The sequence below is a fragment of the Paenibacillus sp. OSY-SE genome, from assembly GCF_000283315.1.
Taxonomy (GTDB): Bacteria; Bacillota; Bacilli; order Paenibacillales; family Paenibacillaceae; genus Paenibacillus_B; species Paenibacillus_B profundus.
Window position 1 is genome coordinate 1 of sequence record NZ_ALKF01000191.1, and the last position, 115,343, is coordinate 115,343.

Genomic DNA, 115,343 nt, shown 5'->3' on the forward strand with positions numbered 1-115,343 from the left:
ACCAACTGAGCTATCAGGGAAAGACAATTATTAATATATCATGAATACTTAATGGTGTCAAGTGTCGGGAATGAAATTCCCTATTTCCCTCATTCATTCCCGTACTGTATTCCGGTTCAGCTATGCTGCTGCTCAAACCATTGGGATAGCGTAACGATAAGCGCTCCCATCCGTTCTTCCTCTGGAACAAGAATTCGCTCCACACCTTCGTCTGCGATGGCGGCAGCCGTTACTTTGCCGACGGCAGCCATTAAGGTCCGCTCCTTAAAGACTTCAAGCAGTTGCCCGGTCAGCCCCTGCTCTCTCGCATACGCGAACAAGAACCGTGCCTGTGGAGCGCTGGTCATCGCCACGGCGTCGATCTTCCCTGCGAGCAGTTCCTCGGTGAGCTGCCGGAGCACGCTATCCTCTGGCGGGGTGTGCCGGTATGGCATCAATTCCACCGATTCAGCACCAGCCTCCTGTAGGAATTGTACCAGCGCCGGGGCGGGGTCTCCGTGCAGCTGCAAGGCAGCGCGAGTCCCTGCAAAGCGTTCAGCGCCGCCCGATCGCAATGCGCGTATTAATCCAAGCGTCGAGCCGTCATCATCGCGCACGTCCACCGCGAGCCCTAAGCGACGCAGTGCATTAACCGTCTTATAGCCCCGTGCTGCATGGCGGAGCTGAGCAAGCTTGGCAAGCAGCGCATCCCCCTTCCCTGCTGCTCGTGCGGCTTCGACGAGCTTGTCCACTCCCATTCCGGTCGTCCAGATCGCCCAATCGATCGGCTCATAAATCAGCTTGTTCACCTCGGCCTCCAAATGCTCGAACTGCTCGAACATCGTGCCCTGTGTCGGCCGAATAAGTGACGTCCCACCTTGCTTGGAGACGATCGTCGCCATTTCTTCCGCTTTACGCGGCCCCGTTAACGCAATGACCTTGCCTTCACATTTCGACATGTACGTATTCCTCCTCTTCTCCGTTCCATAATGCCCCGCACGCAGGCCGCAAAGCCTTACGTTCTAGCCCCAGTGTCCCTTGCTCCCTTTCTCCTCGCTGTTTGCCCCTCTAGGGCAAGCAGCCGCAGCGGTCCGCGGCAGCGCCCGCATACGTATCGCTTCACATCTACCTTTCGTTTGCGCAAATAGGCCTGCTGGCAATGTACGCATTCCAAGCGATAGCGGTACGGCTCGGTCCGCTTCGGCGCAGTACCCGGCAAAGCCTTGCAATAGCGCGATCCGCCTACCGTTTGCAGCAGCTCCTTGAACTCTTTATCCCGATGACGATACCCTCTTCCCTCAATATGCAGATGATAGTGGCACAGTTCATGCTTGATGATCCGCTCCACTTCCTCCGCTCCGTTCTCTGCGAGCTGCTTCGGATTGATTTCAATATCGTGGGACTTGAGCAAGTAGCGTCCTCCCGTTGACTTGAGTCTGGCGTTGTACCGGGCCCGGTGACGAAACGGTTTACCGAAGTCCCGGATCGACACCTGTTCGATCCAGACCTGCAATCGCTCGTTCGACTCCTGCATTGTGAATCACCCTACTTCCTACTTGAATTTGTACTGGAAGTTCAGTACACTGTCAAGAGTAGAATTGCGGAAGAAGAGAGGGAATACGGATGCCGAAGATGCGCTATGTTCTATTTCAACGTGAAGGGACATTGGAATTTGTCGAAATGCCTTCCGATTATGCCTACCAATTGAGCGCACTCAATCTGCGATTGTATAAGGAGATTGGCAAGCTCACCGCCTCAGGTGTTCCGAAGCTGCCTGCTGCGATCGCAGAATGCGATCATCTGGAATTGCTGCGGGAAGAAGATACAATAATTAGCGGATTGGATTATGTGAATCGATTGGAGCGCGCCTTCGCCTCCATTCAAGAGGATCAGTATCCGCTTATCGCTCTCTTGACGGAGATCCGGGCGCTGCAAGCGCAGATGGAGCAATGGTACGAAGAAGAATACGAAGGTTAGGCCACGTACGGACAAGCTGCCATTATAACAATGTAACAATACTTTTTCTCAGCAGACGAACAGAGCTGCCGCATGAAGCGGCGGCTTTTTTTCTATGCTCGGAATACATAGGCTGCATCGCTATACGAGTGCATTTAGCCGGAACACTGCCATTTGGGCGGGTCGCCCGGCTTTTTGCAAGCGGACCTGCACCAAAATCGGCATTTGCCCATAAGATAGCGTTACAACGACGAATCTCTCGTCCCCGGTTGAAGGAGGGATGCTCATGCCGCAATGGTTGTGCAATCAATTGATGCGCGCCTTTCATAAAAAAGACCGCCGTCAAATCAAACTGTTGAATGAGTGTTGGTTTTTTTATCGTTCGAAGCCTCGTGTTCATTCGTAAATGCATTCGTAAATGCATTCGTTACGCGCGAAGAGCCCGGAAATCGGAAGTAAAGCTGCCTGACCGTCACAAATGAAAAGTCAAACCCCCGACCGTGAGCGCTACGACTCGCATAAGAGCCGCACTTCCGGACGGGGGCTATGATTGTTCGCTATTCTATGTTCGGACGCTTCATCGTCAGACCGACGCGTCCTTTCTTCACGTCCACTTGAAGTACCCATACCGTGACATTATCGCCGACGGAGACGACATCAAGCGGGTGCTTCACATAACGGTCGCTCAACTGTGAAATATGCACTAAACCGTCATTCTTAATTCCGATATCGACGAACGCGCCGAAATCGATTACGTTCCGCACCGTTCCCTTAAGCTCCATGCCCGGCCGCAAATCTTCAATCTGCAGCACGTCTGTACGGAAAATTGGCGGCGGCAGCTCCTCGCGCGGATCGCGTCCTGGGCGCAGCAAGCTGTCGATAATGTCCTTCAACGTCGGAACGCCTACATCCAGCTTCTGCGCCAAGGCAGAGACGTCCGCGCGCTGCAGCGATTCCGCCAGCTCTGGTGTTCCAATGGAGTCGAGCCGCAGTCCGAGCTCGGTGAACAGCCGATCGACGACACGGTACGATTCGGGGTGAATCGGCGTTTTGTCGAGCGGGTGATCGCCTTCGATAATACGCATAAAGCCGACACACTGCTCAAACGCCTTCGGCCCTAAGCGCGGCACCTTCTGCAGTTGACGGCGCTCGGTAAACTTCCCGTTCTCCTCCCGGTATTTGACGATATTTTTCGCCAACGTCGCGTTAACGCCGGATACATACGATAATAATGATGGCGAGGCGGTATTCACGTCAACACCGACATGGTTGACTGCTGATTCCACGACGGCGCCCAGACTCTCTTCCAGCCGCTTCGGCGCAACGTCATGCTGATATTGACCGACGCCAATTGCTTTCGGGTCAATCTTCACGAGTTCTGCCAGCGGGTCCTGCATGCGGCGGGCAATCGAGACAGCACTTCGCTCCGCAACGTCAAGCGCCGGGAATTCCTCCTGCGCCAACTTGGAAGCTGAATAAACGCTGGCGCCCGCCTCGTTCACAATGGCATACTGCAGTGTCTGATCCTTGCGGGAGCTCATCCAGTTCGCCACGAACTGCTCGGTCTCGCGCGACGCTGTCCCGTTCCCGATGACGACGAGCTGGGCACCATATGTATCGGCGAGGCGGCTGAACATCTTCTCTGCTTCCGCTGTCTTGTGGTGAGGGGCGGTCGGATACGTGACAGCCACTTCGAGCATCTTGCCCGTTTCATCGACGACAGCGAGCTTGCAGCCTGTCCGGAACGCCGGGTCCACTCCAAGTACCGTCTTGCCCTTAACCGGCGGCTGCAGCAGCAGGCTGCGCAAGTTTTGGGCGAACACTTGAATCGCCTGCTCTTCGGCCTTATCCGTCAACTCGTTGCGGACGTCCCGTTCAATGGACGGAGCGATAAGCCGCTTATAAGCATCTTCAATCGTCGCCTTCAACAAGTCCGTGACTACAGATGCGCTCTTGATGACCTTCTTCTCCATATGAGCAATAATCTGCTCTATAGGCACGTCGAGCGCTACCTTCAAAATCTCTTCGCGCTCCCCGCGGTTAATGGCCAAAATACGGTGTGAGGGCAGCTTGCGGACCGGCTCGACATATTCATAATACATCTCGTATACAGATTCTTGCTCCTTATCCTTCGCCTCGGTGCGGAGCACGCCGTGCTCCATCGTGAAGCGCCGCACCCAAGCGCGAATGTTCGGCTCGTCGCCAATACTCTCAGCGATAATATCCAGGGCGCCCTGGACGGCATTCTCCGGCGTAGACACGCCCTTCTCTTCATTCACATAGGCCGCCGCTTCCATTAGCGCATCACCTTGCTTCGGGAAGCTCATCATCCAGCTTGCGAGCGGTTCCAGCCCGCGTTCTTTCGCTACGCTAGCTCGTGTCTTCCGCTTCTGGCGGTACGGGCGGTACAGATCCTCCACCTCTTGCAGCTTTACGGCTGCGACAACGGAGCGCTGCAGTTCTTCTGTAAGCTTGCTCTGCTCGGCGATAAGACGCAGCACTTCACGCTTGCGCTCCTCCAGACCGCGTACATACCCGAGACGCTCTTCCAACGAACGAAGCTGATTCTCGTCCATCTCTCCGGTCATTTCTTTGCGGTAACGCGCAATGAATGGAATCGTATTCCCCTCGTCCAAGAGGCCGACCGTCGTCTCCACCTGCTTCAAGCTGAGTGATAATTCTTGAGCGAGCTGCTTCAATAAGCGCTTTGGCTCGTCCTGCTTCATTTGTTCCAATAACGGCTCCAGCGCCGTCAATTCCATTACGGTGTCTTGTACTGCCATCGTTTCCTTCCTTTCCGTAATCCGAATCAGTGTCGTATTCGTCTACCGAATGTACAGGTTCTATCGATGTCCATAGCTATGTGATGCAGCTATCCGATACCATACTTCCTCTGCCTAAGACCCTATATTCTATTGTCGCAAAAGAGAGCCCGTTTTTCCAGAGCAAAGGTCACACGCCAGTGATACTGAACCTGCTTGTCCGTTTACAAATTAGAAAACCTTTATCGAGGCCTTTGTAAAATAAGCGATATCTGTCAAACAGCAAGGCATTGTCTTTTCATCATGAACCATGCGTTATAATCGTGCAGTGACGCAATCAGACTGACGGTGAATCGCTTCATCCGCCCCTTTGCTTCATTCTCCCCATCCTTCAGGAGGCGGCCGCCCATTGACGATTCTGCTTCACTGCCATCCTGAGCGGCCGCTTCATGGCATGGTATCTATACAAAACGGCATATGCCTTATCCCCATCAATCCCCTTTCTGACTGTATGGGAGAGTGGAGCTAAGGGCCATTGTACAGAAGCCAACCTATTCTCGTTTCAAAGGAGAGGGAAGGCCGCCATTCTGAATGAAAGGGTGTAGAGTAAAGGGCTTTCCGCGCTGCTTCTTCAAGTGCTTCACGCGTTCCTTGGCCTTCGCCCGATTCGAGGAGGCTCGGCTCTCTCTTGTCCCTTCTGGGCTAGGAGCTCCACCAGTTGCCTGTCAGCTACGAGGCGACTGGGCTCTTCCCTCGACTGGACTCTCACCGGCTAGTTGTGCCTAGCTTGGTTAGGCGCGCAAAAATAAAAAAACGAGGCTGCCCTCGTTCTCCTAAAAAAACTCGTAAAACTGTTAATGATCTGTGTCCAAAAGTGAACTTTTTAAGTACCGTGAAGATTGCAAAAACCCAAAGAAGGAGGAGCGGATTGCAGGTTGAACCTACATGAGCACCGGGCTTCGAGGGTGAGTGCAAAATACGATGTTAAATCTGCTTCAAGGCACGCTTCGTGATCAAAAGACACGTGTTGGACATCCTCTAAAAGTCGATTAAACCGACACTAATTTGTAGCCCTTCATCGACCTTGCGCATCGTCTCTTCATCCAAATGCGTAATCTTGTCAGTCAGCCGTTGCTTATCGATCGTGCGAATCTGCTCCAGCAAGATGACCGAATCGCGGTCAAAGCCGTGCGTTTCCGCATCAATCTCCACATGGGTTGGCAATTTCGCCTTTTGAATCTGAGCCGTAATCGCAGCAACGATGACCGTCGGACTAAATCGATTGCCGATATCGTTCTGTATCACGAGGACGGGACGAACCCCGCCTTGCTCCGATCCTACGACGGGCGATAAATCCGCAAAAAATACGTCGCCGCGCTTTACAATCAATGTCTACACCCCGCTAACCAAACGGCCGAGAGTGCCATCCGCATCTTCTTCCGCATAAAAAGCCTCAGACGCCATCGTCAAATTGATTTTGGCCATCTCCATATAGCCGCGCTGCATGGATTCACGGATGTGTCGTTTTTTTCGCTCGTTTAAATATAATTTCATTGCTTGTCGAATGAATTCGCTTCGATTGGATTTCTCCATAGCGACAATGCCGTCCACTTCTTGTAGTAATTGGTCGGGCAAGCTGATCATGATTCGTTTGGTGTTCTGAATATTCGCCACCTGTCCTCGCACCCCCAAAACCTTTCCTGCCTATTTACCATTATGTCGATTCCGTAGAAAATTTATACAAAAGCATATATATGCCTGATGCAGATGGAGTATGTTGCACACGCAAGCAAAAAAACAGCTGCATACCAGTTACTTATTCGCGCTTTAGACATAAAAATCCTTCATCTTTTAAAAAATGACATACGGTAAATGGTTCCATTCCCTTAAATCCCATTATTTTACTGAAAAATCTTTTGCAAGCGGCTCTGCACACAACGGATTCAACACCTGCACCGGCTTCCCCTGCGCCATGTACAGGCGCGGCACACGGTGCGCTAGCATGCACACAACTTCATAGTTAATTGTGCCTAAATGTTCGGCAATCTCCTCTACCGTAATCCGCTCCTGCCCTTGGGAGCCGATCAGCACGGCTTCTTCTCCAGCCTCGACCTTGATGGCGGCTTCGCCCAGCGGCTGTAAAGAGACCATGCATTGATCCATGCAGATCCGGCCGATGACAGGCACGCGCTGGCCGCGGATGAGCATGCTCGCCTTGCCGCTTAATAAGCGGGAATACCCGTCCGCGTAACCGATCGGCATCGTTGCAATCCGCTCGTCGTTCGACGTGTAGTAGTGAACGCCATAGCTGATGCCTTCACCTGGCGGTACCGTCTTCGTATGAACGACCTTCGTCTTCAATGTAAGCACCGGCTCCAACTCGATCCAGGAACGGTTCACTTCTATGGAAGGATATAATCCGTATATGCTGACTCCTACGCGAACCATGTCGTAAGACCAACCCGGCATGTCGATCGCTGCGGCACTGTTGCTTGCATGAATAATCGGAATCGAAATATGTCGTGCCGCAAGCGCCTCGAGCACAGCTTGAAATCTCGTCGTCTGCAGCTCGGAATAGCGTTTGTCCGCTTCATCAGCACAGGCGAAGTGAGTAAATACCCCCTCAACCTCCACGCCAGGTATGGCGTTCAACCGCTCTATGCAGCTTATCGCTTCCCCCGGGGTGCGAATGCCGAGGCGTCCCATACCGGAATCAATCTTCACATGAATTTTCAATATTCGTCCGCCGTGCTGCGCACTGAGCGATGAAGCCTCTGCCTCAAGCGCCCGGATACATTCCTCGGAAAAAATATTGAGTGTAATATTATATTGGTAAGCCGCTGAAACCCCTTCAGGCGGCGTATAGCCTAATATCAATATCGGAGTGCGCACACCTGCACGTCGCAGTTGTATCGCTTCTTCCAGGAAAGCTACGTTTAAATAATCCACACCGAATCGTTCTGCGGCACGCGCCACTTCGACCGCGCCGTGACCGTACGCATTCGCCTTGACACAGACGCTCAATCGGGTCGCAGCAGGCAGCGCGTCGCGAAAAGCCTGCATGTTGCGATGTAAAGCGTCGAGTGAAATCTCAGCACGCGTTGGGCGAAAGTACGTTTCCAAGTCAGTCACCTTCTCCGTTCCCTATCTCTCCCGTTCAATCGTCAATAACCTATGTTAAAGGCCGGATAGGAGACTGTCAACTAAGCAAAAACGGCTTTTCCACTCCTTACTAAGGGAATAACCGCATATATAGAGAATATGTTCCGATTTCTTACCAATTGAATCCAGCTCTGTCACAAAAAAATACAAAAGCCCATACTCTGAAATGGTCTACAGAATACGGGCTGGCTATTTCCTATTCATTATTTCCCTGGCTGATCCACCATTGATTGCGCCACTTTCACCATCTCTGCTTCCGGCAGATCCGCACTCGTCATCCGGTACTTCACCCCGTCGCTCATCCAAGTGAACGTCTTCTGCTCATCCCCGGTCAAATGACCAACGGTAAATCCTAAATCAAGCGTTTTTCCATATATCAGGCCCGTTTCCATATCCTTCGGACGCGATTCCAAAATCGTAAAGTTGTATGTGCCGGTGTAGCGCAGCATAACCGAGTGGTCTTTGCTGTCCGTAATCTCCATATCGTCCTTCTTCGCCACGCCTTCCGGGAGATAAGATGGCTCGATGAAGCCGAATGGCCCAAGCTCCTCGGACGACTCTTTCTGCGGATCAACTGCCGGATCCGTTCCGGTCTCCTTCGTTCCCGACTCGCCTACTGGCGCTGTCGTTTCCTTGGCTGCCTCTCCAGCACCGTCCTTCGAATCGATGGCTCCGGTCGGGATCGACGCATGATTCATGCTGGTCATGTTGCGCTGCATATCAAATGAATCTTTGTCGAATTTTTTGCCGAATTCAAATTGATTGAACTTCATTTCCACGACAACCTGCGCGTCAGAGTCGGTAACCTGCACTTGCTTCGGCGCATAGTCATTTTTGTTCAACCATATCTTCTGCCGTACGAGCGAGTCAGTCTGGTAATTGGCGGCAACTTCAAACACATAGCTGTCTCCATCAGTAGCGAATTGGCGGCCATTGTCTGACAAAATGCTGCGCACCAGCGTCTGATACAGATACACTTGACCTTGGTTCTCCGGCCAATCGCTTTGGAAGCGGAAGATTTTGTTCAAGCTTGGCGTCAACACGAAGACACCTTCTTCGTTGCGCAGCACAACCTGCTTGATGTCCTTCTTTTCATTGGTCAGCACGATCCGATAGTAGGAAGGATCTTGATACCGGACTTCCACCAAGTACTCGAGCGGCTGCTGCCCGGAATGCAGCGTCATCGTGCCGATCCCTTCATAACTTTCCAGCTTGCTCATCACATGATCCAATTCCTGAACCACGGCGGTTGCATCCTTTTTCCCGCATCCGACTACCAGAATCGCAACACTTATCACGATGGCCAATATCCACGTGATCCGACGCATGAGATCATCCCCTCTGACATTGAATATTCTTCGATTCGGTGTACTCCTCATCACTGATAACATGTCTATGTGGGTTCTTGGCCAAATATGCAGACTAGCATGACAAGCGTGACAAGTTCACGCCGTACATCGCATGTTGCAAGGCCATGTCTAACGCGGCTTATTCGCATGCAGCCAGACGCAAAAAGAGGGATCCTGAAGGCTCCCCCATGTCATGTGTTATTTATAATTGCGATGCAGCGCCACTTTAACATGAACGTGCCCTATGTCTACAGCTTTGCCATTGCCATAACCGGCACATTTCCGTTCCTGAAGCTCATCCGCGCGCACGCATTGATATCCCTTCAAGCGCAGCTCCTTGAGAATGTCCTGCAGTCCTTCCAGCATTTGCTGCGGAGCAGCTTCGTCTGCGCCGATCGTATCGCCGCTATCGTGCAACAGCACAATGGATCCGGGTTTGATGTTTTTCATTAATCTTCGTGCCAATTGATCCGCATCCACAGCTCGCTTCCAGTCCCATCCCATAACGGACCAGAGCACGATCCGATATGACTTTCGCAAATAGAGAAGGTCCCCTGCGTTCAATATGCCCCACGGAGGCCGATAAAAGGCAGGCCGTTCCCCGATAATGCGCTCCACAATATCAGCCGAACGTTCGACGTGCTGCTGTCTGACATGCCACGGTGTCATCAACCAATTGGGCAGGTGCGTATAGTTATGAATACCGATTTGATGGCCTTCGTGATATATTCGCCTCGTCAGCTCCGGATATTTCTCGGCTTTGCTGCCAAGTACGAAAAAGGTTGCCTTAACTCCATGCTCTTGTAATAAATCAAGCAGCTTAGGAGTATACAGGGGGTCAGGACCGTCATCAAATGTAAAAGCAATCTGTGCTGCATGTTTTCCTTTTCTGAACACGCCCATGCCACATATTCTCGTAATAATAAAAGGAATCACCATATAAATGAAAATAAATAAAAGGAATAGGATGGTTAAAGTAATCGTTAATTTCTGCATGGAATCACTTCTTTACGATAACGTTCCATTAAAGCCTGCTTCGTCATCATCAGCATCATCGGGTTAAGCTTCTCTGTGCTTTGCTTGACTCTTCGCTTGCCATCCGGGTGCAAAACCATTAGCAATAAACGAAGATAGTATGTCGAAAACCATTGGAACCATTTGGATTTCATCGGGTGCAGCTCAAAGCCCAGTCCATATATTATTCCGCGATGGAGCAAGGTGATGCCCGTTAATGCTTTGACTTTCGCTAGTTCGGGCGTGCTGCCCATTGCCAAGCTTATCTGCTTAAGTGAATTACGCAACATACGAGCCGTCATCAAGGCTGCCCGATCCGGCCCGACGGAATGAGACAGCTGCAGCACTTGTCTATTATCAAGATGGAGCTCTCCCACCCAATCTCCGGGATGCACCCAATGGCCGTCATTACATTCCACGCTTTTCCCACGATGCCGCCTTACAACCAGCTTGCATATTCCATATTGGGATACGGATACACTACGTAATCTGGTGAACAAATCAAACACGCTTTCCCACATCATCCATAAAGATTGCAAACACACTTTCGAAGTCGATGCAAACACATTCAATACAATCACCTATTTCCCTATTAAAATAATTTCAGCTCCTTCACTTCTATTATTAATAATAGAGAACGAAATTCTCTTTTCTCTTACTCCGTTCTTACAAATTTCTTAAGCCGCATCACGACAAAAAAACCTATAGAGATATTCTATAGGCTCGAAAGTTATTTTCTGCAGCAAAAATTATTCTATGCCCCTCGTCGAAATTAAGGCTCGGGTGCTCGAAGAAATCAACTCACTTATTTCTCGTCATGAACGTACCCAGACCTCCTAGGACGCCAAGCCCGATTGCACAGTAAATACCGATTAGAATCTCTGTATCTCCTATATTTGCATAGAGAAAGCCATTCATGATGATTGATGCAATACTTAAAATTAAAATCCATTTCATAATTTGATGTGTTGTCATCCTAATCTCCTCTAATAAATACTTATACATCTTATTTCTTTTCTCTAAATTAACTAACGTCAACCTGTTCAACCCTGCGAATCGTTACCGCTGCCAGCACAAGGCCAACTACCGCCAAAGACAACGGAATATATATAATGGAAGCTAATGAAAATACTGGATTGTGCGCACTAACTGTCGCTGTAATCAGGATGGACGATAGGATCGTTTCTGGAACCGATAGTTTACGCATCCCGAAATATAAAGGAATCAAGCTTGTTCCCGCAGCGGCAAATGAAAATGCGAACATGCTCACGACCTGTTGAACGACCATTTCCAATGTCAATGATCCGGGAATAAACTGCCAATACGCATTCACGCTAAAAAAGACAATCGCCACAAACACGTTGGAAATAACGAGCGTAATAAAGGTTAGCCCGCTTACTATCCATAATTTAGAAGCAATTATTTTCTTGCGGCTGATTGGGTATGAAAACATGATCGTAATCGTTTTATTCTTATACTCCTCTATGACCAGCTTTGCAATGAGCACAGCCGCAAACACTATAAATGTGGCCCTGACGATTGCGCCGATTACGACAAAAGCTTCCGGAAAACCATTAAATGCAGCATGGCCTTCGTTACTTTTCACATACCCAATCAGACAGAGCAAAGCCGCCATGATTACATTTGCGATGATAGCTCCATTCACATACCAACCCAATTTCGATTTCTTAAGTTCCAATTTCACTAACTTCAGCACCTGTATGTCACCTTCCTATCTTTAACTATTTCCTATTGTAAAGTTGATTCATTTCTTTTGTATTTCTTATTTCTTACGAAAATCTTACGTTCCATAATGGCTGGATACGGAGAACATTCCCTTGTCCCATACAAAGAAAAGTAGTGTGAGTAACTACTCACACTACTTTAACGATTGTCTAACGTTTTTGGCGAAATACTCATTTCAGCTAAATCAATAACAAAGCTGCCTTTTAACAATATATCCAAACCAACTATTCCATTAATTCCGAAACGTTCGTCTAGTTCTCCAAAATCCAGAATGTAGAATGGAGGAGTCCGTTAATATACTCCATTTTCATGGCATTCTGTTTCCCCGATAAGAAGGTTTCTGTACCATATTCATAATAATTTGAGATTTTGACGTATGGTAGACAAACATATTCCCACTGCATTAGATCTCCTCCCTTATCCTAATTGTAATTAAAAACGCTTACTTGTCAGGCGCCGTTTTCGTAAATTCAATCTCCTTCGTCCCCGGCTCCATGTTCAGCGGCAACGAGAGGCGACAGATATTGCCGTTCAGATCGGCATGAAATGTGCCTTTCACCTTCGCCGCAAATAGTTCATAAGAGATTTCGAACACATCCTCGCTGAAATGTGTCATAGGCAAGGTCAACGAATTATACATAAATCGCAGACAGCCATCTTCAAGCTCAACGATCACTTTCCCATAGCCCGGATGTTCATAAGTTCCTGTATATTCTATAAGCGGATGAAAAGGGACCGATTCTGCTTGACTATTAGATGGCGTATTATCATGATACTCCTTTTTCTGCTGTTCCTTAAGCTGCTCCTTCCATTTTTCTGTATCATCTTGAAATCGTCTGCTCCAATCAATTTCCTCAAGACCTAGCAAACGATCAACTATATTGTAGGTTGCTATTCTCGGTAAACTAGTCCCGAACATATTGGTCAGAATGACTACACCGATATTATCATGCGGCAAAAAGGATACCAACGAAGTGAAGCCATCAATCCCACCGCTATGATGAATCATATGGTGCCCGCGATAGGGTTCAATGCCCCAGCCGAGACCATAGCAACTTATTGGCAACTCCTTCTTTCCCCATACGCTCGGGTCACATGGCATATGCGGAGTATGCATGGCAGCCAAGCTTCCTTCCGTCACGATCTGCCGGCCGTCAAACTTCCCTTTATTCAGGTGGAGCCCGACCCAGTTCGCCATATCGATAATATTGCTGTTAATCGAGCCTGCCGGACCGATGGCATCAATATTACGAAAGGGTGTCAGCAGCACCTTGCCGTCCTTTTCTATATACGGTAATGCGTAATCCGGCCGAAGCTGCATGTCCTCTACGGACAAACAACTGGAGGTCATGTGCAAAGGCGTGAAAATTCGTTCTTGAACCACCTGTTCCCATGAAGATCCTGCTAGTTGCCCTACGAGGTATCCGGCGACCATATACATAATATTTTGATATTGCCACTTCGCGCGGAAATCTTGATTAGGCTCCAAAAACGCAAGCCGCTCAATGATATCCTCCCGCGTGAACGTCGAGTTGTACCACATGAGCTCATGCCTCGGCAGCCCTGAACGATGACAGAGCATATCCCGCACCGTAATCCGCTCCGTCGCAACAGCATCGTGCATTTTGAATTGAGGCAGATATGTTTTCACCGACGCATCCAAATCTAGCTTGCCTTCATCCGCTAACTGCCCCGCCGCCAAAGCCGTAAAAGCTTTTGTACACGATCCAATCGCGAACATCGTTTCCGGCGTGACCTTGAGCCCTGCTTCCACATTTCGGAAGCCAAAGCCTTCCGCCATGACAATTTCTTGATCTTTAATGACCGCAACCGCCAATCCAGGCACCTTCCATTTATCCATTTGCTGCTCAATATACGTACTGAAGCCTTCCAACGCTTGAAGTGCTTGCACCATTTCTAACATGCCTCCCTTGTTGTTGTGAAGCAATATCATCTGCTAACACATTTCTTCATTTAGCGGAAACCTCCTGCTTGATGCACAAACTCAATATCTCTGCTTCTCCTTCTTAGAGCAGTAGGGTACAATGGAAGAATAGCTAAAATGAGAATCATTATCACAAATGGAGGTTCCGATCAATTTGAACAACGAGCAGAATCAACAATACGATATCACCAAATTAGGAACACTGCTGCACGAAGACCATATCGCGTGGAATTTCAGAAATATGAACAAAATTTTGCCTAAGAACGACATTCAAGCCCCGGCACACAAATTTTTATTTCAAAAAAACGAACAAAATTTAACCGAGATTGGCTATGAAATAAATGGACAGCACAACAAAGTCGCCGATTATTTGCAAAAGGTATTTGCCACCGGGTTTCTAGTCATTAAAGACGATACCATCATGACGGAGCAATATTATAACGGTTATAGCGAGCAATCGACCGCGATGTCCATGTCCGTGGCTAAATCGTTGGTGTCCGCCTTAATGGGCATTGCGTTTGATGAAGGGGCTATGAAAGATGTTCATGATCCCGTTACATTGTACTTGCCGGAGCTCATCGGAAGCGGCTTTGATGGAGCGAGTATAAAGGATATTTTGCAAATGTCTTCCGGCGTTCGATTTAATGAAGATTACGCTGATGAGAATGCGGAGATTTACACCTTCTTGAATGATGTGTTTGGCGAGACGGCAATGCCTATTCCGAAATTTGTGCAGAAGCTAACCCGATTGCAGGCGCCAGGCCAATTCCAATATAAAAGCGTTGATACCCAAGTCCTATGCATGTTGATTGAAAAAACAACCGGGAAGAAAGCCTCAGCCTATTTAGAGGAAAAAATATGGCAGCCGCTGGGCATGGAGCATGATGCTTATTGGAATACCGATCTGCATGGCAATGAGATTGCCTTCACATTCGTTAACGCTACGTTGAGGGATTACGCGAAGTTCGGCAGACTATATTTACATAATGGAAATTGGAATGGCCGCCAAGTGATATCTGAAAAATGGATTAAGCAATCTATAACTCCCGATCGGGCGGATTTACAACCAGGGGCAGCCGACGATTTCTTCGGTTATCAATATCAATGGTGGATTCCGCAAGACAGCAACGGTTCTGAATTTATCGCACGCGGCATTTACGGACAACACATTTATGTGAATCAACAAGAACATGTAGTTATCGTAAAATCGGGGGTTGATCCGACCATTTTTAATATACATGATTACGAAGCCGTTACTGCTTACCGCACCATCATCGAACATTTGAAATGAGTCAACCAAAAAAAGCTGCCGCCTCATAGGGCCGCAGCTTTTCCTTCTTTTTATCTAACAGTTAAGTATCCGTTCTTACGTGATCCCAGTCTGCATCCATATAACAGATAAGCCAGTTGAAGGCCCGATGTCTTTCTACGACAACCTCGTCGTTTAACCCGCCGGGAATGGGGCGATTGTTAATTCTCTCATTCACGCAGGCCCAATCGTACCGATAGATGCGATCGGTCTGCTCTAGAATCTCTGCCTTCGTTCTTACAACCGCATTGTTATAAAAGGTGTCGTAATCCCCTGCGTTCCGCAGCACATCGATTGCACTCTGCACATCGCATATATCGCCAGGAAAATCGAGCTGTTCCACATACCCTAACGCCCACAACAGCACCCAGCAGCATTCGTACATCCATGCAAACTGAATCATGTCCGTGCGATCTGGATTATCGTCGGTAAGGAAGACCCGTTCATTTTCCGTAAAAAAGGACTCCGCCCCGTATTGCTCCATAATCATGTGAATGAACTCTCTTTCCCTCGCCAGATCGCTTTCTTCCGCCAATCCGCCGGCATACATGGCGATCATGCATAACGCGATAGCCCTCTGCACGATTTCTTCCTTGGGACGAATGAGCGCATCGTCATCCCCGACTATGACTGGGAGATGATCGATAACCGGGATTCCCTGCTCTGTGAGCAGTTCCATTGTTCTTCGCTTTCTTGCCTCTCCTTCTGGTGTTGCTTTGATATGAGCGTCAATCAAGTCTACCGTAACGGTTGGCCTAAAATCGTCTAATTCCGATTCACCTTCAACATTCAGTACGAGCCTTCCCTGATTGTCGAGCATATCTCCTGTCGGCAAAAATACGACCGCATGGATTTTGGCGGCTACCTCCAAAATTTTAGCAAATGATTTATTATCTATCTCTTTGTCCGCAACAATCCCGATAGCGGCAGTCAAGGCCGATATTTGCAGCAGCAGCTTCTCTTTTACGGTCTGGTGAGGCGTATCAATCTCATCATAATAGCCGTACATCCCACGGATCATATTAGCGAAGGATTCGCCTCCGGTTTCATTGGTCATAATCGAGAAAGTCGTCGTCCGCTTGCTGAACAGCTTCTTGTCGATCACCATCACCTGATGTCCGTCTTCGGAAGTTTGAACTTGTTTATCTCCAAACGTGTCCAAGATGGCTTCTATAATTTTACTATCATCTTTCATCGATACGTATAACGTACAATGCTGCATATGTTCTCTCCTCACGATTTCGGATTATGCGTTATGACTGCTCCTTTAACTTAATTCGGTTTTAAGCAGCGTAAATATAAGGCGGCTAATGAAATGAAGCCGAAAAACAGACACTTTTTCGAAGTATGCAGCCTTCGGGTCACCCTTCAAGATTGGCAAAGGTTTGATATAATAGTCGGTAATCCACACAATTTAAATTTTTCATCATAGTCCCATCACTAATGAAATGATTAGCGAGGAGGCGAATTCCATCCATAAAAATGAACTGAACGATCAAAAAGTCCCCTCCGAGACATCCGATGATACGGCTCAGCCCTTCTACGAAGGAGAAGAAGATGAATGGGACCAGGAGGACGACAGTGAAGAAGAGCAGCATACTCCATCCCGAAGAAAATGGCTTAAAAAAGCAATAGCAATCTTACTGGCTATCCTGTTGTTTGGCAACCTGATCGCTTTTTTGCCACAGATCTACAACCTGCCAGCGATCCGGTTTTTGAACAAGGACTCAGAATTATCGCAGAATGAACAGATTCAGCAATATAAACAAGCGGTCGTCGTTGTAAATGCCAACGATCGGAAGGGCACCGGATTCAACATCGCCACAAGCGGCCTCATTATTACGAATCAGCATGTAATGAAAGATGACAAGCTCGGCTCTGTCCGCTTTCTTCATGGGAAGACGTATGTGGCAGATGTCATCGTTAGCGACACGGCACTCGACGTCGCCATACTCAAGATCAGAGACAATGAGAATAACTTGCCTACACTAGAATTGGAAACAGAAACACCGTGGCAAGCAGGCAGCCCAATCCATGTCATAGGCAACCCGCTATCTTTCAACCAAATCGCCAATGAAGGTACTGTCCTGGGAATGACTTCTCTTGACAATCGGGAGCTTCCCGCACTCATGATACAGGCTCCTATCCATAAAGGGAACAGCGGCAGCCCTGTTATCAACCAGAATGGAAAAGTTATCGCTGTTGTATTCGCCACTTCAAGTATGAAACAGGGAGACCACTCCATCGACATAGGGCTCGCGATACCTGTCGATCATCTCCAGAGATATTTAGAGTCAAACTAATAAATTATCGTGTATTGGGGAGAGATAATGCAGCTTAAAATTGTACCCTTGAATGAATCTCTTATTCCTAAAGTAAGAGGCTTGGTTAGTGGTTACTTAAATTCTTCATCCAATGGAGGTGCAGGTGCCTTTTCTCCAGAACAGATGGAAGAGTGTGAGCAAATTCTTAATCGGTTCTTATGCTTTAATTTGGCTCATTGTTATTTAGCTAAGCATGGCGAGGATTATGTAGGGCTTATTGTCCTTTCATGGAGTTTTTCACTATCCAAAGGTTGTGCTGTTTTACGTATAGAAGCTTTATATTCGTCGCCGAAATATAGGAACAAGGGTGTAGGTAGGAGATTGTTGCAACATGCCATTGACTTAGCCAATGAGAGAAAAGCTACTCGCTTACAACTTGAAACAGACGATGATAATGCTCCTGCTCGTGCCTTATACACCAATCTCGGTTTTGAGTTACTAACAGGAAAGGGAGTTTACATGTTATTTTTATAAGCTGGGCAGCCCAATAGCCCTTTTATCCACTATCCCAACTATTCAGAATATAAGCACAGTATCAAATAACCATTCGGCAACTCTATTCCTTATCATCATTGACGTTATACTAGTCCCTCTCCAAATGGTTTAAGCGGTAGGATTGGTCGTGAACCTGTACCGTCTACAGCCTTATTTTCATAGACAACTGAGTCCATAATTGCAAGTCTGAGCCTGTGGGAGAGTGGACAAAAGGACAAACCGATACATAGGTGGGAACCGCGGGATGGTTCAGTATAAATGAACGTGAGAGGCAGCTTAGAGAGGTTCCCGCAAAAGCCGGGGGTATCTCTCTAAAAATGGCCCCGCAGGGATGATTCCTGCGGAGCCGCCGTACATTGGCAACACTTATGTGGCAACATCTGCTTTTCCACTCTGTTTAACAGTAATCATTTGAACTGCGGCATAGACAACAAGGAACAAAATCATAAACGCCGCCGAATACCGGTACATCACTGCATAGCCTGTCATGGAAGAAATAGCCCCCAGCATCAATGCGCCTGTCGCGACTCCGAAGTCCGTGGAATTGTAGAACATGCTGTTAGCCATGCCGTACTGTTCCTGCGGAACCGATCGGATCATCCAAGCTTGAATGGTCGGCTGAATAGCGCCGAACCCAAGTCCGTACAACAGGGCGGACAGAATGAGCATTGGCATCGATGTTGCATAGGAAAGCACCGTCAAGCTCGCAACGACACAAATAGCCGCAGGAATAAGAACGGCCGCATGTCCCCTGCTGTCGAACACTCTACCGGAGATCGGGCGGATAATAATGATTGTGACAGCATTAAACAAGAAAAATAGGCCGACCTGCTCCAGACGCACCGCTTCTCCATACAGAGCAATAAAGCTGAGCAAGCCGCTGTATGTTACCGACAAGATGACGTTTAACAGCGCGGGTAACAACAGTTTCGTATTAAAAGGTTGTTTGGTTTGAGGGCTCGCCTGTGCGCCACCCCGTTTTTTCGGCTCCGGTGGAATCGAACGCGTCAGCACAATAATCGGGAAACTAAGGAGCACAGTCACAGTACCCAGCATGGCCAACGTATTGAAGCCGGACTGCTTCATCACGTTCAAGCCGATCATCGGCCCTATGGACATGGCAAGGCTTGTGGACAGTCCGAAATAGCCGATGCCCTCCCCCATCCTTTTAACAGGAATAATTTGCGATACCAATGTAGGGATGATCGTGCTCGCCATCCCGAACCCAACTCCATAACCGATCCGCATGACAAGCAGCGAGCCGATAGATTCGGCTAGAACATAACTACCGGTAATAATGGCAGCTACCGCTAAGCCAACAAACAAAATGACATTGCGCTGCACTTTCCGCATCAGCGCAGCGGTCAAAAAACGGGTAGCAATCGCGGAAGCCGCGAACACGCTCGTTACAAGGCTGACCGTCAAATCCCCTGCATGGAATTCGTTCTTCACATACGCCGGGAAAGATGATAGCAGCATTTGCAAATTCAAAAATAACAGGAACGCGCAAATCGTTAAAGATATAAACGATTTCGTCCATAGTTTCGTTGATTGTTCATCGTACTGCATGATACTCTCTCCTACTCTCTGTCTGTTAGTTCATTCACGTGGTTGCTAATCCGGAGAAGCAGCTCCATGAGCACATCATATTCTTCTTGGGAAACACATTGCTTAATGTCCTCAGCGACCTGCTGCTCGATCGGGGTCGTCTCTTGGATTAGCAACCTTCCTTTGTCCGTAATATTGACCAAGAACGAGCGCCGGTCGTTCTCTCCGGTTTTCTTGTAGATGAGCCCCTTCCTCTCCAAATGATCGAGAATTCGAGTCGTCGTCGGCTTATCCTTGCCTGAACGTTCGGCAATTTCCTTCTGAATCAAGCCATTTTCCCTGCCTATCTGGTACAGAACCGACCACTGCTCTGGTGTAATGTCATATTCCTTCAGCCGTTGCTGCAGCAGGTTCGATAATTTGCGGTAGGTCACGCCCATAGCGAAACCGATTGAATGCTCTAAGCCGTTGCCATTAGTCGTCATTCCCATCTTCCTTGTCTCATTCATTTTTAATAGTTGTTTAAACAACTATATGTCAAACAACCATAATTGTAAACCATTAATTATAGCCGTTGTATTCAATATAAATTTAAACGAGGGAGCCATAATGGCTCCCCCGTTAGCTACGACCTTGTATCCTCCAACAAATTCAACGTCTTGGCTGCCAGCACCTCCCCTTCAACAAAAAAAGAACGCCCTGGCTCCATCGGATGATGGATAGGGACGTTCTTCGTCATTTCAATTCGATTATTAGCCCAAGCCAACTGGAATCATCAGACATAGCCTTGTTTTGCATGAAACCAAAAGATGAGCTACTGTTTTGATATCAGCACGATTCTGTCAATCGTTTCATCGCTTAGCTTCGTGCTTGTCTTCCCATCGTCGTTCATATGATACAGACGCCCGTTATCTCCCGCATTGACATAGAAAAATCCGGATACATCGTCTTTGTACAAGCACAAATCCCACTCGACGCCGACCATTTTCTGAAGTGACAAGTCAGACTTCAGCATATAAGCTCCGCTGCTGGCGAACAGCATTGTTGCTCTCACTTTACCATCCGTCAGAAGATTGCGCACATAACCTACGTTGTTTACGGATAGCGCCTTCGTGCTAACGATTTTGTTGTTTTTGAACGTGCTTACATAAGCTTTGCCGGCTCCATCTACAAACGCCAGCTTGTCCGTACCTACATTGGCAATTTCCAAAACTCCCGTTTTATGCAATGGGAGCGTTTTGCCGTCCATCGTCATGACTTGGCCTTTGGCTTTCGCATAGTTATAATCGCCGTCCGTACCAAGCACGATTCCTTTATTGAACAGATAGTATTTGTTCGCCCATCCGCCAGAATAGACGGAGTTCGTATCAAGCGGCGACTTTGGGTTAATTGCCTTAGGTGCCCCGCCTTTTCTAGGCACCGAATAGAGCACCATACAATCGGTGGAATAGTTGGTCTCCTCTGGCTTCGTGTTGACCATAATATAAGCGGATGCGCTGTCTGTACGCACAAACCATGGGTCCTCGAACGCTCCCGCTCCAATCCACTGCACCTGACCGTTTCCGTCAGCTGCCTTGGACGCTACCCAGGTTGTACGTCCGTTTTTGAGCGCATTATAATAGATGCGTCCGTCAACGATAGTAAAGCGCGGGTGTTTGACATCTGCCATGTCCGCGACGAGCTTCGCTTCCGCAGCGTCAGCAGCATTGGCCGGGGCACGGTAGATCGCGCCTTTATCAGTCATATAGTAAATGAAATCCTTGTTCGTTTCGAAGTAAACGGCACTATCATAAAAACGCTTTGGAATATTTTCCGATCCGTCAACTGCAACACGCAGCAGGGTGGTCGATGTTGCGTCATACATGAAATACAGGTAATCTCCAGCTGGCTTCAGTTCAGTTCCCCGGAAGTTGAAGCTTTTCAGCAGACGTTCCGCCCCGGTGCCATCGCTTTTGACCCGGTACAAATCACCATCTGACACATAGTAAACATAAGCGTCGCCAGTTGGCGCCGCAGCTGCCTCGCCTGGCGCAGCCACACCTAGCCCGGTCACGATGAGCGAGCATAGAATGAACGCGCATACCGCCCTTTTGAAAAATAGTGAAATGTTCTTCATTCGATAATCATCCTTTCAAGATTTATTAGTCAGTTTCATTCCCCTAGCTTGTAATCTCTAAATGCTTTTCAAGCCCGATATGATTTATCGGCAAATACTAGTAATATTGTTATACCTATAATTGAATTCAAATAATTGAATTCAAAATCATTTTCCGCTCGTTCCAAGCTACTATTTATAGCACAGAAAAGGGACCCGTCATGCACCCCAAAAACAAAACAGGCGACTCTCTATAGAAAGTCGCCCGTGTCAGTTTAATTCAACTCAATTCGATCATAACCGAATAATTATCGCTCATCTTCCACAAACAGTGGCACTTCGACGAACCCTTGCTCCGTCGTCTTGATAAGCCCTATATCAGACAGCCTCAGCTCGGGAACGACGATTAGCGCAAGCAATGACAGCGTCATGAACGCATAGTTCATCGTGCAGCCAGCTTCATACAAAGCCTCGCTGATAGCGCGAGACTGCTCGGCAACCTCTTCGAACGGCGCGTTCGACATCAGCCCCGCTACCGGAAGCGGCAGCTTGACGATCTTGTCCGCTGTCACGACGGCGATACCGCCTTGCATATCGGCTACGGCATTGGCCGCTTGTGCCATCAACGAATCCGAGTTCCCGATTACCATCAAATTGTGGCAATCGTGAGCGACTGTCGTCGCAATCGCCGCCGGCACGTTGAAGCCGACGTCGGACACGAGGCCAAGCGCTTGATTGCCTGTGCCTTTATGGCGCTCGATGACTGCGATTTTGCACAAGCCATCTTCCACACTCAGCGCAACGCTGCCGTCCTCAATGCGTACGGATACGAGCTGCTCCTTCGTATCAACGTGGTTCTCCCGCACTTGAATCGCTCTTGCCGTCCGCTCTCCCGATTGCACTGGCGCTTGGATGACGAAATCTTCCGGAGACACTTCCCGAGTAAGGTGAACCGAACGGATCGCTTCTTCCGGATACTCAAATTCCGGCAGCTCAACGACCATGCGGCCTTTCTCCGCCACGACTTGTCCGGCAGCAATCGTCATGACGACATTGACATCCGCCAGATTACCATCCAGCATAATGATGTCGGCGCACGAAGCAGGGGTAATCGTTCCGACATCACGGGCAACACCGAAGCGCTCTGCCGTGTTGATCGTTGCCATTTGGAACGCCGTTACTGGACGGACGCCTTGCGCGATCGCGTGACGCACGACAAAGTCCATGTGGCCTTCATCCACCAGCGATTCAGGGCTGCGGTCATCCGTCACCAGGATCATGCGGCGTGTATCGATACCGTGATCGGTATGAGCCTTAATCGATTCGGCCACATCATGCCATGCCGAGCCGCGTCTCATCTTAGCATAGATGCCCCGGCGCACGCGCTCGATGACATCCTCCGCCTTGACGCTCTCATGACAGCCGGAAATGCCGCTAGCCGCATAGGCGGATATTCTCCAATCGTCAACCGGCCATGTATAATGTCCGTCGGCGACTCTCCCCGCACGCAAGGTCGCTTGGATTTCCCCGATCATTTTCTCATCGCTGAACACGACGCCCGGGAAATTCATCACTTCGCCCAGTGCAATCATATCAGGTCCCCATGTGAAAGCTTCCGCCACTTCCTCTGGACCTATCGACGCTCCGCTCGTCTCCAGCTCCGGTCCCGTCGACGGCACGCAGGAAGCAACTTGCATATACGCCGCCAGCGGTGTTTCTCTCGCTTCGTCGAGCATAAGCCGCAGGCCGGGCAACCCGAGCACGTTCGTAATTTCATGGGCATCAAAGAACCCGCCAGTCGTCCCCTTGACGAGCACCGCTCTCGCGAATTGCGTCGGAGTGATCTGACTGCTCTCGATATGACAATGACCGTCCAGCAATCCAGGTGCGACATAACGTCCGCCCGCATCGATTACCTTCGTGTCGTCTCCAATCATATGGCTCGCATCCTTACCTACGAAAGCAATGCGTGTTCCTTGCACACCGATGGACATATCGTCCTGAATTTCCCCGGAACAAACATTGACCAATTTTGCATGTTGAATAACGAGTGTAGCCTTCTTATCTCCGCGCGCGGTTGCGACCAGGTCAGGCACACAATCAGCAAGATGCGGTCTGGCAAAACGTTGTGGTGATTCCATGGTAGTGTAGTCCTCCTCGTTGTTGAGTAAAGTGAATCATGTATATATTGCTTGGGTAGGGAGTCTGTGCACAACAATACAATAGCTATTGTTCCACAAACATGTCGAACAGCTTCTGTAACATTACAAATGTCTGCTCGTATGTAAGCAATCCGTCAGGATCAAACTTCTGCTCACCCACTCCAGTCAATAGCGATAAGCTAACCGCCCGCCTTATACACGTTGTCCTTCGCCCATGGCGCAATATTTGCATCGTCAGCAAATGTTATCTTTGCCGTGTTGATGTCGGGCGAGCCGCTTCCGGTTCGTTCCGTTAATGCCGTATGCAAATTAAGGACCAGTGTCGCGGCCTGCTGGCGTGTAATGTTGTCCCATGGCGAGAACGTATCCGTGGTTGTTCCGCTGATTAGCTCATTGGCGTATGCCTTTGATATTTCTATACTGCTTATATCTTTAAAGGGCGATTGCCCCTCGGCAAGCGATTTTCCTAAAATATTTTCGCATAGTCGCACAGCCAACTCAGTAAAGCCAATCCTCGTGATGGGCGTCTGATACGATTGGTCATATTGATACGGAACGATGCCATTGCTCTTCGCTTTCTGATAGTCGGTCACGGCCCACGAACTGACGTTGTCATCGCTGCTCGGCTGCTCGACATCAATCAATATCGTGTCGTAGTTTTGGAAATAATTTTCGACACCTAACAGCGTTTGGCCAGACTTTTTCCCCGTAATATACCCTTCCGCATCCACTGCGGCGACCTCTGGATCAGCGATTTTGAATTGGACATTCGCAGCCTGCAGATGAGTGGACGTCGTTCGATAATTGAGCTTTATTGTTTCCCCCGTCGCAAGACGAAGCGATGACGCCCTTAATGTTACTTCAGGAATCATATCGAAAAAGACTGTATCATATTCGATGTCAACGGCTTTGCCTGCTTTGTCGTATACTCCGCTCACTTTTACATGAAAAGCATCATCTTTATGAAACCGTTCTATGCCATCCGGTCTAAAGATGATGCTGAACGGTACCCCGTAGTGACCTGTTTCTACATTAAAATATTTCCCGTTCTTATTCTTATCCTCACTATCGAAAACCCATTGCTTCCCGTCCCTCGTTCTTGTCAAAGCAACCTGGATGTGCTCCGTTCGGGTTCGATCATATCTATCGACGTTAAAGGAGACAGACCAAGGATCGTCAGGCGCAAATATCTCTTCCGGAAAGTAGCCTTGGGCAGGCCAGCTTATGTAATCGTATTTCACTTCTTCCGCGCGCTCCTTATTGATCGCATACATCGAAGAATAAGGGACTCCTTCTATTGAATATGCGATTCCAAACATCGTCTTTTTCATAGCCGGGTTCAAAATCCAGCGTCGATGTCCTACCCGGTCAATATTACCCGGGCTGCTGTCGGACATATAACCATGGATGATGCTGCTATAGAAGGTCGGTCTGCCCATCGATAAATTGCTCGTCCGCGTCCCTTCATTGCCGAGCTTGAATAATACATCCTCCATGCCGTCTGGGTGTGTCGGATAATGAGTCAGGCGGTCGTTGACAGCATTGACCAGCGCAGCTGCCTGCTGTTGAGTGTGCAATCCCCAGTCCGGCTCAACATCATCTGGCAGCCCAGCCAAGTAACGTACGAAATTCGTCGCGTTCACTCCGTCCAATACATATTCCGCCTTCAACCTGCCCGGTGCAAATGGTGTGCTTGTCTGCGGCTCCACCTCGTAAATATCCGCTGTCTTCATATACTGAAAGCTCGTGCCCATCGGCTTGTACTGCAGCCATTTATTTATAATTTCCTGCTTGGTTCGATTGACCGTCTTCTCTTGTACACGGTGCGGGGCAGCATGGGCCTCGCTACCGCCGCTCCATAACAGTGACATACAAACGGTAATGACCAGCAGTGTCTTCACATGCAACTTCATACGGGTAACCCCCAATATATATGTCCAGCAATTACGAAATCTAATCTGAAATCATCACATGACCATACCGCCCAGCCAAATAATTATTTCTTTACAGATACATCAATTCGCCTCCACCCTGCATTTTCCTCTATTCTTCGACAAAAACATCACGCATGCTCTCCAATTCGTACTGTAAAAGTGCAAGCTTAATTAAAAAAAGCCGCAGCTTTAGCCACGGCTTCCCTTACTATACTATTTATTTTGCGACTTGCTGACCGGCAATGCGACCGAATGTAATAACATCGGCAATCGCATTTCCGCCAAGTCGGTTCTTGCCGTGAATGACGCCAGTCACTTCACCGGCGGCGTATAAGCCCGGAATTGGCTGGCCTTTCTCATTCAATACCTCTGTCGTCTTATTAATCACGAGTCCACCCATTGTATGGTGAACAGAAGGCACTGCTTTTTGAATGTAATAAGGTCCTTGACTCATATCCTTCAAGCCTGCGCGATGGTTAAAGTCATCGTCTTTCCCTGCCTTGGCGAACTGATTGACGCGATCAACTGTCGCCTGCAGCGCTTTCGGGTCGATGCTGAAAAATTTGGCCGCTTCTTCCAACGTGTCTGCTTTATGCAACAGACCGTCTTTGACAAGCATATCGTACTCATCCTGATGAACTTCGATCGTCTTGCCAATATCTGCAATGGATTGGTTCCATAACTGATAAGCGTAACCGCCTTCTTGCGCGAGAATCCCTTTCGAGATTACGTCACGACGCTCCAGCTCTTCGACGAAGCGTTTACCACTCTGGTTTACCAGAATTGCCCCGTCAAAGCGGCTGTCCGCAACAAGCGAGATAACGCCCGTCTTCGGATTGCATACCGGATAAGTCTGGATGCTTTCCATATTTGTAACCGCAGCACCTGCAGTCTGCGCCATGACAATACCGTCGCCAGTCGTTCCCGGTGCGTCGGTCGTCATATATTTTTCATCGTATTCTGGATTGTATTGCTTTCTCATTTCGACGTTGGATCCGAAGCCGCCCGCAGCGATGATGACGCCTTTGTTGGCATGGAACGTGATGGTGTTGCCCTTGGCTCCTGTTGCCTCGACTCCTACGACTTTTCCACTTTCATCAGTAATCAATTTGTCCGCCTTCGTGTTCGTCTTCAGAATGACACCGGCTTCATCCATATGCTTTTTCAGCTTCGTAATGAGCTCAGCGCCCGTATGTCCTTCCGGAATAAGCGCACGCTTTACGGAATGTCCACCGAATTGGAACAAGTGATCCTCCAGGAAATTGACCTTTATTTCATCCTTCAGCCATTCGGCAGCAGCAGTTGCATTCTCAGCAAGCACGCGGACCATTTCCGGATCGCCTATATCGTCTCCGCCTTTGAGCGTGTCTTTCACGAACAAGTCTACACTGTCTTCAATGCCGAGATTTTTCTGTACCCACGTATTGGCCGCGTTCATCTCGCCACCGGAGATGAGCGTATTGCCGCCTACGCTTGGCATTTTTTCAAGCAGAACGACCGAAGCCCCCGCTTGCTTCGCTTCCAATGCTGCGCTGAATCCGGCACCGCCTGCGCCGATAACGACGACATCATACGTCTGTTCTGCAGGCTCCTCCGATTGGCTGTTTCCTTCCGCCTTCTTCGCGACGAGCGTCAACCCAGCCTTCGCCACCGCATCCTTTACCGCATCAATGAAACCTTGGCTTGTCATGGTCGAACCGCTGATCGCATCTGCATCCGCGCTATTCGATGCGATCATCGTATCCTTCAGTTCTTTATAAACAGGCTCGGCCAATACTTCGTTTTCCTTCTGTTCGAGCACTTTAATATCCTTAATCTCATTGTTCTCAAATGATACTTCTACCTTAATTGCACCGTGTTTTCCATCGCCTTCTCCGATAGAAGTGACTGTCGTCCCCTGTTCCGTTCCTTTGTCAGCGCCTTGAACATCCTTGTTTCCATCACCACATGCAGCCAACATCACGACTAAACATAGGATGAGCAGAATGCTACCCGCTTTCTGAATACTCTTCATGTTGTTTAACCCCTTGTCTAATATGCTCTAGTCTCGCAGCGAAACAATACTGTGCACAATACAATAATTATAGTAGCACAGTTTTTTTTATTTAAAAGTGAAAGTTATCACTTTCACTAACTTTAAAATGTTATCCATAAAAAAAGAGGGTCGACCCTGACCCTCCCTCTAGATGCTATGAGATCATAGCAAAGACTTGCTCATGACACCTGACTCGCTTTATACCCTTTGCCAATGAACTCATGAACGTTATGGACGGTTACATAAGCATGATCATCCAGTTCGCAAATGATTTTTTTCAGTTGAACGAGCTCCTGCTTATTAATGACGATATACAGCAGTTCTTTGTTGGAACCTGTATATCCTCCTCGTCCTTCTAACACCGTCAATCCGCGCGACATTGCTGTCGTCACCTTTTGTAAAATTTCATTCGGCTTTTCTGAGATGATGAGAACCGCTACCCGCTCATCCAGACCTTCAATCATGAAGTCGATAACTTTCGCGCCGACATACACGGCAATTAATGTGTACATCGCTTTCTCTTGACCGATGATGAATATCGAGCCTGCAATGACGACGATGTCGATAATGAGCATCCCTTTGCCGACACTCCAGCCCAAATACTCATTCGCCAATCGGGCCAATATTGCGGAACCGCCCGAAGTGCCTCCAGCACGGAATATGAGGCCGAGACCGATGCCTACCAGCAATCCCGCAAACAGAGCTGCCAATAGCGTGTCATCGTTAATCTGCACCCCGATTTGTTCGGTGACATGCAAAAACAACGAGGTTAACACGATGCTGATGACGGTATATATGACCGTTTGCTTGTCAAAAAAACGATAGCCGATTGCAAGTAAAATACTGTTTAAAATAAAGTTAACGATTCCAGGCGACCATTCGAACAAATAGTGCGTCACCACAGTTATGCCGATGATTCCGCCCTCCGACAGCCGGTTTGGAATGGCAAAATAATTAATGCCGAGTGCAAAAATAAGTGAACCTAGCGCTACTAACGCAATGTCCCTAAGAAGTTTTTTCATCTTGATAAGCCTCCCACATGCCATTGTACACGATATGAACCACTATAGGGAAGATTCGGTATTATTCGGCGTGAGAGGTTCGACGCTTTACTCGCTATATTCCGATTGCAGCAATCCCATATGAATAATATGGTGCCATGCGCCATTGCGGAACAAAGCTTCTCTGGACATCCCTTCCTGCTGGAAGCCCAGCTTCTCATACAGCTTAAGCGCCCTCGTATTGAAATCAAACACCCTTAGCGAGATGCGGTGCAAGTTCAATTCCATGAAGGCATAACGAAGCAAAAGACCAAGCGCTTCTTGTCCGTATCCCTTCCCCCAATAATCCGGTTCACCAATGTCGATAATCAGTTCGGCGTTCCTATTTTTAAAATCAATGGAAATGAGCGAAGTAATTCCGATAGGCTGATCGGAAGCAGAGTCCATTATGAAATACGTTTTTGAATGGGTGGAGCCAAGAATGACATGTTGAACGAAGCTCCCGGTTTCCTCCATTGAATAGATGTCTAGGGCAGGGCTTGTCGACTCCATCACGCCGATCGTATTTCTCCACTTGTGGTAAACAGCAATGTCTTGTTCAGTCATTTTCCTTAGCTTGATTCGGTTCGTTGCAAACATTATGCTACCTCCTATCGTTATTTGCCTGAAGTGGACATTCTCATTATCCGCTTTGTCAAAAGAGGAAAAAAGGGTATAATCCATGTTTAAGTGTCCCCTTTTAGGAGGTGAGCCAATGATACTGGAATACTTGGAGTTCCGCGCCTATTTATATGATCGGGAAGTCGAGCGCAAAGCAGCATTCCTGCTGCACGAGCTGGCAACCATCTGGCGCTGCAGCGTCAAAAACGCAAAACGTAAATTAAAAAAACTGACGGAACAGCGTTACTGTTCCTACACTCCTGGCCGTGGCAGGGGTAATCGTTCGGAGGTTCAGTTTTTCACCGATTTTCGCAAGGAACTGCATACCGTAATCCGGCAATATCTAAATGAAAAAGATTTGAAGCGGCTAATGCATGTATTACAGCTCCCCTTTCCTCAGCAATGGATAGACGATTTGCGCAAGCCCATACAGGAGCAATTAGGGCTGCAGACGTCTGACCCTGCCACTGATGTATTGCACGCCATCATAACGCAGCCCGTGACGGCCATCGATCCAGCGCGTTCATCGATTACGTTCGATCAGATGCTCGTTTCTTTGATTGGCGACACCCTGCTGCAATATGATGCGGACAAGGACGAACTTCTTCCTCATCTGGCCATCGCATGGGAAGCGGATGATCGCTATGAAATATGGACGATCTTTTTGAGAAAACGAATCCTATTCCATCATCACCGTACATTGACGAGTGCCGATGTAAAATACAGCTTAGAGCGGCTGCAGCAAGCATCTTGCGCGAATCGATGGCTTGCGGAGGATATCGCTTGGATTCACTGCTTGTCCCCGCTCATGGTCCGAATCAATCTTCGTCAATCCAATCCTTTGTTCGGGCGTTACTTGGCGTCAGCGCCGATGACGATTGTACCAGCGGATGCTCCGATACAAGACAAACATTTCATAGGAACGGGCGCCTACAAAATAACGGAATGCACAGAAAGCAAAGTGGTCTTGGAAGCGTTCGACGATTACTTTAAAGAACGGCCTTTTATCGATGCCGTCCAATTTTGGAAGGTACCTCCGGAAAAAGCGCAACTGATTGCGTATCGCATCACCATGGATGACGGACAGCCTGGACCGGCGTTGCAGGAAAATCGCGTAGAGCATGGCTTTCGTTTCGTCATGTTTAATACGAAGCATGTCCCCTTGATGAGAGATCGAGAGCTCCGGCTGGCTATCAACGAGCTGTTTGCGATGGATGAGATGTGGCGGGATTTGGACAGAAGTGGACTGGTGCATGCATCTCACTTCTTCCCTTGGAAGAGCAAGCCTATAAAACGAAGCTTAGGGACTGCAAAGCAATGGCTCCAGAATAGCTGCTACAACGGAGAGACACTGCACGTGTACACATTGGATTTGCCAGAAGCATGGGCGGAGGCAGTCTGGTTTCAGCAGCAGGCCGCACGAATCGGCTTGAACATGATGCTCCATCCCTACTCTTTCAATGAGCTGTATGACCGCTCCATGGATGAGGACATTCATATAATATTTTCCGGAGAGGTGTCCTCGCTTGATCCGCACCTTTCGTTTTTGGGCGCTTTTTACAATGATGCGCTCGCTTTCAGAAGATTTATCGCAGACAATCATATGACCAGCATAGATAAAAAGCTAAAAAAAATGAAGCTCGCTCCTGCCGCTGAACGAGAGCAGCTCATTGATGAAGTCGTCCAGTACATGCACAAGGAGATGCTCATCGTATTTATGCATCACCCGCTTCATCAACGCACGTTCGATCCGATGCTTCAGCATATCCAATACGATACATTCACATTCGTTGACTTAAAAAAGCTGTGGATACGCCCGTCATATGATGCAGATACGCCGGGATAATGCCATGCCGCATCAAGCACAATATTAAACAAATAACATGCGGCTGTCATGGACTGTCATAACAACTGATGAACAGCTTCATCATATATAGATGCATTTCCATAGTAAAAAGACTGAAATAGAGACCGAAGATGCTGCTTTCGGTCTTCTCCGACTTATAGAGTACATTTTGACCAATGTAATCTTTAGCCTCATTACGTTTTACGCCGCTTCACCAGAAGATTATATGTAGCTCAATCCTATGCGCCACTCTCCCTTTCCATCAGAAAATATGATTCGCCTGAACCTTAGCGTCACTTAATCCTTCCATGAGGAAGGTCTGCTCATTCGAACCTTAGCGTCACTTAACCCTTCCATGAGGAGGGTCTGCTCATTCGAACCTTAGCGTCACTTAACCCTTCCATAAGGAAGGTCTGCTCAATCGAACCTTTGTATCACTCTCCCCTCCCTTCAGAACAGCATAACGTTGCTCTGCAAATAAATAAATTTCATGTAATTAGAAAACCAACTTGAATTACGAACATATGTTTCTTATAATGGATATAAGAACATTCGTTCTATGATTAGATTTAGAAATACAGCTACGAGGAGGATATTTTAGGTGGAAGCCTTGCAATCTATCGCTACGTTGGAAGACTTGCAGCGTCAGTTTCATACCGAATCTTCTTGCGTCTCTTTTCTATATAAGTTGAAATGGCCACATGGTTTTGTCTGCCCACGCTGTCAACATGCCCATGCCTACATTATCCGGACACGCAGGCTTCCTCTGTATGAGTGCCGTGCCTGCCGCCATCAGACATCGCTTATCGCCGGCACGATCATGGAAGGCAGCCGCACATCTTTGCAGAAGTGGCTCACTGCATTCTGGCTTGTCTCCCGTTCCGATATCGGCATCAACGCCGTCCGGCTTAGCTTGATTATCGAGGTTACATACAAGACCGCTTGGTTGATGCTTCACAAGATCCGAGCCGCGATTAGTCTCGCCGACACCAATCGGCCGCTGACAGGGGAGGTTCATGGCTTCGTAACCTTCTATGCCCGCCATCCTTCAAGACAACTCAACCCGGGGGAATCCCCTCTGATCGTTGCCGAATCTGTCACGCTAGACGGAGAAGTGGGCGAACTCAAGATGAAGCTTGTGGAGCCAACTCGCCTCTCCGATGGCTTGCTTCTTCATTCCGATTGCGAACAATTCGCCAACCTGCATGTTGCCAAGACTGCTACCGAGACATCCATCATCCGACACAATTTTCGGATTCGCCGCAACAGCCCCTTATATCAATCCTTCAAATGCGCATGGCGCTGGATGAACGATACCTTTCACGGGATAGGGGCCAAATATCTTCAGACATATCTGGATGAATTTTGCTTTCGCTTCAATACCTCTCTCCATCATACGTCCGCTTGGGAGCAACTATTGTGCTTATGCGTGGCGGTGTTTTCACCTGCCTCGACTTGCACCCTATATGATAAGACCTCTATTTCAGGCGCACCGACAGCAGCATGACCAAAGTTGTTTGCACCGCACCTTGCTCGAAACGTAAGTCCGATACATGCTCACACATCATTTTTTCATTCTATTTTCATCTATATTTGCCCCTTCATGCTGTGAATTAATTTTCATCGTTCTGGCTGTTGCTTTACGCTCTGTTCCAGCAGTGACTGTTTGAGCGTTCTGACTGTGCTTTTTGCTTTGAGCTTATCTGTAGCTTGGGGGCGTTCTGGCTATACTTTTTGCTTCGTTCTTAGCTGTGGCTGTGGGGGCGTTCTGGCTGTACTTTTTTTCTTCGTTCTTAGCTGTGGCTGTGGGGGCGTTCTGGCTGTACTTTTTGCTTGTCCCTGCTGCAACTGCTTATCTAACTTCGTGTCGAAAAACTTTTTCTGAATATTCATTATCTCCTGACGCATAACGCATCTGGTCTTGCTCATTGAAGATGAAAAAGTATTCCCAAAATCACGCACTCGTATCGTCCTGTTTCAAACTTATGTAGTTTCTGAACTAAGGGGATATTGAAGCTAAGGTCTATAACAAGAATCCTGCTATGAACGCAATATTAACTCGTAATTAAAATTATGCTTTTGTACTATGCACGACCTTAATTCAATATCTTCATATTGTAATAGGGTAGCGGCTTTTGCTTTTATTTTCATCTGAACCGAAGGGATAGTGGAACTAAGCAATTGAATCTTAAAGCTACTCGCTCGCTTCACCCTGTTATGGTTGCTAAAAAAGTGCACAGCCCAAGACCGTGCACTTCCAAGTTCACTCTATTGTCGTTTCATAATTACTTCTAATTCAGCTTATATCAGTGCATATCGCCTCATATTAATGGGATTTAACCCATTTCGCTACGTCATTGACGACATCAAGCGGCACATTCCCCGGAACAACATATTCTTCTCCGGTGGAAGGCTTATCCGACGGGACAAAAATGTGGTTCAGCTTCGGATAAAGCTTGAATTCCACATCCTTACGGTTCTTCAGCGCTTCCTTCCAACCATCAAGATGCTCTTTACCGACTTGAACATCATTGTCGCCTTGAATAATGAAGAGCGGAATCTTCTGATCCTTAGCGATTTCCCCGCCATAGTTATTGCGGAAATCGAACCACCAGGATGCCATCGCCAGCTGCAAATCTTGCGGGTAATTATCTGCCGTGTATTTCTCGTTCTTAATGACTTGCAGTTGTTGTTTCCACATATTCACTTGCGCCTCAATCTGGGCGGTGACCTGCTCTGGCTGACCCGCTTCCTTCGCGCGTTTCAACTGCCCTTCCATTTGGGTCAGTATCAAGTCCTCGAGAGGACCGGACGGACCTGCAGCGATAATGCCGCCGCGAATCGATTTTGCGCTGTCTTGCGCAAGCATCCGAGGCACGAGCATGCCGCCTTGACTGTGGCCCAACACATATACACGCTCTTTATTCAAACGCTCATCTTGTCCCGCCCATTTGACTGCTTCGAGCGCATCGTCAAGCGTCTCTTCCTTGACTGTAAACTTCGGCATAGCCGTCGCTTGGAACGGATATTCGCGCGTACGCTTTTCATAGCGGATCGTCGCAATGCCCTGCTCAGCCAAACCGACAGCCATATCTCGGAACATCTTGCCCGCGCCGATCGATTCATCACGGTCATTCTGCCCAGAGCCATGCACCAATACAACTACCGGAAATGCACTTTCGCCATTTGCAGGCACCGTCAATGTTCCTGGCAGCTTGAACTGGCCTTCGCCGATGACGATGTTTTCTTCTTTATAAGCACTCGCATTATCATATGCTGGAGCTTGATAGCCGCCGGATCCGACCGCACTGAAGAAAAGCTCATCGACGAGTCCTTGATCGTTATAACGGAGTTCCAGTGGCAACAACTGCCCTTTATCCGTCTTGAACAAGATACTTACGTTTTGATGCACCCCGTTGTCTTGCATGGCCGCATTCTCAAATTGGGTCGGTAAACCGAACATACCGGTAAGCAGCTTCGTATTTAAAGACAGCGACATCTGCTTCGTTGCTTCACGCAGCTCCGGCGTAATTAATTTTTGCAATTGCGCTTCCGCCTGCGGCTGTGCGGCCAATTTTCCCCACTGTACGACGAACTGGGAGGCGCGTGTTTTCCAATCCGAAGCATCTGGAACGACTGAATCGTTAACCCACTTCGCATTTAACTGCAGTCCCTTTTTAACCGAATCCCATGGCACTACTAAAGCGCCCTGCGCTTCCGTACCGAATTCAGCTTTAGCCGCAAGCTTTAATTCCTGGCCATTCACATCTGATCGATCTTCATTCAAGCGAACCGTCCACACAAGTTCACCATAAGTGACTTTGGCGGTCTTATCTTCCGAATTCCATTTCACATAAGCCCCGATAGATTCAACTGCTTGTCTTAACGGCACCATCGTGGCACTTTCTTGTTCCCCAAGTTTTTCAATGGCTGGAGTTTCTTCCACCGCCAACGCTGCTGGTGCCATGCTTCCGAACAACAAGCAAGCGCTCATCATCCATCTCCATACTGATTTGTTCATGCCTCTTCCCCTTATCTCTCTTATGTTTTTTCATGTAGGGTTTTTAGATTCGGCTAATAACTAGCCTCCTATATTACGTTATTACGTTTTCAGCCTAATATTCGTTCAATCTCTGCTAATTCTTCTTCCGCAAAGGCGAGATTATCCAATGCTTTAACATTCTCCTCAATTTGGCTGATGCGGCTGGCACCGATTAATGCAGATGTGACACGTCCGCCGTGAAGCACCCAGGCAAGCGCCATCTGAGCCAACGATTGTCCTCTGCTGCTTGCGATCTCGTGCAGCATACGCACCTTTATAATGACATCCTCTGAAACTTCTCGTTCTTGTAAGAATCCGCTTGACTTCTTCGCGCGTGAATCTTCCGGAATGCCGTTCAAGTAACGATTCGTCAGCAAGCCTTGCTGCAGCGGACAGAACGCGATGCTGCCGACGCCATGCTCGTCTAGAACGTCCTGCAAACCATCTTCAATCCATCGATTGAGCATCGAATAAGAAGGTTGATGAATCAGGAGCGGCGTGCCTAGTTCTTTCAGAATACGGATTGCTTCATTTGACTGCTCAGCATCATACGATGAAATTCCCACATATAAGGCTTTACCTTGACGCACGACTAAATCCAAAGCCGCCATCGTCTCTTCCAGCGGCGTGTTAGGATCTGGACGATGAGAGTAAAAAACATCTACATAATCCAGTCCCATACGCTTCAAGCTCTGATCCAAACTGGCTACGAGATATTTTTTAGAACCCCACTCTCCGTATGGTCCTTCCCACATGTAATAGCCCGCTTTCGTGGAGATGACCATCTGATCGCGATAAGGGAGAAAATCTTGCTTCATCATCTTGCCGAACATTTCTTCAGCCGATCCCGGAGGAGGGCCGTAATTGTTCGCTAAATCAAAATGCGTAATCCCCAGATCAAATGCTCGTCTTAGCATCGCTCGGCCGTTCTCTGTTGAATCAACGCCCCCAAAGTTATGCCATAATCCAAGCGAAATCGCCGGAAGCTTTAGGCCCGATCGGCCGCAGCGATTGTATATCATGGAGTCATAACGCTTAGAATCTGCCGAGAATTCCATTCAAGCTCACTCTCCTTCCCACATAAACGCGCGAGTATCGAAAAATTAAGATATGTATTCTTATTTATTATAATCTATTGGGTCTTTACTTGTTAATGTCTGTTCGAGATTCGTTGAAAGGGGTTATTCTCCACTCCAGTGACCTTTCACACCTGACTTTGGCGGGGATAGGTGTGCTTCGTACAGACCATATTAATGACACGGTCCGCTGAAGCTTGACGGTACGTTGGGATCAGTCGGGATCAGGAGTATATCTGGAAAGTTGTCGTCTGCATCGCTGCAGAATTCAGCGGAACGAGAACAATACTTTTATGCTATGAAGGAGGCAATAATCAATCATGTCCATTCCTAAACACCGCCGAGAAAATGCTAATAAAATTCGAAAGCAGACCCCTCATCCACCGCATGGCAAAATCAAGTCCTTTAAAGAACTTGTAGAAGAGTAAAGAGTAAGTAAATTCGAGGCGCTTGAGCATCGGTTAATGATGCGCTCAAACGCCTCTATTACGTTACGGATATAAACGGAAAGTAAAGAGGGGCTTCCATTTCCGTCGTTGCGCTTATGGTTCCCGACTGGCTTCTTTATATAACACATAACGCCGCTGTAAATCATGCCAAATGTATGTAATGTCACGTGCTGGGTCGGTTTCCCATATTTTATACAAGAAAGGGCCGCTATATCCAGCCTGAGCCAATCGATCCATGATGAGCGGCCACTGATTGATTCCTGCGCCTGGCATTCCAATGCTTCTCGTCTTGACTGTCATAATTAGAGATGTGTACGGAAATAATATGAGAAGCGAGTCGATCAATGAATATTTCTGGCATTTCGCACAATTGCATATCTCTATCGCAATTGAAAGCGAACCGTATGGCTTTTACCACGAGAGCCCTCTGTGCGAACGACGATTTTCCACCCTTTATCTATTCGAGTGGCTTCAATGGAAGGATCGGATGATGCAAGTTTAAGCTCATCATCCGCTTTATCCCAATAAAAAGTTAGCTGTTGCCGTGTCTGGGTCGGATCGGATAGAGCTATGGTGACACCGGTATCTGTCTTCTTCATCATCAATGCAAGCGGATTTTCCGCGCGCAGCCCTTCCACCTCCGCAGGGGCAAAGAAATGAACGCCGGTTAGTCCGCTCTTGCCATCGGACACCGCATGCACTCGACTATCTTGGCGAAGGATATGAATGTCCGGATTTCTGCTATACGCTGCAGTCTCTTCTGGATCAGCGTTCGGCAGCAGCACATAACGGTATGAACCCGCTTTCGGTTCAACGCCATGTGGAACGGCCAGGCTGCCGTAATGTCTCGTCAGGAGATCGTCACGCACATTTGGATTTCGGTTTATTTCCCGCCATGAATGCATCCGCGTTTCCCTTATAATGCGGATCGGCTGAGGATCTATAAATACGACGCCCAAGTCAGAGTTCGACGTATTCCCTTCCATGTGTGCCCACGAAGCACGCTCAAGTATCTCTTCGCCATTCCGCTGTGACAGCATGTCGTTCCCGTCTACAATAATCTGGTTAGTGCCTTGCCCGTTCAGCCTGTGGTTCTCCACAATCGTTTCCACCGCTCTGTTGCCTATGCTTCGAATATCAGTGCCAATTGCCACAATTTCGTTATCAAACATGAACCATGACTTCTTGCCCTCCAAACCTGTTTTCGTGCTGGCGCTCATTGCAAATTCCATGCCGGCTGTGCCGAACATGCCGTCCAGCGTGGCTCCGCCCACCCATGGCTTCGGATTAGAGTAGGATGCCCAATCCTTCGGTTCAGGCAGCACATGGTCTGTTGTTGTGCCGGGCAGGCGTCCCATATCAACGGTTGCCCAATATCCGTCGCTGAATTGGGACAGATCGCCGTTATATAGCGACGTCATCCCGATACCCGTATACCAGCCCTTCACATTCTCACCGTTCCCGAATTCAAAGGCGGAAATGCGCGGGGAAAACATACTGATGCCGAAGGCAAACCGTTCACGCAAATGTACGGATCTATCCATTGCGGCAAACAACTGATGTTTAACCAACTCGCCTCTTGGAACAACGTGTTCATCCGACAACATTTTTTTTACCAGGCTCATTTCGTATATATTCAGACCGGTAAAATAAGGCTGCAGCGTCGTATCGGACAAGGCCCATTCTTTGATCATGGAACGGATGCGCTGGCGTTTCTCCACCGGCGCTCCTTCCGCCAAGCGAAGCAGCGACATTGCAACAGCACGGCCGGACACATGGTCTTCCGATGCCGCCCTCGAGATAGCGCGTCCGCGCACCATGTCCATCATCGCGCCTTTATAGATGAGCGGCTCAAAGGAGTCAAACACCCAATCGTACACGATGTCCGCATTCGCATGCTCAATCGGCCAAGCCGATCCATTGAACAGGTAGAATGCGTCAGCCATGCCCGATATCAGAACCGCGCCGTAGCTTCCGGTATAGGCAATATTGGCATGCTGGATAATCGAGCCGTCATCATAGACACCATCCCCAGATGCGGCATATTGATATTCCGTATCGAGCGCATTCCGCGCCTGAAGCAGCTTCGCACTATTGTCAACAGCCATGGCGCGCAGCGTGACGACCATCACCTTGTCAAGTAAGTTCGCGCCATTCTCCACGATATCAGGGTTTACGGTAAACCTAATTTTCGGATCCGGCACGAACCTATCAATGGCGGCAGCATATTGGCGAAGCTGATCCGGCGTCAGATCATCATGCATAAGCACCATTAAATCTCCCAGCATGCGTGCGGAGCCTATTTCCCAGTCCCACCAATTTCCAAACGTCTTGGTCCGTTCGTTATATTGATGCGAATAGACAAAATCCATACCGGAGACAATCGCTCGCCTTAGCTCATCGCTTTGGTAGAACAGTGAAGCTGGCGTACGATACGCCACCGCCATCGTTCTCAGCTTATCCATGTTGCTGGAAGGCGCCGAAGACACATGAGCCGGAGGTTCCTCTCCCCACAAATTTAACCGATCCGGTGCCATGTTCATTGTATCTAACAGTCCGGATCGGCTCTCGTTCCGAATTTTCGCATCCAGCTCCGCTATTTTGCTGTCCAAATCGAGATCTCCGGGATGATACAATGCGTTGCCTGTCAAACGGTTAACCCACTTGTCCCGCATGTTCCGGAAGTCCTGCTTCCGATCAACCGTTTCCACATGGACCCGAGATACGGCTTCCACCTTGCCATTCGGTGTTTCCACTCGAATCACTGCAGTTCCCTCCTTTATTCCAGTGATAACGCCTTCTTGCGTCACTTCGGCCACCTCCGGGTCAAGCGAAGTCCACTTGTATGGAATTTCTTCCGTTCCCGACGGGAATCGGATTGGGGTCAAGCGAATCGATTCCCCCGATCGCACACTAGCCGGATTCGGCTGGAGCAGCAGGCTGTTGATGACCGGTTCATCAGTCCGTCTTAGCTGCACTTCATCGAAAAAAGCGCTTCCTGTAGCCGATTCGAGAAACAACTCAATCCGCAATCGTGTCGCTTTGCCCGGAGTCCGTATCGGCAATGTATGGAGCTCCCAATCGGTATCGCCCTTAAGCTTGACAGTAGACGGGCCATCACCCGCTTTGGTGCCGTTGGCCTCGAAGAACTGCGTCCGTACATAAACGCCGCCGTATGATACTTCCGTCCGCACCCTTTCGGCCTTCATCGCCAACGACAGCGCATAGCTGCGGTCTGGCTCGACGTTAACATCCTGCAGCACGGCAGCGCGGCTGACCACATCAGCATCCACACGTATGGCTCGCTCCCCCTTGTAAACCGTGTCCGTTACGGACAGGACAGGTGAACCGGAAGGAGTCCATTCGCTCCAATGCAGCGGTTCAATATTGTCCTTCCATCGATTCCGTGTCGAAGTGCGCACCTCTTCAAAGCTTGGATTATTCAGTAAATTCGGATAAACGTTTGCGGCGGGATACAAGGATGAAGCGGCAGCAGACCCTACGATTGCGGCGGATTCGGCAACGGTCTGCGAGTAAGCGGTAACAGAAATGCAAGGAAACAGTAATGCGAAGGCGAATAGTCCGCAGGCAGTGCGCCTCCGACGGTTGATGTGACGATTGTGCAAGAACATTCATCCTTTCCGTTTTAAAGTAGTCAGAAAGATAGCGCTTACATTCGTTTATATTATACGGCAGAATAACGTAATGGCAAGAGGCCAATCCATCATTTCACATCTATTTTTTTGCTGGATAGTCTTCGCCGTTCAGTGGATGGGGAGACCCCTGGAGCGTATGAGAAACGATTAACGTCTGAACGAATTATACCAAAAAGCGATGCCGGCGCAAGAAGAAGCATTGTTACTGCGCTGGCGCTGGGGGGAGTCCTTCCCAATCGATTAATCGAGACATCCTATCATAAATGGGTTTCGTTTGCAGATATGCACAATCAAGAGCGCACTTTGAACATGCCATTACGTTCCGATATAGAAATGCCTTGGGCAGCTTGGCAAGGTAATCTCAAAGTAAATGAAGATATGGTAGAGGATCTTTTCGGAAAATACATGTAATGTTCCGATTTAAAAATATGATTTCTAAGGCAAAAGGCTAGCCTAGAGTAGTTGCCTCTCTCTAGAACAGCCCTTGTCCAAAATTAACTCACAGCAATTCAACGACTATCGAAGGCCACATCCTATTCCTACGATGTTTTAAAAAAATTCTATAATAATTGGGATAGCAGGGTCGAGCACATCCCCCCCGGGGATTGCCAACGAATTTACGGTTACTGTTGAAGTACTACTTAATTGGAGCATACCATTGATATAAAGGTTGTAGTAGGAATATGAGGAAGGAAATGCCGGTGGTACCCCACCATCATCATCTGTAAATTCTGTAACTGCAATCGTAAATGTGGCGCCCGTTCCTGTCCCAGCTCCTATAGTGGAGTAATATCTTTTACCCGTAATATGTGGTTTGATAATTGACATTTATAACATCTCCTATTCAATACTTAAATGCTGTACAAAACATCGATTTTATGACGACTAGCATATTATATTAAATGCAAGCACTTTAAGAGATGTCACTATACTTCACATTTCACATAGTAAAATGATTCATTTTCATTACAAAAAACCGTTGGATACTTAAAGCACACTCTGATCGTAAGTGGATGCGTAAGTACAAGCAGTTAGGAGAATTCGGGCTTGTATTGGACGTGGAAAGCGTAAGCAGTATGTTGAACAGGATCGTTATGTCAAACGGTTGGAAATAGAGAGTACCGTTGCAGAGAATTAGGCATCTCCAGGATACTTCCAACAAGGCAAGAAACTATATGGATGATCTATTTTTCAAAGAAATGTGATTTTCCAAGGAAAAAGGCTCCCAATGGGAGCCTTTAATCATTGCTATATCAAACCTGGGGCTGATGGATTACATCATGCCGCCCATTCCACCCATGCCGCCCATATCAGGCATTGCAGGCTTATCTTGTTCCGGTTTGTCAGCGATAACCGCTTCAGTTGTCAAGAACATAGCTGCAACGGAAGCTGCGTGCTGCAGTGCGGAGCGTGTTACTTTCGCAGGGTCCACGATACCTTGGGCAATCATATCAACCCATTCGCCAGTTGCCGCGTTGTAGCCTACGCCCACTTTTTCATTTTTCAGACGCTCAACGATAACGGAGCCTTCTTGACCCGCGTTGTCCGCAATCGTGCGAACCGGAGATTCCAGTGCACGCAATACGATGTTTACGCCTGTCAACTCGTCACCAACAGATTTAACTGCCGATACTGCTTGGTATACGTTCATCAATGCCGTACCACCACCAGCAACGATGCCTTCTTCCACAGCTGCGCGAGTTGCGTTCAGAGCATCTTCAATGCGAAGCTTGCGCTCTTTCAATTCTGTTTCCGTAGCTGCGCCGACTTTGATTACTGCAACGCCGCCTGCCAATTTAGCAAGACGCTCTTGCAGCTTCTCTTTGTCGAATTCGGAAGTTGTTTCTTCCAATTGCGTACGGATTTGGTTCACACGTGCATCGATGTCGGATTTATTGCCGCTGCCGTCAACGATAATCGTGTTTTCTTTTGTTACGCGTACTTGACGAGCGGAGCCTAATTGGTCCACAGTCGTCGATTTCAGCTCAAGACCGAGCTCATCGGTAATGACTTGGCCGCCTGTCAATGCAGCGATATCTTGCAGCATTGCTTTGCGACGGTCGCCGAAGCCAGGCGCTTTCACTGCTACGCAAGTGAATGTGCCGCGAAGTTTGTTCACTACGAGAGTAGCCAATGCTTCGCCTTCGACATCCTCAGCGATGATAACCAATTGCTTGCCTTGTTGAACGACCTTCTCCAATACAGGCAAGATTTCTTGGATGTTGGAAATTTTCTTATCCGTAATCAAGATGTATGCATTTTCTAATACAGCTTCCATCTTATCCGTATCTGTAATCATGTACGGGGAGATGTAGCCGCGGTCGAATTGCATACCTTCAACCACTTCAAGTTCAGTGTTGAAGCCTTTGGATTCTTCTACTGTGATGACGCCGTCTTTGCCGACTTTCTCCATTGCTTCCGCAATCAGAGTGCCCACTTCTTCGTCGTCCGCGGAAATCGCCGCAACTTGAGCAATGCTTTGCTTGCCTTCGATTGGCTTCGCAATTTTCTTCAAGTCTTCAACAGCCGCTTTTACAGCTTTTTCGATACCTTTGCGCACGACCATAGGGTTAGCGCCTGCAGTAACGTTCTTCAAGCCTTCGCGAATCATCGCTTGAGCCAATACCGTTGCAGTTGTCGTACCGTCACCGGCTACGTCGTTTGTCTTCGTTGCTACTTCTTTAACGAGTTGAGCGCCCATGTTCTCAAACGCATCTTCCAACTCGATTTCTTTCGCAATCGTTACACCGTCGTTCGTGATAAGCGGGGAACCAAATTTCTTCTCCAACACGACATTGCGGCCTTTAGGACCGAGCGTTACTTTCACGGCATTCGCCAAAGCGTCTACACCGCGAAGCATCGCGCGACGTGCGTCTTCAGAGAACATAATTTCTTTTGCCATCGTGAAACCCTCCTCGATACAATTCGAATTATTGTTAGTTCATGTATGATTCGTGCGTGTGATCTGACCTTGGTCAGATCCATATGTTTGACAACTCAGCAAACTTAGCGCAGATGCGGCTACTTAGCCGATTACTGCGTGAATGTCGCTTTCTTTCATAATCAAATACTCTTTGCCTTCGTATTTGATTTCTGTTCCTGCGTATTTGGAGAAAATAACCACGTCGCCTTCTTTTACATCTAAAGGCACACGTTGGCCGTCTTTCCATACGCCATTGCCTACCGCGATGACTTTGCCTTCTTGCGGCTTCTCCTTAGCTGAATCCGGTAATACGATACCGAAAGCTGTAGTTTCTTCCTTCGCGATTGCTTCAATCAATACGCGTTCACCTAAAGGTTTGATCATGAAAATAGCCTCCTTTTAAAGAAGAAGTTATAAGGTGAAGAATCCACCGCCGCTTGAAGGCGACGGACCGGATTCCCAAAAACAAAACGGATATCATGTGTTAGCACTCAAGCACCTCTAGTGCTAATAACCAATTTCTATGATACTGATTTTAGGTTTCGATTGCAAGAGGGTAGCGGGTTAAAAATTTTTAAGATTGCTCTTCCACTTCCATCCATCCCTTGCTCCTTGAGCATCTTATCCCCTTTTACAGCAGCCAAATCCTTCGTCCGAGCAGCAGTACGAGTCACCAATTGAACTCACTCATTTCAGGATCAAAGAATGCAGATTCAAAAAAATGCTCTCCGCATCCCTTTAAACCTGCATCTTTTCATCATATATCGTTCTGCGCTCACTGTCATCAAGCCGTCGTCGCATCCGACGAACCATCGAATTCTTCTTCCCATGCTTGCTGTTCGGCCAGCTGTTTGCGGTACACTATCGAAGAAGTGAATACGCTCACCTCATACAAAATCAGCAACGGGATAGAAACGAGAATATCAGAGATAATATCTGGCGGTGACAGCATCGTTCCGAGCACAATTAAACCAAAATAAGCAAAGCGGCGCATTTTCCGCAAGCGCAGCGGGTTCAAGAGTCGAATCCGCGTGAGAAACATAATGACAACTGGAAGCTCGAATAACAAAGACATCGGCAGCAGGATATTGAACATAAACGTAAAATACTGCGTAATGCCGTACGTCTCCGCCAGCTCCATATGTTTGTTAATTTTTGACGTAAACTCAAACGCCATCGGAAATACCACAAAATACGCAAACGACAAGCCGAGCAAAAAGAGGATAAACACAAACGGGACATAACGAAGCGCAGCTCGCCGCTCTTCCGATTTGAGCCCTGGACTTACGAACGCCCATAGCTGATACATAATAAACGGAAGAGTAATGGCAAGAGCCACGATGAAGGCAAATTTCATGTAAATGCCGATGCCATCCCATAGCGAAAATCCGTGCAAATTAAATTGATTCGCCGGTTCCGTATTGCGCATATAATCGTATATCGGGTCAGCGAGCAGTAATCCGCCAATGAGTCCGACGACCAGCATGATTACGACATAAAGAATCCGTTTGCGCAGCTCCGTAATATGCTCGACAATTGTCATTTGATCTTCTGTCTCTTCAGTCATTTGCGACATACCTACACCAACCTGTTCATGACGTTGTAGCGTGCGCAAGCACTGTGCATGCCTGCGTATACAAAGAAATAATAGCGCCTCAAACCGCTATTATTCAGGCAAACGACGTTGTTGCTCAGTGCTGGCGGCAGGTTGGGGAGCCGATGCGGCCGGCGCTTGATTCACGTCGACGGATTGCACTTCCTTACGGGCAGGCTTCGTCTCTTCTTCATCTCCCATAATATCACGCGCGCCCGCCTTGAATTCACGCAGCGTACGCCCGAATGCTCGTCCGAGCTCCGGCAGTTTATTTGGTCCGAACAACAACAATGCAATGATCAAAAGCAACAGAACACCTGATACTCCAATACCATTTAACACAGCGTATTCTCCCTTCGTCGCATTAGTGTAGAGCACGTGTTCAAAAAGGACGTTTTTCAGCTTTTTGAACAACCTCTAAAAGCTTCCTGTGATCTACATCATATCATACCTGTTATCCGTAAAATACCAAGAACTGTAACAATATTTTGAAGATATGATCATTATTCGTGATCGCCATAGTTGCCACTTACAATTTCCAGTGCATGCGGCAATTGATCCATGATAGCCATCATATTGTCGTGAACACCCTTGGGGCTGCCCGGCAAATTAATAATCAACGTGTTGCCGCGAATACCGCATACTGAGCGTGACAACATGGCCCGGCGCGTCTTCTGCATCGATGCAAGCCGCATCGCTTCAGCGAGTCCCGGAACTTCCCGCTCCACGACCTTTAACGTTGCTTCTGGGGTCACATCCCGTGGCGCCAGCCCCGTTCCCCCCGTCGTAATGATCAGGTCCGCTCGAAAGTAATCGGCCATCTCAATGAGCGAAGCCGAAATATCATTCATCTCGTCAGGTACAATACGGTATTCGACAATTTCTCCATGAAGCTCTTCTTCTACCAGCTCGCGAATGACCTGCGCACTCGTATCCTCACGTTCCCCACGCGATCCTTTGTCACTTGCTGTTAGAATCGCCACTTTCCAGCGCATGCCCGTTCCTCCTTCCACGAATTCCCCTTTTCGGGTTGTCCTTAATCGATTCTATGTATTACTTTATGTTAAGCATGATTCGCTCGATAATCTCCATTTTTGCCGCCGCTCTTCGTTATGAGCATCGTCGGACCTATCACCATATCTTTTTGCATCGCTTTGCACATGTCATACACCGTGAGTGCGGTTGCGGATACAGCCGTCAGCGCTTCCATTTCCACTCCGGTCTTGCCTGACGTCTTCACTTCAGCTTCAATCGTTAACGTATCAACGCCATTATCCGTGAAAGAGATATTCACCCCCGTCAGCAGTAAAGGATGGCACATCGGAATCCACTGCGACGTATTTTTAGCCGCCATAATTCCGGCCACCTGCGCAACGGCCAACACATCCCCTTTGCTTATCTGTCCAGCCTTGATACGCTGCAGCGTATCCGGATGCATCGCAACCTCTGTGCGGGCAACCGCCTTCCGCGCGGTGCTGTCCTTATCTGACACATCCACCATCTTGGCGCGTCCCTCTTCATTAAAATGGGTTAATTGATCCATGTTCGTGTTCCTTCCTGAAATTCCTGCTCTATATGCAAAAAATAACGTCGGCTTCCGTAAACAAACACTCGACCGTAATATCGTGGGGTTCCATCGGTACTCTTTCAGTTACTTGCCAAGCGTAAAGACAGCTTATTCGCATCGGCAACAGTATGTCTGATGCAGGTTTCCCTTCGTCCTCGGAGACCAAGGATAACCGACGCACGTTAATCAATTCATTCCAAAAGCGGTCGTAATAGCCGGCGCCCAGCCCCATACGGCCTCCTTGACGGTCAAAGGCAATGCCCGGAACGACAATGACATCAAGCTGCGGCCAGTCCGCAACCGGCAGCTGTTCCGTCTCTTGCACCGGCTCCTGCAGCCCGAAACATCCGGTAGTAAACTGCGTCCGATCATCCCACCGATGCAGCGTCATGGAATGATCGGCGGCTTCCGTCCGAGGAATATATATTACATCTCCCGCCGCACGGCATGCATAAAGCAATTGTGTAATATCCAGTTCCTTGCCAAAAGGGAGATAGGCGAAAACTCGCAACGGACGGCCGCGTTGTTCGCGCAGCTCCGCAACGTGCGCAGCAGCTCTGCGGCAGGCTGCCAAGCTGGCTGACCGATATTGTTCATCGGTGACATTACGTCGTCTCTGCTTGAAGCGCTGCCGTATTTGTCGTTTCAACTCAACTACCGACATAGGAAATCCCCCCTTCACGTTAACCCCTAATGAGAGATTGCTCCATTCTTCCATCTATGTACAATTACACTGATTTTCATTGTTTTTCACGATTTTCAACCTTAGTTTACCATCCTTATTCCATTTCCGCCACCATTCCCGCTTTTTCTTCCTCTCCAAGCAGCTCTCGCATAGGTTATACTGTTGTTCCTAAAGAAAGGCTTATCGCACTTTTCCACTTTTTTTAGTACACTTAAGGAGGTTGTTTAAAAACCCCTTTGAAATTACGACGTATACCTTAAGGCAAATTCGACATTTTTCTTTTACTTGCCTCATTTTTTTACTGGGGACTTTTCTAATCATACTTTAACCTTAACTTGTCCAAAACGGAGGAGATATAAAGTGCTGCTTCAAGTGAACGGCATGAGCAAAAATTACGGGATTACCCCCGTATTAACGAACATTACGATGCAAATTCTTGAACGGGAGCGCATCGGCCTGGTAGGTGTTAACGGCGCCGGAAAGTCTACGCTTCTTCAGTTGATCGCTGGCGAAATGACGCCAGACGGCGGTACCATTTTTAAGTCCAAAGAAACGCGCATCGGTTATCTTGCGCAAAATAGCGGCCTGCAATCCGAGCGTTCGATATGGAACGAGATGATGCATGTCTTCGAGCATTTAATGGAAGCTGAACAAGAGCTTAGAGCCTTGGAGCATCAGATTGCAGATCCGAAGCTGGCTGAAGATGAGGCTAAGTACGAGGACACGCTGCACCGTTATGCGGAGCGTTCAGAATGGTTCCGCCAGCAAGGCGGATACGAGATGGAAACACGAGTCCGCAGCGTGCTGCATGGAATGGGCTTCAGCCAAATGGATCCGTCCACTCCTATTCATACGTTGAGCGGAGGCCAGAAGACGAGACTGGCGCTGGCGCGTATTTTGCTGCAACAGCCTGACCTCCTGCTGCTTGACGAGCCCACGAACCATCTGGATATTCATACACTCACCTGGCTTGAGTCGTATTTACGTTCCTATCCTGGTGCGGTTCTGGTTGTTTCCCATGACCGCTATTTTCTGGACGCGATGGTGACGACAATTATTGAGATCGAGCGCCACCAAGCGAAGCGCTACACCGGCAATTACACGAAGTATATGGAATTGAAGGCGGCCGAATATGAGCAGCAATTAAAAATGTATGAGAAGCAGCAGGATGAGATCGCGCGTATGGAGGATTTCGTGCAACGCAATCTTGTCCGGGCATCGACGACCAAGCGTGCTCAAAGCCGCCGCAAAGCGCTGGACCGGATGGAGCGCCTCGACAAACCTCTTGGTGATTTGAAAAAGGCTAATTTCCGTTTCGAGATTAGCCGCCCAAGCGGCAAAGACGTGCTTTACGTCCAGGATGCGGCTGTCGGCTATGAGAATCACCCGCCACTCTTTCAGCATGCAAGCTTTGAGTTAAAGCGCGGAGAGATGGTCGCATTAATCGGACCGAACGGGATCGGTAAATCAACACTTCTGAAGACGTTGATTGGAAAGCATCCCTTGCAAGCAGGACAGTTCCATTGGGGCACGAACGTCTCGATCGGTTACTATGACCAGGAGCAGACTACGCTCAATAACAGCAATACCGTGCTGGAGGAAGTATGGAGCGCTTATCCTTACCTTGAAGAAGTGCGGATTCGAACCGTACTGGGCAGCTTCCTGTTCAGCGGTGAAGATGTGCTGAAGAAGATTGCTTCCTTGAGCGGTGGAGAGAAAGCCCGGGTCGCTTTAGCTAAACTAATGCTCGAGCAAGCCAATATGCTCATACTGGACGAGCCTACGAACCATTTGGACTTGTTCAGCAAGGAGGTATTAGAGTCCGCGCTAGTGGATTATGAAGGAACCGTGCTGTTCATTTCTCATGACCGCTACTTCTTGAACAAAATGGCAGAACGCATAGTGGAATTGAGTACGTCGGGAACCTGTCATTTCCTGGGAAATTATGACGATTATCAAGTAAAAAAGCAGGAGTTAGCTGAAGATGAAGCGATACGCGCTTCCTTGCAGACGACCGGAAGCACGGGCAAACCCTCGACGTTTCAAAGCGGAAAAGCAGCGGATGATGCGGATGATGCCAAGAGCGGAGCCGCGGCATTTGAAGCGGACAAGCTGGCCAAGCGCGAAGAACGCGCGCGGCAGCGGAAGCTGGAGCTATTGGAGCAGCAGATTGCGGAGCTTGAAGCGGAAATCTCGGAACGAGAACTGGAGCTTGCCGAGCCAGATGTGTACAACGACTATGTGCGTGTTCAATCCATACAAGAGCAGCTGGACGCGAACAAAGCCGCGCTGAACGCCGTGTATGCGGAATGGGAGCAACTGATGGAAGAATAGACACAAGTCTGGCTGATGGGAGGGACAGTTCTACACTGTCTCTCCTCTATTGATTTTCTGCAATGAAACACCAACTTATATCTCATGACGATAGGTTTCAATGGAAATCATCCAGTGGTTTGGCTTGCTTTCCGCAGCAGTCGCTGAAAAGCAGCCCGATCCACTGGAAAAAATACCGTCTAAATGACTTTTGGCCGCCACAACGCCCCATTCCACTGCATATTTTCCAATGCGATTACATCACTACCATGTCAAACAAATCAGTCCCATTTTGCACCACTTTAGCACTGTCTTGTATTTTTCCCATAGCTTAGGACCTCCAAATATCTCACTTCTGACATTACACCTTATTAACAAAATGACATCGTTATCTTCCCTACCCCGGCAGCCGAGGACACCTCCGCTAAGGCTCCATTGACCAAAGTCAATTGCGGGGGAACATGACCAATGTCGACATCATAGATGACAGGAATCTGTAAATCATCGAAGATGTGGTGCAGCGCATCCTGCAGTTCGAAATTTTGGGTTGGCGCGTAACCATTTGGTCTCCCAAAAAGAAAACCGTTCGTGTTTTCGAACCACCCGCATTGCTTCATCTGCCATAAACGCCTGTATATATCGGCCGCACTCATTTCACTGCTTTCCATATACCATATGATCCCGTCATGTTCGCAATACTTTTGGGAGAACTCTTTTATTGGCGCAAAAGGTGTGCCGACAAGGTTAGATAAGGTATCCAGACAACCGCCCATCAGTCTCCCTGCAAAACGAAGCCCGCAAGCTGAATCCTCTTCCTGGCCAAGCGTTTTCCACCTTGTCGGGGTATCCAACTGATATCCGGGAATGGAAAAGTCCCAGGAAGACTGAAAGAAAGCCGAGGAGGACTGAACAACGGTTTGGTTATGTTCCGTGTTCAAAACGTCCTCCCAACGGGCAGTAGTCTCATCCCAATTGCCGGAACCGAGCTCGATATAATTCACTCCATGCGCCGTAGCGCATCCTGTTCGCAACGTATAGGCGAAGTTGAACGTGCTGATATCCGAGTATCCCAAAATCCATTTAGGCTGTTGATTTTTCAATGAATCCCAATCCAAGAGAGGCAATATTTCCATAAGGAATTCCCCACCCCAAGGCGGAATAACAGCGTTCACTTTCTCATCTGACAGAACGGCTTGAAGTTCGCGCGCCCTTTGCTCCTTGCCAGAACTAACGCATTTATCATTCGTCCAAATCGTATTTCCTTCGATGACCTCGTACCCCAAATCCTTGAACGCCAGTTTTGATCGTGTCAGTAAATGATGCAAGTGTTCTTCAACCCCGCTGGAAGGGGCGGTAATGGCAATGCAATCTCCTTTTCTTAGCGGTGCTGGATATTTGATTGTGTCGGACAAGATTTCTCCTCCTTTGATGGGAATGACGCATGCTGATTTTCATGCTTGCTTCTGACGAAAAATATATGTTCATGAAAGTCACAGGTTATGCACAAAATCGCCCCATGCAAATGAGAACTTTTTTGCAATCCAACCTCGTTTTTTTATTGGTGCACCAGTATTTATTTATTGTAAACCAACATTATCCACCGATTTATCCACATTATCCACAGGGAAACCACTTTTGTGTGCAAAAGCTATCCCCTTTTTCATGGCAAATAGAACTTAAGTCCTGAAAGGCTGTAAGCGTTATATCCACATTTTCAACAGGATATGTGGATAACTTTGTCCACACTGGCTTAGGATATCTCTTTGGCATGCGCTTGAACAGCTGCTGGAACGGCTTCGATCTCACTATCCCCGCTGTTCTCTTGGGCGCGAAGCGCTTGATTGCATGCCGCAATATAGGCTTGCGCAGCAGCCAGCACAATATCTTGATTCATGGCGCTTCCTTGATACGTATGCTCGTGCAGGGACACCGTGACGACGGCCTCACCCGACGCTTCTTCTCCAGAAGACAGGGAATGCAGCTCCAAGTCTTCAAATTGGACCGGTGCCTGCACAGATTGCGCGATTGCCCGAATGACTGCTTCAATTGGCCCGCTGCCAACTCCCGCATAAGTAGATTCCAGCCCTGTCGCTTGATCCTTGACCGTAACGGAAGCGACACGAGCGCGAGAACTGCCCGCGATCACCTGCACATCGAGCAATTGAATGGGCTCCAGTTGCTGATGCAGCGTCTCCCCGATGCATTGCAGCAATTGATCGTCCGTGACGACCTTTTGCTTATCTGCTATTTCCTTAAAGCGATCGTATACCTCATCCAATTCTATCGTGTCCAACTGCACTCCATATTGAGCAGCACGATGCTTCAACGCATGTCGGCCTGAATGCTTGCCGAGAATGATCATATGATGCGGAATGCCAAGCTTCACCGGATCCATAATTTCATAGGTGCTGCGATGCTTCAGCAATCCATCTTGGTGAATGCCTGATTCGTGCTGGAAGGCGTTGCGTCCGACGACAGGCTTATTGAAGGCAATTGGAAAATGCATCATACGGCTGACCATGCGCGACGTCTCATACAAGTACTCGGGCCGGATTTGCGTGTCGGCTTGCAAAGCTTCGCCTCTTGTGTCGAGCGCCATGATGAGCTCCTCCAGCGCGCAATTCCCCGTGCGTTCTCCGACCCCGTTCACAGTCACTTCGATCTGCGTGGCGCCCGCCTGGATTGCGGCAAGGCTGTTTGCCACGGCCAGGCCCAAGTCATTATGGCAGTGCGCGCTGAAGGTTACATGCTCCGCTCCGCGTGCTCCTTGACGCACCTTCCGGAATAAGGCCCCGTATTCTTCAGGCAGCGCGTAACCGACCGTATCGGGGAGATTGATGATGGTCGCCCCTTCTTCAATGGCCGCCTCCACCATTTCGACGACGTAATCCACATCCGCGCGCGTCGCATCCATGGCCGTAAATTCGATCCGATCGACGAATTGCTTTGCGTAAGCGACCGTTTCCCGCGCCATCTGCTTTACCTCTGCCCGTGATTTGCGCAGTTGGTGCTTCAGATGGATATCCGAGGCGGAGACGAAGACATGGATGCGGCGAGAGGCGGCATCCGCTGTTGCGCGCACTGCCGCATCAATATCGCCGCGCACCGCCCGTGCAAAGCCGCAGATTTCCACCTCCGGCAGCATGCGCGAGATACGCTGCACCGCTTCGAACTCGCCTGGACTGGATACCGGGAAGCCCGGCTCCATAACATCTACTCCAAGCCGTGCCAGTTGAGACGCCAGCGTCAGCTTCTGATCCAGTGTCAAAGCAGCGCCAGGCGCTTGCTCTCCGTCGCGAAGTGTTGTATCGAATATGTGGATTCTCTTCCCGTTCATGCTATGAAAGTGATGTTCATTATTCATTGTATTCATCCTCCAGTATCCATTAATTATCGATTTACACACACGCTTCCATTTCCACAAAAAAAATCCTGTCGTCTCTAAAATATAGAGACGACAGGATGCTGCCGCGGTACCACTCCAATTGAGGCGATGGCGAACGTAAACGTAACGTTGCCATGCTTCCGCTTGATCCTTGTAACGGGAGGGACCGTAGCGGCCTAACACTTCGCTGTAGCTCGAAATCGATCGACCATACAGCTTCGCATTCAGCAGCTCCACTTCCAGGCGAGTTCAGACCGTTCCGCCGCTGCGTCGCACCATCCCGCAGCTCTCTGACAAGGCGTCTATTGTCTTACTACTCCTGTTCATCGTGTTATCTTATTCATGTCTATAGGTTCGTTCCAAATGATGTCTTAATTTCAAGTTATGTTTCTGAAAATAAAAAAAACCCGTCGTCTCGATTAGAGACGACAGGTGTTCTGCCGTGGTACCACTCTACTTGATGGGCCTTCATCTTCGCGAAAGATGAAGCAGCCATCCGCTTCATACGCACAACGTCGGGCCTATGTCCGGACATTCGTCGCTATGCGCGCCCGATGACGGGGGCTCCGTAATGGCGTACTTCATAGTCGATTCCGCCATTCCGCTCGCAGGCGAGTTCAGGTCAACTGCCGCTGCGTCGCACCATCCCGCAGCTCTCTTAGACAAGTCTATACCTTACTACTCCTGGTCCTAGCGTTTCACCGATATTCCCATTCCATGGAAGGATTAGGTTATTATATTGTCCATTGCAAGCATAGTCAATACCTTTTGAACAAATAGTTGATCACTTAGCTATAAAAGTCGGAACTATATATGCTGTACTCAATCCTTCTCTGCGGACGAAGTAAGATCCGTTGAAAAACAATCCAGTAAAATGTACAACTTTTACTTATCGGTAGACCAGCCTTCTAGGGAGAACTGCGGTTCTGCTGTGAAATCAAGCGAAGTGAATTGTCCGCTCTTCCATTTCAAATAGGCGGCAGCGCCAATCATCGCCGCATTATCGGTGCAGTATTCGAACGGCGGTACGAGAAGCGGAACGCCTTCCGCCTTGCAGCGTTCACTTAAAGCCGCACGGAGACCGCGATTCGCCGCCACGCCGCCACAGAGCAACAGCTGCTTCACTTTGTACTCTTGTACGGCACGCATCGCTTTGCCCGTCAGCACGTCAATTACTGATTCCTGAAATCCGCGTGCTACCGCAGCATGAATCGACAGTTCACCGCGCATTTTCGCTTGATTCAACGCATTCAAGACCGCAGACTTCAAGCCGCTGAAGCTAAAGTCATAGGAATCCGGCTCCAGCCAAGCGCGCGGCAGCTCAGCAACATCGTCAGCCTCGCCAGCCAAGCGGTCGATATGCGGGCCGCCCGGATAAGGAAATCCGACGGCCCGTGCTACTTTATCATAGGCTTCGCCAACAGCGTCGTCTCTAGTCTTCCCAATTACGCGGAACTGCCCTTCGCTCTCGATATGGACAAGCTCTGTGTGTCCACCGGACACGACAAGCGCCATACAAGGGTATACCAATTGTTCCGTAAGTTGATTGGCATATATATGTCCTGCAATATGATGTGTGCCGATGAGCGGAATATCCAACGCCATAGCCAACGCCTTCGCGGCGACAATGCCGACGAGCAGCGAGCCTACAAGGCCTGGACCTTGTGTTACAGCAATCGCATCCACATCCGACATCCTAATGCCCGCTTCGTCAACCGCTTGTTCCAGCATGACCGTTATCGTCTCCACATGCTTGCGGGAGGCAATCTCCGGTACGACGCCGCCGAAGCGGCGGTGAACGTCGATTTGACTCGACACCATATTGGACAACACTTCGCGTCCGTCACGCACGATCGCTACCGACGTCTCGTCGCAGCTCGTTTCTATGGCCAGAATAATGCATGATTTCGATGGTGCAGAACTACAATTTATCAATAAATTCACCTGCTTTAGTCATTCGACGCTATTGAAAGAAGATGGAACTTTCACCGCCAACATCTATGCCAAATCCGTCCACATAATCAACGCGTCTTCTTGATTGTCTGAATAGTAACCTTTTCGAATCCCGCAGCCTGTAAATCCGAACTTGGCGTATAGCTGCTGTGCCACTTGATTGGATACACGAACTTCCAAGGTCATCTTCTGCATTTGAAGCGCCATGGCGCGCACCACCAGCTCTAAGAGCAGACGCTCGCCCAGTCCATGACCCCGAAATTCGGGAAGAACGGCAATATTCGTAATGTGCGCCTCATCAAGAACCGTCCACATACCGGCATAACCGATAATACGTTCCTCGAAAATCATGACGACATATTTAGCAAAATGATTTTGCGTCAGCTCGTTGCGAAAGGCATCTGGTGTCCACGGCATCGTAAAAGAGGCATGCTCCACCGTCATGACGCCGGGAATGTCCTCAATAACCATCCAACGAAAGTCGACGGGAACCTCTTCTCTGCCACCACGACGCTTATCTCCCGTTGCACCTTGCTTATCGGTATCCATTGGTCCTTCAGACGCGGCTTGCTCATCTCTCCGTTCAGCTTGTCCCATCCGGATCGCGCTCCTTTTACGGTTACTTGTTCGCCCTCGCGGCAGCTTGTTCCTTGGCTAGCAGCTTCGCTTCCGCTTCTGCCAATTGCGTGTAATTCGGCTCGATTCGGTGTGTGTCTGTCCGTTCGCCGCTGCGCCATGCCTGCAGCCCCAATCTGCCGATCCAATGCGACTTCATCGTGCAAGACACCGCTTGAATTCTTTCGCCGAATTGTGCCTGCAGCGCCTTGATCGCCTCTCGCTGCGGATCTACCTCACCTACAAACCATACACGCTTCACGGAATGAGCCAACTTGGTACCCTGCTCACCGACGCTCTCCCGCAAAGCTTGCTCGGTCTCTTCTGCGAGTTGACTGAACAGACGGATACCGTCCTCCTGCTCACGCTGTACATAAGGACATCCGTCCTCTGTTGCCATGTCTCTTGCGGCAAAGCGAGCCGTGTAGACCTGTCCCCGTCGTGCATCCATTAACGGAAATATCCAGTCGCCTGTCATTCCTTGCCCCGCACATTGCAGCGGCCGTTCCTCACAGCACAGCTCCACCCCGCTCAAAGCGAGCGCATGGAGGCTGGATACCCCTATCACCGGCTTACGCCACGCCCAAGCCATCGTCTTGGCCGCCGTTACAGCAATGCGAACGCCCGTATACGATCCAGGCCCCACACCAACCGTGACCAGATCCACTTCGCTCCCAGTCCAGCCTTGCTCCTTCATCATGGATTGAATGGCAGGCACGAGCATAATGGAATGGTTGCGCTCCGCTTGCGATTCATGCTCACAGACGACTTGCTCTTGTCTAAGCAGCGCGCCGGTCATCATAGCCGTAGCTGTGTCCAGAGCCAGTACCTGTTCGTTGTGAATGCCTTGTTGTTCCGCCATGATTATACTCCCATCCGTTTAAGTTCGTTCACCCACGTCACATATGGTTCGCCGTAGGCTGTCAGCCGAATAATGCGCTCGTGTTCGCCGTCCGCCTGAATGAATAAGTGAAGATACTTCGGGGGCAAGATCGGCGTAATAATGCTGGACCACTCCACAAGCGATACCCCATCACCGTAAAAATAATCGTCCAGCCCCAGTTCATCCGCTTCCGCCATCGATATTCGATATACATCCATATGATATAAAGGCAATTCAACGCCTTCGTATTCTTTAATGATGGTGAACGTCGGACTATTCACAATTTCCGTAATGCCCAGCGCCTTGGCAACCGCCTGTGAGAAACGGGTCTTGCCCGCTCCTAAATCGCCATCAAGCCCAATAACCGTACCCGGTTGAAATCGTGCGGCAAGCCGTTCGGCTAACCGCTCCGTATCCGCTTCACTCGTGGATCGGAAGGCAAATTCCGCTGATTGATTCATAATTCCCTCCATACAAAGCCACATCAAAATCTATGAGTCGCATCCTCTAGTAACTGATTCATTATTATATCACAAATCCTAAGCTGCCAACCGCTTTGTCCCTAAGCTTCCACATCATTCACATCACAAAAAATGACGCCTGCAAGCTGCAGACGCCATCATGCGGTTCAATCATTCACTTTTTCTTCTCTTCCACCAGACGTCCCACGGATACAGTATGGGTATTGGTCGGATTCGTTCCTACTTGAACCGTTGCCATCTCGTTCGCTTCGTCCACACTCTCTATCCAGACGGGATGCTCGTCATCCAAGCGGACAGGCACTGTATCCGTCATCTCGATAATTTGCTTCGCACGACTGACATGCATCGTTATCTTCCTCCTTACGGTGTCGCTGTTAACGTGACTCAAAGCTGCCTTTTTCATGCATGGGTAGATCCGAGAAATCGGTCGCATACTGAGAAGAAAGCAGAGTAATGCACGTAAAAACACGCAATATCACGGAAGAAGGCAAGTACCAGACCCAGTGAAACAACAAAGGAGGGACCGTCATGCATACAGTATGGAAAGGCGCCATAAGCTTCGGGCTTGTTCACGTCCCCGTCAAAATGCATACCGCCACTGAAGACAAAGACATCTCAATGCGCATGATTCACAAAGAATGCGGAAGCCCGCTGTCCTACGTTCGCAGCTGCCCCGTCTGTGACAAAGAAGTCGCTTGGGATGAGATCATAAAAGGATATGAATATGAGAAGGGCAAGTTTGTTCTGTTCGACAAGGACGAGTTGGAGCAGTTGCAGGAAGATGCGAACCGGGCCATTACCATTTTGGATTTCGTCGATTTAAAGGAGATCGATCCCGTTTATTTCCAGAAAACGTACTATTTGTCCCCTGATCAAGCCGGTTCGAATGCGTACCAGCTACTGCGGGAAGCGTTGAAAGAGACCGCCAAGATTGGCATCGCCAAAGTAACGATTCGTGCCAAGAGCAGTCTGGCGGCGATTCGGGTCATCGACAACTGCCTTGTCATGGAGACCATGTTCTATCCAGACGAGATCCGTGCCTTATCTCAGGTTCCGAACGTCCCTGAGCATGTGGAGGTGAATCCAAAGGAGCTCGACATGGCCAAGCTGCTGATTAGCCAATTATCGACCGAATTTGAACCTGAAAAATATACGGATGAATATCGGGCACGGCTATTGGATCAAATACAGCGGAAGATTGCTGGACAAGAAGTGAGCGCCGCGCCGTCCGTGCAGCCTGCGGACAACATCGTCGACTTGATGGCCGCCTTGCAGGCGAGCATCAATGCGATGAAGCAGCCGCTCGGCACCGATCCGGGCACTGGGCGTGCAGTGGCAACCGCCTCGGACACCGGTGCGGGGGCGGCACCTGCGCCGGCGTCGCGCAAGCCGCGGAAGAAGGCCACAGCCGACCCGTCCGCAGCGGCAGGCGAGGCGAAGGAAGCGGCGCCAACGACGCGCCGGCGGACTTCCCGCAAGGCGGCGGCAGAGCTTCCAGGGGCAGCGACTGGCACAGCGCCGGTGGAAGCAGAGCTGGAAGCGAAGCCAGCCGCTCGCCGCTCGCGGCGCAAGACCACGAAGAAGCAAGCGGATGAAGCGGCACAGTAGGCTATGAATGACGCTGCCGGCAGATCCGTGCGCCATTCGCGATTAGAGCCAACGCTTCCCGCTTCGCTTGCGCTTCCGTCGCCGCCGATGTCGCCGCTGCTTGTGGACCGCATCCCGGAGGGTGCTGACTGGCTGCATCAGCTGAAGTGGGACGGTGTCCGTATCATAGCGCAGTGCCATCGCGGCCAAGTGCGCTTGTTCTCCAAACGATTGTTGGAGAAAACCGCAATCTTTGGCGAAGTGACGGTCACGCTGGAACGATGCGCCTCGCTTACCGGACAATCCGTGCTGCTTGACGGCGAAGTCGTCGTCTTCGACCCGACGCTGAACCGGCCTTCATTCCCGCTCGTGCTGCAACGTGAGCGGACGCGCAGCCAGAATCCGCTCCATACCGGCCTGCATGCCACATACGTCGTCTTTGACGTGCTAGGCATCCGCGAGCAGAACGTGAGATCGCTTCCGTACGAGGAGCGGCATCATATGCTGACTGAGCTCATTCCGGAGAAGAGCGCCCACTGCTTCGTCGCAGATACATTCTCCGATGGAGCTTCGCTCTGGGAATGGGTGCAGCAGCATGAATGGGAAGGCGTCGTAAGCAAGCGCAAAGCTTCCCCCTATGTGTCGGGCAAGCAGCACCGCGATTGGTACAAGCATAAGAAGGACGTGCAGCTTGATGGCTGGGCTGTCGGCTTCCTGCTGAACGGCAAGCGCCCCGCCAGCGTCGTGCTGACGAACGAGCAGCAGCAATATATCGGCAAAGCCTCCATTGGGTTGGACGAGACCCACCGGCAACTGCTGCTCGCTTGGGCCGTTCAATATGAAGCGTCTCGCCCTGCCGTTGGATCCATTCCAACATCCTTGATGCGCGAACCGATCGTATGGTTCCAGCAGCCGATTCCTATTCGTGTGTCTGCGCTCGAATACACGCCGGCAGGGCAGCTGCGACATCCGCGAATTCAAATTTTTCCGTTGTTGAACAATCTCTAATAGGGTCACAGTAATCAGGAATTAGGAAACGGGAAACGGGAGGGAAACACTCAATGAGAAAACAAGCGTCTACTGCGTTGAATGTAGACGGCCATGAGCTTGTCATTACGAATCCGAACAAGATGCTCTGGCCAGAGATGGGGATTACGAAAGTGCGGTTCATCCAGGAGCTCATTCGCTTGAGCCCCTTTCTGCTGCCCGCCTGCCGAGATCGCTATTTAACGACGATTCGTTATCCAGACGGCGTGGACGGCCATTTTTTTTATCAAAAAAATGCGCCTGCCCCTACACCGGCATTCGTACACACCGCTGTTCAGGAAGGGATTGAATATGTCGTCTTGCAGCATGTGCCCACGCTTATTTGGCTTGGCAATCTGGCCTGCATCGAGTACCATCCTTCCCTTCATCGGGTGCATGATCCATTCCCTTCCGAGTGGATTATCGATCTGGATCCTTCCGTACAGGAAGAGGAGCGAATCATGGAGGCAGCCGCGATCGTCGGTCAGCTCCTTCAGCAGCTCGGCATTCATTCCATCCCGAAGACATCCGGCGCCACTGGAGTGCAACTGGTCATACCTATTAAGAAAGGTCCTTCCTTCACCCAGTTAAAAGAGCTGGGGCTGCTGCTCGCCACCTATCTATGTGAACAGCACCCGAAGCTGTTCACGATTGAGCGCTTCAAAAAAAACCGGGGCGATCGCATCTACATTGACTACATGCAGCACGATGCCGGAAGGACGATTGCCGCACCGTACACACCGCGGGCGACACGCTATGCATCTGTATCGATGCCGCTTACTTGGGACGAGGTCCATCGCAATCCGAAGCCGCGGGAGTTCAATCTGTTGAATGCGGCGGAACGACTGCAAGCTATCGGCGATCTCATTCAACAGGCCGTGCCTCAACCCATTGAGGCGGTTTTACAGGCCCTGTCCGCCCAAATGCTTGCGAAGCAAACATAAAATTCCGATAGAGGTTGTCCCCGATGAAGCATCCTGTTTTAAACAACTTCTTAAAGTACGTGTTCAAAAAGGCCGCTTGGGACTTTGTGAACAACCTCTTAGAGAAGCGGCGATAGCAACCGGGCAAAAGCCTCGGCAGTCCGCTGCCAGCGTGAGCGTCTCGCGAACGCATGATAGTCAATCTCTACACTATCCGCAAAGTCTTGATGGAAGTCCTCCTCCAAACGATCGATTGCGTCTTCATCAAACAGCACCGCATTTAATTCGAAATTGCTGAAGAAGCTCCGCATATCCAGATTCGCCGTACCGACCGAAGCGAGCGTACGGTCCATGATGAACGTCTTTGCATGGGCAAAGCCTTTTTGATATTGATAGAAGGTAACGCCCGCCTGCATCAGCTCCTCGACATAGGATAAGGAAGCCCAGTCCACAATCTTCGAATCTGACTTGCCCGGTATGATGATGCGTACCTCGATACCGCTAACCGCAGCCGTTTTCAACGCCAATTGAATGCTGGAATCGGGTATGAAATACGGCGTTATAATCCATACTCTTTCCTTCGCCATGCTCAATGCCCCGAAGAAGAGCTCCTGAATGGCGTCCCAATTCGTATCCGGTCCGCTAGAAATCATTTTCACCTGCTCACGCCCCGTGCACTGGTGATCCGGGAACATATCCGAACGGTTCAATGTCTCTTCTTTTACGAATGACCAATCATGCAGAAATACCGCCTGCAATGCGAATACCCCATCCCCTTCCACCCGCAGATGCGTGTCCCGCCAGAAGCCAAGCTTGCGGTTCAGGCCCAAGTAATCGTCTCCGATATTAATGCCGCCCACAAAGCCTGTCTTTCCATCCACGACTAGAATTTTGCGATGATTGCGGTAATTCAAGCGGCGGCGGAAGAAGGAAACCGACAACGGCAAAAACCAATGAAACTCTATGCCTGCTTCCCGAAATTTGCGCAAAAATTTGTGCCGCAGCTCAATGCTCCCCACTCCATCCGCAATGATGCGCACCTTTACGCCTTCTCTCGCCTTGGCAATGAGCGCGTCTTGAAACATCGTTCCGATGCCGTCATCCCGCAAAATGTAAAATTCCATATGGATATGGCGCTCCGCCGCACGAATCGCCTCAAGCATGGATTCGAAGGTGGCTTGACCATTCGTCAGCACCTTCGTTCGGTTGCGGCCTGTAATCGGGCTCGCGGACAACGAAGAAATCAAAGCGAACAGCCTCGCTTGTCCTTGCATTTCACGGTTATTCAATTCCGATACATTTCGTATCTCTCGAAACTGCACCTGGTCGCGCTTGCTCATATCATCCGCCCATAGCTCCCGCTTCCTTACCCGGCGGCGGGCTGTATATTCCTGTGCTAGAAAATAGTACATCACAAAGCCGATGAGCGGAAAACAGAACAGAATGAGCAGCCATGCAACGGCTTTGGAAGGATGCTTATACTCCAATAGCACGATCGTAATGATTTGAAAAACATAAATGAGCAGCGCCACTACGACCCATATCATAATAAGGTTAACCTCCGACCTCGTAAAGAAATTACATATTTTAATCTATATCATAATTTGGGGCGGGGAGAAACGGAAATCCGGTCATGATGCCAGATGATCTTCGCGGTTAAAAGTGGACTTTTTGAACACTTCTTTTAGCCTTTGTAGTGCCTCCTATGCCTTGTGCTACAATAACAATCAAGGTAAAGTAAATATTACCATTCGAATCGGGCAAGGAGGATTTTACCAATGAATCAGAGGATACGATTGCGTGTCATCGTTCTCGGTATGCTCATGGTATGCGTCTTTATCGTATTAATCATACGCACATTCTGGATTCAAGTCGTAAACTATAACTTTTACATGGAAAGCAACCTGCGAACCTGGGCACGCAGCGAAGTGCTTCAGGCGAAGCGCGGCACGATCTACGACCGCAATCACAAGCCTCTGGCGCTGGAAGCCTCCGCATACAACCTCGTGCTGTTTCCGAAAGAGATTGCAGAGCTTAATCAGGGAGACAAGGTGGCCAGCGGCTTGCATGATCTCATTGGCAAGCCGCGATCCGAGCTGGAAGATCTCATCAAGCGAACGAAGCAGCAGCAAGTGGAAGTTCACACGCAAGGCTGGAATATGGATTATACCCAACTGGATCGCTTCAAGGAGCATTTCGGGGAATATAACGACTTTGGCGAATGGCTGCATTTCCCAGACTATGGCGTTGGCCTTCTAAAAGCGACGAAGCGTTACTATCCTTATAATGAATTAGCCGCCCATGTTGTCGGCTACATTAACAAGGAAGGCGAAGCGATCTCGGGAACTGAAGCAAAATACGACGCTCTTCTCCAAGGCCAAGACGGCAAGGTGGAGTTCCTGAAGGATAATCGAGGCAATCCCATTCCAAGCGGCAAGGAGACGATCCGATACCCGACGGACGGAGAATCGGTAACGTTGACGATAGATATTGAAATTCAGCGTTTTCTGAATGATGCAATGAAGCAGGTGATGGCAGAGTGGCGCCCGCACAAAGCGATGGGCGTCGTCATGGATCCGAACACGATGGAGGTGCTTGCCATGACCTCCATGCCAGACTTCAATCCGAACAGCTACTGGAAGATTCCCGACATCGGCGCCTTGACGAATCATACGATCCACTTCGGGTACGAGCCTGGCTCCACCTTCAAATTAGTCACGTTAGCCGCAGCTATCGAGGAAGGTGTATTCCGGGCGGAGGATCATTTCAAATCCGGACACATCACCGTGTCAGGGAGCCGGAGCCCCATTCACGATGTCAAAACTGAAGGATGGGGTTACATCAGTTATCAGGAAGGACTGGAGAAGTCAAGTAATGTCGCCTTCATCAAGCTCGGGCTCGAACAGCTTGGGGCGGACAAGCTTAAAGACTACATTACCCGCTTCGGCTTCGCGAAGCAGACCGGTATCGAATTAGGCAGCGAATCCAAACCAATCATTGCCTTCGAGCGGCCTTCCGAAATCGCTACGGCAACCTTTGGTCAAGGCGGGATTATCGTCAATTCGCTCCAGCTCGCCACCTCCTATGCAGCGATTGCGAATGGCGGGACGTGGAAGCAGCCGAGCATCATTCACACTCCTGCCTCTTCACCGCGCGGCGAACGGCGCATCGTGTCCGCTGCCACGGCCAAAGAAGTAACCGAACGCTTGGAGAAGGTCATCCTTAATGGCACGGGCAAGCCTGCCTATATCGACGGCTATCGTGTAGCTGGCAAGACGGGGACGGCCCAGATTCCAGAGGGACGCGGCTATTCCAAAACAACTTGGCTCATTTCCTTCGTCGGTTATGCGCCCGCAGACAATCCGAAGGCGGTCGTCGCAATTGTCGTGGATCAGCCGCAGATGAACGGAGACTATACCCTTGGAGGCCGTGTGGCAATGCCCGCCTTCCGCGACACGATGCTGCGCACGATGCAGTATATGGGCGTCAAGCCGGAAAAGAACGTTGCAGACACGTCGCGCACAGCCGATTCTGCCGGGGGCGCAGGGAACCAGAGCGGGCCGAAGCCGCAGGCAACCACTGGGAATTACATCGCGCAGGAAGTCAAGGCTGCCGTCGCATCCATTAAGCAGGAAAGTCTCGATGCGGTCGTGCTGGGCAACGGTTCGAAGGTGCTTGAGCAATATCCGTCAGAAGGGACAAAGCTGTTCACGGAGGAAGCAGTCTACTTGGTGACGGACAAGCGCGAACGAATCAAGCTGCCTTCCCTATCAGGTCTGCCGTTGCGCGATGCGCTCGCTATCTGTCAATTGCTCGAATGGAAGGTAGATATTGAGGGGGAAGGTTACGTCGTTAAGCAAGAGGAACAGAATCAGGACGGAAATCGACGTGTAAAGCTGTTTTTGGCATCCGGCCACTCGATCTATAAGCAGCGGAACGCTGATCAGGGCGCCGCAAAGACAGCTGATGTAAAAGAGTGACGAAATAAAAAAGGTATGTTTGGAGAGACAATTGAATAGAGTGCAATAGAGAGTAAACTTGCAGTTGACGCTAAAGCCGAGGTGATATGATGAAACGGCGTTGGTGGAAGGGAAGAATGACGTTACTTGTCATCCGCGACGCGGAACAGACTGTCAGACAATTGAATATGTCGAAAATGCTAATTGTCTCCGTTCCGATTGCCGCTGTACTGTCCATATCCGGTCTTATTTTAAGCATGCAGTGGAAATCGGCCGCTCACATTCGCGATTTGGAAGGCCAGCTCTCCAATCAATCGTTAGCATTGAACATTACCGTGAAGGATAAAGATGAGGCGATTCGTGTGCTGCAGAACGAGATCGTCCGCCTCTCCTCCGAGACTCAATCGGTCAAAGACCGCGTGGAACAGATGAGCAATCTAGAGATGCAGATGCAGCAGTTCGTCGAGGGCTATATCGACGTCCGGACGGAAAAAGATAGTCCATCAACCTACACGGCTCGGCACACCGCTTGGAACGAGCGCGTTCAAGTCGGCGGCGAGGCACAAAAGGTGCGCTCCGAGCAGATTATCGATCTTGCCCATCGTTCCAGCTTCGATCTGGAACAGGTTCGCCACATGCTCGCCACAGTACAGCAGAGTGCTCCTGCTACAATGAAGCAGGCGCTTACGAAACAAACGACAATAGACGGAACGCCGTCCATCTGGCCGACGACGTCACGCCGCATCACATCCAGCTTCGGATACCGGCAGGACCCCCTCAACAGGCGAGCCGCCTTCCATGCAGGTATCGACATCGGCGGCGAGATGGGCGACCCGGTATATGCCGCTGCAGACGGCGATGTCATTGAAGCCGGATTCAATTCAGGCCGCGGCCACTATATTATTATCCGGCACGTCAATCAGCTGGACACTTGGTATATGCATTTGCAGCGTATCGATGTCGAGGCAGGATCGCGGGTGGCAAAAGGGGATGAAATCGCGAAGGTTGGCAGTACGGGGCGCAGTACCGGGCCTCACCTTCACTTCCAGGTTGTGCAGAAAAGCGAGCCAATTGACCCGCTTCCGTTCGTAGGGAGCGCCCCGTCCGTGACATCCGCTTCTTCTTCAACCAGTCAGCCTTCCCCGTTAAATCGCCGGCCTGTCCTGCCGAAGGAGCCGCAGCTATCGTCAGGCAGCAGAGAGAAATATTAACTGCGCCATATAAGGAGGTATCACACATGTTTCGTCGTCGTGCAGCGTATCAGCCGAAGCAAACCGACACTTTTATCGGGCCTGGCACAGCATTCGAAGGTAACATCCATTGTGAATCCAATATCCGCATTGACGGAAAATTCAAAGGGGAAATTACAAGCAGCGGCTCCATCACGATCGGTGAACGCGGTGAAGCGCACTCCACGCTGTCCGCCAGCTTTATCGTCATTGCCGGTACCGTCGTCGGCGATATACATACTTCCGGCAAGCTGCTTATCACTTCAACCGGCCAAGTATGCGGCAATTGCGAATCCGGGTTGCTCGTTATCGAAGAAGGCGGAATATTGAACGGAACCAGTCTCGTAGAGCGGCTGGCCCCTACTGAAGATCATTCGGGCGCCCACAAAGGAAAACGCAAGGCGGAAGGAAGCAATTCGGAAACAGAGGAGAAAAAGGTGAACGAGAAGCAAGCGGGGTAGCGCTTGCTTCTCGTTCCATATATAGAGGAAGAAGAATTACCGGTAGGAAAGATGCTTAATTCGGATAGCCGTACGCCGTTTCCGACATGACCGCTCTCCATAGCATTTGTAACGGTGTATAGGCTGCTATGCAGGGTTGACACGCGCCTAATGGTATACGTCCATAATAAAATCCTGTTCGAAAATGCAGCATGGAATGTTCCTCGTCGAGCATCTGTCCGCACCCAATACAATATATCGCTTGCTCGGTTTGCCGCACGTCCGTCTTCATTAGGCACTCCCCTTTGCATCGATTGTCCGCTTCTCACGTTACAATTCGTATCACAAATGTAAAGTATTGTGAATACATTTGTCAAGGTGTATCATCCAAATTTTTATAAATATTTTTTCCCACCCGCTGCCTCTCCTGATCATCGACAAGCAAATAATAAATTCCGCCAATTTTCGCGCCCTTGCCCTGCAGTGTGTCATGCTCCACATTATTAATCTCCGAGCGATAATGAAGCCATAAATCGGACCACTGCTCAAACCGGATGTTCGTGCGCACATACCGTTTTACGTGGTCGAGCAGAGTGCCCCAACTGGCAGCCGAGCTGAGACGGCCCGCTTTATGCAGCATCGCCTGCAGCACTTGCCTTTGCCGGCTCATTCGGCCGAAATCACCATCCGGGTCCTGCTTGCGCATGCGGACAAATTGCAACGCATCACTGCCGCTTAAATGAATATTCCCTTGTTGAAACACGGCTCCATCCAGATCAAAGTCAAACGCGTTCGCTACATCCACGCCATCGATCGCGTCGATCATGGCCGTAAAGCCTTCCATATTCGTCTTCACATAAAAGTGTACAGGCGCCTGAAGCAGCTTCTCCACGGTCGCTACGGTCATCGGCACACCGCCGAAGGCGTAGGCGTGATTGATTTTATCCTCTATGCTTGTCCCCTCAATCCTTGTTCGCGTATCCCGCGGAATGCTCAGAATAGATGCCGTTCCCCGCTTCGGCTGAACCGTAACGAACGCAAGCGTATCAGAGCGGCCGCGATCCCCGTCCCGTTCATCGACTCCAATGATGAGCAGCGTGAACGGGTCCTGGGCGGATAAATCGGGCATACCGCCGTCATGCACGGATAGCGGTGCGCGGTTGCCGTCAGCATCCGAACCTGCGGACAGCTTAGGATGGTCCGTTCGGCCGGAATTCGCCCCATCGGATGCCAGCAACGCAGGCCTTTCTCGGGAAGGAAGCGGCTCATACATCGTATCTGCCGTCTCTTTAAGCATGCACCATACCGTAATGCACCCCACCGTCCCGGCAATCAGAAGGGTGCCGAACATCACAAAGGCGACCTTGTGCCAAGGCCGCCAACGATTCCATAGTTGCTTCATCATAACCCCTCCGGGTACCGGTAATGTTTCTTTTACTTCTTCTTTTACTTCTTCCCGTTGTAATCGCTCTGCGGCTTCTCTATGCACTCCTTCACGAAATGCTGCAGCGCCTCCGTCCAATGCCGCAACAGGGGAAAGCCGTTCAGCCGCAGCGCCATTGGCTCCAACACCGAATATCCCGGACGGCGTGCCGGACGCGGAAATTGCGATGTTCCGACAGGGCGAACCTTCGTGGACAAGCCTGCTTCCGCCACGATGGCAGCGGCGAACGAATGCCATGAGCATGTACCGCTATTCGTTATATGATAGGTACCGTATTTATCGGTCGCGAGCAGACGAATGATCGCCTCTGACAAGTCGAGCGTATAAGTAGGACAGCCGACTTGATCGTGAACGACCTGCAGCTCTGACTCGGTCTGCGCCTTGCGGAGTATCATCTTCACAAAGTTCTCCCCATAAGCCCCGAATACCCATGAGGTGCGGACGATGAATGCACGGGAATGATGCTGGCGCACGAATTGCTCCCCTTCCCACTTGGAGCGCCCATACCTGTTTATCGGACGCACGGGTTCGAACTCGTTGTATGGATGCGCCGCCCGTCCGTCAAATACATAATCGGTGCTAATGTACACGAGACGCGCCCCGGCTTGCGCTGCTGCTACCGCAACATTGCGGGTTCCATACGCATTTACCAGGTAAGCGGTATCCCGGTCGCCTTCCGCGTTATCCACCTTCGTATAAGCTCCAGCATGAATGACATGAGTCGGGCGCTCCCGCAGCATCACGTCCATCACTTGCTCCGCATCCGTAATATCGAGTCCATCCCGTCCGTAACCGACCGCGACTATCCCCTTCCGCTGAAGGAGGGCCATCATTTCGGCGCCTAGCTGTCCCTTGGCGCCAGTCACAAGTATTTTATCAGCAGGAGAATTCATCATAGGCGCTCGCCTTCACTTCCAGCGTCCGTGGGCGCATGGAACACACCATTTACGTTTGGCAGTTCGGCGGTACACAGCAAGGGATGCTTCTGATCCTTCTCTGACATGATCGGGCTCTGGACAGGCCAAGCGATGTTGATGACCGGATCATTCCATATAATTCCCCGATCCAGATCGGGAGCGTAATACGCATCTACTTTATACAGAACCTCCGTGTCGGGCGCCAACGTGCAGAACCCATGGGCAAAACCATGCGGAATGAGCAACTGCCGCTTGTTAGAGGCGCTCAGCTCCACACCGATCCATTGTCCGAACGTCGCCGATCCCGGTCGAATGTCCACCGCGACATCGTAGATGGCCCCTGCCACCACCCGCACCAATTTGGCCTGAGCTTGCGGAGCCAATTGGTAATGCAGCCCCCGCAGCGTTCCCGTCTGCACCGACAACGAATGATTATCTTGTACGAACGAATGGATGATGCCGTACGGCTCCAATTTTAACGCATGATAGCTTTCCATAAAGAAGCCGCGATCATCTTGGAACACGTCCGGTTCTATAATGTATACCTCTTTCAATTTCGTATGAGTAACTTTCATTCTTCCACCTCTTTGTGATGCTCACAATATTGATTATCATATGCTTGTCACCACAAAAAGGTGTTCTCTAAGAGGTTGTTCAAAGTGTCCTTTACTCTATACGTTTTCGATAGGAATCATTACATTCGATTCTTCATTTCCTACCCGCGTAATGATCGTCCCTTCATTCCCTAAATGCTGCAGCCAACCGGCCGATAACGGCTTGCGGAGCGCCACTTGATTGTGGCGTATCCATATTTGTGCGTTGCCCTTGAGCTCTCTTACTTTAACGGCAATTTGAACCGTTTCGCTCCAAGCGTTCGTGATCGAGTTATGCTCCACAAATATATGATTGAGAGACTCGCCGAGACCGTTAATATCGATCCCTGTCAGTTGCGCGGTGTTTTTAGCCAGCTCATTTAACCCAAAGTCCATAATTGCATTTTGCTTAAAATACAACCTTTTCTGCGTTCCCAATACACGAATCCCGGTTTGACACTGCATAATTACATTGTTGGTGAAGCTCACATCGTAATTGCCCCGCTGCTTAGGCGCATAGGCTTCAATGCCCACGACATTGTTTTGCACGACATTTTCGGACACGACACCGTTATTCGCATAATTAAACAGCATAATACCGGCATTTTGCCCGCCGCCTTTACACTGATTATGGGAGACCAAAAACCGCTCGGCACGATGCGACACGTCTTGACCGTCCCCGAACCCCTGGATCGAGATGTCCGATTGGTTGTTATAGGACAGCGTATTGTAACTTACAGTGGCCCGTTTTGCCCCGCATATACGGATCCCGTGCTGCGCACATTCGGCAACCGTGCAGCCTAACACAACGGCGCCATCGGCACGAATAACCTCGATGCCGGAGCCTTCAACTACTTTGGACACCTCGCAAAAAAGCACCTTGCAGTCTTCCGTCACGCCTCTATGATCGAACCCGATTCGGATCCCCGTATTATCACAGTTGAAGGCCTGGCAATGCTCCAACACGACATGTTTGCCCGACATGATGTTGAAGCCATGGCTTTCCGCTTCTCCCGGATTGAGCACATCACGGATTTGAATGTGGCCTACGTAAGCCTGATTCGCATCGATAATACGAATCCCGTCTTTTCCCCGTGCCTTCATCCGAATAATCGACAGAGCTTTTCCATCCCCAATGAGCGATGTGTTCCCTTTCAACTGCAGCGTATCAGAGATGACATACGTTCCTCTCGGGACATATACGACACCGCCCCCTGCCTGCTTCAATGCCTTTTGGAACGCTGCGGTATCATCTGTTTTGTTGTTTCCTTTAGCTCCGAACGATTTTACATTCAGCCAACTAAGCTTCGCTTCGGAACCTGCAGCCGCAGCAGCGTTCACCACGTCACCGCCCTCATCACCGAGCTCCAGCTCTTTCGACAACCAATTGCCGCCTACCATTCCGACCCCGAACATACCCAATGAAGTGAGCAGCGCTCTGCGATCGATTTTCCGATTCCAACCATTTGTGTTGCGGATATTCATTTGCGATCTCCTTCTTCATCAGTATATCTATCACGCGGGTTCAAGAAGGTCCCCTTATTATGTTAGGCCAGCACTTTTTCCGCTGTAATGACCTTCCGCCCGATGCTTGCATAATAGTAGCCCAAGCCCTGCATGTTCTCTAATGAGAAACAATTCCGCCCGTCAATCAGAATCGGTTGTTTCATCAGTCGCATCACTTTATGTAAATCCATCCACTTAATTTCGTCCCATTCCGTGAGGATGATGGCCGCATCACTGTCAGTTACCGCCTCGTACACGCCATTGACATACTCTACTCCGGCAGGAAGCCATTTGGGCGCTTCGTATTGAGCAATTGGATCGTAGGCGACCACATGAGCACCACGCTTCATCAGCTCAGGAATAATCGTCAAAGAAGGCGCATATCGCATGTCATCCGTGTTCGGCTTAAATGCCAATCCGAGAATAGCGATTTTATAACCGGAAATGTCTCCGAGTCCCTCCATCAATTTGTCGACGACGACCATGCGCTGCTTGTCATTCGTTTCAATGGCGGCTTGAATTAATCGCGCTTCAATTCCATTCTGTTCCGCAATAAACTTCAACGCCTCCGTATCTTTCGGAAAGCAGGAGCCTCCGTACCCAATTCCCGCCTGCAAAAACTTATCGCCGATGCGGCTGTCCAAGCCGATGCCGACCGCAATATCCGTCACATCGGCCCCCACGCGTTCACAAATGTTGGCGATCTCGTTAATAAACGAAATTTTCACGGCTAAAAACGAATTCGCCGCATACTTAATCATTTCCGCGCTCTCGACGTCCGTAATGAATATTTTGGTATGAAACGGTTCATGCAGCCGCGCAATGGCCATTGCCGCTTCCGGATTGGAAGCGCCGATTACCGCCCGCTCCATAGATAGGCAGTCCCCAATGGCAGTGCCCTCCCGCAGAAACTCCGGATTCGAAACGACGTCAAACTTGATGCTTTTGTCTTTCATATGTTCTCGGATTACCTGCTCTATTTTTTTGCCCGTTCCTACTGGAACCGTGCTTTTCGTAACAATGATTTTGTATCCGTTCAGTTGTTGTCCTATCGTTTGCGCGACCGCCATTACATATCTCAGATCTGCCTCCCCGGTGTCAGACATCGGCGTGCCGACTGCGATATATATGATTTCTGATTCACGGATCGACTGTGCAATATCGGTCGTAAAGTGCAGCCGCGCTGACTTCACATTCGATTGCACCATGTCTTCCAGACCGGGCTCGTAGATCGGGATTTCTCCGCGTTGAAGCTTGGCGATCTTGTTGTCGTCCACATCGCAGCAGATGACGTTATGTCCGATCTCGGCAAAGCAGGTCCCAGACACCAAGCCAACGTAACCGGTACCCATCACACAAATGTTATTCATTCGGATTACCTCCCGCTCCCGACGAGTTCTCTTTCGTACAGCTCGTGTAAATATTTGAGCACATCCGCTCGTAAATCATTCCGCTGCAAAGCAAAATCAACGGTTGCTTTAATGAATCCGAATTTGTCACCAACATCGTATCGAATTCCTTGAAAATTAAAAGCAAGCACATCTTGCTCATAATTCAATTTCGAAATCGCATCGGTCAGTTGGATTTCTCCTCCGGTCGTCGGCTGCTGCTGTTCGAGAATATTGAATATTTCAGGAGTTAAAATATAACGTCCCATAATGGCAAAGGAAGAAGGGGCATGCTCGCGCAATGGTTTTTCTACAAAATGCGACACCCTCATGACATTCGGCTCGAGAGCTATGCCGCTTGGCGCAACGATTCCGTACTTCGAAATATCTTGCTCCGGCACTTGCTGAACGCCGACAATCGGTTGTTCATATTTATCATATATTTCGATGAGTTGCTTCAAGCAAGGTTGATCGGCTTGCACAATATCATCGCCTAGCAAGACGGCAAACGGTTCATCACCAATAAACTTCCGCGCGCACCAAATGGCATGACCCAATCCTTTAGGCTCGCCTTGACGCACATAGTGAATATGAGCGAGCTTGCAGATTTCCCTAATCTCACTCAGATCCTTCCATTTTTCTTTCTTCTCCAGCGTCTCTTCTAGTTCAATGGCACGGTCAAAGTGGTCCTCGATAGCTCGCTTTCCTCTGCCTGTCACGATCATTATATCTTCGATCCCAGATTCGACTGCCTCTTCGATAATGTATTGAATGGTCGGTGTGTCTACGATGGGGAGCATTTCCTTCGGCTGCGCCTTCGTAGCCGGCAAAAAACGGGTTCCTAGTCCTGCTGCGGGAATGATTGCTTTCTTCAGTTTCATAATTGGTATCCTCCTTTTTCTTTACACCGATACGGAAGTAGATTGGGGCCTATTCGTGCGGGATAGCAGATCGCGGTAATAAGCATGTATGCGTCTTGTGACGATATCCTCGTTGAATTCTAGCTCGATCGATGCGCGAGCCATGCGGCCTATTCGCGCCCGCTGCGCATCATCATTCAGAAGCAGCCCTAAATGCTGTGCGAGCAGGTTCACATCTTTGTACGGAACGAGGACACCTGTCTCGTTATGACGAATCAGCTCCCGTGTTCCCAGCACATCGGTCGCCAGCACCGCCTTCTCGAACGACATGGCCTCCATCAATATTCTCGGGATGCCTTCTTTTTCCGAAGTCAGAACGACGGTATCCGCCATTTGAATGTATGGATAGATGTCTGTGTGATAACCGATCCGCAGCACATGGCGATCCAATTCGAGCAGCTTAATCCTTGCTTCCACCTCTTGCTCCAATCCGCCCTTGCCAGCTAGCAGACAGACAAAATCGACTTGAAGCTCATCCTTGAGCCGCTTCAACCCATCCAATAAAAAAAAGTGATTTTTAACCGGCTCGAAACGAGCTCCGACTAAAATCACTTTTTGATACGGCCCAATGTTATGCTGCAGTCTTAATTGTTCAATATCGGCAGCGCTGATCGTGCCGCGGCGGCTGTCAAGCAGCTCCAAATCGACTCCGTTGCCTTCATAGAGTATTTGTTTTCTTGGCGCGTATTTTTTAATCTTGCTCATATCTTCCCGATTTTGAGACGCAATCGCGTCACAGAACCAAGCTCCGATCCGTTCCATTTCGCGATACATCGTATTTTTCAGACGACTCTGCCCTTCGTAGAAAGGAAGACCATGTGTCGTATGGACGATTAACGGTATGCCGGCCAGCCAAGCGGCGATTCTGCCGATGACTCCGGCTTTGGCATTATGGGTATGCACAATATCGTAACGCTCACTTCGCAGCAAATGAACAAGGCGAGCAATGGCAACCATGTCGTTCCAAGGCGCTACCGTCTCTTTCATCGGGACAAAATGCAAGGTCATCGTATGTCGGCTCATCAACTCCGGATCATAGCCTTCTCTGGACGAAATCAGATGCAGATCGTAGCCCTTTTTTTGAATTAGAGCTAATTTATCGACCAAAATACGATGACTTTTGGCATTCGTGCAGATGTGCGCCACTTTCTTCACTTGCGATCACGCTCCTGTTTTTTGCTTAGCTTCATAATGAATAAACCATTCGACAAATCGCTTCAGTCCTTCATTTAACGTAAATTGCGGCTCGAACTGAATGACACGGCTCAAATCTGCAACATCGGCAAAGGTTTCGCAAACATCGCCATTCTGCATCGGCAGCAGGTTCAAGTCTGGTGTGCGGTGCAAATAGTCTCCAAGAATCTGGATCATCCGCATTAATTCGACAGGCTGATGGTTCCCTATATTGTATACACGGTATGGCGCATAGCTGCTGCCTGGATCAGGAGTTGCCCGATCCCAGTCCGGGTTGGCTGTTGGCACATGCCCTATTAAGCGGAAGATCGATTCAACAATATCATCAATGTACGTAAAATCACGTTTCATGCGGCCATAATTGTATACCGGTATCGGCTTGCCTTCTAGAATGAGTCTGGCAAATTTATAGTACGCCATATCTGGTCTTCCCCACGGTCCGTATACGGTGAAAAAACGGAGTCCTGTCGTAGGCAGCTCATATAAATGACTGTAGGTGTGCGCCATCAATTCATTTGCTTTTTTCGTCGCTGCGTACAAGCTGACCGGGTGATTCACAGGATGCTGCACGGAGAACGGCATGCTTACGTTAGCCCCGTAGACCGAACTCGATGATGCATAGATAAGATGGGGAATATTATGATGACGGCATGCTTCTAATATATGGATAAAGCCAACGATATTGGAATCCACATACGCCTTCGGATTGTCAATGCTGTAACGCACTCCGGCCTGCGCGGCCAGATGAATAACGGTGTGAATATGGCCGTTGCCCAAGAGCTTGAATATGGCATCTCCGTCTTCCAATGCAACCTGATGGAACTGAAACCGATCATACTGTTGCAGCAGCTCTAATCGGTCCCTCTTTAACTGCGGCGAATAATAGTCGTTCAGATTGTCGATTCCCAATACTTCCATTCCTTCATCAAGCAGTCTTTTGGCTGTATGAAAGCCAATAAAGCCAGCTGCTCCCGTCACTACTTTCACCATAGTTCCCCTCCTATTTGTTCCAAAAACCCCTTTTTGAACACGCACTATCTGTATTCCAGCACTTTGTCTTTGTTGTGTTCAACTGATTCAGGTGAAGACTTCGAATACGAATCATATATCTCTTCATGCCGCTGAACCATGCTTTCCAGATTAAACAGCTGAACCGCTCTTTCCCCGCCGCGGGCTCCCATTAGATGTTGTTGTTGCGGAGAGAGTGAAGCATATTGGAAGATGCATGCAAATAAAGAGTCCGGATCCTGCGGGGGGCACAAAAACCCAGTTTCATCAGGAACGACCAGCTCAGAGCTTCCTCCCACGTCCGTGCATACGACCGGAGTCGAAGCGGCCATCGCTTCGATAATGACACCAGGCAACCCCTCCCAATTCGAGGCGAGCACCATAAGGTCAGATCCCCACAGTAATCGGTGTACATCGTTGCGCAATCCCAGCAGACAGAAGCGGTCCTGTAAATGGTTTGCACCAATTTGCGCTGTCAGCTCCTCTCTCATCTCCCCTTCTCCGGCTACGAACCATTTGAAATCGAATCCCGCCTTCATCAATAAGGCCGCCGCCTGAATCGAGTACATATGCCCTTTCTGCTCCTGTAAGCGCCCTACCGATAAAATCATTAGCTGCCCAGATGAAATCCCCAGCTCCCGGCGAACATTCGCTCTCGCTTCTTCATCTGGGCATACGAAAGGAGAAGCATCGATGCCATTGTAAATGACGTGCAGTTTCTCGGGCGGGACAATGCGCTCATTAATCATTCGTTGTGCAGCCAAGTGACAGATAATGGTCGTTGCGTCTGAATAGCGATCCGTCCACCTTAGCAGGGCATCGCGGAACTTAGATCTGGAACGTCTTGTCATCGGGGTTGAGCCGAAAAAGGTGTTGCGTATACTCGATATGACAGTAGAAACGCCGCACATCCGCCCGACAATTCGGCCGACAACGTTGGCATGGAACATAAATGAATGCAGTATATCTGGTTTGAATGTCCGAATCAGCCGGATGAGACCGATTAATGCAAGCACGTCTTTCTTCGAGGACATATGCAACGATTGTACCTGCAATCCGCTTTGCTTCATCATGTCCGCTATTGGTCCACCCGGAAGCATGGAGACAATCATGATGTCATAACGATCCTTCAGCGCATCGGTTAGACGATACAGCATCATTTCCGCTCCTCCGACATGAAGGCCGGATATGAGAAACATAATTTTGGTTTTCTCCACCGTATATCCCACCGCCCATTCTCTTTAAGAGGTTGTTCAAAAAGCCTCCTTTTGATCACCAAGTATATTCAAAGTGACCTTTTTGAACTCGTACTTTAATATGAAAAAAGAGCCTGCTATAGGCTCTTCTCCATTTACACGATCATTCCGTACGCTTTGAATACGGCTAATACGTCGATATACTGCCAAGTTACCGTTCCATCCGTTATGTCGCCCGACGTTCGGGTCGGTGCGGTATTTCCGGAAGTGCCGGCTTTTGTACATTTGTACACTTTTCCGTTTGCATTGACTAGCGCATTCACATTGTAAGCTGTGTTCGGCTGCCAGACTGTCTTGCAAGCGCGGCCTGCGGCAACACATACCCAACCGATATACTGTCCGCTGACCGCCATTTTGTTGCGAACCGTGTCACCGACTTTCCATGCCCCTCCCACTGGCGGAGCCGTCCCTTCGGTTTCCCGCACATTCCACGAGTTTCCCGTTTCGGTACTGCGTACGATATCACCGTTCACGAGCAGCACGCGATTGAACGACTCTTGCATCGCCTTGTTCATATTTCCTATCAAGATCAAGTTGGCAATGGATTCAGAGTCGATGTAGATGGCGGAATTCACTTTCGCTCCGTCAGAGGATTGCATGACATTTCCTTCGACAATCAACTGAGTCATATGCAGCTTCATCAAATTAATACCGCCATAATATCTGTAATTGCGCAAAATGTTTCCTTTCACTATACCTTGCTCCCAGTCTGTCCGGTAATCCGTTCCTTCCTTCGTCTGAGCCTCGCTCTCAATGAGGATCGAGCCCTTATTCGCGACGTTGCCGCTAATGGAGAAGGCATCGTTGCATGCCGACCAAATGGCAACAAGGTATGACTGATCACCTTCAAAAAAAATGTTGTTATTCGCGATGATCGTCTGGTTGAACCCGCGAACATCGATTGCCTCCGATGGGGACGGATGCGTGCTTTTTAATTCATTTCCGACGATGGTGCACGTCTGCAATCCGTCTTCAAATGGAAGGGAGTTGGCACCCAGCAGGCTGATAATATGCTTGGAACGAACTTGTATGGAATTGCCGGTGACAGCGATTTGACGATGTTTGCTGGTCGAAGCTCCCTGGGCCCCGTCTGGCTTGCATTCCAGAAACACATCAGGCTCACCGTCAATTTCGACTACATTGTTCGCTATAACCAATTCCACTGCACCGTCGAACAGATCGATGACCTGCTTATGATTGGCGTTCATGGATCCCTTCATGACGTTGCCGGATATAACTACACGCCGACTATAGAAGTCCTGAACAACTGGTGTCGTACTCGGATTAGCCGTACTAATCTTCAGGAAGCGGTGTGCGTTGGCCACATCAAACAGATTGTCGGTTATTTGCACGTCGTAAGCACCATACATCTCAATCGCTTGCGGATCGACCTGAAACCCATTATAGTCCCCAGTAAACGAACAGCGATGAATTCGTATTTTCGAGATGACCTTGCCGTTCTGGGGATCTCCCGTATATATCCGGGTTTGATCGAATAAGCAATTCTCGATCGAAATTCCAGTCCCCTCTGTTACCCACACGCCTGGATTCAAATACGTGCCGGAATTCGTCTTGCCGGCAAATTGGATTCCGCTTATCATCGTATTGCTGCTCAGACTCAATCCGCCAATGATTACCGCGCCTTGACCGTAAATGAGAACGCCCTCCGGCAGCTTCGGAAAGTTCACTTCATAGCTTCCCGGCGGAAAATAGATGTTGCGCCCGACTTTCAACGCTTCCGCCAAAGCCTTCGTGTAATCATTGTCGGTGTCTTGTTTGTACCAGGTGACGTTTACTCCCCGCTCGATAAATTCCTGCAGGGGAAATGTGCCGCCCGGCTCCAACACCGCCACGTCGTGCTGAAGCTTCGTCATGTCGTCACGCATGGCTGCCTGCTTGGTTCGTATTTCTTCCATGTGCTGTTGAACGGAAGCGATCCCGCTCCGGGCCGTGTCGATCTCCCCATTTGCTGATGCAAGCCCGCTCTGCAGCGTGCCGATCTGTCCATTCGCCGACGCGATCCCGCTCTGCAGCGGGCCTAATCGTTCGTTCACGGTGCCGAGATCGTGCTTGACTGTATCGATCACGCCATAGGCATTATCGATCCTGGATAAATTTTCATTATATTGGCCGCGGTTTAGAAAAAAACGATTCCATAGATTCAACTGAAGCTTATCCGTGTTCGAGCCCATGTTGATTCCCCCTCACACCCAAGCAGTCGGGCTTCCTGCTATAAAATATGAGTGAGGAAGAAGAATGGTATAGTTATAACACTATGGGCTTCCAGCCTATTTCGTCTGCTCCTCCAGCCAAGCTTGAAACATCAACACATCCCATAAATCGTACTGCCGATTTCGCTTGCCCTCCAAATGCTCCTTCCACCGCTGACGAATCGGCGCCGGATTCAAATATCCTTGCTGCTTTAACCTCGACTCGCTCAGCAAGTGCTCCGCCCATTCGCGCAGCGGTCCGCGCAGCCATGAACCGATGGGCACACTGAAGCCCATCTTCGGCCGATTCATGATGGTTTCCGGCACGTATTGATTCAATACCTGCCGCAACAGCCATTTCCCCTGACCGCCTTTGATTTTGTAGTTAACGGGCAGCTGCCAAGCGAACTCTACAATCCGGTGATCAAGAAAAGGAATGCGTGATTCCAGACTGACGGCCATTCCCGCACGATCGACCTTGACCAAAATATCATCCGGCAAATAACTGATCATATCCAAATACATCATTTCATTGGAGAAGTCGGAAAAGACATGATTCGGCACCGTTTCAAACACCGTATTCAGGGCACCGCTTCCGATGACGATGGAATGATCTTTCCAATGCGAAATCATGTATCGGTAAAATTGGCGGGAATTCAAGTTGCTGTCTTTCATCAGTTCCGCCAGACGGTACATTTTGTCCCCCGCCGTGCCTGGCGTGGTAGCCCGTTTTCTGAGTGGAGACCACCAACGCGACAATTGATTCCATGTGGATACCGGAATCGAGTGAATGATTTTGGAAGCGCCGACGCGGCCGAACGCCGGCACTTTGTTTAATTTGCTCCATATATCCTGCGTGATGAAATATCGCTTATATCCCCCGAACAGTTCATCCCCTCCATCTCCGGACAAGCTGACCGTCACATGCTTGCGAGCGAGCTCAGAGACCAGATAGGTCGGAATTTGGGAAGAATCGGAAAAAGGCTCATCGTATAGTTGCGGCAATTTGGGGATGACATCCAGAGCTTCTTGCGGCGTAACATACAGCTCCGTATGATCCGTGCCAAGATGACGGGCTACTTCCTTCGCATGCACCGCCTCATTGTATCCTTCCTCATGGAAGCCTATCGTAAAGGTTTTTACCTTTTGCGAGCTTTGCGCTTGCATGATGGACACGATGGTCGATGAATCGAGCCCTCCCGACAAAAAAGCGCCGATCGGCACATCCGAAACCATTTGCCCCCGGATCGACTGGCGCAGCAGCGCATCCAGCTGCTTCACCGCCTCTTGCTCACTCATCCCCCTTGTGTTACCTTGACCGTTCTGAACCGCTTGTTCCACCGTCCAATACGACTGTATTTCATGCGCTCCGGACTGCGTATCGTAAGTCAATATCGTCCCTGGCAGCAGCTTATAGCAATTTTGAAAGATCGTATACGGGGCGGGAATGTAACAATGCTGCAAATATAAGCCAATGGCATCCCGGTTGACATGCTTCACGAATTGGGGATGCGCCTGCAGTGCTTTTAATTCCGAACCGAACAGAAACTCATTCTGTTGTCCAATAGCATAATAGAGCGGTTTTTCCCCCATCCGATCCCGGACAAGATGCAATTTCCTATCCTTACGATCGTACAGTGCAAATCCGAACATGCCGATAAACCGATGCACAGCACGGTACACCCCTAACTGTTCAATAGCTGCCAGCATCGTTTCTGTATCGGAATGTCCGCGCAATTGGGAATACAGTTCGGGCGCGCTTGATTGAAGCCAAGTCTGGATCTCCTTGTAGTTGTATATCTCGCCATTAAACACGATGACATAGCGGCCGCTGGGAGAGAGCATCGGTTGTCGTCCGTGTTCGGACAAATCGATAATGGACAGTCTGCGGTGGCCGAGCCCTATGGTTCCATCTTCCCCCCACCATCCGCATGCATCCGGTCCGCGATGGACGATTCGGTCCGTCATATCTTTAATCGTTGCTTCCATCTTGGCCATAGTCAGTGGTGCATTCCGAGCGACAACTCCGACAATTCCACACATTCGATATAACTCCCCTTTAAGTGCGTGTTCAACCTCATTAATGAATTAAGTTCATCTTCCAGCCGTTATTGGCTGCTGTTCTGTGCCGGTTTATATTCGTAAACATGAGCACAAGTCCTAGTCCGATCAAGTACGTAAAGGCGGATTGATAGGCCATCTGCGGATCGCTGTACATGATGCGAAACGCGAAATACAGTATCCAATGAACCCGGTAAATGACAATAAACCAGTTTTTGTTTGCCGAAAATATCCGTTCCATAAAAATAAGCAAACCGCCAAAAGCGAATCCGAGAATAGCGACACCCGCAATCCCCAGATTGAAGTAACCGAAGGAGACGAAATCGACAGGCGTTGTACCTTTTGTTTGGAACATCCACGTATTCAGCTCGGACACCGTCTCCGGGAGATTAAGCGGGATGAGCCGGGACGGCACCAGATGGAGCACGCCAAGCGGGATGTCCACGAAGAACCGATACATGTTCTCATACGGAAACGTCTGAATGGCATTCGCTAACGTCACATATGGGAATGAGAACTCCAGCAACACTTTAGAAATAATGTTGCCCGCTTCCGATCCGATGTTGGACATCTGGTTCCCGACGCCTTCGGGATAAATAAAATAATTAAAAATTTGTTTTCCAAACAAGACGATAAGGACGAAAAAAAAACCAAACCCGAAAATGAGTTTGATATTCCATGCTTTATTTCTGACGACGTTGACCAGCGGGAACGTAATTAAATAGGAGACCATCTCCATTCTTCCTGCTTTATGAAACAGCAGCACCATCGACAAGCCGAAGGTCAGCACAAAACATAAACGTGACCACGAGCGAATGCTGGAACGCTCTGCTTCCTTCGTAAGCGCAAAAAAACATAAGGAGGCTACCATAATGAACGTCGATAAGTTTTTGAAAAACAACCATTTCGATTCAATAAAATCGGTGCCGGAACGAAGCAAGATCGCATACTCGAACAATTTGGACCATCCGCCGATGGAGGACGTATAGATGACAAAGCTTATTAAGCCGATACAGGCGATCACAGCGGAAGCGGCAAACATACGGCTCTCTGGAAATAGTTCCTTCTTATCGGGTCGTTCCCGCTGCATGTCGTCAGCCTGGCCCTTGCGTAATCGCGAGCATGCGGAATATCCGGCCACGATGAACAGATACCCGATCAGACTGCACAATGATGCGTAGAAGTATGAGGTTGAAGAGAAGGAGTTCATAAGAATCCAACTCCAGCTATCCAACTCTTCAGGAAGTAAAAAAGCGCAATAGATCGGGATGACACTGAAGCACATAAAATAAATGCCGCTGACGGCAAACAAAAAGTCAAACGGGCCATTTCTTTTTTTTCGAACATGTTCAGTGACCAGGATGACCCCTCCGAGCAGTATCGCAACAGGTACGGCCAGCCACCCCATTCTTGTTTTCCTCCCCTCAAATGGCAACAAATAAATCCGTATACTGGTCCACAATTCGTTCAATATCAAATTTTTCTGCATGGGTTCTTAGCTTCATGAAGTCAGAAGGATCAGGGGAAGTCAATTTGGCATAAATGCCGTCAGCCAATTGCTCGGCATCTCCGATCGGCACCACTTTCCCGTACGTTCCTTCTTCCAGCACGTCCGGAACACCTGCACAATTGGTAGAGACGATCGGAAGACCGAGCCCCATTGCTTCCAGCAAGACGTTCGGCAAGCCTTCATATTTGGAAGATAAAATAAACAAATCAGATTGTCTCATATACATATACGGATTCTCAACAAAGCCCGCAAAATCGATATGCTCCCTAATGTTAAGCTGCTGTGCCAGCGCATTAAGCCTCTCATATTGACTGCCGGTACCTAAAATAATCATCCGGCAATCCATGCGTTGATGAACGATTGCGAATGAATGGAGCAATGTGATGTGGTCTTTTTGCTCTTCCAAACGTCCCACATTTAAGATGACCGGCATTTTTTTATCCGATAACCACCTATGATTGACCTGTTCCTGCGCATTTTTCCGAATTTCATGCAGTACGACCGGATTGTGAATAATCGTAACTTGTTGCGATTGGATCTGTTCATTAGACTGCAAAATATCGTTCTTCATATCATTCGACAGGGCGATAATCTGATCGGCCCTAGGATAATACCATTTGTATAATAGCCGGTGCAGCTTGCCGCGGCGCTTCAACTCCTGGCTGGGCATATTGGCCTCGCGTACGATGATTTTCGGGTTCCCCTTCAAGAACGGCTTAATCGCCAACAACGCGATGTTCAAATGCATTAACGTAGACATGATGACATCCGGCTGAATACGATTGATTTCATTGACGAGTTTGATCACGCTGTAACGCACTTGGGAAATGCCTAAATCGGTAACTGCTATATCCTCCGGCAAGTGGGATACAAATGGCCCGTGCAAAGACAGCGTCATAAAGCACGGGCTGATTCGATCCCGATCGATATGCTTCAATAAATTGACAACGACTCGCTCTGCACCGCCGCCATGCAAATTGGGAGTAATAAAAAGCACTTTTTTCTTCATATCCAGCTCCTTTTGGTCATGCCATCACATGGGAAATCAAGTAGCGATATTTCCCTGAAGCTTGCGGAGATATAGCCTCAACGTGCTCATATGTAATATCGCAGCCTTCACCAAGCACAGCCTTGAATTGATCGTCAATCATTTGGATTTCAGCTTCATATCCGCTTAAGCCGACTTCGGGATGTTTCAGCACAACGAAAACTTTCACTCGTTCAACCGTTTCTTGTATGATTTGATATTGTTTGACCCAATCTTGGTAGAAGAAGAGCTGACTGAAATAGGTCCCTTGAATTTTTGTTCCGTTCGCGTTAATAAATGTATCGCTTATTCTGCCGGTAACTTCTTTGAGCAGTTTGAACGGCCTTCCGCAGGTGCAGCTCTCATCAGACCAGACGCCCAGATCACCGATACGATATCGTATTAGCGGCATGGAAAAGTTGCATAAAGGCGTAACGACAATCTCCCCGACTTCATGCGGTGCGGCTGGCGTCCCATCCTCCCGCAGCACTTCTACATAATGGGTAAGTCCAGATACGTGCAATCCCTTATGCTGCTCACACTCACAGGCAATATCACCCACTTCGCGCGATCCGTACCGGTTGTATACTTTGGTCTGGAAGACGTCTTCAATCGTTTGCCGCATATGCGGAAACAATACGCCAGCCGTCGTCATAATCGAATGAGGATGATGGATTGAGACTTGATGATGTTCGATATATTGAGCCAGCTCATATATACTTTCCACATAGGCTAGGATTTGCTTCGGTTTGTATTCATTAATGCTATGGACCGCCATTTTCACCCGTTCTTTATCCATGCGATACGCATTAATCCATCGTTCATTACGCATCCATCTTCCAACATAAGTTCGCATCGTTTCTTTGCCTATGAGCAGGTCGCGCATCGATCCCCATAAGCGTATTTGCCGATCTCCCGGCACCCGACCCGTCCACTGGTCATAGAGTAATTTCAACGACAGCATCCAAGACATCGTATCCTCGTCTTGAATGAACCGGATCGGCTCTCCCGTTGATCCCCCGGAAGTTTCTTCGAACCATTTCCGCTCCTGTATATCTTCCGATATCAATTGCCCGTAATGTTCTCGTATGATCTCTTTCGTCAGCAGCGGAATTTGCATAAAACGGGGCCAATCGATGACATTGTGATGAATAAGTTCGTTCACACCGATGTTGTCGCGATAGAAGGGAACGTGCTTGCAAGCATGCTTAAGCAATGCGCTCATCTTCGCATGCACATATTGCTCGTATTCCTCAGGCGCGAGCCATTGTTGTTGATGCAGCGTTTTATATTTGCCAAACACATCTTTTTGTCTATACATCCGAATTCGAGTCAACCCTTTTTTCAGCGGATTCAACACCATCAACTTCTTCTCTTCCTTTCTCTGCAAGTAAGCTGCGTTTACGCGAGACGATCAGCATAGACGCAACCAAACCCATATTCATCACAACTCCCACCAAGCTATATAGCGCGATACTCAGCAGCGGGCTGCTATATACAAATCCGCTGAATAAGGCCGCCACTCGAAGTAGAAGCGAGATAATCTCATACACTAGCAAATGCTTCTGCAAATTATAGAGCTGGCCGGTTACAAAGGCAGGCGGCATGAAGAAATTGACAAACCACCAGCAAACCATCCACCGGGCATATTCGCCTGCTTCGTACCACGTTCCTCCGAGCGCGAATGCGAATAATTGCGGCCCGAACACTACAACAATGAGCACAGGGATAATACCGGCGCCAATCAGCGCCAAGGTCGTCTTCTTCAATAAACCAAATAGGGGCATTCCTTGATTTTGCATATCTGATGCCTGTTGAAAATAAACGTTGCGAACCGATTCGCTTATGACATGAATGGGAAGCTGCAGCATGCGAAGAGATAATCCGTACAGCCCAACGACAGCCGGTCCGAAGAACACGGCCAGCAAGAAGGGGGTCATGTTTTGAGCCACCGAATTCAATATCGTCTGCGGCATGTTATACAACGGATACTGTTTAAATTTACGGGCTTGCTCCTTCATCGTCGCCACGTGCGTTTCTTGAATGAACTTTGCTTTGTCCTCTTTCCATACTTGGAAGAACAGCACTCCCGTAGCGATCATTTGACCTACGAACTGCCCGAGAACAAGCCCAATCGCCCCCCACCCTGTCACACCGCCCGTCATTTGCATGCCCGTAACACCCGTGGAACGAAAGATTTGCGATATGGACTGTCTTTTATATTTTTTGTTCCGGGTGCACCAATAGCTTAAGCATTGATAGCCTCCGATAGAAAATACGGTAAGCGGCAGCCATACCGTCCACACTACATCCATGCGGGGGACGTCAAACCAATTGCCGATATACGGTCCGATAATAACCATTAGAAGTCCAGTGCACAACGTTGTGAGCAGCAGTGCAATCATCGACACATTTACGAGATTCACGCTTTCTTTTTCCCGCTCAGGCACGACAATAGACATTTCATACTTCCAACACGCTGTCACGGAGAACAAGCTGACAAATGCCGTATATATTGAAAAAACTCCGAATTGTTCCGGCGTATAGAGTCTGCTTAGCAATGGGGCCGCTGCAATCGTAATCCCCTGTGACAGCGCGGTTCCCGACATTAGAACGGCTGCATTTTTGAAAAGCTTGCTTTTAGGGAGCGCCAATATGGACAAATTTCAACACCTACAATCTAATGTATTTGCATCGATCCGAAGAATGCTTGTAAAACAAAGTACGGCGTTAAATCGCTTTAACTTCATACCTTGCCTGACAAGCCGTCATCATGCAGACTGGGGCATCAAACCCCTCCTCACGCCACACCCTCGACGACGAACGTCTAAGGCCCCAAGCTTACCCACAGCATGGCCGAGTGCCTACAATGATATAGGTGTAGTAGGCATTACCTTACGAAAGTTTACGAAAGTTTACAAAAGTCCCTTAGTGGACTGACCCTTTTGAGCACGACTAATAGTAGTCATACCATTCCGATTTATATTTCTCCTGACCGTTTAGAACGGTACCCAGCAGATTCGCTTTTACGATTTCGAATTGCTGCTTCACCTTTTTTATCGCTTGCACTTTCGTCCTGCCGGCCAAGACGACCAGCACGACTCCGTCACATTTATTTGCTATAATTTTGGAATCAACTACGGGCAATACCGGCGGGCAATCGACCAGCACAACATCGAACCTTGACTGCAATTGCTGCAGACATTCATTCATTGGCTGACCAGAGAGCAACTCAGCCGGGTTATCGGGAATTGCGCCGGCCGGGAGGGCCCATAAATGCTCAATTTCCGTTTCCCGCAGCACTTGATCCAGAGCGGTCGTGTCATTTAGAAGCGAGGATAGTCCCAAGCTTTTACCTACATTGAATACTTGATGGACAGAAGGCCGCCGCAAATCCGCATCCACAATGACGGTCCGTTTCCCTCCCATGGCAAACGAGATCGCCAAATTAATTACGGTTGTCGTCTTGCCCTCTCCTTGGTTCGCCGACGTGACAGCAATGCTCTTCATGCGTCCTTCATTCAGCAACTGGGTTATATTTGTCCTTAATTGGCGATAATGCTCGGAAACGTAAGAGTGAGGATAGTCTCTAGTAATGAATGCCGGTTTACGCATTTGTCGAAGCATTAGTAGCCTCACCTGCCTTTGTGTATGAGATCGAAGTCTGACGATGTTTGGCTGACTTGTAGGATTTGCGGTTTATTTTAGGAATGACGGCCAAGGTCGGCAAAGACAGCAGCTGCTGCAGCTCCTCTTCCACGCGAATGGAATCATCGAAGTACTCTCGTACGAAGATCGTCCCGATGCTTATCATGAACGAAAGTATAAAGGCTACCAACGCATTTAGGATGATGTTCGGTTTCACCGGTCCCGGCTCAAGCGCAGGGTCTGCCGGATTTAATATTGTTACATTGTCCACTTGCATTAAGTCGGGTATTTTTTTCATGAATTGTTCCGCAATGCCGTTTGCGATTTTACTGGCAAGCTCATAAGAAGGGGCTATGGCGCTAATGGTCATCACTTGAGTCTTATTCGTAGAGCTTACCGTGACACTGTCGCGCAATGCTTTGCTGTTCATATTAAGCTCGGAGTATTTCGCAAGAACGTCTTTAATCATCCAGTCGGTTTTAATCAATTCCTTATATGTGGAAATCAATTGCATATTGGCTTCCAAATCATTCAGATTGAGTGTGCTTTCCCCTTCGACGATTCTCGTTTTGTTTACAATCAGTTTCGTAGACGCTTCATAGACCGGTGTCACCAGAGCCATACTGTAATACAATGTTCCGCCGGTGCAAATCAATGTAAAAAGTAAAATGAGCCACAACTTCTTCCTCAGCATGCGCAGCATCGTTTTCAAGTCCCATTCCTTCATTGCCTTACTGTCCTCCTTATTGAAAAAAACGTATCGCCTTCTTCGGACTGGCCGCCCGAAACGGAAGCACCTGCTCGCCATGCAGTACCCGACGGGCATTTTCTTTCATCGTATCGACATAAAAAAGTCCGCCGATTTCTTGCAGCGCCGCATAACCTTCGCGCAGGAAGAAGCCTCGTTTCAGTACGCTGTGGGCATCAGAAGCAAGAAAATGCGCCCAATGCTTTTTACATAGCAGCACTGCTGATTTTTGTGCTTTTGTTCCGAATCCACCCAATAAGGATTGCGCGTTCACTTGGAACAGAACACCTTGCTCAATCCAGTCATACACCTGTTCTGGACGTTTCATAATGGCTGCATTTCGTTCAGGATGGGCAACAATGATTTGTAGTTGATATTGATTCATATAAGTGAGGAACTTGGAGAAATAGACCGGGATTTCTTGCGCTGGCCATTCGACAAGCACGTATGGCCCATCAGCTAACGATTGAATGGAACCGCACTGGTAATCTTCAACGAAGTTGTCATTCAGCCGATATTCTTGTCCGGGAAAGACACGCAACTCAATAAGGCGTTCCTTCAGCAGCTCACTAAACGCCCCTACTTGTTGCTTAATATGGTCGGAGGCATTACGATAGCGTCTCGTAGCATGATGGGGAGTCGCTATAATCGTATGAATTCCGCTTCGAACAGCTGCTTGAGCCATGCGAAGCGCCTCTTCTTCATGGGCCGGTCCGTCATCCATTCCAGGCAGCAGATGACAATGAATATCGATCATAATTTACACTCCGTCTGGGCAGGCGCTTGGCGCCGAATCGGCATCATCTGTATAATGGATTTCTTTGACGAGTATGATTGAACTACAAAATTTTTATGTGGTAAAATAGACTGGAATTTGGATTTCATATGCTCTGGTCCAGGTGCTGTTTGCTAGTATGCAAATAATAGAGAGACATTGACTTGTACAGCTCGTGAATTTTTAGCTGGTCTGGACACAGCGTCGTGAGGTACATGTTTAATAGGGAGATGAGCGCCCGACGCTCTGATGCTGTTAAACGTAAAGAGATGCCATAGCGAAATTGGCTTTCGTCCGCGTCCCTCCATACAACATGACCATTCAGCTTCATTTCAACCTGCTTGATCATCAATTGGAAACCGAGCAAATAATGGGAGGACGACGGGAGTTCCAAGTGCGTTAGCATGCGCAGACCGCCCGGACTAAGTTCAGTGATGAGGACAGGCTTGGATCGACTGTTTACGGACACACCGTTTACTTGCTCGATGGACATCCTTGCGATGATGGTCTCATTCATATGAAGCCGTACATAGTTTCTTTGTTCTTTAGGCTCACTATGCTCCATAACTTCATCCTCTTCTTGATATAAAAGTGATGTTACTACTCATTGCAGCATGGCATAATGATACTTGATGTTACATCATCATTCCTTTAGATACATTATGTATCAAATCACTTCTTTACTTTACGATACGATTTGTAACATGTCAATCCTTTTCTCAGGTTTGTTTTGTGCATTCGATACGTTTTGTTTCACAATGATTGGATTTGGATTGAAAAGGGAGGTTTATTTCAAATGAGCACCGGAATCCGTATCGCGGAGCTGCGCGAAGGAAAAGGATGGACTCAAGAAGAGTTGGCTGAATTGCTGGGGATTACGCGGGCTGCGTTATCTCATTACGAGAAGGATCGCCGCAAACCTGACTTTGAAACGTTGACTAAACTAGCGGATCAATTTGGGGTTTCCATCGATTATTTAGTCGGGCGTCTGTCCAGTCCGAATGCGCAGGCAACGCAAGAGGTACTTATGTTTGCAGCTGGGCTTGAACTGTCGGATGAGGAGCTGCTCAAAAAGTTCCGGCTTACTGTGGACGGTCGTGAATTAACGGAGGAAGAAGCGCGTCGATTCATTGCTTTCGTGCGGGCGGAACGGTCCATGAGGCTTTAGGTCTGCGCATCAACGTAAAAACTAGCCTAAGCATTTAACGCCCTAGCCACTCCCAATAGGAGTAGTTCGGGGCATAATTTATATTTCTACGCGCTGCAAGCATAAAGATCCCCCCCGATGTCTCGTTAGATCGGGGGGATCCAATGGCTTGATGACAGTGGTATTGTCATTCTTGCACCTGCCGGAATGAACCGGATGGCCGAAACATTACGGCGCATAATCGCCGTTGTAGCTGACGAGCATCACGTCCCGGACGCCGACCACACCCGACAACTCATTCACGAAAGCGGTATTGTCATCGCGCAGTCGGGTTTCGACCGTCATTTCGGTCATTTGCTTGTGCACCGTCTTCGATTTAAGCACATACTTCAACTTGCGCAAGCGCGAGAGCACCTCGTCCTGAGCCGGTTCCTCATATTTGACAATAAGCAGATAAGGGGCATCCCTCACCTTGCGGCGGGACAGCCAGAAGATTGCTGCTCCTACAGCCAGCGAACCGAATACGGACACGGGGTAGATCTCTGCTCCGTTCGCAATGCCAACCGATATGGCCCAAAACATATATACGATGTCCATCGGATCTTTAACGGCCGTGCGGAAGCGCACGATGCTCAATGCGCCGACCATGCCCAAAGACAGGACGATATTAGTGCTGATCGTCATGATGATAAGCGTCATAATCGAATCAATACGAACGTGACATTGTAGCTATGATTGTAGACGACGCCGCGGAAGCACTTCTTATAAGTCCAGTAGATGAACATCCGATGAGGAACGAAGCGACCATCCCCCAAAACATGTCCACCCACGCAATTTTATTGAATGCCCCAGCTTCAATTCCGAATCCGCTTCCCGTAAAAATTCAGCGTCCCCCCGGTACAGCCGTTCAAATTCACTGCGTGTCATCGGAGCCGATTCTTTGGCGACATATTCGTTCCACTTGCTCTTCCGTTCGAGCTTGATGACGGCATCGCTCTTGTTATAAATGCGAATGCGATATTTCCGCCGGTTCAAAATGCCATCGACCTTATCGTGCAACGCAGATTCATAGATGTTGTCGAAATATAGGCTCCGGATATGATACCCGTGCTCGTCAACCGAGTTCTGATCCAGCAGCAACAACGATTTAATCCGTTCCCGCAGCCCCATAAATTCATGATAATGGATATAAAATTTCAATTCGTGCCGAAGCTTCTTTCGATCCCGCATATCTCTAACCTTCTTCTCTCTCATCTTATTCCATTCAATCTCTGCTCGATTCGCCCCCGGCCATAGACACACGGCACCTGCTCCACTACCGGCTTCGCAAAGTCCGGCGTTTGGCTAATTTTAATGTAGGTTTTCATTTCTGTTACCTTAGCCTTGAGCTGTTCCACATTTTTCGGATTTTTAAAGAAGCGTGTCTGCAGCTGGCTTCCCCAATAATTCGACAGTCCTGTCTGCCATGGGGACTCCAGGGCGTCTTCTCCCGTCTGCGTCGTGAACCCCCATGCCCCGTCGTAATCCCATGGAAGGAAGAACCACTTTGCGGAATTGAGTGGAGATCCGCTCGGCCGTGCGACCGCCTTAGGTCCGACAGACTATTACTTGGCGGAAAGCTTTCTTAAGCCGACAGACATTACCGTTAAAAACAGCAAGGGAGCATTCGACTCAGGCTTTCACCAAAAGCCATAAAAATACTGGAATATCGCCAAAATTACGGAACAAAGATGCTGTCCATCAGCAAAATTGACTATGATTCGCTGTCCGAGAACGCATTGCGCAAGTTCTTCCGTATGAACGAGGCGGCTGCCGGCGTCTTCTCGCTCGACGGCTACGGCGTGGCAGCATGGGACTACAGCGCAGGAACAAAAAATCGCAACGCAGTGCAAGCCTTCCCTTATTTCGAGCATTATATGGATTACTACGACATCAAGCTCAAGCCAAAAACGGTTCAGAAAGAGCTCGAGTACGAACGAAAAGGATTCCTCACGCATTCCGAGCCCGGGCATCATTTCTATCACATTCCGGAACTGTATGGGAAATAAATAAACATGCACTCCCTGGATTGTGGCGGAGTGCATGTTTATGTTCTCGTTTTTAAATATTTCATATAGACGCCTTGCCTAACTCATGAAACCGTTTTTGATTGCCGCCTGTGGGAGACTTTCTGATGATGACTTCCCCTGTCCGTTCACTAATCTCCACATCCAACGTATCACCGCACTCCGCATCCAGCTTGTCCAACATCTCCTTAGTAAAAATGACACCGAAGCTGTTCCCGATTCGCATGAGCTTACGCTTCAATTCATTGCACTCCTTTCGTTTTCCCGCGGCGCAGGCATTGATTTTTTCACTTCAATATTCATTCATGAATTTGTACATAATGAACTCACGCTGCTACAGTGCGCGTCTCCGTTCAGGCGCCATCGATAGCTTTTCAGGAGAATTGCGGGCCATGGCCGGAGAATAGACGGCATATCCATTGCCGAGCATTTTCGCCTCATACATCGCCATATCGGCATGTGTAAGCAATGTCTCCGCATCCAGGCCGTCATGGGGGAAGATCGCGATGCCTATGCTCGTCGTTAGACGGAACTGGTAATGAGCAATCATAAAATCCTCTTCGAACAACTGCAGCACTTCCTGCGCCGTATTCTGAGCATCTTCCAAGCGCCTGATGTTCGGAAGCAGAATAATGAACTCATCCCCGCCCATTCTCATCATCATCTCCGCAGGCAAAAAGGTCCGCATTCGAGCAGCTACTTCCTGCAGCAGATAGTCGCCCTTACTGTGTCCGAGCGTATCATTGACCTGCTTGAAGCGATCCAAGTCCAAGTAAAGAACGGCCATCATCTGCTTATCCTTCTTCGCTTTTGCGATTAGCTGGGCCACATGCTCTTTGTAGTGCCTGCGGTTCGGCAGGCCCGTCAAGTCGTCGTGATAAGCCAAGTAATTGTAGCGTCCCTCCGCCTCGACTCTTTCCGTAATATCCCGGAATTGCCCGAAAGCCCCGGTTCTGTTGCCGTGCTCGTCCAAAATGGGAAGCGCATCGAACAGGCACACCTGTCTTGCCCCCGTTGCGGTGTGACAGACGACTACCTCAATATCCTCGCAGGTCTTGCCGGTGCGAATGACCTCATCGATATAAGGCCCCATTGGCTTTATATCGAATACCGGCTGCTGTATAAGAGCGTTCCGGGATAGCCCTGTCAATTGTTCCGCGTATGAATTGAATTCAGTAATGCGACCGTGCCGATCCGTAATGATGATGCCATTGCGCGTCGTATCCATCATAATATGGTTCAAAATATTCAACTTGCGGTTCTGGCTCCGCAAGAGCAGCTCGCGTTCAATCGAGTCAGCTACAGTATTGAGCACCGCCATGAAATAGGGATGTGCATACTCCATGGACGTCATAATCGACACAGTGCCGAGCAGGTTGTCCTCATCCGAGGTGCCAAAGGGGACGGAATAGCATACTTTGTCGTGAAAACAATGGTGAAAATGCTGTTCTCCTGCAAGCTGCACCGGCTTGCCATATGTTAAGGCAAGAGTAATGCCATTCGTTCCACATGCTTCTTCAGTAAACCGCACTCCCGCAACGATGCCGAGCTGAGCTACTGTCTGCTTCATCGTCCCGTCTCCTGCCATTTCGAGAATGCAGCCGTTCTCATCCGAGATCACGATTACAATTGGAGTTCCGGCGAGCTGCGTAAGCAATTTCCCCGTGAAAAAGCGAACGACGGTTAACATTTCGTCATAAAAAATCCGTTTGCATACGAACTCCGACTGCCCCATCACGGAATTGAACTGCGGAATCGATGCCGGATTGAGCCCCGAATCCTGTACCTTCCTTCTCCATTTCTCGATCCTCTGCATCATAGATGTGCCGGAATCGCTCTGACTGTCACATAATCCCACTATGGTTCCCTCCAGCTTCCATCATTCTAATCATGCCGTTCTGAGTATTGTCTGAACGAACCGGAATGCGCATCGTTATTTCCGTCCCCTGATCCGGTTCGCTGCGGATGCAGAGCCCACGACCGTACCAATACGTAAGGCGCTTATGGGTGTTAACTAGGCCGATTCCCCCGCGGGTACGGGCTTCTAGAACCGCTTCAATCACTTCCCGGCGCATGCCTACGCCGTTGTCGGCTACCGTAATAATCGCCTCTTCGCTTGTCAGTCTGACAGCGATTGCTACGGTACCTCCTTCTCTCCGCTTCATAATGCCATGACGTATCGCATTCTCCACAATTGGCTGCAGTGTCAGCGGGGGAAGCTCGAATTGCAGTCCGTCTGCCACATCCAGTTCCACCGAGAGGCGGTCGGAGAACCGGACCTGTTCAATGTATAGGTAAGATTGAACTAACGCCCATTCTTTGGCGAACGGGATGAATCTGTCACGGTTATGCGCACGGAAGCTAGCCCGTAAATAATTTCCGAACTGAATCAGCAGCACCTGAGCCTGATCTGGTGCCTCCGAGTTCAATGAAGCTATCGAGTTGAGCGTGTTATATATGAAGTGGGGATTCATCTGAGCTTGCCAGAGCGCCATTTCGAGGTGAACATGCTCCTCTGCTGCCTGCTTCAAGCTAAGCAGCGTCCGAATACGCATTCTCAATTCACTGCCGTCCATCGGCTTCAAGACATAATCGTTGGCTCCCGCTTCGAATCCAGCCAGCGCATCGCCTGCTTGATTGCGTGCGGTCAGCATGATGATGGGTAGATCAAACAGATTCGAGTGTTCTCGCAAGCGGCGGCATATATCATATCCCGAAATCGTGGGCAGCAAGACATCGAGGAGAACGAGATCGTAATTCCACACAGCCCCCCCGTCCAATGCTGCGAGTACCTCTTCCCCTTTTCCCATGACGGTGATGTTATACTTCTCATGCATCAGCGTATGCAAAATGACGCGGATGTTAATCGGATCATCCTCCACGACGAGAATACGGGCGCCTCCGCCGTAATCCACCTTCATCGGCAGCATCCATTCAGCGGCGACAGCATTGCCATTTCCCGCCATGTCAAAAGGCTGCTCGATTGCTAGGTCTTTCATTTTCTCTCCTCCGCCATCGTATAAGTGAAGGCTGAGCCACATTTCATGTCAAGGGAGATCGTTCAGCAAAGGCCCTGTCCTGCACCGTTAGAATCATATTTATTAAAATGGGACTGATTTAGACTGCTAGCCGCGCTATTGATCAGATTGGAGTTGTTGTCCAAGGAAATAATCGAAAGAGGCGACTGCGACAGAAGGCTATAATAGTAGAAGCAGGATACAGCCGAGAGATATGTGTTTTCCATTTCGCGTCCTTCTTGCAGACTTCTGGTGTACATACCAAGCGGGTTGTGGAAATATAGCCTACTGCCGTATCACCGACATGGTAACATATAGAATACCAATTCCAAATGCACAAAATCTGAACAGCAATGAATCGAGGAGCTGAGGTGATGTTACAACGAATATCCAAATCAAGTTAAATTAAAAAAGCTAACGCCGGTTGTATACCGACGTCAGCTTTCAGGCTAGAGCTCTTTCCATGTCCGCAAAATAGGAGCTTGACCACGGTATTACACCTTGTGCTCAAGGGCGCTTCTCTTCCAATTGGCACTCCAGCGCTCGAACCAAGCTTGGTACGCCGCTTTCGGCTGCATTCCAAATTCACTCATCGTCATATCATATAGTGTGGCGTACATTTCTTCTACCGCATTGCGATCGCCCAGTTCGGCATATAACCGCATCAGCATGTAATACCCCGATTCAATATGAGGATAGACGTTCACCTGTCTGTGATATACTTCCAAGGCCGCCGGAAAATCGTTGTCCGCAACCAGGTAGTCCGCGATTTGGGTAACCAAATGCAACCACAAAGAACGAAGCCGCTGACGTTCTCCCTCCGTCCACCTATAATCACAATCCGCCAAATAGTCTCCGCTATACCGCTGCAGCAGTTCACGGTATTTGTTGACCGAGTGCTTGGACACCGGGGGTAGGCTTTGCACTTCATGCTCCCACTGTACGCAATCGATATCCGCTTGGTGAATCATAAGCATATAGCTTTCCTCACAGCTTACGATTTTCAGTTGCTCCTTGTAGGGCTCCAGCGCCTTGCGCACCTGATAAATGGTCGTATATAGCTGCGTATACCCTTTTTTGGCATCCACATCGGGCCACAGCAGCTCAATGAGCGAATCCTTCCGTACCGACTTTCCCCGCTTATGCAGCAAGTAAGTGAACAGCTCCTGGGCTTTCGCCGTCCGCCAGCGCAAATGCTGGTGAGACGCCGCTCCGATATCGATGTGCAGATTTTGAAAGCAGCGGATCATGCGGATAAAAGGACCATCCCCTGGACCTGTCGTTACGGCTGCACGTTCCGCCAATCGTTCTATAGTAACGTTCAGCCTCTTGGCTTCCACCGGTTTTAATACATAGTCGATCGCGTTCAATTCGAATGCTTTCACTGCATAATCGTCATAGGCCGTAATAAAGACGATCTGAGCCGACGGAAGTATGGATTGCACCTGTTCTGCCAAATCGATCCCACTCATCTCCGGCATGTCGATGTCCATAAATACGACGTCTGGCATCAAAGCAGGAATGTCCTGCAAGGCCATTTGCGGATCCTGATAGGTACCTTCCACAACTATTTTCCCCTTAGCCGACAACAGTTTTTTTAAGTGAACGAGCGCCAAACGCTCGTCATCGACCAAAATCGTTCTCATTGCCTTCCCTCCGCGTGTTGAATTCGAAGTGTTACCTCCGTACCGCACCCAGGCTCTCTGGCGATGTCGATTTCATTTCCGTCATGTTCATTACATCTACAGGCACACTTCTCGCACGACTGAATGTTGCCCAGCTCCCGTCCCGCATTGAATAATTAGTACGCTTAAATTTTCGGGGGCTATTGTATTTCATAGGAGTTCCTGTAGTCCCTCTCTCCCATTCCAATGGCATTCAGTTGTGCCTAGTTTCACTTAATTCAATGAAGATATCCATTATATGAAAATTGTGGTTGTTTTATAGTATATACGCGGAATATACCACAATTGTTCCGTTCAAGGAATTGTAAACGGCAAACACTCAAGCTTGATATAGCCCTAGGAGCTTTGTAAACGTGCAATGATTCAGTCTGGATCATAAATATCCCCCGTCGAACAGTCGTCCGTACGGAGGATGTGTTGTTGTGTTCGCCCGCTTTATCTTATCGTATGTACAACCGCCATACGTCTTATATCCTCTGGGCATCGCTCTAACTCGATATCTAACTGCTGCAGAACGTAAATGATATCTAATGATATTTTGTCACAATTCGTATTCGCATGGATGAATTCCATCGTATGAATCGCTTCTGTTTGCCCACTCTCTATCATAATCCCGTACCTCACTTCGTTCAGATTGTCCGCAGATATCGTTAGAGCTCGTCATCATTATTTTGCGACATCATTATTATAGCCCAGTCAAGTCAGGTATACTGTCGGATGCTGAAACGAAGTGCGCCTATTTTTTCTTCTATTTTTGTCGAATATCATATTACTGTTATGAATATGTGTCAAATGAATGGTTTTTCGTGTTTCGTTGTTTTTGTTCTTTCGTTTGCACCCATGCATGAAGGACGAAGAACATCACCGCGATGGCGGCAATCCAAGTCGAGATGACGGCTACCCCATTCAACCCGCTCCGATCATACATGATCCCTAGCACATACGGGCCAATCATGCGGCCGACGGAGGTGATTCCGCCAGCGACCCCCATGTAGAACGGCGCCTCCCGTCCGGCACGAGCGGCAAGAAACGCAGGAACCGCTGGAGATACCAGCATTTCCCCAAGTGTAGCCAGCACCATGCCGAGCACAAATCCACCATATACCGGCACGAACCATATAACTAGATAGGCTAGTCCATAAAATACGGCGCTCCATGTCAACTGTGCCGTTAATGGCTTCGCGATCGTGCGTTTTAACCACGATATAATAGGCTGCGCCATAAAGATAAGCACGCCGTTCAACGTCCACAGTAAGCTATACATGGAAAAGCTCATATTGTGATCGGCGATATGCGGAGCAACACCTGTTCCCCAGAGGGAATTCGCAAGCCAGACAAACATGGCTCCGAGCGACATGAACAAATATAGCCGGTACGCCGCCAGCTTCTTCCATATGCTTCGTTCAGGCAGCACTCCGCTGTCGGGCAATTGCAGATCCGGTGCCGCAGCTTGCTTCCTGGCTTGTTCCGTCCCCGCTTGTGATTGAGCAGACGGATGAGTTCCCGCCCGCCCCTCCTCCTGCATGCCGCGCAGGAAGCGGTGAAAGAAAATGGCGAAGCCAGCCGAGGTCACACCGTTCAACACGAAGGTGAGATTGAAGGAAATATCGGCTAGCACGCCGCTCATCGCAGTTCCAAGCGCAACACCGATGTTGTTCGCCACATAAATAACGTTAAAGAGCTCTTCCCTTCGATCGGCCCAGCGAAATCCGATAAAGGATTGAATGGCTGGCATCGACATGGAGTTGGTCAAGCCCAACACGGTCATCGTCGTCACATACAGCCACCAATCGGCATGTGCGGTAATGACGAGCGTGCATTGCAGAACGGACGACGCTGCCAAGGCTCCGATCAGAAGCCGGCGCACACCAATGCGATAGTATAGTCCTCCACCTAACAGTTGCCCGATGACCCCGCCCAGCATCTGCATGAAGATGACAAATCCGGCGTCTGCCAGCGAGCGGTTCAATTGTGTATGCACAAACAAGGTAGTGAGCGGCCACATGAGCGCGCCGCCTGTTGAATTGATCATGCTTGCCCATATAAAGACGTTCATTTCCCGTGTATAATTGCGAAACATCCCTAAAGGCGAATGCCTCATTCTATCACCAACTGTCTCTCCCAAAGTCAAGGTCCTATTAAAAAAGCCTTAGTCTGAGCTCGGAAATTCCGAGCAGCAGACTAAGGCTATCGTATCATAAATCAGTTTCCGCCGACACGTGATAGATCTCGCATATTTGCTTCGAAAGCAGTCAACAAGGCTGCCTCGCCAGTCATTCCTTTCGCTTTCACCTTCGCGATTTGCTCCATCATCCGTTTATAATCTTTCGGAATGACTCTGACCAGTTGCCGTCTTGTCGTCTCCCAGTCGCGAAGCAGACGCACGCCGAGCTCACTGTCCGTATAGTGGACATGCTGTTCGATCATCTTCTTCACCAGCAGGGCTTCCTCTTCAGCCTCCACATGCTCCAGCAGCACCATCTCCAGATTGCAGCGGTCTACAAAGGAATTATCGCTGTCGAGCACATAGGCTATACCGCCAGACATCCCTGCAGCAAAGTTGCGGCCGGTCGTACCGAGCACGACGACACTTCCCCCGGTCATATATTCACAGCCGTGATCGCCGACCCCTTCCACGACGACATGGACACCGGAATTGCGGACGGCGAAGCGTTCGCCGGCAATACCGCGGATGTATGCTTCTCCGCTGGTTGCGCCATAGAAGGCCGTGTTCCCGATAATAATGTTCTCTTCCGGCACGAATGTCGCTTGCGGTGACGGCTTGACGATGATCTTGCCGCCCGAGAGGCCTTTGCCGACATAATCGTTGCAGTCGCCCTCTACCGCCAGCGTCATGCCGCGCGGCACGAAGGCGCCGAAGCTCTGTCCGGCCGAGCCGACGAACGTGTAACGGATCGTATCCTCCGGTAAGCCGGCCGCTCCATAACGGCGCGTCACTTCACTGCCGACAATCGTGCCCGTCGCGCGGTTCACGTTGCAGATGGCAAACGTGCCTGCGATCGGCTCCTGACGCGCAAGCGCGGGCTCGGCTAACGGAAGCAGCTCCTTCATGTCGAGCGTCTCCTCCAAGCCATGATTCTGTGCGCGCACCCGAATGCGCGCAGATCCTTCCGGCAGCTCCGGCTGATGCAAGAGAGACGACAGATCGAGGTGCTTCGCCTTCCAATGGTCGACGGCTTCCTTCACATTCAGACATTCGGAGCGGCCAATCATCTCGTCGAGCGTGCGGAATCCGAGCTCAGCCATCAGCTCACGCAGCTCTTCCGCAATGAAGCGCATGAAGTGAACGACGTGCTGCGGGTCGCCTGCGAAGTTTTTACGCAGCTCTGGATTCTGCGTCGCCACCCCGACCGGACATGTATCAAGCTGACAGACTCGCATCATGACGCAGCCGATGACGACGAGTGGCGCGGTCGAGAAGCCATATTCCTCCGCTCCGAGCAGGGCGGCAATCGCCAGGTCGCGGCCGGTCATCATCTTGCCGTCCGTCTCCAGCACGATGCGGTCGCGCAAGTTGTTCAGAATGAGCGTCTGATGCGTCTCCGCTAGTCCAAGCTCCCACGGCAGTCCCGCGTGGCGGATTGATCCTTGCGGCGACGCCCCGGTGCCTCCATCGTATCCGCTGACCAGGATGACGTCGGCGCGTCCTTTCGCCACCCCTGCAGCAATTGTGCCGACGCCGACCTCGGACACGAGCTTGACGTTGATGCGCGCCCGCGGATTCGCATTTTTTAAATCATATATCAATTCCGCCAAATCTTCGATCGAATAAATGTCATGATGCGGCGGCGGCGAGATGAGCCCGACACCTGGGGTTGAACCGCGCACTTCCGCGACCCAAGGATACACTTTGCGTCCCGGCAGCTGTCCGCCTTCGCCCGGCTTTGCGCCTTGCGCCATCTTAATCTGGATTTCCTCCGCATTGACCAAATAATTCGACGTCACACCGAAGCGTCCCGACGCCACTTGCTTGATGGCACTCCGTCTCCAATCGCCGTTCGCATCCTTCACGAAGCGTGCCGGATCTTCTCCGCCTTCGCCCGAGTTCGATTTCCCGCCAAGGCGGTTCATCGCTATAGCCAAGCTCTCGTGCGCCTCCTTCGAGATGGAGCCGAACGACATCGCGCCGGTCTTGAACCGCTTCACGATCGACTCGACCGATTCCACTTCCTCGATGGAAACGGACGGTCCGGCAGGCTTCAATTCGAACAGGGAACGGAGCGTCCGGTTCTGGCTGTACTCGCCTTGCACCAAGGCGGAATACTTCTTATATAACTTGTAATCGTTCGTGCGGCATGCCTGTTGGAGCGTATGAATCGTCTGCGGGTTGAAGAGGTGCTCCTCCCCGCCCTTGCGCCATTGATATTCTCCGCCGGAATCGAGCTCTGGATCACGCCCCGCTTGCTGCGCAAACGCCCGAAAATGCTGGGTCAGCGCTTCCTTCGCAATCTCTTCCAAGCCGATCCCGCCGATACGCGACGGTGTCCACGTGAAGTAGGCATCAATGAAGTCCTGCTTCAAGCCGACGGCTTCGAAGATTTGCGCGCCGCGGTACGATTGCACGGTGGAGATGCCCATTTTGGACAATATCTTCACCACGCCTTTCGTGGCCGCCTTGATGTAATTCTTTACCGCCTTCTCATGCGTAATGCCGCCCAGCAAGCCTTGACGAATCATATCGTCCAGCGTCTCAAACGCCAAGTACGGGTTCACGACGCTGATGCCGTAGCCGAGCAGCAGCGCATAATGGTGCACTTCACGCGGTTCCCCGGATTCGAGAAGCAGGCTGACCTTCGTGCGTGTGCCTTGGCGAATCAGGTGGTGATGCAGGCACGATACCGCAAGCAATGCCGGTATCGCCGCATTGTCCTCATCCACGCCACGGTCAGACAAAATAATAATGTTATGTCCTTTGCCGATGACCCTGTCTGCGGCTTCGCACATCGTCTGCAGCGCCGCACGCATGCCTTCCGCTCCTTCCTTTGCCAGGAACAGAATCGGAATCGTGATGGACTTGAAGCCTGGGCGCCGGATATGGCGCAGCTTCGCGAACTCTTCATTCGACAGCACTGGGGTCGCAAGCTTAATATGACGGCAGCTCTCCGGCTCTGGCAGAAGCAAATTGCGCTCCGGCCCGATTGTCGTTCCCGTCGCCGTCACGATTTCTTCGCGAATGGCATCGATCGGCGGATTCGTAACTTGAGCGAACAATTGCTTGAAATAGTTGTACAGACGCTGCGGCCGGTCAGACAAGATAGCGAGCGGCGCATCATATCCCATCGAACCGAGCGGCTCTACTCCGCTTGTTGCCATCGGCTCCAAAATCTTGCGCAGCTCTTCGAACGTATAGCCGAACGCTTGCTGTTGCTGCTGCACGTTCTCGTGCTTCGGCTCCGGTGTTTCTGGCGCATCAGGTAAATCGGTCAAGTCAATCAGATGCTCATCCAACCACTCCCGATAGGGATTCTCGGCTGCAATCTGTGCTTTCACTTCCTCATCCGAAATGATGCGTCCTTGCTCCGTGTCGACAACCAGCATCCGCCCAGGACGGAGACGATCTTTATACAGCACATGCTCTGGTGGAATATCCAATACCCCGGCTTCGGAGCTCAATATAATCAAATCATCCTTCGTCACGTAATAGCGCGAAGGACGCAGACCGTTGCGATCCAACGTCGCGCAAATCTGCACGCCGTCCGTAAACGCCAGCGCCGCCGGACCGTCCCACGGCTCCATCAAGCAGCTATGATATTCATAAAATGCCTTCTTCGTCTCATCCATGCTGTCGTGATTCGACCATGGCTCCGGCACCATCATCATGGCGACGTGCGGCAGCGGCCGACCTGCCAAATAGAGAAATTCGAAGGTATTGTCGAACATCGCCGTATCCGAACCGTCGTGGTCGATGACTGGCTTAATCTTCGCCAGATCCTCGCCAAAGATGCCGGATTGGAACAACGTCTGACGCGCATGCATCCAGTTGACATTGCCGCGCAGTGTATTGATTTCTCCGTTATGAATCATATAGCGGTAAGGGTGAGCCCGCTCCCAGCTTGGAAACGTGTTCGTGCTAAAGCGCGAATGGACAAGCGCAATTGCCGTATCCAGATTCTCGTCCTGCAAATCCAAGTAAAATCGTCCGACCTGCTCTGTCGTCAGCATGCCCTTGTACACAATCTTCCGGCATGACATGCTCGGAATATAGAACGAATCTGCTCCGTCTTCCTGCGTGTAACGAATTTCTTTTTCCGCCAGCTTGCGGATCATATACAGCTTGCGTTCGAACGCCAGCTCATCTTGAAGATCGGCGCTGCGGCCGATAAATAGCTGGCGGACATAAGGCTTTACCGCCTTCGCGGAATGGCCGAGCCCTTCTTCATTCGTCGGCACTGTGCGGAAGCCGATGAACGTCTGGCCTTCTGCTTCGACAATGCGGCGGAGCACCGTCTCATGACGCTCGCGGATGCGTTCGTCCTGAGACATGAACAGCATCCCGACGCCATATTCGCCGGATGGAGGAAGCTCGATATGCTGCGCCTTCATTTCTTTCGCGAAGAAGCGATGCGGAATCTGCAGCATAATGCCTGCACCGTCCCCGGTATTTGGTTCACTGCCTTGTCCGCCGCGGTGCTCCATACTGACAAGCACGCTTAGCGCCTGACGAACGATATCATGAGACTTACGTCCTTTGATATGTGCGACGAAACCCATTCCGCATGCATCTTTTTCATACTGCGGATCATATAGACCTTGTTTTGGAGGTAAGCCGTTTTGTTTCATGGAATGCAACCTTTCTATATAAATTGAACTTTCTTAGCATCGATATTCACGAACTTGGAATGAATTTATAATTATTCATTTGTATTGTTTTATCATTTTAACACCGTGCTTATATCATGGCAATTTAATATTTTTATGCATATGATAATTTTAATTATTGGATAGGTTTAGCTAGTGTAAAGAGCTTATCCAGCTTCTCAATCCGTGTATACTGAACGATTATCGTTTATAAATAATGATTCTTTTTTTGCACTTTTATACATATAAAGAAGGTCGATCAAGAATAGAAAAAAAAGTATGTTCGCGCATATATGTATTTTTATTCGTTATTTTGCATGAAAGAGTATGGTTCAAGATTGAGCGGAAAGTTTTCATAACCTAAGGTTCCGTTCGTGCAGTGGCGCGTTCAGACTGAAGGGGATTCGCTTCATCTGCCCCTTTGCTTCATTCTCCCCTTTCATCAGGAGGCGGTGCGCTCAATCTCCATCAAAGAGCGGTAGGCCCAATCTCCTTCAGGAGCGGTGCGCCCAATGACCATCAGGAGGCGGTGCGCTCAATCTCCATCAGGAGCGATACGCTCAATGACAGCTTTGGATGCTGACGAGATTACTGCCATCATGATCGGCCGCTTCATGGCATGGTGTCTATACGAAACGGCATGCACCTATCCTCGACGTTATCCTTCCTGACTGGATGGCAGAGCATGTACCTCATCCTCAACGTTATCCTTTCTGACTATATGGGAGAATGACTATAAGGACCATGGAACGGAAGCCTCGCATCATAGTCTTTGGCTAAGAACATAAATTTTTATTTTCAGCTCGTGTTTTGATTCTACGATAGAAACCCGTTTGCAGGGGAATGGGGGCCGCTGTTCTGAATAGAGGGGAGAGTGAGACAAAGGATCGAACGGGCATACTTTCTCCGGTAAGGAAAAAGTGACACCATTGCAGAAGACATCTTCCATTCCGAATTTCATGAGAAAAACCCGCACATCCTAACGGATATGCGGGTTCATCAGTAGTTCCATTCCTATTTATTTCACGCTTACGCGCAGCGATGTGCTCTTTCCATCTAATGTCAGCTTGACGGAGGTGCTGCCTTTCGCCACACCTTGAACACTGCCGCGTTCTACCTTGACCTTCGTATTGGAAGGCACATAAGTGACCTGAGAAGTTACATCTGCTACTTCCCCCGTATCATAGATCGCCTGCACCTTCCAACTTGCCTTTTGTCCTACGCCCATCTTCACGCTCTTCGGAGTCGCCTCCAGCTTCAACAAGCGCGGCTTGATATGAACCGGAACTTCAAGCAGCTGACCTTGATATTCGCCAATCAACTTCGTGCTGCCTATGGCTACTCCTTTGACGGTAGAGCCGCTAACCGTTGCCACCTTTTCATTTTCGATCTTCCATTTGATTTTCGATCCAAGAGTAATCGTCTTTCCGTTCTTATATTTCCCTGTCACCTTGACCGACTGAGACTTTTTAACATTCGTGGTAATAGTCTGCGGAACGATATCAAACGATATGATCTCCTCATCAATCGTCACCTTCAGCGACAGCTTCACATTCGAGAAGGTGCCGTTCAATGTAACTTTGCCAGCGATGAGCCCTTTGATCTTGCCGTCACGCACCAACAGGTTCGGCGAGCTCGATTCCCACTTCATATCGGAGGTGACACGCTCTTCCTCGCCATCGATGTAGATGACCGTCACTTCCGGAACCGCCTGCTCCCGTCCTGTCACTACGCTTAACTCGGTCGCATTGGCTTGCAGCACGAGCGCTTTGCGCTGCACGGTCACTTCCGTCGCCAGCGTCTGGCCGCGCACGTTCGCCGTCAATGTGACGACGCCTCGGTTCTCCGCTTTCATCTTGCCGTCTTTAATGGAGACAATATCTGAGTTCCCGGATGTCCAATCAGCCAGACCCGAGACATCGATCGTTTCACCGTTTAACGTCACCGCGTTAATTTTCGGCAAATCCTGTACGTCTTCCATATATATATTTTGTTTGCGAATTTCACCCTTGTCTTTATCCTTGTCGACATCCGCCCACTCTAGCTTCTCGATCGTCGGGTGAACCGTCACCTCAATGGACTTGGTCAAGCCTTTGTATTTCGCGGTAATTGTGGACGAGCCGGCGCCTTTCGCATACACTTTGCCCTGGTCCACAGTTATGGCCATCACATTGCTCGATGTCCATTCGGCGAGATCCGTCACTTCCTGCTGATTGTCAACGCTGTTCAGCACAAAGGTCTGAACCGTTAGCGGCCCATCGCCAAGCATCATATGCTGCGCCTTGTCCGGCGTCAATCGCATCGCCTGATAAGAAGCCCGCACCACGACCGTGACGGATTTGGAAGCGCCGAGATAACTTGCTGTAATCGTCGCCGTTCCCACGCCAATCGGCTTGACGACACCGGACTTTACTTCTGCAACGTTCGTGTCGCTGCTGCTCCATTCGGCTTTATCCGTCACATTTTCAAGCGTGCCGTCTTTGGTCTTCGTTTGCGCGATTACCGTCTGGGAATCAGCGCCGTAATCGAATTCAACCAGCTTGTCCGGAGACAGCGTCATTTCCTCATACGGCAAATCGACCTTCAACTTAATTTTTTTGCTAAGTCCTTTATGCTTAACCGTAATTTCTGTTTCGCCCTTTGTTTTCAAGGTAAGAACGCCTTTATCGATGTCAGCGACGTCCGTTTTGGACGAGCTCCACGTAGCGTCGGCCGTCACGTCATTTTCCGTGCCGGTTGCTTCATCAAAGGCAAACGCCTTCCATTTCAACTTCATACCCAGCAGCGCATTCATCTCCTTGGGCACTTCAGTCCCGGATTCCACCATGCGCACGCTCAACTGATCGAACTGATAGCTGGACACAACCGTCTTCTTCAGCGTATAGCCTTGATATTTTACGGTAATCTCTGACGTTCCTTTGCCTGCGCCGCTTACCCAGCCCGCATCAACTTTAACTGCGCTCGGATTGGAAGAGCTCCAAGTAGCCAGACTCGTTACATCTTTCTTATCTGTCTTATCTTTAATCGTTGCGATTACCTTCATTTGTACGGATTGTCCTTCGACAACCACATGTACAGGGGAAACGTCGGATTCAAAAGCGATGCCAGTCACGGTATCCTCCGCGTTCGCTACCCCATAAAACGGCAACAAGCCGAACAGAAGCGTAAAAACAAGCGCCATGCTGAACCACGATGTTCTCTTACTAGTTGCGTTCACCCTATCTTCTCCCTTCCCTTTACACTGCCTCTAACATATTTTTATATAGATATATAACGGTTATTGAAGCCAAAATTGTTACCTTATACACTCAACTTCAGTGAAAGAAACATAAATTTGAGTCTATTTACCTATTTAGAGCAAAGAATAAATTATGGTATTGTCTGCCCGGGGCCCGGGGATATAACCAATGAAGTACATGTCGCTCAAATGGTCTGAACCAGTAATCAGCAACTATAAGCACAGACTTAAACAACCTTCCATCCTGCCGAGCAATTCGGTTCGGATTGGAAGGTTGTTCTTGCTTAAGCCGCTTACTTGTCCGTGGCGAGCCCGTCCATGAAATGGAGTTGGAAATAGGACTTAATCGATTCCTTATCCAAAGGTTCATGCAGCTTGTTCCACTCTGTTGACAGCGCTTTATACAATTGGAGCATAACGAAGCTGATAATCTTCGGATCGGCATCTTTCACATCGCCCTTCTCCATGGCCAGACGAACTTGGCGTTCCACATATTCAAGCAGTGCCCCTTCGAGCGTAAGGAGCGCATCCTTAGCCATCGGGGTGCCGAAGTCACGCACCTCCTGCGAGAGCTTCATTGCCAGTTCATGTCGACTGCGGAAATCCAACACCCGATCGAGCACGCGGTACAGGTTATCGAAGAACGACTTGTCCGCTTGAATTTCCCGATCAGCAATCTCCTTCATTTCATGAATGAGCTGTTGTAATATTTCATCAAACAACTCTTCTTTATTCGTAAAAAACGTATATATCGTGCCTTTGCCCACTTGGGCAATCTTGGCAACTTGATCCATCGTCGTCGCTTTATAGCCGAACAAAGCAAAGGATTGCGCTGCCGCTTCAACGATCTGTTTTCGGCGGTCTATGGACATCTCCTCTGGCTCCTTTCTTCGACAGACACATGACTAACTGACCATTTCGATATTTTGGTCACACTGTCTTTACTCAAAAATGTAACATATAATAATACGAATTTCAACCGCATTTGCTAGCAGCACGAAGGTAAATCCTTAGATCGATTCGTCTTATTGGCTGATGCTTCCTGTAGACATTCCGGTTATAATGGATATGGGTGAGAACATGCGAAAAAAAAGAATCCTTCTTCTGTCCGAAGGTTTCGGCACGGGCCATACGCAGGCTGCGTATGCTTTATCAGTTGGTATTAGACAGCTTGCCCCCGATGTTCAGACACGAGTCATTGAACTGGGCAAGTTCCTGAATCCGACGGTAGGTCCGTTGATTTTTGCCGCTTATCGCAAGACGGTGAGCGCGCAGCCGAAATTGGTCGGACTTTTGTATCGCAAAAAATATAAGAAATCGCTGAACCGATTTACGCAGTTGGCTTTACATCGCATATTCTACACACAAGCTTCCCATGTCGTTGAACAATTGCGCCCGGATGCCGTCGTCTGTACGCATCCGTTTCCCAATATCGTCATATCGCGTCTTAAGCGTTCTGGATTGAACATTCCTTTATATACATTGATAACGGATTACGACGCCCACGGCACATGGTTGAATCCCGAGGTGAATCAATATCTTGTTTCTGCCCCTGAGGTGCGCCAGAAGCTGCTTATGCGCGGGATTGCTTCCGATCGCATCGTGGTCACGGGAATTCCTGTTCATCCGAAGTTCTGGCAGCGTTGCCCCCAAGCTGAGGCACAGCAAACCCTTGGCCTGAAGCCACTCCCCACCGTTATGATTATGGGCGGAGGTTGGGGATTGGCACTGGATGAAGAGCTGCTGCAATATATGTCGACTTGGTGCGAACATGTGCAGCTCTTGTTCTGCATGGGCAGCAATCAGAAGGCGATTCAGCGCATGGAGCAGGATCCGATGTACCGGCATCCGAACATACATATTTTTGGATACACGCAAGAAGTGTCAACAATAATGGATGCTTCCGATCTGTTAGTGACGAAGCCCGGTGGCATGACGTGCACGGAAGGGATGACCAAAGGCATTCCGATGCTGTTCTACGCGCCGATACCAGGGCAAGAGGAAGAGAATTGCGACTATTTTACAGAGCATGGTTTTGGAGAGCTCATTGAATCGAAAGACACGGTAGCGAAATGGTTCAATGATTTGCTGCTTCATTATGAGACGCTGCGCCAAAAGCGGCAATCAGGCCAGCTCATTTTCAGAGAACCGGACAAATGCGCCCAAGCCGTATTGGAATTGCTGCAATAATCGAATCTTATTCACGTAACGATGTAAAGGTAAGGGATGGATGCATAATGATGTTTTCAGTAATGGGATTTGCGGGCAATGTGCTGATTGCGCTTGGGCTGCTCGCCAAGACGCTCGGTTGGATAAGCAGCAAGGGATTGTTCATTGCCGTCATCTTTCTTGGATTTATATTATTCGGGGCCGCGGAAAGCAAATGGGGCCGACGCCACGTGGTCGTGCGCTCTATCGACTACTTGCCGCTCATGGCATGCGTTATTTTGTTCGCATTGGCGCAGGATGACACGGTGAAAATTGCGGCGATCGTGCTGCTGCTGCCGTTAAGCGCCATCAGCTCGTGGATTGCTGTCCGTCTGTCGAAGACGAAGAAATACCGCACGATGCCGAGAATCGATGAGACGAAGAACGAGCCGCCCAAATATCAATAATTGACGGAAGAGGCTGTATCCGTGAGCAGAACACGCTCATCGGGTGCAGCCTTCTTTCTCGTATGCCGCTTAGTGGTATTCGCGCTCCTCTTCTAATAGAAGGAAGAGACCACATAAGGGTCTCTTCCAGAGTACGTAATATGATAATGATAGGAACGATATAATAACCTTTGGCGTTCACTCTATAAGACGCTGCCGCCGAACAGGAAGCGGTGTTCCCACGTCGTGTTCTTGATGTTATCGATGCGCACGCCACCCGACTTTTTGGAATACGTATGCAAAATTTGCCCGTTGCCCAAGTACACGCCGACATGAGTGATGCGCTGCTTGGACTTATTAATGCCGCTATAATTGGATTTTTTCGACCCTTTATAGGTCATAAAGAACATCAAGTCTCCTCGTTTCAATTGGCTGATGCTAGTTTTGGCCGTGGAATGAGACTTAATCCAGGCTCCCTGCTTGCGGGAATCCGTCGGAAGCACGACGCCCAATGCTTCTTTATAAATATGTCTGACAAAGTCGGAACAATCGAACGTTTTCGTATTGTTGCGGTTCGAACCGAATTCATAAGGTGTCCCCTTATACTTCTTGCCCGTCTTAATCACTTTCTCAATCTTCGCCGACTTGCTGGAAGAGGCGGCGGCCATAACATAGGTTTCTTCGCCAGAAGCGTCTGCCGCTGAACCAGAAGGCGCTGTGGATGGGGTAGCCTCCACTTCTATGTATTTGCTATCAGCACTCATATACCCGACGGTGCCGTTTTGATCCTGAACCTTGTACCAATTGTTATTATGCTTGTCCAAAATGACGACATGCTCGCCCTTCTTCGCCATCCGAATAATGGTGGCAGAGGTGGACGGTTCTGTGCGTAAATTAACGCCGTAAACGACTTTCCCCGTTTTTTGCTCGTTCAACTGCTTAGCCGCAGGTGACGCTTGCAATGTAACCGGATCAATCAAGGTCACTTCCGAATCGAGAAGGAAGCCGCTGTTCTCGTCATCGCTATCCGGATCGCCTTCTTCTATCAAATATTCATCCAATTGCGGAATTTGGCTCGTTATTTCAGCATCCGTGCTCGCCTCTGGCGCAGGCGCTGCGTGCAGTGGTGTCATCATCATCTGACTTGCCATCGTAAACATTAGTAAACCTAACAGTAATTTTTTTTTCATGAGAAGCCTCCTTGTTGTTCGTACATTGCTGTGACGTGCAACCAAATATTGAGCTAATGTTCATATGAACAAGATGTCAAATACTAGTTTATTTTAATCATAATTCTATATTTGTAATGACATCCCAAATCATGCTTGCCCTTATTATATATAGACTTTCATTCATGCTGCTATCGGACTATTCTCTTAAAATTCGACAAAATTCTAACTAGATATAGTTCTATAGAACCACTTAAAACCATATAAAAGAAAAGATTTACACAATCCTCCAAGAGCACGTGGTATATTATAGAAGTATCTTCATCTAAAAAGGAGCGTGTTCCATGATTCGTATACAGCGTTTTTCCGTCTTTTGGCCGATACTGGCTATGCTATTGGTAGCTGCGGCGGATGTTGCGCTGCTCCTCACCTTCTCCTCCTCCACCGTTCCGAATCTGTTATCGTTCGGAATCGCATTGGATTTCATGGTCATCCTGCCCTTGTTGTATTTCTGGTTCCGCGTTCGCCGTGCCGACTCCCTGAAGAGAGCCGCCTTCGTCCGTTCACTTGCAGCAGGACTGGCTGGCTATGCAGCGATGAGCCTGTTCGTTCCACCTGTAGGCACAGAATTGCAGCAGCTCCTCGACGCCTTAGCCTTGGGGTGCGGCATCAGTTTGGCTGCTTATGTGCTCTATCAATTGGTGCGAGTGCAGCGGTCGTACCGGAACTCGATTGCGGAAGGCGGAGCCGCGCTGGATGCGCTGCGCTCGGCCTTCGCCGATACGGTAAGCTCGCAGAAGACGGGCGCACTGCTTACACACGAAGCCTCAGTCTTCTATCACGCGCTGTTCAGCTGGCGGAAAAAACCTTATGCTCCAGAGCGCGCCGCTGCTTTTAGCGGTTTGGAACAGTCCAGCATGCTCGTCATCGTCATCGGCATCATCCATGTGCTTGTCTTGGAGGGGGCTGGATTTCATTTTCTCATTCACCAATGGTCGGCGCTCGCGGCATGGATATTAACCTTGTCCAACGTATATTTCATCCTCGCCCTCATTGCAGATTATCGGCTGATGAAGCTGAACCCGGTGCTGGTCACCGATCGGGACGTGCGTATCCGCTTCGCCCATGACATCTGGGCCGATGTGGAACGCGAGGACATCAATAGCGTGTGGATGACGAAGGAGCCGCTGCCGAAGGAGCTGGTGCGCGATACGGCTGTGCCTGTCTTCGGCACGCCGAACGTCATCCTTCAGTTCCACCGTCCGGTCACGGTGACGAGCCGCTTCGGCATGAAGCGCCAGATGAAGCAGATTGCGCTGTGCTTAGATAAGCCGCATGATTTTGTGACTGCGGTCATGGGTGATCGGGAGTAAGGGATGGATGGTGGATTAGGAAATTGTTTTGGGATTGACCGGGGACTGGTTTACCTATAGCCATGCGTTACTGTTCTTGGCAATGCGGCTTCTCGGCTGGGACAGTTGGTTAATAAAAGGCTGTCGAGAAAGTCTCGGCAGCCTGTCAGGTTAATTGTTAAGAAAATTATTTATTTAATCGTGATCCTTGCATTATATCTTCTTCTATCCAAGCAAGATAACCATCCAGAAACGTTTCTACTTTTGGAATAAAACCTTGTCCGAAATGATAGTCTGGATCCAAAGTCGTTATATACATATTTCCTTTATACGATTGACGATCGACGCAAATAATCGCTTCTCCCAGTTCATTAACGAGGACAGGCTCCGCTCCCGTACCAGCTTCTAACCGAAATACACCGTGATAGTGCCACTTCGCATCATTGACCGAAATCTTTTGAAATAACGGATGTTCAGCATCGACCGGATACAACGGCAAATCAGCGCCTTGATTGACCCACCAGTAAAAATTAGTCGGGTAAAACTTCCAATTAACAGGAGAAAGCCACTGTTTCTCGATTTCTCCAAAGCTAATGATATGTCCTCCCTGCTCCAAGTAATGACGGAATTGCTCCGAATTCTCGCACAGCATATCCTGATTTAAGCGGGTAGGCACAATCACGTAATCGTACTGTCGCAGCTCGGTCCGATGCAGATCTAAAATGTAAATCATATCGGTAAACCGCTGGCGGTACTTTCCTTCCTTTCTCGTAAAAAAATAATGCTGGTAGCTGACACCGCCGTATAATATAGCTGTCTTCATCGTCTTAACTCCTTATAGAGGTTGTGAACACGAAATTATACTCTCTATCGATCCAAGTCAACAACTGCTGACCCATTCTTCGAGCTGTTGTCGTGTCGGACAATCCGTATGCTAACAGATCCGTACCTGCACCTGCCAAAATCGTCCCTCTGGTCGTGTGACGATCAATATAAACAACCGTCTGACCCGCATTATCCCATAACGCAATTTCTGCATGTGCAGGCGCCTCGAAATAGCCCCGCGAGAAGAAGCCTTTTACACCGCGTCGATAATTCAGGTCGTACTCCGTTACACCACGAAAGAGTGGATGCTCATCATGAGCAAGTATGGTCCGTGCATTCGTGTCTAGTGAGCTTCGAATCCACAAGCTATTTCCGGGCAGCCATGGCAAAAATAGTTGGGCAAAAGAAACAACAATTCGTCCCTGCTCCAAAAACTGCGCTATACTATCACGATGTTGATACAAAAATTCCTCATCTATATTGTTAGGCACAATTAGGGCACCGTATGGTGCCAGTCTATCAATCGTCATATCATACAAGAACATGCGCTCTAGCCGATTGCAGTACAATTCATGCCGATACACTCGTGAGGGACTGTCCGAATAGGAATCTAAAAAAGCAATTTTTATGGGCGTCGTCATGGTGCTATAAACTAACCTCCCTAAGCATAGTCATCGTAACAAGCTTCTATTAGCGATTTGGTATACGCGTTAGCGGGATGCTGCAATACGTCCTCTGTCGCTCCCATCTCAAGCAGCATGCCGTTTTTCATGACAGCGATAGCATCTGCGAAGCCGCGAATCGTTTCAAGTCGATGCGTAATAAATAAGAAAGACATGTTATGATCCCGCTTCAATTCAGACAGTAAGCTTAAAATGTCCCGTTCTGTTATCGGATCAAGCGCCGATGTGATTTCATCGGCAATAAGCAGTTCAGGCTCCAGCGCTAATGCACGCGCAATGGCAATTCGCTGCTTCTGCCCGCCTGAGCATTCGGTAGGCAGTCTCTCTAACAGCTCATGAGGCAGTCGAACTCGTTCTAGCAGCTCCTCGACTTTCCGTTGTGACGCCAACTTCGTCCACTTGTTCAAAATAAGCGGCTCGGCAATGATGTCTTTGATTTTCCAATACGGATTGAGGGAGCGATCTGGGTTTTGAAATACGATTTGCACTTGCCGCGACTGCTCGTGGCGCTGCAAGTGCGCTTGCAGCTGTATTGGAGCTCCTCTCCAGATAATAGAACCCTCTGTCGGCTGCTGCAATCCGACAATAAGCTCGGCCAGTGTCGATTTCCCAGATCCGCTTTCTCCTACTAACGCAAATACCTCATGCTCAGGAATCGAGAACGATACGTCCTGAACCGCAAATTGCTTGGACTGACCAAAGCGCTTTGAAATATGCTTCAGCTCGAGCATCGCTTGCACTCCTTACCTCATTCATTTATAGAGGTTGTTCAAAAAGTCCGCTGCTCATGTAGTCCGGCCTACATTCCGCTGCTCCTTCTTCAAGTTCCTGCAACCCTCTCGGTGCTGAAAACCGACCTTTTTGAACTCTTCACTTATATGTCTTCGTCTTATCGATGGCATAAGCGCCTGCAGTTCACGACTGTAGCTCGTTGCAGGATGATGCAGCCACTGCTCCGCAGGCGCGTGCTCCAGCAGCTGACCATCTTTGATGATCATCATGTCGTCAGCCACCCGCAGCGCCGCCTGATGATCATGCGTAATCAGCAGCAGCGTCATCCCATGCTCTCTAACCTTAGTGACGAGCAAATTAAGAATCTCCCACTTCACGATAGGATCGAGCGCACCTGTCGGCTCATCAGCAATCAGCAGACTTGGCTTATTAATTAGCGCAAGTGCTAGTAATGCGCGGCCGAGCATACCTCCGCTTAATTCATGCGGGTAGCTGTCCAGCAGCCGATCAGAAAGCTGCACCTCTCGCAATGCCTGCTTGGCGGCAAGCCGTTTCTCCGATACAGTGATGCTTGATGCGTCCGTTCCCTGGATCGCCTCCATGAACTGTTGACCAATAGTCAACAGTGGATTGAAGCTAAGTCGTGGGTCCTGAACAATAAATGCAGCGTCGACCCAGCGGTTCATACCTTGTTCAGCACTGCTCCCATTCGTTGCACAGATGTTACTTGTGTCACTTGTGTCACTTGTGTCACTTGTGTCACTTGTGTCACTTGTGCCACTTGTCTCGCTTGAGCCATTTGTGCCGCCACTACGAATATACACCGCTCCACTCATCACATCATCCGGCAGCAAGCCGTATACAGCCCGCGCCAGCGTCGTTTTTCCTGAACCCGACTCGCCAATAATAGCCGTGACGCTTCCTGCTGCAATGGAAAAAGACATCGGCTGCAAAATCGTACGCCCATTGTGCACCACGCTTAAATCGTGAACCACAACCGCGTTATCCGATCCAGCATGAGTCGCAGTACAATGTTCAGCACGTTGAGATTGCTCGGCTGCCTTGACACTGGAATGCGCACATGGCACAGACGCAGCAATTTCACCGAAAGCAAGCAGCAGCTTGACCCTGCTGCTTGGGCTGTAGGAACGCAGCAATCTGTTCCCTTGCTGATACTCGCCTTCGCTTAATAAAGCAAGTCCAATCGTTACGAGCAGGAGCGCCAGCATAGGCGGTACAATCGTCCACTGCCAAGCTGTTGTCATCCACGTTTCGGTTTGATGGAAAGCTTGCTCCAGCATTTTTCCCCAGGTCGGTTGGTTCGGATCGCCCAGACCAAGGAAAGACAAGCTCGCCTCCATCGTCACCACCTGACGGAACGATAGAATGAACTTCGTTCGCAAGAGTGGAACGATAAAGGGTGTCAGGTGCTTTCGCAAAATATAGCTTGGCTTTCCTTGAAACAACTGTGACGCTTTAACGAATTCCCGCTCACGCAGCGACAACACAGAGGCTCGAATGAGCCTCATATATCCGGGCCAAGTAAGCAAGCCAAGCGTTACAATCAACTGCCAGACGCCACCTGATGTAAAGGCGGCTACAATAAGCACAAGGAGCAAAGAAGGCAGCACAAGCAGCACATTCGCCAATCCGTTAATCAATGGATCAAGCCTTTTGAAATAACCTGCCACAAGTCCAAGCA

Annotated in this window: 99 protein-coding genes, 1 pseudogene and 2 other annotated features (1 of these 102 running past the window's edge); of the genes and pseudogenes, 21 read left to right on the forward strand and 79 right to left on the reverse strand. The window is 49.4% G+C overall.

The genetic code is table 11. The features are described 5' to 3' along the window. Positions 1-116 precede the first annotated feature (116 nt). Both A372_RS0119505 and A372_RS0119510 read right to left on the reverse strand, forming a co-directional pair. Positions 117-938, reverse strand: a complete 822-nt coding sequence (locus A372_RS0119505) for a uroporphyrinogen-III synthase (RefSeq protein WP_019422575.1) — start codon at positions 936-938, stop codon at positions 117-119. A 56-nt stretch (positions 939-994) separates the two neighbouring features. Continuing rightward, complete coding sequence (locus tag A372_RS0119510; RefSeq protein WP_019422576.1) at positions 995-1,513, reverse strand: SprT family protein; 519 nt, start codon at positions 1,511-1,513, stop codon at positions 995-997. An 89-nt stretch (positions 1,514-1,602) separates the two neighbouring features. Between A372_RS0119510 and A372_RS0119515 the strand changes: the two genes are divergently transcribed. Together A372_RS0119515 and cmpA are read left to right on the forward strand one after the other, a co-directional pair. Next, positions 1,603-1,956: a hypothetical protein gene (locus tag A372_RS0119515; protein ID WP_019422577.1), complete on the forward strand. Its 354-nt coding sequence runs from the start codon at positions 1,603-1,605 to the stop codon at positions 1,954-1,956. Positions 1,957-2,221: 265 nt separating this feature from the next. Further along, complete coding sequence (cmpA, locus tag A372_RS36515) at positions 2,222-2,341, forward strand: cortex morphogenetic protein CmpA (protein WP_019422578.1); 120 nt, start codon at positions 2,222-2,224, stop codon at positions 2,339-2,341. Positions 2,342-2,492: 151 nt separating this feature from the next. Here cmpA and A372_RS0119525 read toward each other — a convergent pair whose 3' ends face one another. The 11 genes from A372_RS0119525 to A372_RS0119580 all read right to left on the reverse strand — a co-directional run bounded on the left by A372_RS0119525 (position 2,493) and on the right by A372_RS0119580 (position 13,883). Further along, positions 2,493-4,718 (reverse strand): helix-hairpin-helix domain-containing protein, encoded by a 2,226-nt coding sequence (locus A372_RS0119525; protein ID WP_019422579.1) that lies wholly within the window; start codon positions 4,716-4,718, stop codon positions 2,493-2,495. 254 nt (positions 4,719-4,972) lie between these two features. Continuing rightward, positions 4,973-5,107, reverse strand: a complete 135-nt coding sequence (locus A372_RS39120) for a hypothetical protein (RefSeq protein ID WP_019422580.1) — start codon at positions 5,105-5,107, stop codon at positions 4,973-4,975. Positions 5,108-5,735: 628 nt separating this feature from the next. Further along, positions 5,736-6,086 (reverse strand): type II toxin-antitoxin system PemK/MazF family toxin, encoded by a 351-nt coding sequence (locus A372_RS0119535; RefSeq protein WP_019422581.1) that lies wholly within the window; start codon positions 6,084-6,086, stop codon positions 5,736-5,738. 3 nt (positions 6,087-6,089) lie between these two features. Continuing rightward, on the reverse strand, positions 6,090-6,371 hold the full coding sequence (locus tag A372_RS0119540) for a CopG family ribbon-helix-helix protein (RefSeq protein WP_019422582.1): 282 nt from the start codon (positions 6,369-6,371) through the stop codon (positions 6,090-6,092). A 222-nt stretch (positions 6,372-6,593) separates the two neighbouring features. Then, entirely contained in the window at positions 6,594-7,820 is a 1,227-nt protein-coding gene (gene alr / locus A372_RS0119545; RefSeq protein ID WP_019422583.1) for an alanine racemase, read from the reverse strand. Between the two features lie 242 nt (positions 7,821-8,062). Beyond that, positions 8,063-9,187: an outer membrane lipoprotein-sorting protein gene (locus A372_RS0119550; protein WP_019422584.1), complete on the reverse strand. Its 1,125-nt coding sequence runs from the start codon at positions 9,185-9,187 to the stop codon at positions 8,063-8,065. Positions 9,188-9,406: 219 nt separating this feature from the next. Continuing rightward, positions 9,407-10,204: a polysaccharide deacetylase family protein gene (locus tag A372_RS0119555; RefSeq protein WP_019422585.1), complete on the reverse strand. Its 798-nt coding sequence runs from the start codon at positions 10,202-10,204 to the stop codon at positions 9,407-9,409. Continuing rightward, positions 10,192-10,788, reverse strand: a complete 597-nt coding sequence (locus A372_RS0119560) for a YkoP family protein (RefSeq protein ID WP_036704773.1) — start codon at positions 10,786-10,788, stop codon at positions 10,192-10,194. Before A372_RS0119560 ends, A372_RS0119555 begins: the two co-directional genes overlap by 13 nt. A gap of 235 nt (positions 10,789-11,023) precedes the next feature. Continuing rightward, positions 11,024-11,197: a hypothetical protein gene (locus tag A372_RS37495; RefSeq protein WP_019422587.1), complete on the reverse strand. Its 174-nt coding sequence runs from the start codon at positions 11,195-11,197 to the stop codon at positions 11,024-11,026. Positions 11,198-11,246: 49 nt separating this feature from the next. Further along, positions 11,247-11,939 (reverse strand): ABC transporter permease, encoded by a 693-nt coding sequence (locus tag A372_RS0119570; RefSeq protein ID WP_019422588.1) that lies wholly within the window; start codon positions 11,937-11,939, stop codon positions 11,247-11,249. 471 nt (positions 11,940-12,410) lie between these two features. Then, positions 12,411-13,883, reverse strand: a complete 1,473-nt coding sequence (locus tag A372_RS0119580; protein ID WP_026011176.1) for a serine hydrolase — start codon at positions 13,881-13,883, stop codon at positions 12,411-12,413. A 184-nt stretch (positions 13,884-14,067) separates the two neighbouring features. On the opposite strand from A372_RS0119580, the gene A372_RS34320 reads away from it, so the two are divergent. After that, complete coding sequence (locus A372_RS34320; RefSeq protein ID WP_233696018.1) at positions 14,068-15,204, forward strand: serine hydrolase domain-containing protein; 1,137 nt, start codon at positions 14,068-14,070, stop codon at positions 15,202-15,204. 61 nt (positions 15,205-15,265) lie between these two features. Here the strand turns inward: A372_RS34320 and A372_RS0119590 are convergent, their stop codons facing one another. Next, entirely contained in the window at positions 15,266-16,444 is a 1,179-nt protein-coding gene (locus A372_RS0119590) for a DUF4272 domain-containing protein (RefSeq protein WP_019422592.1), read from the reverse strand. Positions 16,445-16,670: 226 nt separating this feature from the next. Here A372_RS0119590 and A372_RS0119595 point away from each other — a divergent pair, with 226 nt between their 5' ends. Then, positions 16,671-17,525 (forward strand): S1C family serine protease, encoded by an 855-nt coding sequence (locus A372_RS0119595; protein WP_019422593.1) that lies wholly within the window; start codon positions 16,671-16,673, stop codon positions 17,523-17,525. 27 nt (positions 17,526-17,552) lie between these two features. Beyond that, positions 17,553-18,020 carry a GNAT family N-acetyltransferase gene (locus A372_RS0119600; RefSeq protein ID WP_019422594.1) on the forward strand — a complete coding sequence of 156 codons (468 nt, stop codon included), beginning with the start codon at positions 17,553-17,555 and terminating at the stop codon, positions 18,018-18,020. 387 nt (positions 18,021-18,407) lie between these two features. On the opposite strand, the gene A372_RS0119605 is transcribed toward A372_RS0119600, so the two are convergent. The 8 genes from A372_RS0119605 to A372_RS0119640 form a co-directional block, all read right to left on the reverse strand. After that, positions 18,408-19,610 (reverse strand): MFS transporter, encoded by a 1,203-nt coding sequence (locus tag A372_RS0119605; RefSeq protein WP_019422595.1) that lies wholly within the window; start codon positions 19,608-19,610, stop codon positions 18,408-18,410. Positions 19,611-19,621: 11 nt separating this feature from the next. Then, the gene (locus tag A372_RS0119610) at positions 19,622-20,074 is read right to left on the reverse strand and encodes a MarR family winged helix-turn-helix transcriptional regulator (RefSeq protein ID WP_019422596.1); all 453 of its coding nucleotides are present in this window, start codon (positions 20,072-20,074) and stop codon (positions 19,622-19,624) included. Between the two features lie 329 nt (positions 20,075-20,403). Continuing rightward, on the reverse strand, positions 20,404-21,705 hold the full coding sequence (locus A372_RS0119615; RefSeq protein ID WP_019422597.1) for a DUF5050 domain-containing protein: 1,302 nt from the start codon (positions 21,703-21,705) through the stop codon (positions 20,404-20,406). Between the two features lie 287 nt (positions 21,706-21,992). Then, positions 21,993-23,825, reverse strand: a complete 1,833-nt coding sequence (locus A372_RS0119620) for an adenine deaminase (RefSeq protein ID WP_019422598.1) — start codon at positions 23,823-23,825, stop codon at positions 21,993-21,995. A gap of 200 nt (positions 23,826-24,025) precedes the next feature. Beyond that, positions 24,026-25,759, reverse strand: coding sequence for an S-layer homology domain-containing protein (locus tag A372_RS34325; RefSeq protein ID WP_019422600.1), 1,734 nt, complete (start codon positions 25,757-25,759; stop codon positions 24,026-24,028). 238 nt (positions 25,760-25,997) lie between these two features. Beyond that, a complete protein-coding gene (locus A372_RS0119630; RefSeq protein WP_019422601.1) occupies positions 25,998-27,794 on the reverse strand; it encodes a flavocytochrome c in 1,797 nt (598 codons plus the stop codon). A 200-nt stretch (positions 27,795-27,994) separates the two neighbouring features. Further along, positions 27,995-28,837, reverse strand: coding sequence for a YitT family protein (locus tag A372_RS0119635; RefSeq protein WP_019422602.1), 843 nt, complete (start codon positions 28,835-28,837; stop codon positions 27,995-27,997). An 87-nt stretch (positions 28,838-28,924) separates the two neighbouring features. Continuing rightward, the gene (locus tag A372_RS0119640) at positions 28,925-29,455 is read right to left on the reverse strand and encodes a GNAT family N-acetyltransferase (RefSeq protein WP_019422603.1); all 531 of its coding nucleotides are present in this window, start codon (positions 29,453-29,455) and stop codon (positions 28,925-28,927) included. Positions 29,456-29,570: 115 nt separating this feature from the next. Here A372_RS0119640 and A372_RS0119645 point away from each other — a divergent pair, with 115 nt between their 5' ends. Next, positions 29,571-31,322, forward strand: a complete 1,752-nt coding sequence (locus A372_RS0119645; protein ID WP_019422604.1) for an ABC transporter substrate-binding protein — start codon at positions 29,571-29,573, stop codon at positions 31,320-31,322. 601 nt (positions 31,323-31,923) lie between these two features. Then, positions 31,924-32,829: a transposase gene (locus A372_RS0119650; RefSeq protein WP_019422605.1), complete on the forward strand. Its 906-nt coding sequence runs from the start codon at positions 31,924-31,926 to the stop codon at positions 32,827-32,829. An 819-nt stretch (positions 32,830-33,648) separates the two neighbouring features. Here A372_RS0119650 and A372_RS0119660 read toward each other — a convergent pair. Continuing rightward, positions 33,649-35,343 carry an alpha/beta hydrolase family protein gene (locus tag A372_RS0119660; RefSeq protein WP_157259621.1) on the reverse strand — a complete coding sequence of 565 codons (1,695 nt, stop codon included), beginning with the start codon at positions 35,341-35,343 and terminating at the stop codon, positions 33,649-33,651. Positions 35,344-35,432: 89 nt separating this feature from the next. Then, positions 35,433-36,422: an L-glyceraldehyde 3-phosphate reductase gene (mgrA, locus tag A372_RS0119665; RefSeq protein ID WP_019422608.1), complete on the reverse strand. Its 990-nt coding sequence runs from the start codon at positions 36,420-36,422 to the stop codon at positions 35,433-35,435. Between the two features lie 338 nt (positions 36,423-36,760). Between mgrA and A372_RS38730 the strand changes: the two genes are divergently transcribed. Further along, positions 36,761-36,868, forward strand: a complete 108-nt coding sequence (locus tag A372_RS38730; protein WP_019422609.1) for a DUF6254 family protein — start codon at positions 36,761-36,763, stop codon at positions 36,866-36,868. Between the two features lie 114 nt (positions 36,869-36,982). On the opposite strand, the gene A372_RS35550 is transcribed toward A372_RS38730, so the two are convergent. Further along, the gene (locus tag A372_RS35550; protein WP_019422610.1) at positions 36,983-37,162 is read right to left on the reverse strand and encodes a hypothetical protein; all 180 of its coding nucleotides are present in this window, start codon (positions 37,160-37,162) and stop codon (positions 36,983-36,985) included. A gap of 107 nt (positions 37,163-37,269) precedes the next feature. Further along, a complete protein-coding gene (locus tag A372_RS34330; RefSeq protein WP_019422611.1) occupies positions 37,270-40,515 on the reverse strand; it encodes a polysaccharide lyase family 8 super-sandwich domain-containing protein in 3,246 nt (1,081 codons plus the stop codon). 141 nt (positions 40,516-40,656) lie between these two features. Here A372_RS34330 and A372_RS0119685 point away from each other — a divergent pair, with 141 nt between their 5' ends. Then, positions 40,657-40,956, forward strand: coding sequence for a hypothetical protein (locus tag A372_RS0119685; protein WP_157259622.1), 300 nt, complete (start codon positions 40,657-40,659; stop codon positions 40,954-40,956). Between the two features lie 138 nt (positions 40,957-41,094). On the opposite strand, the gene A372_RS0119690 is transcribed toward A372_RS0119685, so the two are convergent. The 8 genes from A372_RS0119690 to A372_RS0119725 all read right to left on the reverse strand — a co-directional run bounded on the left by A372_RS0119690 (position 41,095) and on the right by A372_RS0119725 (position 47,293). Then, on the reverse strand, positions 41,095-41,373 hold the full coding sequence (locus A372_RS0119690) for a DUF4183 domain-containing protein (RefSeq protein WP_019422613.1): 279 nt from the start codon (positions 41,371-41,373) through the stop codon (positions 41,095-41,097). A 445-nt stretch (positions 41,374-41,818) separates the two neighbouring features. Continuing rightward, positions 41,819-43,447 carry a chaperonin GroEL gene (gene groL / locus A372_RS0119695; RefSeq protein ID WP_019422614.1) on the reverse strand — a complete coding sequence of 543 codons (1,629 nt, stop codon included), beginning with the start codon at positions 43,445-43,447 and terminating at the stop codon, positions 41,819-41,821. Positions 43,448-43,570: 123 nt separating this feature from the next. Continuing rightward, a complete protein-coding gene (gene groES, locus A372_RS0119700; RefSeq protein ID WP_019422615.1) occupies positions 43,571-43,852 on the reverse strand; it encodes a co-chaperone GroES in 282 nt (93 codons plus the stop codon). A 400-nt stretch (positions 43,853-44,252) separates the two neighbouring features. Next, positions 44,253-45,035: a twin-arginine translocase subunit TatC gene (gene tatC, locus A372_RS0119705; RefSeq protein ID WP_026011178.1), complete on the reverse strand. Its 783-nt coding sequence runs from the start codon at positions 45,033-45,035 to the stop codon at positions 44,253-44,255. 99 nt (positions 45,036-45,134) lie between these two features. Further along, entirely contained in the window at positions 45,135-45,404 is a 270-nt protein-coding gene (locus tag A372_RS0119710; RefSeq protein ID WP_026011179.1) for a twin-arginine translocase TatA/TatE family subunit, read from the reverse strand. A gap of 161 nt (positions 45,405-45,565) precedes the next feature. Beyond that, positions 45,566-46,057 (reverse strand): MogA/MoaB family molybdenum cofactor biosynthesis protein, encoded by a 492-nt coding sequence (locus tag A372_RS0119715; RefSeq protein ID WP_019422618.1) that lies wholly within the window; start codon positions 46,055-46,057, stop codon positions 45,566-45,568. Between the two features lie 68 nt (positions 46,058-46,125). Beyond that, positions 46,126-46,605 (reverse strand): cyclic pyranopterin monophosphate synthase MoaC, encoded by a 480-nt coding sequence (moaC, locus tag A372_RS0119720; protein WP_019422619.1) that lies wholly within the window; start codon positions 46,603-46,605, stop codon positions 46,126-46,128. A gap of 28 nt (positions 46,606-46,633) precedes the next feature. Then, a complete protein-coding gene (locus A372_RS0119725; protein ID WP_019422620.1) occupies positions 46,634-47,293 on the reverse strand; it encodes a 5-formyltetrahydrofolate cyclo-ligase in 660 nt (219 codons plus the stop codon). A 381-nt stretch (positions 47,294-47,674) separates the two neighbouring features. On the opposite strand from A372_RS0119725, the gene A372_RS0119730 reads away from it, so the two are divergent. After that, on the forward strand, positions 47,675-49,648 hold the full coding sequence (locus tag A372_RS0119730; protein WP_019422621.1) for an ABC-F family ATP-binding cassette domain-containing protein: 1,974 nt from the start codon (positions 47,675-47,677) through the stop codon (positions 49,646-49,648). Between the two features lie 350 nt (positions 49,649-49,998). Here the strand turns inward: A372_RS0119730 and A372_RS0119735 are convergent, their stop codons facing one another. The 7 genes from A372_RS0119735 to A372_RS0119765 form a co-directional block, all read right to left on the reverse strand. Continuing rightward, positions 49,999-51,039: a S66 family peptidase gene (locus tag A372_RS0119735; protein ID WP_019422622.1), complete on the reverse strand. Its 1,041-nt coding sequence runs from the start codon at positions 51,037-51,039 to the stop codon at positions 49,999-50,001. Between the two features lie 338 nt (positions 51,040-51,377). Further along, a complete protein-coding gene (locus A372_RS0119740; protein ID WP_019422623.1) occupies positions 51,378-52,991 on the reverse strand; it encodes a 2-isopropylmalate synthase in 1,614 nt (537 codons plus the stop codon). Positions 52,992-53,074: 83 nt separating this feature from the next. Continuing rightward, positions 53,075-53,348: a binding site (T-box leader), on the reverse strand. Between the two features lie 82 nt (positions 53,349-53,430). Then, positions 53,431-53,713: a binding site (T-box leader), on the reverse strand. Positions 53,714-53,897: 184 nt separating this feature from the next. Beyond that, complete coding sequence (tsaD, locus tag A372_RS0119745) at positions 53,898-54,947, reverse strand: tRNA (adenosine(37)-N6)-threonylcarbamoyltransferase complex transferase subunit TsaD (RefSeq protein WP_019422624.1); 1,050 nt, start codon at positions 54,945-54,947, stop codon at positions 53,898-53,900. A gap of 63 nt (positions 54,948-55,010) precedes the next feature. Then, the gene (rimI, locus tag A372_RS0119750) at positions 55,011-55,514 is read right to left on the reverse strand and encodes a ribosomal protein S18-alanine N-acetyltransferase (protein ID WP_051004521.1); all 504 of its coding nucleotides are present in this window, start codon (positions 55,512-55,514) and stop codon (positions 55,011-55,013) included. Positions 55,515-55,584: 70 nt separating this feature from the next. Then, a complete protein-coding gene (gene tsaB, locus A372_RS0119755; protein WP_019422626.1) occupies positions 55,585-56,442 on the reverse strand; it encodes a tRNA (adenosine(37)-N6)-threonylcarbamoyltransferase complex dimerization subunit type 1 TsaB in 858 nt (285 codons plus the stop codon). 2 nt (positions 56,443-56,444) lie between these two features. Then, positions 56,445-56,924, reverse strand: coding sequence for a tRNA (adenosine(37)-N6)-threonylcarbamoyltransferase complex ATPase subunit type 1 TsaE (tsaE, locus tag A372_RS0119760; RefSeq protein ID WP_019422627.1), 480 nt, complete (start codon positions 56,922-56,924; stop codon positions 56,445-56,447). Positions 56,925-57,099: 175 nt separating this feature from the next. After that, positions 57,100-57,291, reverse strand: a complete 192-nt coding sequence (locus tag A372_RS0119765) for an H-type small acid-soluble spore protein (RefSeq protein WP_019422628.1) — start codon at positions 57,289-57,291, stop codon at positions 57,100-57,102. Between the two features lie 182 nt (positions 57,292-57,473). Between A372_RS0119765 and ku the strand changes: the two genes are divergently transcribed. The 3 genes from ku to ligD are packed head-to-tail and all read left to right on the forward strand — an operon-like array spanning position 57,474 to position 60,502. Beyond that, entirely contained in the window at positions 57,474-58,553 is a 1,080-nt protein-coding gene (ku, locus tag A372_RS0119770; RefSeq protein ID WP_019422629.1) for a non-homologous end joining protein Ku, read from the forward strand. Between the two features lie 3 nt (positions 58,554-58,556). Continuing rightward, positions 58,557-59,540, forward strand: a complete 984-nt coding sequence (locus A372_RS0119775; RefSeq protein WP_019422630.1) for an ATP-dependent DNA ligase — start codon at positions 58,557-58,559, stop codon at positions 59,538-59,540. A gap of 53 nt (positions 59,541-59,593) precedes the next feature. Continuing rightward, entirely contained in the window at positions 59,594-60,502 is a 909-nt protein-coding gene (ligD, locus tag A372_RS0119780) for a non-homologous end-joining DNA ligase (RefSeq protein WP_019422631.1), read from the forward strand. Positions 60,503-60,600: 98 nt separating this feature from the next. On the opposite strand, the gene cls is transcribed toward ligD, so the two are convergent. After that, positions 60,601-62,028, reverse strand: coding sequence for a cardiolipin synthase (gene cls / locus A372_RS0119785; RefSeq protein WP_019422632.1), 1,428 nt, complete (start codon positions 62,026-62,028; stop codon positions 60,601-60,603). 231 nt (positions 62,029-62,259) lie between these two features. Between cls and A372_RS0119790 the strand changes: the two genes are divergently transcribed. From A372_RS0119790 to A372_RS0119800, 3 genes are all read left to right on the forward strand, one after another. After that, the gene (locus tag A372_RS0119790; RefSeq protein WP_019422633.1) at positions 62,260-64,461 is read left to right on the forward strand and encodes a penicillin-binding transpeptidase domain-containing protein; all 2,202 of its coding nucleotides are present in this window, start codon (positions 62,260-62,262) and stop codon (positions 64,459-64,461) included. Between the two features lie 116 nt (positions 64,462-64,577). Beyond that, entirely contained in the window at positions 64,578-65,651 is a 1,074-nt protein-coding gene (locus A372_RS34335; RefSeq protein WP_019422634.1) for a M23 family metallopeptidase, read from the forward strand. 26 nt (positions 65,652-65,677) lie between these two features. Next, positions 65,678-66,130, forward strand: a complete 453-nt coding sequence (locus A372_RS0119800) for a bactofilin family protein (RefSeq protein ID WP_019422635.1) — start codon at positions 65,678-65,680, stop codon at positions 66,128-66,130. Positions 66,131-66,185: 55 nt separating this feature from the next. On the opposite strand, the gene A372_RS0119805 is transcribed toward A372_RS0119800, so the two are convergent. The 20 genes from A372_RS0119805 to A372_RS0119900 form a co-directional block, all read right to left on the reverse strand. Continuing rightward, positions 66,186-66,401, reverse strand: a complete 216-nt coding sequence (locus A372_RS0119805) for a hypothetical protein (RefSeq protein WP_019422636.1) — start codon at positions 66,399-66,401, stop codon at positions 66,186-66,188. A gap of 81 nt (positions 66,402-66,482) precedes the next feature. Beyond that, a complete protein-coding gene (locus A372_RS34340) occupies positions 66,483-67,514 on the reverse strand; it encodes an LCP family glycopolymer transferase (RefSeq protein WP_083858892.1) in 1,032 nt (343 codons plus the stop codon). A 41-nt stretch (positions 67,515-67,555) separates the two neighbouring features. Then, positions 67,556-68,449 (reverse strand): dTDP-4-dehydrorhamnose reductase, encoded by an 894-nt coding sequence (gene rfbD / locus A372_RS0119815; protein ID WP_019422638.1) that lies wholly within the window; start codon positions 68,447-68,449, stop codon positions 67,556-67,558. Then, on the reverse strand, positions 68,446-69,045 hold the full coding sequence (rfbC, locus tag A372_RS0119820; RefSeq protein ID WP_019422639.1) for a dTDP-4-dehydrorhamnose 3,5-epimerase: 600 nt from the start codon (positions 69,043-69,045) through the stop codon (positions 68,446-68,448). Before rfbC ends, rfbD begins: the two co-directional genes overlap by 4 nt. A gap of 96 nt (positions 69,046-69,141) precedes the next feature. Beyond that, positions 69,142-70,548: a right-handed parallel beta-helix repeat-containing protein gene (locus tag A372_RS0119825; protein ID WP_019422640.1), complete on the reverse strand. Its 1,407-nt coding sequence runs from the start codon at positions 70,546-70,548 to the stop codon at positions 69,142-69,144. A 62-nt stretch (positions 70,549-70,610) separates the two neighbouring features. After that, a complete protein-coding gene (gene tuaD, locus A372_RS0119830) occupies positions 70,611-71,939 on the reverse strand; it encodes a UDP-glucose 6-dehydrogenase TuaD (RefSeq protein ID WP_019422641.1) in 1,329 nt (442 codons plus the stop codon). Between the two features lie 5 nt (positions 71,940-71,944). Continuing rightward, positions 71,945-72,838, reverse strand: a complete 894-nt coding sequence (galU, locus tag A372_RS0119835) for a UTP--glucose-1-phosphate uridylyltransferase GalU (RefSeq protein WP_019422642.1) — start codon at positions 72,836-72,838, stop codon at positions 71,945-71,947. A gap of 21 nt (positions 72,839-72,859) precedes the next feature. Then, positions 72,860-74,032 (reverse strand): glycosyltransferase family 4 protein, encoded by a 1,173-nt coding sequence (locus A372_RS0119840; protein ID WP_019422643.1) that lies wholly within the window; start codon positions 74,030-74,032, stop codon positions 72,860-72,862. Positions 74,033-74,038: 6 nt separating this feature from the next. Beyond that, complete coding sequence (locus A372_RS0119845; RefSeq protein ID WP_019422644.1) at positions 74,039-75,061, reverse strand: NAD-dependent epimerase; 1,023 nt, start codon at positions 75,059-75,061, stop codon at positions 74,039-74,041. 44 nt (positions 75,062-75,105) lie between these two features. Next, positions 75,106-76,296, reverse strand: coding sequence for a glycosyltransferase (locus A372_RS34345; RefSeq protein WP_157259623.1), 1,191 nt, complete (start codon positions 76,294-76,296; stop codon positions 75,106-75,108). Positions 76,297-76,430: 134 nt separating this feature from the next. After that, positions 76,431-78,527, reverse strand: a complete 2,097-nt coding sequence (locus A372_RS0119855) for a carbohydrate-binding protein (RefSeq protein ID WP_019422646.1) — start codon at positions 78,525-78,527, stop codon at positions 76,431-76,433. Positions 78,528-78,623: 96 nt separating this feature from the next. Next, positions 78,624-80,588 (reverse strand): asparagine synthase (glutamine-hydrolyzing), encoded by a 1,965-nt coding sequence (gene asnB / locus A372_RS0119860; protein WP_019422647.1) that lies wholly within the window; start codon positions 80,586-80,588, stop codon positions 78,624-78,626. 37 nt (positions 80,589-80,625) lie between these two features. Beyond that, complete coding sequence (locus A372_RS0119865; RefSeq protein ID WP_019422648.1) at positions 80,626-82,014, reverse strand: oligosaccharide repeat unit polymerase; 1,389 nt, start codon at positions 82,012-82,014, stop codon at positions 80,626-80,628. Positions 82,015-82,030: 16 nt separating this feature from the next. Continuing rightward, positions 82,031-83,125 carry a glycosyltransferase gene (locus A372_RS0119870; protein WP_019422649.1) on the reverse strand — a complete coding sequence of 365 codons (1,095 nt, stop codon included), beginning with the start codon at positions 83,123-83,125 and terminating at the stop codon, positions 82,031-82,033. Between the two features lie 16 nt (positions 83,126-83,141). Then, the gene (locus A372_RS0119875) at positions 83,142-84,509 is read right to left on the reverse strand and encodes a phenylacetate--CoA ligase family protein (RefSeq protein ID WP_157259624.1); all 1,368 of its coding nucleotides are present in this window, start codon (positions 84,507-84,509) and stop codon (positions 83,142-83,144) included. Continuing rightward, positions 84,457-85,806 (reverse strand): lipopolysaccharide biosynthesis protein, encoded by a 1,350-nt coding sequence (locus A372_RS0119880; RefSeq protein WP_019422651.1) that lies wholly within the window; start codon positions 85,804-85,806, stop codon positions 84,457-84,459. The genes A372_RS0119875 and A372_RS0119880 overlap by 53 nt, the downstream gene beginning before the upstream one ends. 292 nt (positions 85,807-86,098) lie before the next feature. Next, the gene (locus tag A372_RS0119885; protein ID WP_019422652.1) at positions 86,099-86,770 is read right to left on the reverse strand and encodes a CpsD/CapB family tyrosine-protein kinase; all 672 of its coding nucleotides are present in this window, start codon (positions 86,768-86,770) and stop codon (positions 86,099-86,101) included. Then, positions 86,751-87,518 carry a YveK family protein gene (locus tag A372_RS0119890; RefSeq protein ID WP_019422653.1) on the reverse strand — a complete coding sequence of 256 codons (768 nt, stop codon included), beginning with the start codon at positions 87,516-87,518 and terminating at the stop codon, positions 86,751-86,753. The genes A372_RS0119885 and A372_RS0119890 overlap by 20 nt, the downstream gene beginning before the upstream one ends. A 16-nt stretch (positions 87,519-87,534) precedes the next feature. Further along, complete coding sequence (locus A372_RS0119895; RefSeq protein ID WP_019422654.1) at positions 87,535-88,296, reverse strand: tyrosine-protein phosphatase; 762 nt, start codon at positions 88,294-88,296, stop codon at positions 87,535-87,537. A 124-nt stretch (positions 88,297-88,420) separates the two neighbouring features. Then, entirely contained in the window at positions 88,421-88,879 is a 459-nt protein-coding gene (locus A372_RS0119900; RefSeq protein ID WP_019422655.1) for a PilZ domain-containing protein, read from the reverse strand. A 231-nt stretch (positions 88,880-89,110) separates the two neighbouring features. Between A372_RS0119900 and A372_RS0119905 the strand changes: the two genes are divergently transcribed. Beyond that, entirely contained in the window at positions 89,111-89,482 is a 372-nt protein-coding gene (locus A372_RS0119905) for a helix-turn-helix domain-containing protein (RefSeq protein ID WP_019422656.1), read from the forward strand. Between the two features lie 207 nt (positions 89,483-89,689). Here the strand turns inward: A372_RS0119905 and A372_RS34350 are convergent, their stop codons facing one another. The 3 genes and pseudogenes from A372_RS34350 to A372_RS39615 form a co-directional block, all read right to left on the reverse strand. Continuing rightward, positions 89,690-90,145 carry a DUF4956 domain-containing protein gene (locus tag A372_RS34350; RefSeq protein ID WP_237728571.1) on the reverse strand — a complete coding sequence of 152 codons (456 nt, stop codon included), beginning with the start codon at positions 90,143-90,145 and terminating at the stop codon, positions 89,690-89,692. Between the two features lie 78 nt (positions 90,146-90,223). Then, positions 90,224-90,691, reverse strand: coding sequence for a VTC domain-containing protein (locus A372_RS36520; protein ID WP_019422658.1), 468 nt, complete (start codon positions 90,689-90,691; stop codon positions 90,224-90,226). A 20-nt stretch (positions 90,692-90,711) separates the two neighbouring features. Beyond that, a pseudogene (locus A372_RS39615) lies at positions 90,712-91,005 on the reverse strand (CotH kinase family protein); the annotation flags it as partial. Between the two features lie 186 nt (positions 91,006-91,191). Here A372_RS39615 and A372_RS0119920 point away from each other — a divergent pair. Further along, a complete protein-coding gene (locus A372_RS0119920) occupies positions 91,192-91,509 on the forward strand; it encodes a hypothetical protein (RefSeq protein WP_019422659.1) in 318 nt (105 codons plus the stop codon). A 61-nt stretch (positions 91,510-91,570) separates the two neighbouring features. Here the strand turns inward: A372_RS0119920 and A372_RS34360 are convergent, their stop codons facing one another. The 9 genes from A372_RS34360 to A372_RS0119970 form a co-directional block, all read right to left on the reverse strand. Next, on the reverse strand, positions 91,571-91,768 hold the full coding sequence (locus tag A372_RS34360) for an AbrB/MazE/SpoVT family DNA-binding domain-containing protein (protein WP_019422660.1): 198 nt from the start codon (positions 91,766-91,768) through the stop codon (positions 91,571-91,573). 93 nt (positions 91,769-91,861) lie between these two features. Next, the gene (locus tag A372_RS34365; RefSeq protein ID WP_019422661.1) at positions 91,862-93,385 is read right to left on the reverse strand and encodes a diguanylate cyclase domain-containing protein; all 1,524 of its coding nucleotides are present in this window, start codon (positions 93,383-93,385) and stop codon (positions 91,862-91,864) included. After that, entirely contained in the window at positions 93,372-94,526 is a 1,155-nt protein-coding gene (locus A372_RS34370; protein ID WP_019422662.1) for a response regulator, read from the reverse strand. Before A372_RS34370 ends, A372_RS34365 begins: the two co-directional genes overlap by 14 nt. A 512-nt stretch (positions 94,527-95,038) precedes the next feature. After that, positions 95,039-96,190: a response regulator gene (locus A372_RS0119940; protein WP_019422663.1), complete on the reverse strand. Its 1,152-nt coding sequence runs from the start codon at positions 96,188-96,190 to the stop codon at positions 95,039-95,041. 474 nt (positions 96,191-96,664) lie between these two features. Continuing rightward, positions 96,665-96,838: a hypothetical protein gene (locus A372_RS37505; RefSeq protein WP_019422664.1), complete on the reverse strand. Its 174-nt coding sequence runs from the start codon at positions 96,836-96,838 to the stop codon at positions 96,665-96,667. A gap of 166 nt (positions 96,839-97,004) precedes the next feature. Further along, positions 97,005-98,309, reverse strand: coding sequence for an MFS transporter (locus tag A372_RS0119950; protein WP_019422665.1), 1,305 nt, complete (start codon positions 98,307-98,309; stop codon positions 97,005-97,007). Positions 98,310-98,431: 122 nt separating this feature from the next. Continuing rightward, positions 98,432-103,030 (reverse strand): glutamate synthase large subunit, encoded by a 4,599-nt coding sequence (gene gltB, locus A372_RS0119955; RefSeq protein WP_019422666.1) that lies wholly within the window; start codon positions 103,028-103,030, stop codon positions 98,432-98,434. A 1,036-nt stretch (positions 103,031-104,066) separates the two neighbouring features. Further along, positions 104,067-106,265 carry an Ig-like domain-containing protein gene (locus tag A372_RS0119965; protein WP_036704762.1) on the reverse strand — a complete coding sequence of 733 codons (2,199 nt, stop codon included), beginning with the start codon at positions 106,263-106,265 and terminating at the stop codon, positions 104,067-104,069. Positions 106,266-106,579: 314 nt separating this feature from the next. Then, a complete protein-coding gene (locus A372_RS0119970; RefSeq protein WP_019422669.1) occupies positions 106,580-107,158 on the reverse strand; it encodes a TetR/AcrR family transcriptional regulator in 579 nt (192 codons plus the stop codon). A 208-nt stretch (positions 107,159-107,366) separates the two neighbouring features. Here A372_RS0119970 and A372_RS0119975 point away from each other — a divergent pair, with 208 nt between their 5' ends. Together A372_RS0119975 and A372_RS0119980 are read left to right on the forward strand one after the other, a co-directional pair. Then, positions 107,367-108,476 carry a UDP-N-acetylglucosamine--LPS N-acetylglucosamine transferase gene (locus A372_RS0119975; protein ID WP_026011182.1) on the forward strand — a complete coding sequence of 370 codons (1,110 nt, stop codon included), beginning with the start codon at positions 107,367-107,369 and terminating at the stop codon, positions 108,474-108,476. 47 nt (positions 108,477-108,523) lie between these two features. Continuing rightward, positions 108,524-108,901: a hypothetical protein gene (locus A372_RS0119980; protein WP_019422671.1), complete on the forward strand. Its 378-nt coding sequence runs from the start codon at positions 108,524-108,526 to the stop codon at positions 108,899-108,901. Between the two features lie 182 nt (positions 108,902-109,083). Here the strand turns inward: A372_RS0119980 and A372_RS0119985 are convergent, their stop codons facing one another. Continuing rightward, complete coding sequence (locus tag A372_RS0119985) at positions 109,084-110,070, reverse strand: C40 family peptidase (RefSeq protein WP_019422672.1); 987 nt, start codon at positions 110,068-110,070, stop codon at positions 109,084-109,086. A 323-nt stretch (positions 110,071-110,393) separates the two neighbouring features. Here A372_RS0119985 and A372_RS0119990 point away from each other — a divergent pair, with 323 nt between their 5' ends. Further along, entirely contained in the window at positions 110,394-111,422 is a 1,029-nt protein-coding gene (locus tag A372_RS0119990; RefSeq protein ID WP_019422673.1) for a hypothetical protein, read from the forward strand. 166 nt (positions 111,423-111,588) lie between these two features. Here the strand turns inward: A372_RS0119990 and A372_RS0119995 are convergent, their stop codons facing one another. The 4 genes in view from A372_RS0119995 to A372_RS0120010 are tightly spaced (at most 54 nt apart) and all read right to left on the reverse strand, a layout consistent with a single transcriptional unit that may run on beyond the window. Further along, positions 111,589-112,224, reverse strand: a complete 636-nt coding sequence (locus tag A372_RS0119995) for a hypothetical protein (RefSeq protein WP_019422674.1) — start codon at positions 112,222-112,224, stop codon at positions 111,589-111,591. A 4-nt stretch (positions 112,225-112,228) separates the two neighbouring features. Then, entirely contained in the window at positions 112,229-112,867 is a 639-nt protein-coding gene (locus A372_RS0120000) for a hypothetical protein (protein WP_019422675.1), read from the reverse strand. A gap of 20 nt (positions 112,868-112,887) precedes the next feature. After that, positions 112,888-113,640, reverse strand: a complete 753-nt coding sequence (locus A372_RS0120005) for an ABC transporter ATP-binding protein (protein ID WP_019422676.1) — start codon at positions 113,638-113,640, stop codon at positions 112,888-112,890. A 54-nt stretch (positions 113,641-113,694) separates the two neighbouring features. Beyond that, positions 113,695-115,343, reverse strand: partial view of an ATP-binding cassette domain-containing protein gene (locus A372_RS0120010; RefSeq protein ID WP_019422677.1) — the 3' portion only. Its footprint extends 250 nt past the window's final position; 1,649 of the gene's 1,899 nt are visible here — the last part of the coding sequence; the start codon falls outside the window, past its right edge; it ends in the stop codon at positions 113,695-113,697.

Excerpts from the sequence above, each read along its gene's own strand:
- A372_RS0119740 (WP_019422623.1), bottom strand. The coding sequence starts at position 52,991 with ATGAATAATGAACATCACTTTCATAGCATGAACGGGAAGAGAATCCAC.
- moaC (WP_019422619.1), bottom strand. The coding sequence starts at position 46,605 with ATGGATCAATTAACCCATTTTAATGAAGAGGGACGCGCCAAGATGGTG.
- tuaD (WP_019422641.1), bottom strand. The coding sequence starts at position 71,939 with ATGAATAACATTTGTGTGATGGGTACCGGTTACGTTGGCTTGGTGTCT.
- A372_RS0119640 (WP_019422603.1), bottom strand. The coding sequence starts at position 29,455 with ATGTTTGCAACGAACCGAATCAAGCTAAGGAAAATGACTGAACAAGAC.
- A372_RS0119660 (WP_157259621.1), bottom strand. The coding sequence starts at position 35,343 with ATGAACAAATCAGTATGGAGATGGATGATGAGCGCTTGCTTGTTGTTC.
- cmpA (WP_019422578.1), top strand. The coding sequence starts at position 2,222 with ATGCCGCAATGGTTGTGCAATCAATTGATGCGCGCCTTTCATAAAAAA.
- A372_RS0119645 (WP_019422604.1), top strand. The coding sequence starts at position 29,571 with ATGATACTGGAATACTTGGAGTTCCGCGCCTATTTATATGATCGGGAA.
- A372_RS0119995 (WP_019422674.1), bottom strand. The coding sequence starts at position 112,224 with ATGAAGACAGCTATATTATACGGCGGTGTCAGCTACCAGCATTATTTT.
- A372_RS0119630 (WP_019422601.1), bottom strand. The coding sequence starts at position 27,794 with ATGAAGAGTATTCAGAAAGCGGGTAGCATTCTGCTCATCCTATGTTTA.
- A372_RS39120 (WP_019422580.1), bottom strand. The coding sequence starts at position 5,107 with ATGGGCGGCCGCCTCCTGAAGGATGGGGAGAATGAAGCAAAGGGGCGG.
- A372_RS35550 (WP_019422610.1), bottom strand. The coding sequence starts at position 37,162 with ATGCCAGGCGCAGGAATCAATCAGTGGCCGCTCATCATGGATCGATTG.
- rfbD (WP_019422638.1), bottom strand. The coding sequence starts at position 68,449 with ATGATGAATTCTCCTGCTGATAAAATACTTGTGACTGGCGCCAAGGGA.
- A372_RS0119895 (WP_019422654.1), bottom strand. The coding sequence starts at position 88,296 with ATGATCGATATTCATTGTCATCTGCTGCCTGGAATGGATGACGGACCG.
- A372_RS34340 (WP_083858892.1), bottom strand. The coding sequence starts at position 67,514 with ATGATGAAGCAACTATGGAATCGTTGGCGGCCTTGGCACAAGGTCGCC.
- A372_RS0119580 (WP_026011176.1), bottom strand. The coding sequence starts at position 13,883 with ATGGTGCAAGCACTTCAAGCGTTGGAAGGCTTCAGTACGTATATTGAG.
- A372_RS0120005 (WP_019422676.1), bottom strand. The coding sequence starts at position 113,640 with ATGCTCGAGCTGAAGCATATTTCAAAGCGCTTTGGTCAGTCCAAGCAA.
- A372_RS0119865 (WP_019422648.1), bottom strand. The coding sequence starts at position 82,014 with ATGGGGTGGCTGGCCGTACCTGTTGCGATACTGCTCGGAGGGGTCATC.
- A372_RS0120000 (WP_019422675.1), bottom strand. The coding sequence starts at position 112,867 with ATGACGACGCCCATAAAAATTGCTTTTTTAGATTCCTATTCGGACAGT.
- A372_RS34350 (WP_237728571.1), bottom strand. The coding sequence starts at position 90,145 with ATGACGATCAGCACTAATATCGTCCTGTCTTTGGGCATGGTCGGCGCA.
- A372_RS0119525 (WP_019422579.1), bottom strand. The coding sequence starts at position 4,718 with ATGGCAGTACAAGACACCGTAATGGAATTGACGGCGCTGGAGCCGTTA.
- mgrA (WP_019422608.1), bottom strand. The coding sequence starts at position 36,422 with ATGGAATTCTCGGCAGATTCTAAGCGTTATGACTCCATGATATACAAT.
- groL (WP_019422614.1), bottom strand. The coding sequence starts at position 43,447 with ATGGCAAAAGAAATTATGTTCTCTGAAGACGCACGTCGCGCGATGCTT.
- tsaB (WP_019422626.1), bottom strand. The coding sequence starts at position 56,442 with ATGGCGGAACAACAAGGCATTCACAACGAACAGGTACTGGCTCTGGAC.
- A372_RS0119985 (WP_019422672.1), bottom strand. The coding sequence starts at position 110,070 with ATGAAAAAAAAATTACTGTTAGGTTTACTAATGTTTACGATGGCAAGT.
- rfbC (WP_019422639.1), bottom strand. The coding sequence starts at position 69,045 with ATGAAAGTTACTCATACGAAATTGAAAGAGGTATACATTATAGAACCG.
- A372_RS0119635 (WP_019422602.1), bottom strand. The coding sequence starts at position 28,837 with ATGAAAAAACTTCTTAGGGACATTGCGTTAGTAGCGCTAGGTTCACTT.
- A372_RS0119690 (WP_019422613.1), bottom strand. The coding sequence starts at position 41,373 with ATGTCAATTATCAAACCACATATTACGGGTAAAAGATATTACTCCACT.
- tatC (WP_026011178.1), bottom strand. The coding sequence starts at position 45,035 with ATGACTGAAGAGACAGAAGATCAAATGACAATTGTCGAGCATATTACG.
- galU (WP_019422642.1), bottom strand. The coding sequence starts at position 72,838 with ATGAAACTGAAGAAAGCAATCATTCCCGCAGCAGGACTAGGAACCCGT.
- A372_RS37505 (WP_019422664.1), bottom strand. The coding sequence starts at position 96,838 with ATGATAGAGAGTGGGCAAACAGAAGCGATTCATACGATGGAATTCATC.
- A372_RS36520 (WP_019422658.1), bottom strand. The coding sequence starts at position 90,691 with ATGCGGGATCGAAAGAAGCTTCGGCACGAATTGAAATTTTATATCCAT.
- A372_RS38730 (WP_019422609.1), top strand. The coding sequence starts at position 36,761 with ATGTCCATTCCTAAACACCGCCGAGAAAATGCTAATAAAATTCGAAAG.
- groES (WP_019422615.1), bottom strand. The coding sequence starts at position 43,852 with ATGATCAAACCTTTAGGTGAACGCGTATTGATTGAAGCAATCGCGAAG.
- A372_RS0119775 (WP_019422630.1), top strand. The coding sequence starts at position 58,557 with ATGAATGACGCTGCCGGCAGATCCGTGCGCCATTCGCGATTAGAGCCA.
- A372_RS0119870 (WP_019422649.1), bottom strand. The coding sequence starts at position 83,125 with ATGAAGAAAAAAGTGCTTTTTATTACTCCCAATTTGCATGGCGGCGGT.
- A372_RS0119990 (WP_019422673.1), top strand. The coding sequence starts at position 110,394 with ATGATTCGTATACAGCGTTTTTCCGTCTTTTGGCCGATACTGGCTATG.
- ligD (WP_019422631.1), top strand. The coding sequence starts at position 59,594 with ATGAGAAAACAAGCGTCTACTGCGTTGAATGTAGACGGCCATGAGCTT.
- A372_RS0119800 (WP_019422635.1), top strand. The coding sequence starts at position 65,678 with ATGTTTCGTCGTCGTGCAGCGTATCAGCCGAAGCAAACCGACACTTTT.
- A372_RS0119920 (WP_019422659.1), top strand. The coding sequence starts at position 91,192 with ATGCTGTCCATCAGCAAAATTGACTATGATTCGCTGTCCGAGAACGCA.
- A372_RS0119845 (WP_019422644.1), bottom strand. The coding sequence starts at position 75,061 with ATGGTGAAAGTAGTGACGGGAGCAGCTGGCTTTATTGGCTTTCATACA.
- A372_RS34325 (WP_019422600.1), bottom strand. The coding sequence starts at position 25,759 with ATGAAGTTGCATGTGAAGACACTGCTGGTCATTACCGTTTGTATGTCA.
- gltB (WP_019422666.1), bottom strand. The coding sequence starts at position 103,030 with ATGAAACAAAACGGCTTACCTCCAAAACAAGGTCTATATGATCCGCAG.
- A372_RS0119590 (WP_019422592.1), bottom strand. The coding sequence starts at position 16,444 with ATGCAGCATTGTACGTTATACGTATCGATGAAAGATGATAGTAAAATT.
- A372_RS0119900 (WP_019422655.1), bottom strand. The coding sequence starts at position 88,879 with ATGGAGCATAGTGAGCCTAAAGAACAAAGAAACTATGTACGGCTTCAT.
- A372_RS0119510 (WP_019422576.1), bottom strand. The coding sequence starts at position 1,513 with ATGCAGGAGTCGAACGAGCGATTGCAGGTCTGGATCGAACAGGTGTCG.
- A372_RS0119980 (WP_019422671.1), top strand. The coding sequence starts at position 108,524 with ATGATGTTTTCAGTAATGGGATTTGCGGGCAATGTGCTGATTGCGCTT.
- A372_RS0119940 (WP_019422663.1), bottom strand. The coding sequence starts at position 96,190 with ATGAGAACGATTTTGGTCGATGACGAGCGTTTGGCGCTCGTTCACTTA.
- A372_RS0119890 (WP_019422653.1), bottom strand. The coding sequence starts at position 87,518 with ATGAAGGAATGGGACTTGAAAACGATGCTGCGCATGCTGAGGAAGAAG.
- A372_RS0119825 (WP_019422640.1), bottom strand. The coding sequence starts at position 70,548 with ATGAATATCCGCAACACAAATGGTTGGAATCGGAAAATCGATCGCAGA.
- ku (WP_019422629.1), top strand. The coding sequence starts at position 57,474 with ATGCATACAGTATGGAAAGGCGCCATAAGCTTCGGGCTTGTTCACGTC.
- A372_RS0119515 (WP_019422577.1), top strand. The coding sequence starts at position 1,603 with ATGCCGAAGATGCGCTATGTTCTATTTCAACGTGAAGGGACATTGGAA.
- A372_RS0119885 (WP_019422652.1), bottom strand. The coding sequence starts at position 86,770 with ATGCTTCGACAAATGCGTAAACCGGCATTCATTACTAGAGACTATCCT.
- A372_RS0119595 (WP_019422593.1), top strand. The coding sequence starts at position 16,671 with ATGATTAGCGAGGAGGCGAATTCCATCCATAAAAATGAACTGAACGAT.
- A372_RS0119605 (WP_019422595.1), bottom strand. The coding sequence starts at position 19,610 with ATGCAGTACGATGAACAATCAACGAAACTATGGACGAAATCGTTTATA.
- A372_RS0119765 (WP_019422628.1), bottom strand. The coding sequence starts at position 57,291 with ATGCATGTCAGTCGTGCGAAGCAAATTATCGAGATGACGGATACAGTG.
- A372_RS0119610 (WP_019422596.1), bottom strand. The coding sequence starts at position 20,074 with ATGACGACTAATGGCAACGGCTTAGAGCATTCAATCGGTTTCGCTATG.
- A372_RS0119505 (WP_019422575.1), bottom strand. The coding sequence starts at position 938 with ATGTCGAAATGTGAAGGCAAGGTCATTGCGTTAACGGGGCCGCGTAAA.
- A372_RS34370 (WP_019422662.1), bottom strand. The coding sequence starts at position 94,526 with ATGAAAGACCTAGCAATCGAGCAGCCTTTTGACATGGCGGGAAATGGC.
- A372_RS37495 (WP_019422587.1), bottom strand. The coding sequence starts at position 11,197 with ATGACAACACATCAAATTATGAAATGGATTTTAATTTTAAGTATTGCA.
- A372_RS34335 (WP_019422634.1), top strand. The coding sequence starts at position 64,578 with ATGACGTTACTTGTCATCCGCGACGCGGAACAGACTGTCAGACAATTG.
- A372_RS0119790 (WP_019422633.1), top strand. The coding sequence starts at position 62,260 with ATGAATCAGAGGATACGATTGCGTGTCATCGTTCTCGGTATGCTCATG.
- cls (WP_019422632.1), bottom strand. The coding sequence starts at position 62,028 with ATGATATGGGTCGTAGTGGCGCTGCTCATTTATGTTTTTCAAATCATT.
- tsaE (WP_019422627.1), bottom strand. The coding sequence starts at position 56,924 with ATGAATCAATCAGCGGAATTTGCCTTCCGATCCACGAGTGAAGCGGAT.
- A372_RS0119905 (WP_019422656.1), top strand. The coding sequence starts at position 89,111 with ATGAGCACCGGAATCCGTATCGCGGAGCTGCGCGAAGGAAAAGGATGG.
- A372_RS0119725 (WP_019422620.1), bottom strand. The coding sequence starts at position 47,293 with ATGTCGGTAGTTGAGTTGAAACGACAAATACGGCAGCGCTTCAAGCAG.
- A372_RS0119855 (WP_019422646.1), bottom strand. The coding sequence starts at position 78,527 with ATGGGCTCGAACACGGATAAGCTTCAGTTGAATCTATGGAATCGTTTT.
- A372_RS0119615 (WP_019422597.1), bottom strand. The coding sequence starts at position 21,705 with ATGAAGAACATTTCACTATTTTTCAAAAGGGCGGTATGCGCGTTCATT.
- A372_RS0119805 (WP_019422636.1), bottom strand. The coding sequence starts at position 66,401 with ATGAAGACGGACGTGCGGCAAACCGAGCAAGCGATATATTGTATTGGG.
- A372_RS0119715 (WP_019422618.1), bottom strand. The coding sequence starts at position 46,057 with ATGCGCTGGAAAGTGGCGATTCTAACAGCAAGTGACAAAGGATCGCGT.
- A372_RS0119600 (WP_019422594.1), top strand. The coding sequence starts at position 17,553 with ATGCAGCTTAAAATTGTACCCTTGAATGAATCTCTTATTCCTAAAGTA.
- rimI (WP_051004521.1), bottom strand. The coding sequence starts at position 55,514 with ATGGATACCGATAAGCAAGGTGCAACGGGAGATAAGCGTCGTGGTGGC.
- A372_RS0119950 (WP_019422665.1), bottom strand. The coding sequence starts at position 98,309 with ATGTTTCGCAATTATACACGGGAAATGAACGTCTTTATATGGGCAAGC.
- A372_RS0119970 (WP_019422669.1), bottom strand. The coding sequence starts at position 107,158 with ATGTCCATAGACCGCCGAAAACAGATCGTTGAAGCGGCAGCGCAATCC.
- asnB (WP_019422647.1), bottom strand. The coding sequence starts at position 80,588 with ATGTGTGGAATTGTCGGAGTTGTCGCTCGGAATGCACCACTGACTATG.
- A372_RS0119555 (WP_019422585.1), bottom strand. The coding sequence starts at position 10,204 with ATGCAGAAATTAACGATTACTTTAACCATCCTATTCCTTTTATTTATT.
- A372_RS0119550 (WP_019422584.1), bottom strand. The coding sequence starts at position 9,187 with ATGCGTCGGATCACGTGGATATTGGCCATCGTGATAAGTGTTGCGATT.
- A372_RS0119975 (WP_026011182.1), top strand. The coding sequence starts at position 107,367 with ATGCGAAAAAAAAGAATCCTTCTTCTGTCCGAAGGTTTCGGCACGGGC.
- A372_RS0119620 (WP_019422598.1), bottom strand. The coding sequence starts at position 23,825 with ATGGAATCACCACAACGTTTTGCCAGACCGCATCTTGCTGATTGTGTG.